Origin of the sequence: Nocardia amamiensis, from assembly GCF_015477605.1 — a bacterium.
Classification (GTDB): Bacteria; Actinomycetota; Actinomycetes; order Mycobacteriales; family Mycobacteriaceae; genus Nocardia; species Nocardia amamiensis_A.
The window spans coordinates 113,226-206,115 of record NZ_JADLQX010000016.1; the positions used below are offsets into that span (position 1 = coordinate 113,226).

At 68.7% G+C, this 92,890-nt stretch carries 86 protein-coding genes, 1 rRNA gene, 1 pseudogene and 1 riboswitch (1 of these 89 running past the window's edge); of the genes and pseudogenes, 52 read left to right on the forward strand and 36 right to left on the reverse strand.

The annotated features are described in order from the left end of the window. Positions 1 to 211, reverse strand: partial view of a methylmalonyl-CoA mutase family protein gene (locus IU459_RS21745; RefSeq protein WP_195131397.1) — the 5' portion only. It extends 1,646 nt beyond the left edge of the window; 211 of the gene's 1,857 nt are visible here — the first part of the coding sequence; its start codon is at positions 209 to 211; the stop codon falls past the left edge of the window. Positions 212 to 391: 180 nt separating this feature from the next. Between IU459_RS21745 and IU459_RS21750 the strand changes: the two genes are divergently transcribed. Beyond that, the gene (locus tag IU459_RS21750) at positions 392 to 1,069 is read left to right on the forward strand and encodes a TVP38/TMEM64 family protein (RefSeq protein WP_195131398.1); all 678 of its coding nucleotides are present in this window, start codon (positions 392 to 394) and stop codon (positions 1,067 to 1,069) included. Positions 1,070 to 1,477: 408 nt separating this feature from the next. On the opposite strand, the gene IU459_RS21755 is transcribed toward IU459_RS21750, so the two are convergent. The 4 genes from IU459_RS21755 to IU459_RS21770 all read right to left on the reverse strand — a co-directional run bounded on the left by IU459_RS21755 (position 1,478) and on the right by IU459_RS21770 (position 7,001). After that, positions 1,478 to 2,380, reverse strand: a complete 903-nt coding sequence (locus IU459_RS21755) for a S1C family serine protease (RefSeq protein WP_195131475.1) — start codon at positions 2,378 to 2,380, stop codon at positions 1,478 to 1,480. A 680-nt stretch (positions 2,381 to 3,060) separates the two neighbouring features. Beyond that, positions 3,061 to 3,429: a nuclear transport factor 2 family protein gene (locus tag IU459_RS21760; protein ID WP_195131399.1), complete on the reverse strand. Its 369-nt coding sequence runs from the start codon at positions 3,427 to 3,429 to the stop codon at positions 3,061 to 3,063. Positions 3,430 to 3,569: 140 nt separating this feature from the next. Next, a complete protein-coding gene (locus IU459_RS21765; protein ID WP_195131400.1) occupies positions 3,570 to 4,478 on the reverse strand; it encodes a CorA family divalent cation transporter in 909 nt (302 codons plus the stop codon). Positions 4,479 to 5,222: 744 nt separating this feature from the next. Beyond that, entirely contained in the window at positions 5,223 to 7,001 is a 1,779-nt protein-coding gene (locus IU459_RS21770; RefSeq protein ID WP_324198972.1) for a TerD family protein, read from the reverse strand. Between the two features lie 267 nt (positions 7,002 to 7,268). Here IU459_RS21770 and IU459_RS21775 point away from each other — a divergent pair, with 267 nt between their 5' ends. The 5 genes from IU459_RS21775 (at position 7,269) to IU459_RS21795 (ending at position 11,206) form a co-directional block, all read left to right on the forward strand. Further along, positions 7,269 to 8,831 carry a bifunctional phosphatase PAP2/diacylglycerol kinase family protein gene (locus IU459_RS21775; RefSeq protein ID WP_324198973.1) on the forward strand — a complete coding sequence of 521 codons (1,563 nt, stop codon included), beginning with the start codon at positions 7,269 to 7,271 and terminating at the stop codon, positions 8,829 to 8,831. Positions 8,832 to 9,025: 194 nt separating this feature from the next. Next, positions 9,026 to 9,172, forward strand: coding sequence for a DUF1059 domain-containing protein (locus tag IU459_RS21780; RefSeq protein WP_195131403.1), 147 nt, complete (start codon positions 9,026 to 9,028; stop codon positions 9,170 to 9,172). Between the two features lie 243 nt (positions 9,173 to 9,415). Further along, the gene (locus IU459_RS21785; protein ID WP_195131404.1) at positions 9,416 to 10,303 is read left to right on the forward strand and encodes a DUF2268 domain-containing protein; all 888 of its coding nucleotides are present in this window, start codon (positions 9,416 to 9,418) and stop codon (positions 10,301 to 10,303) included. A gap of 136 nt (positions 10,304 to 10,439) precedes the next feature. Continuing rightward, the gene (locus IU459_RS21790; protein WP_195131405.1) at positions 10,440 to 10,835 is read left to right on the forward strand and encodes a VOC family protein; all 396 of its coding nucleotides are present in this window, start codon (positions 10,440 to 10,442) and stop codon (positions 10,833 to 10,835) included. Between the two features lie 2 nt (positions 10,836 to 10,837). Beyond that, the gene (locus tag IU459_RS21795; protein ID WP_195131406.1) at positions 10,838 to 11,206 is read left to right on the forward strand and encodes a VOC family protein; all 369 of its coding nucleotides are present in this window, start codon (positions 10,838 to 10,840) and stop codon (positions 11,204 to 11,206) included. Positions 11,207 to 11,304: 98 nt separating this feature from the next. Here the strand turns inward: IU459_RS21795 and IU459_RS21800 are convergent, their stop codons facing one another. After that, positions 11,305 to 11,733 carry a zinc-binding dehydrogenase gene (locus tag IU459_RS21800; RefSeq protein WP_324198974.1) on the reverse strand — a complete coding sequence of 143 codons (429 nt, stop codon included), beginning with the start codon at positions 11,731 to 11,733 and terminating at the stop codon, positions 11,305 to 11,307. On the opposite strand from IU459_RS21800, the gene IU459_RS21805 reads away from it, so the two are divergent. After that, positions 11,641 to 12,351, forward strand: a complete 711-nt coding sequence (locus tag IU459_RS21805; protein WP_324198975.1) for a TetR/AcrR family transcriptional regulator C-terminal domain-containing protein — start codon at positions 11,641 to 11,643, stop codon at positions 12,349 to 12,351. The genes IU459_RS21800 and IU459_RS21805 overlap by 93 nt on opposite strands. Before the next feature lie 63 nt (positions 12,352 to 12,414). Here the strand turns inward: IU459_RS21805 and IU459_RS39750 are convergent, their stop codons facing one another. Continuing rightward, complete coding sequence (locus IU459_RS39750) at positions 12,415 to 12,531, reverse strand: excalibur calcium-binding domain-containing protein (RefSeq protein WP_324198976.1); 117 nt, start codon at positions 12,529 to 12,531, stop codon at positions 12,415 to 12,417. Positions 12,532 to 12,655: 124 nt separating this feature from the next. Between IU459_RS39750 and IU459_RS39755 the strand changes: the two genes are divergently transcribed. Both IU459_RS39755 and IU459_RS21815 read left to right on the forward strand, forming a co-directional pair. Next, complete coding sequence (locus IU459_RS39755) at positions 12,656 to 12,892, forward strand: hypothetical protein (RefSeq protein ID WP_324198977.1); 237 nt, start codon at positions 12,656 to 12,658, stop codon at positions 12,890 to 12,892. 393 nt (positions 12,893 to 13,285) lie between these two features. Then, positions 13,286 to 13,963 carry a 2OG-Fe dioxygenase family protein gene (locus tag IU459_RS21815; RefSeq protein WP_195131409.1) on the forward strand — a complete coding sequence of 226 codons (678 nt, stop codon included), beginning with the start codon at positions 13,286 to 13,288 and terminating at the stop codon, positions 13,961 to 13,963. 83 nt (positions 13,964 to 14,046) lie between these two features. Here the strand turns inward: IU459_RS21815 and IU459_RS21820 are convergent, their stop codons facing one another. The 6 genes from IU459_RS21820 to IU459_RS21845 form a co-directional block, all read right to left on the reverse strand. Then, complete coding sequence (locus IU459_RS21820; protein ID WP_195131410.1) at positions 14,047 to 15,768, reverse strand: urease subunit alpha; 1,722 nt, start codon at positions 15,766 to 15,768, stop codon at positions 14,047 to 14,049. Positions 15,769 to 15,895: 127 nt separating this feature from the next. Beyond that, positions 15,896 to 16,213 (reverse strand): urease subunit beta, encoded by a 318-nt coding sequence (locus tag IU459_RS21825; protein WP_195131411.1) that lies wholly within the window; start codon positions 16,211 to 16,213, stop codon positions 15,896 to 15,898. 37 nt (positions 16,214 to 16,250) lie between these two features. Further along, positions 16,251 to 16,553 (reverse strand): urease subunit gamma, encoded by a 303-nt coding sequence (locus IU459_RS21830; protein WP_040778027.1) that lies wholly within the window; start codon positions 16,551 to 16,553, stop codon positions 16,251 to 16,253. A 78-nt stretch (positions 16,554 to 16,631) separates the two neighbouring features. Further along, positions 16,632 to 17,021: a PaaI family thioesterase gene (locus tag IU459_RS21835; RefSeq protein WP_440446520.1), complete on the reverse strand. Its 390-nt coding sequence runs from the start codon at positions 17,019 to 17,021 to the stop codon at positions 16,632 to 16,634. A 99-nt stretch (positions 17,022 to 17,120) separates the two neighbouring features. Continuing rightward, positions 17,121 to 17,909 (reverse strand): carbonic anhydrase, encoded by a 789-nt coding sequence (locus IU459_RS21840; RefSeq protein ID WP_324198978.1) that lies wholly within the window; start codon positions 17,907 to 17,909, stop codon positions 17,121 to 17,123. Positions 17,910 to 18,324: 415 nt separating this feature from the next. After that, positions 18,325 to 19,032: a hypothetical protein gene (locus IU459_RS21845; protein WP_195131414.1), complete on the reverse strand. Its 708-nt coding sequence runs from the start codon at positions 19,030 to 19,032 to the stop codon at positions 18,325 to 18,327. 124 nt (positions 19,033 to 19,156) lie between these two features. On the opposite strand from IU459_RS21845, the gene IU459_RS21850 reads away from it, so the two are divergent. The 15 genes and pseudogenes from IU459_RS21850 to IU459_RS21920 all read left to right on the forward strand — a co-directional run bounded on the left by IU459_RS21850 (position 19,157) and on the right by IU459_RS21920 (position 35,320). After that, positions 19,157 to 20,203 carry a FecCD family ABC transporter permease gene (locus tag IU459_RS21850; protein WP_195131415.1) on the forward strand — a complete coding sequence of 349 codons (1,047 nt, stop codon included), beginning with the start codon at positions 19,157 to 19,159 and terminating at the stop codon, positions 20,201 to 20,203. A gap of 68 nt (positions 20,204 to 20,271) precedes the next feature. Then, positions 20,272 to 21,342, forward strand: a complete 1,071-nt coding sequence (locus IU459_RS21855; protein WP_195131416.1) for a FecCD family ABC transporter permease — start codon at positions 20,272 to 20,274, stop codon at positions 21,340 to 21,342. Beyond that, positions 21,339 to 22,223, forward strand: a complete 885-nt coding sequence (locus IU459_RS21860) for an ABC transporter ATP-binding protein (protein ID WP_195131417.1) — start codon at positions 21,339 to 21,341, stop codon at positions 22,221 to 22,223. The genes IU459_RS21855 and IU459_RS21860 overlap by 4 nt, the downstream gene beginning before the upstream one ends. Before the next feature lie 78 nt (positions 22,224 to 22,301). Then, positions 22,302 to 22,697: a BlaI/MecI/CopY family transcriptional regulator gene (locus tag IU459_RS21865; RefSeq protein ID WP_067475860.1), complete on the forward strand. Its 396-nt coding sequence runs from the start codon at positions 22,302 to 22,304 to the stop codon at positions 22,695 to 22,697. A gap of 43 nt (positions 22,698 to 22,740) precedes the next feature. Then, positions 22,741 to 23,679: a M56 family metallopeptidase gene (locus tag IU459_RS21870; protein ID WP_195131418.1), complete on the forward strand. Its 939-nt coding sequence runs from the start codon at positions 22,741 to 22,743 to the stop codon at positions 23,677 to 23,679. Between the two features lie 176 nt (positions 23,680 to 23,855). Continuing rightward, positions 23,856 to 25,487: a DEAD/DEAH box helicase gene (locus IU459_RS21875; RefSeq protein ID WP_440446518.1), complete on the forward strand. Its 1,632-nt coding sequence runs from the start codon at positions 23,856 to 23,858 to the stop codon at positions 25,485 to 25,487. A gap of 64 nt (positions 25,488 to 25,551) precedes the next feature. After that, positions 25,552 to 25,771: pseudogene (locus IU459_RS21880) on the forward strand (acetyl-CoA C-acetyltransferase); the annotation flags it as partial. A gap of 209 nt (positions 25,772 to 25,980) precedes the next feature. Beyond that, positions 25,981 to 26,823 (forward strand): DMT family transporter, encoded by an 843-nt coding sequence (locus IU459_RS21885; protein ID WP_195131419.1) that lies wholly within the window; start codon positions 25,981 to 25,983, stop codon positions 26,821 to 26,823. A gap of 199 nt (positions 26,824 to 27,022) precedes the next feature. Next, entirely contained in the window at positions 27,023 to 28,459 is a 1,437-nt protein-coding gene (locus tag IU459_RS21890) for a GuaB1 family IMP dehydrogenase-related protein (protein ID WP_195131420.1), read from the forward strand. A gap of 241 nt (positions 28,460 to 28,700) precedes the next feature. Continuing rightward, on the forward strand, positions 28,701 to 30,083 hold the full coding sequence (locus IU459_RS21895; protein WP_195131421.1) for a hemolysin family protein: 1,383 nt from the start codon (positions 28,701 to 28,703) through the stop codon (positions 30,081 to 30,083). Next, complete coding sequence (locus IU459_RS21900; RefSeq protein WP_195131422.1) at positions 30,076 to 31,140, forward strand: hemolysin family protein; 1,065 nt, start codon at positions 30,076 to 30,078, stop codon at positions 31,138 to 31,140. Before IU459_RS21895 ends, IU459_RS21900 begins: the two co-directional genes overlap by 8 nt. Before the next feature lie 40 nt (positions 31,141 to 31,180). Beyond that, positions 31,181 to 32,110, forward strand: coding sequence for a 3-methyladenine DNA glycosylase (locus tag IU459_RS21905; protein WP_195131423.1), 930 nt, complete (start codon positions 31,181 to 31,183; stop codon positions 32,108 to 32,110). A 166-nt stretch (positions 32,111 to 32,276) separates the two neighbouring features. Further along, complete coding sequence (locus tag IU459_RS21910; RefSeq protein ID WP_195131477.1) at positions 32,277 to 33,851, forward strand: LVIVD repeat-containing protein; 1,575 nt, start codon at positions 32,277 to 32,279, stop codon at positions 33,849 to 33,851. A gap of 2 nt (positions 33,852 to 33,853) precedes the next feature. Continuing rightward, a complete protein-coding gene (locus tag IU459_RS21915) occupies positions 33,854 to 34,495 on the forward strand; it encodes a DUF305 domain-containing protein (protein WP_195131478.1) in 642 nt (213 codons plus the stop codon). A gap of 90 nt (positions 34,496 to 34,585) precedes the next feature. Then, complete coding sequence (locus IU459_RS21920) at positions 34,586 to 35,320, forward strand: PaaI family thioesterase (protein ID WP_195131424.1); 735 nt, start codon at positions 34,586 to 34,588, stop codon at positions 35,318 to 35,320. Between the two features lie 365 nt (positions 35,321 to 35,685). Here the strand turns inward: IU459_RS21920 and IU459_RS21925 are convergent, their stop codons facing one another. Both IU459_RS21925 and IU459_RS21930 read right to left on the reverse strand, forming a co-directional pair. After that, positions 35,686 to 36,255 carry a hypothetical protein gene (locus IU459_RS21925; protein ID WP_195131425.1) on the reverse strand — a complete coding sequence of 190 codons (570 nt, stop codon included), beginning with the start codon at positions 36,253 to 36,255 and terminating at the stop codon, positions 35,686 to 35,688. Between the two features lie 608 nt (positions 36,256 to 36,863). Further along, positions 36,864 to 39,044, reverse strand: coding sequence for a malate synthase G (locus tag IU459_RS21930; RefSeq protein WP_195131426.1), 2,181 nt, complete (start codon positions 39,042 to 39,044; stop codon positions 36,864 to 36,866). Positions 39,045 to 39,282: 238 nt separating this feature from the next. Between IU459_RS21930 and IU459_RS21935 the strand changes: the two genes are divergently transcribed. The 4 genes from IU459_RS21935 to IU459_RS21950 are packed head-to-tail and all read left to right on the forward strand — an operon-like array spanning position 39,283 to position 42,996. Beyond that, complete coding sequence (locus IU459_RS21935; protein WP_195131427.1) at positions 39,283 to 40,023, forward strand: SDR family NAD(P)-dependent oxidoreductase; 741 nt, start codon at positions 39,283 to 39,285, stop codon at positions 40,021 to 40,023. Continuing rightward, positions 40,020 to 41,069, forward strand: a complete 1,050-nt coding sequence (locus IU459_RS21940; RefSeq protein ID WP_195131428.1) for a zinc-binding dehydrogenase — start codon at positions 40,020 to 40,022, stop codon at positions 41,067 to 41,069. The genes IU459_RS21935 and IU459_RS21940 overlap by 4 nt, the downstream gene beginning before the upstream one ends. Then, the gene (locus tag IU459_RS21945) at positions 41,066 to 41,704 is read left to right on the forward strand and encodes a TetR/AcrR family transcriptional regulator (protein WP_195131429.1); all 639 of its coding nucleotides are present in this window, start codon (positions 41,066 to 41,068) and stop codon (positions 41,702 to 41,704) included. The genes IU459_RS21940 and IU459_RS21945 overlap by 4 nt, the downstream gene beginning before the upstream one ends. Positions 41,705 to 41,706: 2 nt before the next feature. Further along, positions 41,707 to 42,996: an acyl-CoA dehydrogenase family protein gene (locus IU459_RS21950; RefSeq protein ID WP_195131430.1), complete on the forward strand. Its 1,290-nt coding sequence runs from the start codon at positions 41,707 to 41,709 to the stop codon at positions 42,994 to 42,996. A gap of 158 nt (positions 42,997 to 43,154) precedes the next feature. Here the strand turns inward: IU459_RS21950 and IU459_RS21955 are convergent, their stop codons facing one another. After that, positions 43,155 to 43,853: a winged helix-turn-helix transcriptional regulator gene (locus tag IU459_RS21955; protein ID WP_195131431.1), complete on the reverse strand. Its 699-nt coding sequence runs from the start codon at positions 43,851 to 43,853 to the stop codon at positions 43,155 to 43,157. 88 nt (positions 43,854 to 43,941) lie between these two features. Here IU459_RS21955 and IU459_RS21960 point away from each other — a divergent pair, with 88 nt between their 5' ends. The 6 genes from IU459_RS21960 (at position 43,942) to IU459_RS21980 (ending at position 48,940) form a co-directional block, all read left to right on the forward strand. Continuing rightward, positions 43,942 to 45,081, forward strand: coding sequence for an acyl-CoA dehydrogenase family protein (locus tag IU459_RS21960; RefSeq protein ID WP_195131432.1), 1,140 nt, complete (start codon positions 43,942 to 43,944; stop codon positions 45,079 to 45,081). A 107-nt stretch (positions 45,082 to 45,188) separates the two neighbouring features. Beyond that, positions 45,189 to 45,725: a DM13 domain-containing protein gene (locus IU459_RS21965; protein WP_195131433.1), complete on the forward strand. Its 537-nt coding sequence runs from the start codon at positions 45,189 to 45,191 to the stop codon at positions 45,723 to 45,725. Between the two features lie 228 nt (positions 45,726 to 45,953). Then, on the forward strand, positions 45,954 to 46,085 hold the full coding sequence (locus IU459_RS39350) for a hypothetical protein (RefSeq protein ID WP_267469856.1): 132 nt from the start codon (positions 45,954 to 45,956) through the stop codon (positions 46,083 to 46,085). A gap of 53 nt (positions 46,086 to 46,138) precedes the next feature. Further along, on the forward strand, positions 46,139 to 46,684 hold the full coding sequence (locus tag IU459_RS21970; protein ID WP_195131434.1) for an HNH endonuclease: 546 nt from the start codon (positions 46,139 to 46,141) through the stop codon (positions 46,682 to 46,684). 29 nt (positions 46,685 to 46,713) lie between these two features. Then, a complete protein-coding gene (locus tag IU459_RS21975; RefSeq protein WP_195131435.1) occupies positions 46,714 to 46,986 on the forward strand; it encodes a WhiB family transcriptional regulator in 273 nt (90 codons plus the stop codon). A 349-nt stretch (positions 46,987 to 47,335) separates the two neighbouring features. Further along, positions 47,336 to 48,940, forward strand: a complete 1,605-nt coding sequence (locus tag IU459_RS21980) for a VWA domain-containing protein (RefSeq protein ID WP_324198979.1) — start codon at positions 47,336 to 47,338, stop codon at positions 48,938 to 48,940. A 40-nt stretch (positions 48,941 to 48,980) separates the two neighbouring features. Here IU459_RS21980 and IU459_RS21985 read toward each other — a convergent pair whose 3' ends face one another. Next, entirely contained in the window at positions 48,981 to 49,160 is a 180-nt protein-coding gene (locus tag IU459_RS21985) for a hypothetical protein (protein ID WP_195131437.1), read from the reverse strand. A 101-nt stretch (positions 49,161 to 49,261) separates the two neighbouring features. Continuing rightward, on the reverse strand, positions 49,262 to 49,900 hold the full coding sequence (locus IU459_RS21990) for a tetratricopeptide repeat protein (RefSeq protein WP_195131438.1): 639 nt from the start codon (positions 49,898 to 49,900) through the stop codon (positions 49,262 to 49,264). A gap of 631 nt (positions 49,901 to 50,531) precedes the next feature. On the opposite strand from IU459_RS21990, the gene IU459_RS21995 reads away from it, so the two are divergent. Beyond that, on the forward strand, positions 50,532 to 51,485 hold the full coding sequence (locus IU459_RS21995) for an NAD(P)-dependent alcohol dehydrogenase (protein ID WP_195131439.1): 954 nt from the start codon (positions 50,532 to 50,534) through the stop codon (positions 51,483 to 51,485). A gap of 687 nt (positions 51,486 to 52,172) precedes the next feature. On the opposite strand, the gene gcvP is transcribed toward IU459_RS21995, so the two are convergent. The 8 genes from gcvP to IU459_RS22035 all read right to left on the reverse strand — a co-directional run bounded on the left by gcvP (position 52,173) and on the right by IU459_RS22035 (position 60,910). Further along, a complete protein-coding gene (gene gcvP / locus IU459_RS22000; protein WP_195131440.1) occupies positions 52,173 to 54,983 on the reverse strand; it encodes an aminomethyl-transferring glycine dehydrogenase in 2,811 nt (936 codons plus the stop codon). 157 nt (positions 54,984 to 55,140) lie between these two features. Continuing rightward, positions 55,141 to 55,241, reverse strand: a riboswitch (glycine riboswitch). A 253-nt stretch (positions 55,242 to 55,494) separates the two neighbouring features. Continuing rightward, positions 55,495 to 56,850: a M14 family zinc carboxypeptidase gene (locus tag IU459_RS22005; protein WP_195131441.1), complete on the reverse strand. Its 1,356-nt coding sequence runs from the start codon at positions 56,848 to 56,850 to the stop codon at positions 55,495 to 55,497. A gap of 43 nt (positions 56,851 to 56,893) precedes the next feature. Beyond that, positions 56,894 to 57,451, reverse strand: coding sequence for a MerR family transcriptional regulator (locus IU459_RS22010; RefSeq protein WP_040777946.1), 558 nt, complete (start codon positions 57,449 to 57,451; stop codon positions 56,894 to 56,896). Positions 57,452 to 57,637: 186 nt separating this feature from the next. Continuing rightward, a complete protein-coding gene (locus IU459_RS22015; RefSeq protein WP_159848783.1) occupies positions 57,638 to 58,111 on the reverse strand; it encodes a bifunctional nuclease family protein in 474 nt (157 codons plus the stop codon). Positions 58,112 to 58,269: 158 nt separating this feature from the next. After that, a complete protein-coding gene (ftsR, locus tag IU459_RS22020) occupies positions 58,270 to 59,073 on the reverse strand; it encodes a transcriptional regulator FtsR (RefSeq protein ID WP_195131442.1) in 804 nt (267 codons plus the stop codon). Between the two features lie 94 nt (positions 59,074 to 59,167). Continuing rightward, positions 59,168 to 59,653 carry an oxoglutarate dehydrogenase inhibitor Odhl gene (gene odhI / locus IU459_RS22025; RefSeq protein ID WP_067479234.1) on the reverse strand — a complete coding sequence of 162 codons (486 nt, stop codon included), beginning with the start codon at positions 59,651 to 59,653 and terminating at the stop codon, positions 59,168 to 59,170. A gap of 168 nt (positions 59,654 to 59,821) precedes the next feature. Then, positions 59,822 to 60,220: a glycine cleavage system protein GcvH gene (gene gcvH / locus IU459_RS22030; protein ID WP_195131443.1), complete on the reverse strand. Its 399-nt coding sequence runs from the start codon at positions 60,218 to 60,220 to the stop codon at positions 59,822 to 59,824. Between the two features lie 42 nt (positions 60,221 to 60,262). Continuing rightward, positions 60,263 to 60,910, reverse strand: a complete 648-nt coding sequence (locus tag IU459_RS22035) for a CDP-alcohol phosphatidyltransferase family protein (RefSeq protein ID WP_324198980.1) — start codon at positions 60,908 to 60,910, stop codon at positions 60,263 to 60,265. 169 nt (positions 60,911 to 61,079) lie between these two features. On the opposite strand from IU459_RS22035, the gene IU459_RS22040 reads away from it, so the two are divergent. The 4 genes from IU459_RS22040 (at position 61,080) to IU459_RS39760 (ending at position 65,999) form a co-directional block, all read left to right on the forward strand. Then, positions 61,080 to 62,774, forward strand: a complete 1,695-nt coding sequence (locus IU459_RS22040) for a GMC oxidoreductase (protein WP_195131444.1) — start codon at positions 61,080 to 61,082, stop codon at positions 62,772 to 62,774. Positions 62,775 to 62,824: 50 nt separating this feature from the next. Continuing rightward, entirely contained in the window at positions 62,825 to 64,222 is a 1,398-nt protein-coding gene (locus IU459_RS22045) for a DUF2252 domain-containing protein (RefSeq protein ID WP_195131445.1), read from the forward strand. 121 nt (positions 64,223 to 64,343) lie between these two features. After that, positions 64,344 to 65,240, forward strand: a complete 897-nt coding sequence (locus IU459_RS22050) for an NERD domain-containing protein (RefSeq protein WP_195131446.1) — start codon at positions 64,344 to 64,346, stop codon at positions 65,238 to 65,240. A 63-nt stretch (positions 65,241 to 65,303) separates the two neighbouring features. Continuing rightward, the gene (locus tag IU459_RS39760; protein ID WP_195131447.1) at positions 65,304 to 65,999 is read left to right on the forward strand and encodes a phosphatase PAP2 family protein; all 696 of its coding nucleotides are present in this window, start codon (positions 65,304 to 65,306) and stop codon (positions 65,997 to 65,999) included. 170 nt (positions 66,000 to 66,169) lie between these two features. Here the strand turns inward: IU459_RS39760 and IU459_RS22060 are convergent, their stop codons facing one another. Beyond that, positions 66,170 to 68,101, reverse strand: coding sequence for an acyl-CoA dehydrogenase family protein (locus tag IU459_RS22060; protein ID WP_195131448.1), 1,932 nt, complete (start codon positions 68,099 to 68,101; stop codon positions 66,170 to 66,172). Positions 68,102 to 68,201: 100 nt separating this feature from the next. Between IU459_RS22060 and IU459_RS22065 the strand changes: the two genes are divergently transcribed. From IU459_RS22065 to IU459_RS22080, 4 genes are all read left to right on the forward strand, one after another. Then, positions 68,202 to 68,855, forward strand: coding sequence for a TetR/AcrR family transcriptional regulator (locus tag IU459_RS22065; protein WP_195131449.1), 654 nt, complete (start codon positions 68,202 to 68,204; stop codon positions 68,853 to 68,855). Continuing rightward, positions 68,855 to 69,787: an ABC transporter ATP-binding protein gene (locus tag IU459_RS22070; protein ID WP_195131450.1), complete on the forward strand. Its 933-nt coding sequence runs from the start codon at positions 68,855 to 68,857 to the stop codon at positions 69,785 to 69,787. Before IU459_RS22065 ends, IU459_RS22070 begins: the two co-directional genes overlap by 1 nt. After that, a complete protein-coding gene (locus IU459_RS22075) occupies positions 69,784 to 71,415 on the forward strand; it encodes an ABC transporter permease (RefSeq protein ID WP_195131451.1) in 1,632 nt (543 codons plus the stop codon). Before IU459_RS22070 ends, IU459_RS22075 begins: the two co-directional genes overlap by 4 nt. A gap of 155 nt (positions 71,416 to 71,570) precedes the next feature. Beyond that, positions 71,571 to 73,466, forward strand: coding sequence for a vWA domain-containing protein (locus IU459_RS22080; RefSeq protein WP_195131452.1), 1,896 nt, complete (start codon positions 71,571 to 71,573; stop codon positions 73,464 to 73,466). Positions 73,467 to 73,689: 223 nt separating this feature from the next. Here the strand turns inward: IU459_RS22080 and IU459_RS22085 are convergent, their stop codons facing one another. Further along, positions 73,690 to 74,544 (reverse strand): TIGR03619 family F420-dependent LLM class oxidoreductase, encoded by an 855-nt coding sequence (locus IU459_RS22085; RefSeq protein WP_195131480.1) that lies wholly within the window; start codon positions 74,542 to 74,544, stop codon positions 73,690 to 73,692. A 139-nt stretch (positions 74,545 to 74,683) separates the two neighbouring features. Between IU459_RS22085 and IU459_RS22090 the strand changes: the two genes are divergently transcribed. The 4 genes from IU459_RS22090 to IU459_RS22105 all read left to right on the forward strand — a co-directional run bounded on the left by IU459_RS22090 (position 74,684) and on the right by IU459_RS22105 (position 81,091). Further along, positions 74,684 to 76,204 carry a threonine/serine ThrE exporter family protein gene (locus IU459_RS22090; protein ID WP_195131453.1) on the forward strand — a complete coding sequence of 507 codons (1,521 nt, stop codon included), beginning with the start codon at positions 74,684 to 74,686 and terminating at the stop codon, positions 76,202 to 76,204. 105 nt (positions 76,205 to 76,309) lie between these two features. Further along, the gene (locus tag IU459_RS22095; RefSeq protein WP_195131454.1) at positions 76,310 to 76,966 is read left to right on the forward strand and encodes a heme oxygenase (biliverdin-producing); all 657 of its coding nucleotides are present in this window, start codon (positions 76,310 to 76,312) and stop codon (positions 76,964 to 76,966) included. Between the two features lie 72 nt (positions 76,967 to 77,038). Next, complete coding sequence (locus tag IU459_RS22100) at positions 77,039 to 78,739, forward strand: bifunctional metallophosphatase/5'-nucleotidase (RefSeq protein WP_195131455.1); 1,701 nt, start codon at positions 77,039 to 77,041, stop codon at positions 78,737 to 78,739. A 318-nt stretch (positions 78,740 to 79,057) separates the two neighbouring features. Further along, positions 79,058 to 81,091 (forward strand): SDR family oxidoreductase, encoded by a 2,034-nt coding sequence (locus IU459_RS22105; protein WP_195131456.1) that lies wholly within the window; start codon positions 79,058 to 79,060, stop codon positions 81,089 to 81,091. A 206-nt stretch (positions 81,092 to 81,297) separates the two neighbouring features. Here IU459_RS22105 and IU459_RS22110 read toward each other — a convergent pair whose 3' ends face one another. Continuing rightward, positions 81,298 to 81,954, reverse strand: coding sequence for a cutinase family protein (locus IU459_RS22110; RefSeq protein WP_195131457.1), 657 nt, complete (start codon positions 81,952 to 81,954; stop codon positions 81,298 to 81,300). Positions 81,955 to 82,111: 157 nt separating this feature from the next. Further along, on the reverse strand, positions 82,112 to 83,116 hold the full coding sequence (locus tag IU459_RS22115) for a zinc-binding alcohol dehydrogenase family protein (RefSeq protein WP_195131481.1): 1,005 nt from the start codon (positions 83,114 to 83,116) through the stop codon (positions 82,112 to 82,114). 345 nt (positions 83,117 to 83,461) lie between these two features. Here IU459_RS22115 and IU459_RS22120 point away from each other — a divergent pair, with 345 nt between their 5' ends. Together IU459_RS22120 and IU459_RS22125 are read left to right on the forward strand one after the other, a co-directional pair. Then, positions 83,462 to 84,100: a TetR/AcrR family transcriptional regulator gene (locus tag IU459_RS22120; protein WP_195131458.1), complete on the forward strand. Its 639-nt coding sequence runs from the start codon at positions 83,462 to 83,464 to the stop codon at positions 84,098 to 84,100. Positions 84,101 to 84,102: 2 nt separating this feature from the next. Continuing rightward, the gene (locus IU459_RS22125; protein WP_440446519.1) at positions 84,103 to 85,788 is read left to right on the forward strand and encodes an FAD-binding dehydrogenase; all 1,686 of its coding nucleotides are present in this window, start codon (positions 84,103 to 84,105) and stop codon (positions 85,786 to 85,788) included. A 7-nt stretch (positions 85,789 to 85,795) separates the two neighbouring features. Here the strand turns inward: IU459_RS22125 and IU459_RS22130 are convergent, their stop codons facing one another. The 3 genes from IU459_RS22130 to IU459_RS22140 all read right to left on the reverse strand — a co-directional run bounded on the left by IU459_RS22130 (position 85,796) and on the right by IU459_RS22140 (position 87,828). Further along, positions 85,796 to 86,302 carry a hypothetical protein gene (locus IU459_RS22130; RefSeq protein WP_195131460.1) on the reverse strand — a complete coding sequence of 169 codons (507 nt, stop codon included), beginning with the start codon at positions 86,300 to 86,302 and terminating at the stop codon, positions 85,796 to 85,798. 294 nt (positions 86,303 to 86,596) lie between these two features. Next, a complete protein-coding gene (locus tag IU459_RS22135) occupies positions 86,597 to 87,436 on the reverse strand; it encodes an IclR family transcriptional regulator (protein WP_195131461.1) in 840 nt (279 codons plus the stop codon). A gap of 131 nt (positions 87,437 to 87,567) precedes the next feature. Continuing rightward, entirely contained in the window at positions 87,568 to 87,828 is a 261-nt protein-coding gene (locus IU459_RS22140; RefSeq protein ID WP_324198982.1) for a three-helix bundle dimerization domain-containing protein, read from the reverse strand. 185 nt (positions 87,829 to 88,013) lie between these two features. Between IU459_RS22140 and IU459_RS22145 the strand changes: the two genes are divergently transcribed. After that, positions 88,014 to 88,490, forward strand: coding sequence for a nuclear transport factor 2 family protein (locus IU459_RS22145; protein ID WP_195131463.1), 477 nt, complete (start codon positions 88,014 to 88,016; stop codon positions 88,488 to 88,490). An 81-nt stretch (positions 88,491 to 88,571) separates the two neighbouring features. Then, the gene (locus tag IU459_RS22150) at positions 88,572 to 89,624 is read left to right on the forward strand and encodes an aminotransferase class V-fold PLP-dependent enzyme (protein ID WP_195131464.1); all 1,053 of its coding nucleotides are present in this window, start codon (positions 88,572 to 88,574) and stop codon (positions 89,622 to 89,624) included. Positions 89,625 to 89,841: 217 nt separating this feature from the next. Here IU459_RS22150 and IU459_RS22155 read toward each other — a convergent pair whose 3' ends face one another. Continuing rightward, positions 89,842 to 90,918, reverse strand: coding sequence for an NAD(P)H-dependent amine dehydrogenase family protein (locus IU459_RS22155; RefSeq protein ID WP_195131465.1), 1,077 nt, complete (start codon positions 90,916 to 90,918; stop codon positions 89,842 to 89,844). A 1-nt stretch (position 90,919) separates the two neighbouring features. After that, positions 90,920 to 91,711: an SDR family oxidoreductase gene (locus IU459_RS22160; RefSeq protein WP_195131466.1), complete on the reverse strand. Its 792-nt coding sequence runs from the start codon at positions 91,709 to 91,711 to the stop codon at positions 90,920 to 90,922. A 91-nt stretch (positions 91,712 to 91,802) separates the two neighbouring features. Here IU459_RS22160 and IU459_RS22165 point away from each other — a divergent pair, with 91 nt between their 5' ends. Continuing rightward, positions 91,803 to 92,681: a helix-turn-helix domain-containing protein gene (locus IU459_RS22165; RefSeq protein ID WP_195131467.1), complete on the forward strand. Its 879-nt coding sequence runs from the start codon at positions 91,803 to 91,805 to the stop codon at positions 92,679 to 92,681. A gap of 94 nt (positions 92,682 to 92,775) precedes the next feature. On the opposite strand, the gene rrf is transcribed toward IU459_RS22165, so the two are convergent. Then, positions 92,776 to 92,890, reverse strand: a 5S ribosomal RNA gene (rrf, locus tag IU459_RS22170); the annotation flags it as partial.

The window sequence follows — 92,890 nt, forward strand, 5'->3', positions numbered from 1 at the left end:
GCAGCGGCTGCTCGGGCAACTCGTCACGACGGGTGTAGAGCGGGGCAACGGTCAGTCCGTCGTAGGTGGTCTCGTCGAGCAGCCGCTCGGGCTCCTCGGGAAGTTCGGTGACATCGACCCGGCGAGCCTTCGCCAGGACTCCGGCGACACCCTTGCGCCATGCGGCGAACTCGGGCACCGGATCCGCCCCAGAATCTGAAGCAATCGGCATAGCTTGCTGTTCCTCTTCCTCGACACGAGCGCACCGGCAGTGTGCACCCGATACCCGTGCATTCGCCCAGCTCAGCGACTACTTCGGTTAACGAGCATTCGTCCGTTTCTCCTGATGCTAGCGGGCCGATTCCGGGCCGGTTGACCCTGCCCGCCACTACCAACCGGTAACCTGTGGCCGGTGAGGAGGCTGATCCGTGACCCGCGTATCGTCGCGCTGATCCTCGGCGCGGCCGCGTTGTTCGGCGCGGCGCTGCTGGTTCCGCTGCCGGGTCCACGCCAGATCCAGGAGTGGGCGGCCTCGGTCGGCCCGGCCTTTCCGCTCCTATTCTTCCTCGTCCATACGCTGGTGACGGTGGCGCCGATCCCCCGCACAGTGTTCACCGTGAGCGCGGGACTGCTGTTCGGTCCGTTGCTAGGCATCACGCTCGCGGTGAGCGCCACGACCGTCAGTGCGGCGCTGGCCATCCTGCTCGTGCGCGCGCTGGACCGCGATCAAGTCACCGCCCGGCTCACCCATCCCGCGGTGCGCGCCATCGACGACCGGCTGGCGCGCCGGGGCTGGCTGGCCGTCGGCTCGCTGCGGCTCATCGCGGCGGTGCCGTTCTCGGTGATCAACTACTGCTGCGGGTTGTCCTCGATCCGCTTCTGGCCGTACCTGACCGCCACGCTGCTGGGCGTGCTGCCCGGCACGATCGGCACGGTCATCCTCGGCGACGCGCTCACCGGGACGACGCATCCGGCGATGCTGGTGCTGTCCGGCGTCTGTCTCGCGATCGGCCTCGCCGGGCTGCTCGTCGACGCACGATGGAAGACCGTGCCGAAGGCGTCCGCCGAGTCCGTGCCGGTCTCGTCCTAGGCGGCTGCCTCGCCTTCGCTCGGCCCGGCGCACAAACGGCCACCTCGAGCCTTCGCTCGGCCCGGCGCATGAACGGCTGCCTCGAGCCTTCGCTCGGCCCGGCGCACAAACGGCCACCTCGAGCCTTCGCTCGACCCGGCGCATAAACGGCTGCCTCGAGCCTCCACTCAGCCCAGCCCACAAACGGCCACCTCGAGCCTCCAGTCAGCCCAGCGCATAAGCGGCTGCCTCGAGCCTCCACTCAGCCCAGCGCATGAGCGGCTGCCTCGAGCCTTCGCACCACCCAGGGCACAAGCGGCCGCCCAGGGCCCCCACTCGGCCCAGCGAATAGGCGGCTGCCTCGAGCCTCCGCTCGGCCTGGCGCGGGCTATGGACGGACTCCGTCCGACGGTGTCTTCTCGGCAGCAGTCAGTCCGCGGCGAGCTCCACCGGAACCGCGATCACGTCCACCATGGCGCCGTTGCGCAGCACCGTCACCGGCAGCTCTGCGCCGATCGCGTCCGTGAACAGCTGCCGCTGGATGCCTTGCGCGTCGCGCACTTCCGAGCGCCCGACGCTGAGCACCAGATCGCCGCGACGCAGTCCGGCCTCGTCGGCAGGGCCGCCGCGGATCACCTCGACGATCCGCACCCCGGCGGCTTGGCCGGTGCGTTCGGCGACCGGCTCGGGTAGCGGCGCGGGCACACCGACGAGCCCGAGGTAGGCGCGCCGGACCCGTCCCTCGCGATGCAGTGCGTCGATGATCCGGCGCGTGGTCGCGTTGATCGGAATGGCAAGACCTAGGCCGATTCCGGCAACCGCGGTATTTATCCCGACCACCCGGGCCGCCGAATCCGACAGCGCGCCACCGGAGTTGCCGGGGTTGAGCGCGGCGTCGGTCTGGATGACGTCCTCGATCACCCGTCCCGCGCGGCGGGAGGCGACCGGAACCGCGCGTCCGAGCGCGCTCACCACCCCGGCGGTGACCGAACCCGCCAGGCCGAGCGGGCTGCCGACCGCCACCACCAGCTGTCCGACCACCAACTGATCGGCATCCCCGAGCGTCACCGCGTCCGGCGCGCCGCCGCGTGCGCGCAGCACGGCCAGATCCGACAGCGGATCGATACCGCTCACCTCGAACCGGGACTCCACCCCGTCGGAGAAGACGACCTCTCCCGAGCGGGCCGAGCCGATGACGTGCGCGTTGGTCAGCAGGAACCCGTCGTCGGTGAACACGACCGCCGATCCATTTCCCCGCCTGGTCCGTACGCTTGCCACGTGCGGCGTCACCGACGCCGCCACCGCGATCACCGTGCGGGAGTAGGCATCCATTGCGGCGTTGTCCACGCCGACCACCACCCTGTTTGCCGGAATTGCACCACTGTGTCCAGAATGCCCCCGGGACAGGCGCGACGCACCGTGTTCGCCACAGGCGCAACCGCACTGTGGTGGACCGGGAGTGTCGCGGGCGTCAGCGGAACTAGGGTCGGCCCGAAATTCGCCTGGACCTTTTCGTCGCCGTCCGCAGGATGCCACCGGCCGTGAGCTGGGACGTGCCCCAATGAGGCGATCGCGTCCGAAGCGGTCATCCGCGACCGCGCGGCGCACTTCTCGATGAGCGGTCCACGACTCGGGGAGCTTGCGCATGTGTCGATTGACTTCCGCAGAATCGTCGCACGGTCGATCCGTTGCAGAGGCAGAGAGGTGCGCAGGAGCGGCGTCCGCCAGGACAGCGGATTGCCCTCATCCCGTGCCGACTACCCCGAACCGGTGGGGCGGGCTCAGCCTCCGGCTGCGCCGGGGCCGAGACCGTGGCCCACTGACCAACGTGCGAGCGCGGCGTCAACCAACCCGCGGTCAGGTGCACTGGTGTAAGCACCACGTGCGGTTGGGAGGTACCAACGCGCAGGGCTCGAGTGGGCTGGTGTAAGCGTTCGCCGGGGGCCGCTGTCGGCGTAGGCGCGGCGGTAGGGGCCGGTGCCACGGACCGGCCCCGCCCATGCCCAGGGACGTTACGCCGACGGCACCCGGTCGAGGAACCCCTGCACGCTCGCGATCCGGTCGTCCGCGGCGAGGGTGATCACGTCCGAACCCGCGACCGGTGCGCTGCCGTCGGCGAGCGAGACCAGTTCCCACGAGAAACGCGCGATGTCGTGGTGGCCGTCGACCGGGCCGAGAAGACGGAACTCGAAGCCGGGGAACTGCGCTTGCACTCCCCCGATGGCCGCCGCCAGCTGGTCGTGACCGGCGACGTCCGCGAGGGGGTCGGTGTACGCGCCGTCCTCGGTCCACGCGGCGGCGACCGCCTTCACCCTGGCTTCCTCATCGGTGGCATTCCAGGCGGCGAAGTACCGATCGACCGCATCCTGGTAGCGCGACATGATGAATCCTCCTGTGCCGTAATGGTTTTCGTCGTCCGAACCGGATCTCTCCGATCGGCTGCCTACTACCATGCCGTGCACCGGTCGCCGCGTCGATTACGCGCGAGGTAATGATTGCCGGACATCGGTGCCGCTACGACTCAGCGCAGCCAACCTTTCTTCTTGATGTAGGCGAGCGGGAGCGCCGCGGCCAGCAAGGTCAGCACGGTGGCGACCAGGAACCCGTACTGCCATTGCACGTCGGGCATCCACGTGTAGAGGGTGGCGATCAGCGTAGGCGGCAGGAAGATCGCGCTGATGGCGGTGAGTACCGTCACGATCCGGTGCTGCCGCAGCGCCGACCACGCCAGCACGGATTGCTGGAGATAGCGGACTTTGTCGTGCTGGATGCCCGCGTGCTGTTTCACACCATCGATGTCCGCGAGGAGGATGCCGATCAGCTCGTCCAGCTCGCGATGTCCGGGCTGCATGTCGGCGGCCAAGTGGCGTGCGGCGCGGGACAGTTGCAGCTGGGTCTCCTGGATACGGGCGACGCTCTGTTCGGCCGCATCCATCCGCGATATCGCGGCGCGCAGGTCGATCGCGCGGCCGCCCGTCGCCGTCTCGATCTCGTCGTGCACCTGCGCCAGGGTCGCGCTCATGGCGCGGATCACCCGTTCCGATGTCTCGTTCAGCGCCCAGAGCAGCGCGTACATCACCCCGTGCGGGGAGCCGGTGAGCTCGGGGTTGCGGCGCATCTTCGCGACCGCCCGGTCGAACGGGAGGAAATGCTCGGACGGCTGCAGCGTCACGAGGAACTCACTGCCGAGCGCGAAAACGATCGTCTCGCGTTCGATGGTCTCGCCGCGCTGATAGGTAGCGGCCACCGGGAAATAGAGAAAGTCGTCGGTCTCCCAGACCCGGTCGCCGGCGGCGGCGAAGTCGACGCCGAGCCGATCCCGGAGCACCGCAGCGGTGTCGGTGTCCGCTCTCGCCAGCGGAATCCAGTGCTGCTGGAGCACTTCGGTATCGAAGTGGTCGGCGGTCACGGCATCGAGGAAGATAGTCATCGGCCGCTACCCCGAGAAGGTCGAGCCCGACGAGAAGCCCGACCGCTCCTGCGGACACGCGCAGCGAATCGCCCGCGGCGCCAGATCCGACGGACGATACGAGGTTTCGGCTTTCTCGAGCAATGTGGCCATAATGAGGGCTCCAATACTTACTATCGTTCGGGGTGAGCGCGCCCCTCCCCCACCAGGGATGGGCGCGCCTGGACCGGCAGCGCCGCACGGATACCAGGGCAGAGCTCGCCGCCCCGCGTCCACTAGGGACGACCATGGAATTCCGTACCGCGCCGGACGATCAGGCCGGAACCGCCCGGCCATCGATCGCACGCACAGATCAACGACGAACCGGCACAACCAGTTCCGCGACGACGGCTCGCCGGTAGACCTCGATACTGTCATCCGGCATCTGCCGCTCACCTCGTTCCGTCGGTCGATCGACGCACGAATTGCGCCATCCATCATTAGAAACCCCCGGCCGGGGAACGTCAATCAGTTGACCAAGTATTCGACAGCGCGCCACCCACCGGAAATCTGCGGGCACCGGACAGGGGAACGACCTGCAGGACAACAGTTTTCAGTGAGACTGATGATGCGTGACACAACTCGGCCCGTCGGCAGCCCTGGTCGCCGAGCGGCTCCTCGCGCGGGTTCGCTCCCGGTTGATCGGCGCCGAAGCCGGATGCGGCTGGTTGTTCCAGATGCTCCCGGGCAGCATGGGCGCCGCACGCAGGTTTCTGCCGACCACTCCTACTCCTCCACATCCACCCCATAGCGACGGGCCAGCACGGCGAGACCGCTCGGATAGCCCTGTCCGACGGCGCGCAAGCGCCAGACATCGCCACGCAGATAGATTTCGGCGAGCAGCAGCGTTCGCTCCTCGGTGGCCGCATCCAGCGTCGCGCGGGCCACGACGCCCGCCTCGACACCGGGCGTCGCCTCGAACTCCAGGGCGCCGACGTCACCGAAGGTGACATCGGCGCCGTCCAAGGCGACGGCCAGCACGATCCGGCGAACGTGGCCGGGCAGATCCTCCAGGCGCAGTGCGAATGACTGCTCGTCGGGACCGTCGGCGCTCAATCGCGCACCGCGGGTCTCGGGCTGGTTGTAGAAGACGAAGTCCTCGTCGCCGGCGACCTGCTCGTCTCCGTCGACCAGGAACGCCACCAGATCCACCGCCCAGCTGCCGTTCTGCGTCCAGGACGTCCGGATCGTCCAGTCCGGACCATACTCGCCCACCGGAAGATCCATCACCTGGCCGCGAGCCAGCGCCACCGGCTCGGACGAGGCACGCGTCGCCGGGGACAACGCTGCGGGCGGGCGCTGCGCCGCCAGCAGGTCTTCGCCGTGCACGGGCAGGCCGAGCTCCACCGCCTTCGTGTAGCGACGGTCGCTGCGCCCGCCCGCCAGCACGAGCACGTCGGTCACCCTCGCGGACATGTTCACCGCCGCCGAGCCACCGAACTCGACGACGCGCGCCCGCGCATCGGCCGCCTGTTCGTGCGTTCCGCCGAGCACCAGCACTCGACGTCCCGCGAGAGGTCCGGAGGGACAGGCGAGCACGCGGCCCGTCAGCGTGCGCGACGAGGCATCCCGCCGCGATCGCTCGTCGGTGCGCCGACCCGGCTCGACGTGCTCCAGCAGCCGCAGGAACCTGCTCTCGCCGACAATCGGCGTGCCGACTTCGGTTGCCTTGCGCGCCTTGCCGGTCGACGAGTCGGGCGCGTTCGTAACCAGCACACTCGTCAGCCGGCTGACCGCGCTCATCACCTCGAGTCCAGCGGCTTCGGCGCGCGAGACCAGAATGTCCCGGTCGGTCGCGGTATCACCAGTGAAGGCCACCTTCATGCCCTGTACCAGTGAGCCGCCGGTATCGAGCCGCCCCGGATAGACATAGGGGCACGGCATTTTCGGGCCCGTACGCTCGGTCGGTAGACCCCACGCGCTCTGATAGTTCTCTTTCGGTGGGCAGCGCAGCAGCGGTGGTGCGATGCCGAGCCGAGCCGCGTCGGCCACCAGCGCGCGCAGCACACCGGCCAGCACGCGAGTGTCGTCCAGCGCGTCATGGGCCTTGGAGCGCGGCACGCCGTAGTAGGTCGCGAGAGTGTCGAGCTTGCAATCGGGTGTGGGCGGCGCGACGCGGCGCGCGAGGGCGAGCGTGCACAGCCGACGGCCCACCGGGATGTCGGCGCCGGACCTGCCGAATTCGCGGGCTAGGAATCCGTAGTCGAACTGTGCGTTGTGGGCAACCATCACGCGTCCGGACAACAGCACCGAAAGCGATTCGCACACCTGCTCGAATCGAGGTGATCCGCGCAGGGTCTCAGCGGTCAGCCCGTGTATGTGCACCGGCCCCGGGTCGCACCCCGGATCGATCAATGTGTGAAACTCCCTGGCGACTCGGCCGTCGGCATCCAACGCCAGCGCCGCCACCGACAACACCCGATGTTCCGCCGCCCGCAGTCCAGAAGTCTCCACATCGACAACGGTGTAGGCCCCGAAGCCCGGCGTGAAAGCCGCTTGGCGCACATTTGAATTCCCCTGCACGGCCAGGTCATCGGCGTGTAAGCGGCAAATGTTGCATCGAGCCCCGAACACAGCCGATTCGGGCCGGCTCGGCCCAGGCTGGGAACTTCGCGGCTTCCATGGCGAGCTATGGACTGTGCGTCGTGCTCATGCCGATCGACGATTTCCACAGTTCGCCGACCAGCGCCATGGAAGAGGGCCGCCAGGTACCCGAGTGCCTGCGCTGCTTGGTTTGCGAAGAGTCGAACGGTGGTCGGTAATCTCGAGCGCGTGAGTAGCTGGGTGCGCCGTAAGTTCCATAGAGTCGGGCGATTCGATCGGGCGGTCGGCGGCGCGGTCGCCGGGTTGCCTGCCTCGCTGGTCGACCACAGTCTGTTGCGGCTGACCAACAGCGCTGATTTCAGTGGGCTGTGGCTGATCTTCGCGGCGGTGCTGGCCACCCGAAAGGGCGCGACGCGGCGGGCGGCGCTGCGCGGCGTGGTTTCCGTCGCGGGCGCGAGTCTCACGGTCAACGCCGGCCTCAAGACACTCATCGCGCGGCGTCGACCGGCCGCCGAGCTGGTGCCCATGCACCGGCGATTGTCCCCTGCCCCGACGTCCTCGTCGTTTCCCTCGGGACACGCCGCCTGCGCAGCGGCGTTCGCCACGGCCGTCGCGCTGGAAAGTCCGCGCACCGCAGTGGTAGTCGCACCGCTGGCCGCCGCTGTCGCCTACTCGCGGGTGCACACCGGCGTGCACTGGAGCTCCGATGTGCTCGTCGGAGCGGCTGTCGGTTCCGGGATCGCCCTGGCCACCCAGCGCTGGTGGCCGGTGCGCGAATCCGACGAGGCGCAGGCCCGCCCGGTTCGCGAGGTACCCACGCTAGTGGAAGGCAAAGGGCTTGTGGTGATGGTGAATCCGGTGTCCGGTGATCCGAACTACGACCCCACTGCCGACATCGTCGCCGCTCTGCCCGCCGCCACGGTGCTGCGCACCGAACGCGATCTCGACTGTGCCGAACAACTCGAGCAGGCCATCGCCGAGCACACCGAGCCGGTGCTCGCGGTCGGCGTCGCCGGTGGCGACGGCACGGTGGCCGCCGTGGCCGCGGTCGCACTGCGCCACCAATTGCCGCTGGTCGTCATCCCCACCGGCACACTCAATCACTTCGCTCGCGACCTCGGCGTCTATGACCTGCGGGAGGTGATCGACTCCACCGGTGTCGGCGAGGCGGTCGCGGTCGACATCGCCAGCGTCGAATACGACGACGAGACTGGTTCGCGCACTCGTTATCTGATCAACACCGCGAGCCTGGGCACCTACCCGGACCTGGTGCAGCTAAGGGAGAAATGGCAGCAGCGCTGGGGCAAATGGCCCGCCTTCGCCGCCGCGCTCGTGGTCACCCTGCGCCGGGCCGAACCGATCGAGATCTACCTCGACGGACGCTGGCAGCGGGTGTGGTTCCTGTTCGTCGGCAACGGCCCCTACCACCCGCACGGTGCCGTACCCGCTTTCCGAGACCGGCTCGACGCCGGACTGCTCGACATACGCTGGCTGCGTGCCGATCTGCGTTGGTCGCGTACGCGGGCCGTCCTGGCGCTTCTCCTGGCCGCGATCGGTCACAGCAAGGTCTACGGCGAGCGTCAACTAACCGAACTGTATGTGCAATTGCCAACCCCGGAGGCGCTGGCCACCGATGGCGAGGTGATCGGCAAAGCCACCCGCCTGCGCTTCGCCATCGCAGGCCAGCTCGCGGCCTACCGCCGCGACGAATCCAATCCCCTCTGGGCCGACCGGACCCGTCCCCACCACCGCCGGTCCCCCTGGCTCCGCGACGCATTTCGCGCCCGCTGAACTGCCGCTTCGCACCGGGACAAACCTGCACCCTTACACGCAACGGCCCTGCCTCGGATGCACTCTCCGACAGGGCATTCAGTACCTCGATCCGATGCCGTGTGCCGGTCTGGTCGGTGGCCGCATTGTCGAGGCTTCAGCACCAGTGGATGATGATGGGCGGCGTTGACGAACCGACGACTCGAAGAGGCGACATGAAGACCAGGCTCAACTGCCCCTGCGGCGAACACATCACCGGCGTGGACGAGGACGATCTCGTCGAGAAGACGCAAGCCCACCTCGCCGCGAACCACCCCGGCCACGACTACTCACGGGACGAAATCCTCTTCATCGCTTACTGAGGGTTGAAGCCCCAGCACCTGAGCACCTCGTTATCAGTTGTCCGGAAGTGAGGTTCGCGACGGTGTGAGCGACGTGCCGGTTCGGCTCGACAACCTCGTGTGCCGAGATGCGGTGGCGCACGAGGTAACGCGTTCCGCCGAAATCGCCACCGGCTGCCACGAGAAGAAGGTATCGGTACCCGACCCGGTAGACCACTAATTCAGTTGACCTCGACCATGCGTCAATGTTTAGTGTCGGCGGTCATGACGATCACCGTTCTCGATACCTACTCGGCTATGCGGCAGATCCTGCGGGCTCCGGCCGCGGATCGCGCCGCCATGCTGCACACCATGCTCGAGCCCGTCAGCGGCATGTACCGCTACTTCCCCGGGGACGTCGACCTCGTCGACATGCACCGGCTAGGGGCCGGATTCCCTCTCGACCGCGACGAGGACCGTTGCCTCGACGCACTCGAGACGCTGGCGGCGGCCGATGCCTGGGAGCGAATGCAGCGCGCTCTGGACGATGCGCTCGCCACGCAGTCGGCGGCGACGCCGGGACTCGAGGTCCCGGACATCACCGTGCTGTTCGTGCTCGGCGACCCCGGCGATGCCCACTTCATGGGTCCCAGCCTCGGCATCACCGGAAACGGCGGGATGTCGGGCTTCATTCTCATCACGCTGTGGCCCTACCCCGAGAATGTGGAGCGGCTGGAGGCCACCGCCGTCCACGAGCTCAACCACAACCTGCGCTACAGCCCGGGCGGGGTGGTGTGGAACCCGACGACCGTCACGGTCGGCGAGCACGTGGTCTCCGAAGGCCTGGCCGATGCGTTCGCCCGCCAGCTCTACGGCGACAACCTCGGCTACACCCGCATCGGCGTCCCACACCTACGCGACGAGGCGGTCTTCGCCAAGGTGGTGTCGGGCCTCGGCGTGACCGGTATGCAGAACTTCACCGCCTGGGTGCACGGCGACGCTATCGCGGAACGCTTCGGCGTTACCCCCGTGGGCTTGCCCACCGGGGCCGGATATGCCGTCGGGAACAGGATTGTCGACGCCTACCTGGCAGCGACAGGGCAGACCGCGGCCCAGGCCCTGCACGCCGACAGCTCGGAGATCATTGCTACCGCGCTCCAGCGCGCGAGCTGATCACCTTCCCGGCTGCCCGCCGCACAGCTGTAGCCATCAGCCACCACGATCGATCTGTCCCATCCAGTCGTACGGACTGCACCTCGGCGCGGTAACGCGCCGATGAGTTCGTCGGTCTCGTGCCGTCTCAACCGGTATGACGACACCCACAATCGGCAGTCTGCTGTTGTCCAGCACCGATCCGACGCGCCTGCGTGACTGGTATGCCACGGCGTTCGCGCTGAAGGTCGATCGCACGCCCGGCGATCCCGGCTACGATGTCCTGGACTTCGGCGGCTTCTACGTACTGATCGACAGTCGCGCCGACGTCGGCGACAAGAACCCCGAGCCGGGCCGGATGATCCTGAACGTCGACGTGGACGACGCCCGCGCGGTAGTCGATCGGATCGATGACCTCGGAGGCCGGTGGCTGGCCGAACTCGAAGACCGCGACGGCAGTCTGTTCGCGGCCGCGATCGACCCCGATGGTAACTACCTTCAACTCATTCAGCTGAGCCCGCAGCATCGGGCCGCGATGACCGAGAGGACATAGTGATGCTTGCCGACAGCGACGCGTTCAGCGGGTTCTCGGTGGACGATATCGAGGCAGCCAAGACGTTCTACGCCGAGACATTAGGCCTGCGGGTCTCCGAAGAGAACGGGATGCTCAACCTGCAGCTGGGCGGCGGGGGCACGGTCCTGGTGTACCCGAAACCAGACCACACCCCAGCGACGTTCACGATATTGAACTTTCCGGTGCCCGACATCGAGGCGGCCGTCGACGAGCTCGTCCGCCGCGATGTGCGTTTCGAACGCTACGACTTCGCCGAGCAGGACGAGAAGGGCATCCACCGGGGCGGCGGTCCGCTGATCGCCTGGTTCACCGATCCCGCGGGCAATGTCTTGTCCGTCTTGCAGCAGTAGCATTTCGCACCGAACGGCATACGCGGCCCGTTCGCATCGAGGTGCGACGGGCCACGTAGCCGCAATGCACGCTCATGCGCACGTTACGTGGGTCGGTCTCAGACCGTGACCACCACCTTGCCGCTGGCGTGGCCGGCTTCTTGGTATTCGATGGCCGCTGAAATTTCGCCGAATGGGTAGCATCGGTCGATCACCGGGGTTACCTTGCCTGCCTCGATCAACTCGGTCAGCGTGACCAGGTCCTGTTGTTTGCCTCGGTGTCCGACCGTGTCCGCCGATACCGCTCGCCGCGCGGTCGACGCAGCCCGAGGCCACCCGGCATCAACCGGGCGATCAACGGCCCACCCCTGAGGTGGTGGGTTGCGCTGCGGCCGGATAGCGGTCAATGGTGCGGCCTTACGTTGTACGATCACGGCGAGGAAGGGAGGACGCCCGTGGCCGCTCGAGCCGAACCGGGACCCGAGCCCCGTGTCCGGCTCAGCCGAGAGCGTGTGCTCCGGGCCGCGATCGGGATCGCCGACGAGCACGGCATCCAGTCGGTGACCATGCGCCGCCTCGGCGAAGAACTCGGCGCCGAGGCGATGTCGCTGTACTACCACGTGGCAAAAAAGGACGACCTCCTCGACGGCATCGTCGATCTCGTCGCCCGAGAGATCAACGACGCCGTCGAAAAGATGGACATCGTGCCGCCGGCAGCCGACTGGAAGACATCGGTCCGGCAGCGCATCCTCACCGCGCGTGAGGTGCTGCTACGCCACCGATGGGCTCCGGGTTTGTTCGAAACACGAACCACCGTCAGCCTCGAGGTGCTGCGCTACTACGACGCGCTGCTCGGCCTCATGCTGGCGGGGGGATTCTCCTACGATCTGGCCCACCACGCGATGCACACGCTGGGCAGCCGGGCATTGGGATTCACCCAGGAACTGTTCGACCCCGGTGACACCGGCGCCGATTCCGAGACCGGCGCCGATCTTGCCGCGATGGCCGAGCAGTTGCCGAATATCGTGGGAATGCTGTCGGAGATCACCCACGACGACCCCGACTCGACATTGGGTTGGTGCGACGATCAAACCGAGTTCGAATTCGGCCTCGACTTGATCCTCGATGGTTTGGACAGAATGCGCGCCGGCCATCAACAGAAGTGAACAGGCAAGCAACCGACGACCGACCCATCAGTCGGCAACAGACGGAATTCGTTCGGATCAAGGTTATTCGCAGGCAATTCCATCATTGTCGCGGTCGAGTTTGGAACTGTAGCCGGGCTCGCCCCGGCGCAGTGGTGCCGCGCCCGCCGCCCGGGCAGCCGCGCAGTTCGGGTAGTACACGTTGGGCGCGGGCGCCGGTGGCGGGGTCGCGGCAGGGGCAGGTGCGGCGGGCGGCGGTGGAGCGACGACAGCAGGCGGAGTTGTCGGGACAACGGCTGCGGGAGGCGGCGCCGGTGCGGTTGTCGTGGAAGTGGTCGTCGGCGCGCTCGGGGACGATGTGGCCGGGGTGGTGGTCGTCGGAGTGGTTGTGGCGGCTGACGCGCTGGTGGCGCGGGTAGAGGTCGTCGATGTGGACGCGGCGTCGGTATTGCAGGCGGCAGCGCCGATCGATGCTGCGGCGATGACGGTGGCGATGATCGCGGTGCGTCGCGCTGATACAGCCATGATTTCCTGTTCTCGGAGTAAACGTGCGACTGAGTGATGGTTGACGGACCTATTCCCCGACCGGCCGTCGCGCTGGAACCATCGTTCTTCCCGAAGCTGCCGTTACCGAGAACGCTTGGGCTACAACCCAGTTGATCTTCACAGCGCGGGGAACTCCGCTACACCGGCGTGCCGGATATGTGCGACGAGGCGGCTTCACGACAGTTACGTCGGGGTGGGGCATGACCGCATACAAACCTCACGACGTCAGGTATGCCGCGATTCAGCCTGTTTGCCGAGCGGCTATGGGGAATTCTCATAGAAAGGCCGAGGAAGGCAGGACCCTTTCGTGCAGAGAAAGTCCTACGATTCACGGAACGTTCCGAGTGTTGCCTCGTCCACCGAAGGTCGGTCGGCGGACGAGTTGGTGGAGGCAGCCCGCAATGCCTTGATGTCCGATGGCGCCCAGCTGATGCCGGCTGCTGTGACGACATCGTGTCTCGGCTTGGAAGAGGGCGCCTGGGACCGGTTTCGTACCCACTGGGAAACGCTGTGCGCGGACAGGTACGCCTCCGAGCAGGGCACGCGCAGGCTACGCCGATATGGATGGTTCTCGTTCACCGCGGCGACGGCGCAGCTCGAGCCCCTGCCGCAGGTCTCCTTCGTACAGCCGGAGAACAGCAACCCGCTCTACGTCGGCGTGGACCGCACCTTCGAGCCATTGACCGAGCCGTTCATGGCCGACCCCGTGTTCCGCGCGGTGCTGCGGTTGCTCGGACGGTTGGCGACGGCGCTGGACGACCCACCGGTGTGGAATGCGAAGGTGCATCCTTTTCGCGTCATCGCATCAGCGGACGCGGAGGGACTGCCCACACCAGAGGGCCTGCACCGCGACGGTGTCACCCTGGTCTCTTCGCTCCTGGTCGGACGGCAGAACGCCGCAGGCGGCGAAAGCTCCGTGCTCGATCAGGACGGAACACCACTATTGACGACCCCCCTCCGCGAGCCAGGCGACCTGCTCATCGGGGATGACCGACGCACCCTGCACAGCGTGTCACCGGTGCGTCCGGTGGACCGAAGCCGCCCCGCCTACCGCGACGTCCTGGTGGTGACGTTCGCACCCGCCTGAAGTGGCTCGATTCGTGCGCGAGTGGCACACCGGTGAGCACCCTTCCCGCGTTTCGCCGCAGCCATGTGCCACTCGTAAGCAGGTCAGAAGAGGAAGTAGCGCTGGGCCATGGGGAGTTCGGTGGCGGGCTGTTCGCGCCAGACCTCGCCGTCGATGCGGACGGTGAAGGTGTCCGGGTCGACTTCGATGCGCGGCATGGCGTCGTTGTGGGGCAGGTCGGTTTTCGTCACGCGGCGGACGTTGCGGACCGGCGCGAGTTTGCGGTGGACGCGCAGGCGGTCGGCGAGTCCGTCCTCGATCGCCTGCTCGGAGACGAAGTGCAGGGAGGTGGCGGCGGCGGGCCCGGGGGCTGCGCCGAACATGGGGCGCGGCAATACGGGCTGCGGTGTGGGAATGGAGGCGTTGGCGTCGCCCATCGCGGCCCAGGCGATCGCGCCGCCCTTGAGCACGGCGTGCGGGCGGACGCCGAAGAACGCGGGCTCCCACAGCACCAGGTCGGCGAGCTTGCCGACCTCGACCGACCCGATCTCGTGATCGAGGCCGTGCGCGACGGCCGGGCAGATGGTGTATTTCGCGACGTAGCGCTGGACGCGGGCGTTGTCGGCCGCACCGTCGCCGGGCAGCGGACCGCGGCGGCGTTTCATCACGTGCGCGGTCTGCCAAGTCCGCAGCACGACCTCGCCGATGCGGCCCATGGCTTGCGAGTCGCTGCCGATCATCGAGATGGCGCCCAAGTCGTGCAGCAGATCCTCCGCCGCGATGGTGGACGGACGGATGCGGCTTTCGGCGAACGCCAGATCCTCCGGGATCGACGGGCTCAGATGATGGCACACCATGAGCATGTCCAGATGCTCGTCGAGGGTGTTGACGGTGTGCGGGCGGGTGGGGTTGGTCGAGCTGGGCAGCACGTTGAGATGCGAAGCGACGGTGATGATGTCGGGCGCGTGCCCGCCGCCCGCTCCCTCGGTGTGGTAGGCGTGGATGCCGCGGCCCGCGATCGCCGCGAGAGTGTCCTCGACGAAACCGGCCTCGTTCAACGTGTCCGAGTGCAACGCCACCTGCACGCCCGCCGCGTCGGCGACGGCGAGGCAGGCGTCGATCGCGGCGGGCGTCGAGCCCCAGTCCTCGTGCAGCTTGAAACCGGAAGCGCCGCCGCGCAATTGCTCCCACATGGCCTCGGCGCTGACGGTATTGCCCTTGCCGAGCAGCACGATGTTCACCGGCCAGCCGTCGGTGGCCTCCAGCATCCGCGCCAGATGCCACGCGCCGGGCGTCACCGTGGTCGCCTTGCTGCCCTCGGCCGGCCCGGTGCCGCCGCCGATCAGCGTGGTGATGCCGCCGCCGAGCGCCTCGTCCATCAGCTGCGGGCAGATGAAGTGCACGTGACAGTCGATGGCGCCCGCGGTGAGAATGCGCCCGTTGCCCGCGATGATCTCGGTGGAGGGACCGACGACCAGATCCGGGTGCACCCCCGTCATCGTGTCGGGATTGCCCGCCTTCCCGATGGCGCTGATCCGTCCGTCGCGAATGCCGACGTCCGCCTTGATGATTCCCCAGTGATCGATGATCACCACGCCGGTGATCACCGTGTCAGGGGCACCCTCGGCGCGGGTCGCGCGGGACTGGCCCATGGATTCGCGCAGCACTTTCCCGCCGCCGAACACGGCCTCGTCACCGGCCCGGCCCGGTCCGCCGCTGCGGTCCTCGGTGATCTCGATCAGCAGATCGGTGTCGGCGAGCCGGATCCGGTCTCCGGTGGTCGGCCCGAACAGTTCCGCGTACCGCGCCCGGCTCAGCTCGCCCATCGCGGCACCATCCCTTCCGTGACCTGGGCTGGAACCGGGCCAGGATCGCCGATGACTACGCCTCGCCGACGCTCGGTTCCGTCATACGCGGTGCGCACTATGTCGATGATTCGCTCGCCGCGCTCACTCATGCCGGTCGGTCCAAGCGCCCGGGCGGGGTCAGGCTGATGCCGTGTACCTCGCGGGTTCCGCCCAGCGGGACCAGCGAAACCCGCTGCGCGAGGCCGGGTTCGAAGCGCACCGCGGTCCCGGCCGGGATGTCGAGCCGTCGGCCGTGCGCGGCGTCGCGGTCGAAATCCAGGGCCGCGTTCGCCTGCGGGAAGTGCACATGGCTGCCGACCTGCACCGGCCGGTCGCCGGTGTTGACCACCTCGAGCTCGGTCCGGTCCGCCCCGGAGTTCAGTTCGATGACGCCATCGGCGCAGAAGTACTCACCGGGGATCATGCCGCGCCTCGGGACCGCTGGTGTCGCATGCGCCCTCCTAGCCGATCGGGTGGTGGACGGTGACGAGCTTGGTGCCGTCCGGGAAGGTCGCCTCGACCTGGACGTCGGGGATCATCTCGGGCACGCCCTCCATCACGTCCGCGCGGGTGAGCACTGTTCGCCCGGAGGACATCAGTTCGGCGACGGTGCGGCCGTCCCGCGCGCCCTCGAGCACGTGGTCGGTGATCAGCGCGACCGCCTCGGGATGGTTCAGCTTCAGCCCGCGTGCCTGCCTGCGCCGGGCCAGCTCGGCGGCGTAGCTGAGCAGCAGGCGCTCCTGCTCATGCGGTGACAGTCGCATCCGGGCTCCTCACCGGGTCGCAGTGGCGGGTGACGGACATTCTGGCACGCCCGTTCCGCCGTCGCCGGACGACCGCGCTCAGGAACGGTGCGGCAGATTCTGCAACCGCACCTGCCCGCGGGCGACGGTGCGGCCCCGCTCGTCGGTGATGACGACCTGCCACAGTTGCTGGAGCCTGCCGCGATGCAGCGGGGTGGCCTCGCCGGTCAGCGTGCCTTCGCGCACCGCGCGCAGGAAGTCGGTGTTGTTGTTGACGCCGACCACCGTGCCCTGGTCGCCGAACCAGATCCCGCCTGCGATGCTGGCGAGCGTTTCGATGACGGTGCAGTACACGCCGCCGTTCTGGATGCCGGCCGGCTGGTAGAGGTGCGGTTCGACGACCCACTCGCCGCGCACGCGGTCGGGGGTCAGCTCGGTGTAACGCAGGCCGATCAGGTCGGCGAAGGTGCCTTCGCTGTATTCGTTCATCTGCTCGGGCGTGACGCCTGCCAGCGAGCCGACCTGGCGAGTTTCCTGCTGTGTCATGCATTCACTGTCGCATAGCCGGTCGCGCCGGTCGCCGCGGCCTCAGCCGCCTGCCACCGTGACCGTCCGTCCGTTCAACGGCTGGGTCGGCCGGTTGCTGTGCGCGAACAGGGTCCGGTATCGATCGGCGTCGGCCGCCGCCACCGGGACCGGATTGCCGAGCACCGTCCAGGACACGCCCTCGCTGCACGGTGGCGTGGTGAGCGAACCCTGATACCGGAACTGGTCGAGGACACCGGGCAGGAGCGCGCGCAGGTCGAGCGGGCCCGTGACGGTGGTCTCGGCGTCCACGACATCCGGCGAGAGCGTGATGATCGGATCGAAGGGCGAAGGGTCCGGCGTGGCTTGCATGAGCACACCGAGTACGGCCAGCTTGCCGGCCGCGCTCCTGTGCACGAAGTGCACTTCCATCGTCGTGCCCGCGCCGTCCAGCGTGTGCTCGCTCGGCAGATGGAAATGGAACTGCGCGAGGTCGAATGGCACGCCGTCGACCACGATGCGATTTCCGTTGTCCGCGGGGAGATTTGCCTGCACGGTGTGCCCGGTGTTCCGCAGGGTCAGCCCGGGCACCGAGTGGTAGTCGATGGTGATGTGCTCGGACGGCTCGAGTCGCGTGTGACTCGGCAGGTCGATCGGTGACTGCTGGTGGCCGCTCTTGCAGGCCAGGTAGTCCCGGTCGAGGTCGGCCCAATGGTCGGGGCCGTCCGCGTCGTAGTCCCAGTGTGATGCGACATGCGCGGGCGCACTGCTCGGGACGGCCGCGCGGCTGTGTTCCGGCTGCTCGCCACGGCCACAGGCGGAGAAAACAAGCACTGCCGCAACGGCCGACACGGCCGCGATCGAACGAAAACGGGATCGTCTGATGCTGGGCAAACCCGCACACCCCTCGAACTGTTCGGTGAGCCACCGCGAATGCCGGTCCGACCACATACCTGGCCTCGTCGACGACTCGGACGCGGTGCGCGGCGTTGCGCATCGATGATCGCGACACGGGCGCGGCGACGGGCCGGCCGGCGTTCGGACGTCGAATACCCTGGTACTCGGCGTATTTCACGTTCGTGTCGGCGTCAGCGTAGACCTGGGAGTGACCGGCACGCCAGAGTGGAGTTCCGCGACATAGTTCACACAGACACAGAGCGACGGGCCCCACCGGTGGGTGGAGCCCGTCGCGGGCAAGGAATCGGGGGTCACCGCAGCCCTCGGGACTCTCACGCGATCCGTACGCCGAGCCTATTGTAGGTCAGGCTTACCTAACTAGGCAAGTCCCCGAGCGACGCACCGGTAGTCCGCGCTCGGCCATGGCCGCCAGCAAGCCTTGCCCGCGGCGCGCGCCGAGGGCGGAATCGGCCCGCGCGAGATCCGGTACGTAAGTCGAAGCGCCCGTGATGGACTCGACGACAAGTGACCAGAACCTGCGGCGGCTCAGGCCGGAGCAGCGCACCAGGTTCTCCTGGACGACCGTCAACGCGGACTCACAGCGGTGCGCGAGCCAGACGTACATCGCCTCCGCGCAGGGCAGGGCGACCACGCCCGGTTCGCCCGCCAGCGGATCGCCGTCCAGCACGCGAATAGTGGTGTCCGACAAACCCGCCCAGTCGATGCCGCCGTCATTGTCGGTGTGGATCCAGAGGTTCTCCAGGCCGGGATCCCACGCCCGCCCCTCCGCCACGAGCAGCGCGACCACTCGCCCCGCGATCGCGTGGATCAGCGCTGTGGCAACCACTTCCGCGGCGATCCCGGCGCTGATCATCTCCGCCGCGTGACGCCGGTACATGAGTTCGACGCGGCCCTCGCGCACGCCGTCCGAGAGTCGCCACCAGCGCCGCTTGCCCTGCTCGGCCATCGCTGCCACGGCGTAGACCCGCGGATGCTCCGGTTGCAGCGCGCGGAGCCGGGCACAGGTGCGCCCGAACGCCACCGTCGGTCGATGGGGCGTGGTGATGAGCTCGGTCATCGAACCTCCTTGGGGGTCGGCTCTGTCGCCACGGACATTCGGCCGTGCGGTGTCGATAGCGAAAGATAGGTTAGGCTTACCAGACTTAGCAACCGTATCGCCGATTCAGGAGCAGTTCGTCGCCGTGACCTCCCTTGCCACCGTGAGGCGGCGTCGTCTTTCCGGGCTCCTGGCCGCCACCGCACTGCTGCTGCTCGCCGTGGTGGCCGGTATCGCGGTCGGCGCACGCTCGCTCGCGCCGGGAACCGTGTACGACGCCGTCCACCATGCACTCAGCTGTCCAGGCGGACCTTTCACCTGCGCGGCCGGTTCGACCGAAGAACAGATCGTGCGCGGCCTGCGTCTTCCGCGCACCGCACTCGCGCTGGTCTGCGGGGCGGCGCTGGGCATCGCGGGCGCGCTCATCCAGGGCTACACCCGCAACCCGCTCGCCGACGCCGGGTTGCTCGGCCTGAACGCGGGCGCGGCCTTCCTCGCGGCACTGAGCGTGTACCTGTTCTCGTTCAGCGCACCGGAGCAGTACATCTGGTTCGCGTTCGCCGGAGCGCTGCTCGCCGGGCTGGTGGTGTTCGGGGCCTCGGCCGTCGGCGGCGGGAAGGCGAGCCCGCTGAGCCTGGTGCTCGCGGGCGCGGCGGTGACCGCGTTCCTGCAGGCCATGACCAACGCCGTCGTGCTGTTCGACGCCACCGCCCTGGACACCTACCGGTTCTGGGTGGTCGGCACGGTCGCGGGCCGCGACGCCGCGGTGTTCTGGCAGGTGCTGCCGTTTCTGGCGGCCGGCATGGTGCTCGCTGTAGTGGCGGCGCCGGGACTGAATCTGATCGGCCTCGGCGACGAGGTCGCGCGCGGGCTCGGGGTGCACGTCGGCCGCAGCCGCGCACTGGGATTGGCGGCCGTGGTGCTGCTGGCGGGCGCGGCGACCGCGGCGGTGGGGCCGATCGCGTTCCTCGGCCTCGCAGTCCCACATCTCGCGCGGATGGTCACCGGGCCGGACTATCGCTGGCTGATTCCATATTCCGGACTCTTCGGCGCGTTGCTGCTGCTGATCGCCGACATCCTCGGCCGTCTGGTGGCCCGGCCCGGCGAGCTGGAGGTCGGTGTGATGCTCGCCGTGCTCGGAGCGCCGTTCTTCCTCGCGTTCGTCCGGCGCCGGAAGCTGACGAGCCTGTGACAATTTCATTGCCCGCAAACGCTGGTACAGCCGAAGATGGTGGTCCTGTGACGCTTTCGCTACGAACCATGACCGCACGTCCGGCCCTGCGCGTCGGCCCGGTGTCGATGGTGTTGCGCCCGACGATGGTTCTGACTGTCGCGGCGCTCGCCGCGATCGCGTTCGGATTGCTGTGCCTCGACATCGCGGTCGGCGAGTCACACCTGCCGCTCGGGCGCGTGCTGGAGGTGCTGGCCGGAGGCGGCACCAAGGCGCAGCGGTTCATCGTGCTGGAGTCCCGGCTGCCGCGCGCGCTCACCGCGCTGGTGGTCGGTCTCGCGCTCGGCCTCGCGGGCGCGATCACGCAGTCCATCCTGCACAACCCGCTGGCCGCGCCGGACATGCTCGGCATCACCTCGGGTGCGAGCCTGGGCGCGGTCGGCGTGCTCGTCGTCGGCGGCGGCGCGAGCACCGGACTGGCCGCCTCGGTGGGCGCGCCCGTGGCCGCGCTGGCGGGCGGCCTGCTCACCGCGGTGGCCGTCTACCTGCTCGCCTGGGGTCGCGACCGCACCGGCGCGCACGGCGCCACCGGATTGCGGCTGGTGCTGATCGGCGTCGGCGTGAACGCACTGCTGCTGGCGGCCATCAGCTCGCTGCTGACCCGAGCCACGCTTGCCGATGCCCAGCGCGCGCAGCTGTGGCTCAACGGATCACTGAACTCGGCCGACGCAGCGAATCTGGCGCCGACGGCCATCGCGGTGGTCGTCGTCGCCGTCCTGGCCCTCGGGTCCGCACGCACGCTCGCCGCCCTGCGCCTCGGTGCGGAGACCACGCGTGGGCTCGGCGTGCGAATCCAGACCCAGCAGGCGGTGCTGATCGGCGCGGCCGTGGTCGCCGCGTCTCTCGCCACGGCCGCCGCCGGGCCGGTCGGCTTCGTCGCCCTCACCGCGCCGCAGATCGCCCGCCGCCTGTTGCGCACCCCCGGTGAACCGCTCGTCGGCGCAGCCTTGATCGGCGCGATCCTGGTGATAGGCGCGGATGTCGCGTCGCGCACCCTGTTCCCGGCCGATCTGCCGGTCGGTGTCGTGACCGCGGCGTTCGGCGGTCCGTTCCTGCTGTATCTGCTCGTGCGTATGAACCGGAAGGCCACGCTGTCATGACGATCGCGGACACCACCCCCGATACCTCGGCGCGGGCCGACGCACCGGAGCACCGGCTCGGCGCGGACGACGTCACCCTCGGCTACGGCGAACGGATGATCGTCGAGGGTCTGAGCCTCGACATCGCACCGGGTGTGATCACCACGGTGATCGGGCCGAACGGCTGTGGAAAGTCCACGCTGCTGCGCTCGCTCGGCCGCCTGCTGCGGCCACGGGAAGGCCGAGTGCTGTTGGACGGCAAGGCCATTTCGACGATGCGGACCAAGGACGTGGCCCGCGTGATCGGCATCCTTCCTCAATCGCCGGTCGCCCCGGAGGGACTCACCGTCGCCGATCTCGTCGCACGCGGACGCCACCCGCACCAGTCCTGGTTCCGGCAGTGGTCGGCCGCGGACGAAACCGAGGTGACGACCGCGCTGGAGCAAACCGGAATCGCCGACCTGGCCGACCGCGCGCTGGACGAACTGTCCGGCGGACAGCGCCAGCGCGCCTGGATCTCCATGGCGCTGGCCCAGGGCACCGACATCCTGCTGCTCGACGAGCCGACCACCTACCTGGATCTGGCGCATTCGATCGAGGTGCTCGACCTGGTCGACCGGCTGCACGCCGACCTGGGACGCACCGTCGTCATGGTGCTGCACGATCTGAACCTCGCGATCCGCTACAGCGATCAGCTGGTGGTCATGCACGGCGGACGCGTCGTCGCCGGCGGCGCCCCGGCCGAGGTGATATCCGTCGAGCTGCTGCGCGAGGTCTTCGAGCTGGACGCCGCCGTGCTCGAGGACCCGGTTTCGGGCCGGCCGATGATCGTGCCGATCGGCGCCAGGCATGTGCGCGGCAAGGCGGGCGGGCCGGAGGCCCCGCCGAACCGGCGGCTATGAGAAATGCCACACCAGCTACTCCATAGTTACGACACCCTGTAGTACGCATCCTCGTCGTTGAGTACCTAAGATTGTGGAATGGCAGGTCTTGGTGAACTCGAGAAAGCGGTCATGGACCAGTTGTGGTCGGCCGACGAACCACAGACGGTGCGGCAGGTGCACGAGGCGCTCGCCGCACGCCGTGAGCTCGCGTACACCACGGTGATGACCGTGCTGCAACGCCTGGCGAAGAAGAACCTGGTGGTACAGCGGCGCGACGACCGCGCGCACCGCTATGCGCCGGTGCATACCCGCGACGAGCTGGTGGCCAGTCTGATGGTCGACGCGCTGCAACAGGCCGACGCGGCGGGCAGTCGCGCCGCCGCGCTGGTGCACTTCGTGGAGCAGGTCGGCAAGGACGAGGCTGCCGCCTTGCGCGAAGCACTCGCTAAGCTCGAAGCAACCGAAGAGGACTCGGCACCGCCGCCGCAGTAGACTCCTCGGGCGCCCTGGCCCCACAACGCAGTGAGCTGAGTCGATGAACGCAACCGCGCCGGTCTTCGCCGGACTCGCATTGCTTCTCGCGGGGCCTGCCCCGGCCTTGCTCAGCCGGGCGACCTGGACCTACCGGACGCCCCGCGCAGCGCTCGTGCTCTGGCAGGCCATCGCGCTCGCCGCCGTGCTCAGCGCGTTCGGCTCCGGATTGGCCATCGCCGCCGAGCTGCTCGTGCCCGGCCCGGACGGTCGCCCCACCACCTCGCCGACGCGCGAGATCGACGCCCTCGGTCTGCCGCTGTGGTCGGCGTACGTGTTCGTGTTCGCGCTCACGCTGTTGATCGGCGCGCGACTGATCTACGCGATCATCCGGGTCGGCGTGCACACCCGCAGGCGGCGGGCACGCCACCGGATGCTCGTCGACCTGCTCGACCAGAGCGGTCCACAGCGGCGAGCGGCCGACATCCGGGTCCTGGCCGCCCCCGAGCCGATCGCCTATTGCCTGCCCGGCCTGCGCCAGCGCGTGGTGCTCAGCGAAGGCACCCTGACCAAGCTCCCCGACGCCGAGATCACCGCCATCGTCAGCCATGAGCGTTCGCACCTGCGCGCCAGGCACGATCTGGTGCTGGAGGCGTTCACCGCCGTGCACGAGGCGTTCCCCCGCGTGGTGCGCAGCAAGGCGGCGCTCGGCTCGGTGAAACTGCTCATCGAACTGCTCGCCGACGATTCCGCCGTCAAGGTCACCGGCCCCAAGCCGCTGGCCCGCGCCCTCGTCGCGTGCGCGAAGTCCACCGCGCCGCAAGGCGCGCTCGCCGCGGGCGGACCCACCACGCTCATCCGCATCCAGCGGCTCAGCGAGCGGATCGGCGACGTGCGCATCGCCACCGCCGCCTATCTCGGCTCCGCCGCCATCCTGGTGGTGCCGACGCTGGCTGTGGCCGTCCCATGGCTCGTGGAGCTGAGTCGGCTGTTCCACGGCTGACACCCGGCCGTATCCTGGACACTCGGCCCGGCTTTCCGGTCGGCCGCACCTCTCTCGGCTTCTGGCGCGTCATCGCCGCGCCGCAGCGCGGTGAACCGCACCGTGCACCGCTCTCGATCCCACCGAACAGCGCGTTCCGCGTGAACGCGCTGTGCGACGAAAGGCACCCCCACCTCGTGACCCCCTCGACCACCGTCGCCGTGGCGCCCACCGTGACCTTCGCGGACCTGGGCCTGCCCGCCGTGCTCGTGCAGGCACTGCGGCGCGACGGCATCGAGACGCCGTTCCCGATCCAGGCCGCCACACTGCCGGACGTCTTGGCCGCCAAGGACGTGCTCGGCCGCGGCCCGACCGGTTCCGGCAAGACCCTGGCCTTCGGCCTCCCGATGCTCACCCGCCTGGCGGGCGCACCGGCCAAGCCGGGCAGGCCGCGCGGACTCGTGCTGGTGCCGACCCGCGAACTGGCCGCGCAGATCGAGCGCGCGCTCGACGAACCGGCGCTCGCGCTCGGCCTGCGCGTGGCCTCGGTGGTCGGCGGCGCACCGATCAAACGCCAGGCCGACCGGCTCGCCCGCGGTGTCGACCTGCTCATCGCCACACCGGGACGGCTCGCCGACCTGATCGCGCAAGGGTCCGCCGACCTGTCCGACGTGGTGATCACCGCGCTGGACGAGGCCGACCACATGGCCGACATGGGCTTTCTGCCGCAGGTGACCAAGCTGCTGGATCGGACGCCACGCGACGGCCAGCGCCTGCTGTTCTCCGCCACACTGGACGGCGAGGTGGACAAGCTGGTCAAGCGCTACCTGCGCGCGCCGGTCACGCACTCCACCGCGCCGCCGTCGGCGTCGGTCGCCACGATGTCGCACCACCTGCTGTACGTGCGCGACAAGGTAGCCAAACGAGCGGTCGCCACCGAGATCGCCGGGCGGGACGGGCTGACCATCATGTTCGTTCGCACCAAACACGGCGCCGACCGGCTCGCCAAACAATTGCGCGGCGCGGGCATCGCCGCGGGCGCGCTGCACGGCGGCAAGGCGCAGAACAACCGGACCCGCACCCTCGCCGCGTTCGCCGACGGCTCGGTGCCCGTGCTGGTCACCACCGACGTCGCCGCGCGCGGCATCCACGTCGATGGAATCTCCCTCGTCGTGCACGTCGATCCGCCCGCCGAGCCGAAGGCCTACCTGCATCGGGCCGGGCGCACCGCCCGCGCGGGCGAGGACGGCGTGGTGGTCACGCTGGTGATGGATGACGAGCGCCGGGAAGTCGAGGCGATGGCCCGCAAGGCCGGGGTCGAGGTCGACGGGGTCGAGGTCCGTCCAGGCGACCGCACCCTGATCACGATCACCGGTGCGCGCCGCCCGTCCGGCGTTCCGGTCGCCGCGCCCACCGCGCCCGCGTCGACGCCGGTCACGGACACGCCGAAACCGGCGCGCAGGAAGCCGGGGCGGCGCGCAGAACCGAGCGCAGCCGGCGGCCACGGCACCGGTGCGGCGGCACAGTCCGGTCGCTCCGGGAAGACGCCCGCAACGGGAACGCCGAAGTCCGCACGACGGCAGCCGGGACGGCGCGGGGAACCGGCCGTAGCGAACGGCCGTGGGACGAGTGCGGCAACACACTCCGGGAGTCGCCGTGGGACGACGCCTGCGCCGGAAACGCAGAAGTCCCCACGGCAACCGGCACGGCGCGGAGAACCGAGCGCAGCCGGCGGCCACGGCACGGGTGCGGCGACATCGTCGGGTCGCTCCGCGAAGACGCCCCGCCGCAACCACAGGAAGGCGCCGAACATCGACCGGCGCCAATAGCGTCGCCCACGCGCGGCGACACCGTCGAGTCACCGCGAAGACCCCCGCGCACACGAATACGGCGGCCGCCGCCTACGACCGCAGTTTCTTCGACTGCCTGATCACGCCGTTCCTGGGCCTGACCCGCGACGACAACCTGCGGCCGAACTCCACGGTCAACAAAGCTGGCCACCCTGAAGCCGGCCTTCGGGGTGAAGGCAGGCGGCGCGACCATGACCGCGGGCAACTCCACTCCGCTGACCGACGGCGCGTCGGCCGTGCTGCTGTCGAGCGAGGAGTGGGCCGCAACCACACGACGGCGCCGAACATCGCTCGGCGCCAATAGCGTCGCCCAGGCGCAGCGACACCGTCGAGCCGCTCTGCGAAGACCCCTTGCCGCAGCCCCTGGACGGCGCCGACGGCCTCCGATGACACGGCAGCGCGAACACGGCGACGCGCCGCGCGATCTCAGCAGCCGACGCCGCGTAGCAATCGCGGAGCACACTGATCGGTCGTGACACATCTAGCCGCGGCCGTCCTCTGCGCCCTGCTCGCCGCGCTGCTGTTCGCGGTCGGCGCGGTCGCGCAGCAGCGGGCGGCGGCCGCCGTGCCGGAGGGGGAATCCCTGGTTCGCTCCCTGCTGCGCAGTCCGCGCTGGTGGGCGGGCGTCGTCGGCGACACGGGGGGATACGCCATGCAGGTCGCGGCGCTCGCGCTGGGCGCCGTGCTGCTGGTGCAGCCGATCCTGGTGAGCGCGCTGGTCTTCGCGCTGCCGCTGTCGGCACGACTCAACAACCGCCGCGTCACACCCGGCACCTGGGCGGCCGCGCTGGCCCTCACCGCGGCGCTGGCCTGCTTTCTGCTCGTCGGTAATCCGGACGCGGGCAACGCGGATGCGCCTCTGCGGGAGTGGCTGCTGCCGCTGGGCGTTCTGCTCGGCCTGATCGCCGCCGCGACCGCGGGCAGCATCGCCGCGACCGCTCCGGGGTGGCGCGCGATGCTCCTCGGCGCGGCGAGCGGCTCGCTGTACGGACTGGCCGCCGCGCTCACCGCCCACGTCACCGACCTGTTCGAGCATGGCCTCGGCCACGTGCTCGGCAGCTGGCAGACTTGGGCGCTGATCGCGGCGGGCGTCACCGGCGTCTACCTCCAGCAGCGCGCCTTCCAGGCCGGCGAGCTGGCCGCGTCGTTGCCCGCGGTGACGATCGCCGAACCCCTGGCCGCCGTCTTCATCGGTATCACCGTGCTGGACGAAAGGCTGCGAACCACCACCGTGGGCCTCGTCATCACCGGAATCGCGGTCATCGTCATGTGCGCCACCACCATCACTCTCTCCCGCTCACAGGCGGCCGCCTGACACGTCGCCGCCAACCGCCACCGGTCGGTGCAAGTGATCCCGGACCGCCACCGTCGACCCGGCACCGTCGGCCTGGCACACACCCTTACCGTGGGATGTCCGCCGTGCGAAGCCGTCGGCCATGCGCACCGAATGTGCCCGCGGCGCCGGGCAGCCGACGACGGCCCGTGCGAGGCGGCTCCCGGTTATCATCGGTCAAGTGCGCTTTCTCCCCGGTCATCAGCCGCCGTACGACCTGACCTACGACGACATCTTCCTGGTCCCGAACCGGACGGACGTCGCGTCGCGCTTCGACGTCGATCTCTCGACGGCCGACGGGTCCGGCACCACCATCCCGATCGTCGTCGCCAACATGACCGCCGTCGCCGGGCGCAGAATGGCCGAGACCGTGGCCCGACGCGGCGGCCTCGTCGTGCTCCCGCAGGACCTGCCGATCACCGCGGCCGCCGACACCATCGCGTTCGTCAAGAGCCGCTCGCTCACCGCCGACACCCCGGTCACGCTCGACCCCGACCGCTCGGTCTCCGAGGCCGTCGCGCTCATGCACAAGCGCGCGCACGGCGCCGTCGTCGTGGTCGACGGCGGGCGTCCCGTCGGCGTGGTCACCGAGGCGGCCTGCGCCGATGTCGACCGTTTCGCCCGGTTGCGCGAGGTCGCGGTCACCGACTTCGTGCAGGCGCCGGCCAGCACCACCCCGCGCGACCTGTTCGACCTGCTGCACGCCGAGCACGCCGACTTCGCCGTGCTCACCGCCGAGGACGGCACCCTGGCCGGGGTGCTGACCCGCACCGGCGCACTGCGCGCCGGCATCTACCAGCCCGCCGTCGACGCCGCGGGCAAGCTGCGCGTCGCGGCCGCGGTCGGCATCAACGGCGACGTGGCCGCCAAGGCCAAGTCCCTGGTCGACTCCGGCGCCGATCTGCTGGTCATCGACACCGCGCACGGCCACCAGGCCAAGATGCTCGAAACCCTCGCCGCGGTCCGCGATCTCGGTCTCGGCGTCCCGCTGGTGGCGGGCAACGTGGTCTCCGCCCAGGGCACCAGGGATCTGGCCGAGGCGGGAGCGGACATCGTCAAGGTCGGTGTCGGCCCCGGCGCCATGTGCACCACGCGCATGATGACCGGCGTCGGCCGTCCGCAGTTCTCCGCGGTGGCCGAATGCTCGGCCGCCGCCGAGGAACTCGGCGTGCACGTCTGGGCCGACGGCGGCGTCCGCCATCCCCGCGACGTCGCGCTCGCCCTGGCCGCGGGCGCGTCCAACGTGATGATCGGCTCCTGGTTCGCCGGCACCTACGAATCCCCGGGCGACCTGCGTGTCGACCGCGACGGCAACGCCTACAAGGAGAGCTTCGGCATGGCGTCCAAGCGGGCCGTCGCCGCGCGCACCGCCTCCGACAGCGAATTCGACCGCGCGCGTAAGGCGTTGTTCGAGGAGGGCATCTCCAGTTCCCGGATGCGGCTGGATCCCGAGCGGCCCGGCGTCGAGGACCTCATCGACCACATCTGCTCCGGCCTCCGCAGCGCCTGCACCTACGCCGGCGCGCGTACCCTCACCGAGTTCCACGACCGGGCCGTGCTCGGCGTGCAGTCGGCCGCCGGGTTCGCCGAAGGGCGCCCGCTGCCGAGCGGTTGGTGAGCATCGACACGCGCACCGGAGCGGCACCGGCCCACGCGACCCGATGCGTGGGCCGGTAGCATAGTGGTTGCCGGATACCGGCACCATGACTTCGCGAAAGGATCCAGTTGTCACCCGCGTCCGAGGGCGCCGCACAGGAGGGCTCCTCTACCGAGCCGGGTGACAAACCCGGCGTCCTCCACCCCGCAGTAGTCCCATTCCGCACAGGCCGCTTCCCGGCACCGATCAGGTGGTGCTGACGATGTCCGTCGCGCTCACCGCGCTCAGCCTGATCGGATTCATCGCTCTCACGGTCGGCACCGCTCTGTTCGTCGCCGCCGAGTTCTCCCTCACCGCGCTGGAACGCAGCACCGTCGAGGCGCACGCCCGCACCGGTGACGTCCGCGCCAGGATGGTCCGCAAGGCGCACCGCACGCTGTCGTTCCAGTTGTCCGGCGCCCAGCTCGGCATCACCATCACCACGCTGGTCACCGGTTACATCGCCGAACCGGTGCTGGCCAAGCTGCTGAAGCCGGTTTTCACCGGCATCGGGCTCAGCGACGCGGCCGGGCACGGCATCGCCCTCACGCTGGCGTTGATCCTGGCCACCTCGCTGTCGATGATCTACGGCGAGCTGGTACCCAAGAACATCGCCATCGCCAAGCCGCTGGCCACCGCCCGCGCCACGGCCGGTCCGATGGTCACGTTCTCGGTGGTGTTCAAGTGGATGATCCATTTCCTCAACGGCACCGCCAACTGGGTGGTCCGCAGGCTGGGCGTGGAACCCGCCGAGGAGTTGCGCTCGGCTCGCTCGCCACAGGAACTGGGCTCCCTGGTCCGCACCTCGGCCCTGCGTGGCGCCCTCGATCAGCGCACCGCCCAGGTGATGGATCGCTCGCTGCAGTTCGGCGAGCGCAGCGCCGAGGAACTGATGACGCCACGGGTGACGATCGAATCGCTGGACAAGGACGACACCATCGCCGATCTCATCGATGCGGCCGGCCGCACCGGCTACTCCCGGTTCCCGGTGATCGACGGCGACCTCGACAACACCCTCGGCTTCGTGCACATCAAGCAGGCGTTCACGCATCCGGCCGCGGTGCGCAGGACCCTCCCCCTGCACATGCTCGCCCGTCCGGTCCCGATCGTGCCCGCCAGCCTGGACGGCGACGAGGTGCTCGAACGCATCCGCTCCCACGGCATGCAGGTCGCCCTCGTCGTCGACGAGTACGGCGGCACCGCGGGCCTGGTCACCATGGAGGACATCATCGAGGAGATCCTCGGCGACGTCCGCGACGAGCACGACGAGGAGGAGCGCGACGTGCGGCGCGTCTCGGACGGCTGGGACTGTTCGGGCCTGCTGCGCATCGACGAGGTCTCCCGGGCCACCGGATACGACGCCCCCGAGGGCGAGTACGAGACCCTGGGCGGCCTGGTCCTGACCAGGCTGGGCCGCATCCCGATGGCGGGCGACGAAGTCGTGCTGCCGAATCCCCGTTCGCAGCAGTGGTCCGCGATCGACGATCCCGACGCGGGCGGCTGGATCGCCCGGGTGGAACGGATGGACGGGCGGCGCATCGACCGCGTGCGCCTGATCCCGGTCGCCGCAGGCACCCTCGCCACGAGGGAGCACAGCCATGGGTGACATCTTGGGCGTGCTGCTCACCGTCGTGCTGCTCGGCGGCAACGCCTTCTTCGTCGCCGCCGAGTTCGCGCTCATCTCCGCCCGGCGCGACCGGCTGGAAGCGCTGGCCGCACAGGGCAAACGCAACGCGAACACGGTGATCCGGGCGGGCGAGAATCTCTCCATGATGCTCGCGGCCGCGCAGCTGGGCATCACCATCTGCTCGATCCTGCTGGGGCGGGTCGGCGAGCCCGCCGTCGCGCATCTGCTGGAGGGCCCGTTCGACTTGGTGGGCCTGCCCGAGCAGGTGCTGCACCCGGTGGCGTTCGCCGTCGCGCTGACCATCGTGGTGATCCTGCACATCCTGTTCGGCGAGATGATCCCGAAGAACATCGCGCTGGCCGGTCCGGAGCGCAGTGCCCTGCTGCTGGTTCCGGCGCACTTGGTGTGGCTGCGGCTGGCCCGGCCGCTCATCGCCCTCTACAACCTGTCCGCCAACCTGTCGCTGCGGCTGTTGCGGATCGAGCCGAAAGACGAGCTCGAGGCGACCGTGTCCATGGTCGAGCTGGCCGAGATGATCGGCGAGTCGCGCTCGGAGGGGCTGCTGGACGAAGAAGAGCACCGGCGGCTCACCCAGGCGCTCGGCACCAGCGAACGCGTGGTCGCCGATGTGATGGTGCCGCTGCAGGCGACGCGGTCGGTTCCGTTACAGGGCAACGGTACGACGCTCGGCGACGTCGAGTCCGCCGTCGCGGAGACCGGGTTCTCCCGCTATCCGGTGCGGGCCAGCGATGGCTCGCTGGTCGGCTACCTGCATGTCAAGGACGTGCTCGACAAGGTCGCCGACGAGAGCGCCGGTCCCGCGACGCCGATCCCGCGCACCGATATCCGCCCGTTGCCGACCGTGGGCATGGGCACGGCGCTCTACGAGGCGCTGGCCCGCCTGCGCCGCACCAACAGCCACCTCGGCCGGGTGGTCGACGAGCGGGGCAACACCACCGGCATCGTCGCGCTGGAGGACCTGGTGGAGGAGTTCGTCGGCACCGTCCGAGACGTCACGCACCGGGTGATCGAATGACGGCCCGGCGTTCAGGCGGCGGACGCTCCGGAGTGCCGGCGTGACCGTACGGGTATTACCCGGTGCGCGGTGGCGGGAGGCCGCCGCGGCGCACCGGGCCCGGCTCGATGGTCTGGTCGGGCCGTATCTCGAACGACGCGCGCAAGGCTCACCGCATCCGGTGATCGACTTCTTGTTCACCTACTACGGTCACAAACCCGCCCAGCTGCGCCGCTGGCACCCGGGGTACGGCATCGCGCTCGCCGACGCGGCCGAGTACGACGGTGCTCGCGGATATCACCGCGTCATGATGGACAGCCAGGCGATCGATTCGGACGATGCGGCGCCCGGCGCAGTCTTCACGGCCGACCCCGAGTATCTGGCCAAGCGCTATGACACTCTCGCGTTCATCGCAAACCTCTTGCGCGCCACCGCGTCCCGGCCCGCGCAGCTGTCCTGTTTCGGCCTGCACGAGTGGGCAATGGTGTACCGCACCGACGACATCCGTCACCAGCAGGTGCCGTTGCGGCTGGGGCGGGCGGGCACCGACGCGGTGGTCGAATCAATGTCCTTGCGCTGCACGCATTTCGATGCCTACCGCTTCTTCACCCCGGAAGCCGTCGGCCGCAACGCCGAGGCGCTCACGCGCGCCGATCAGCCTCACCGGGAACAGCCGGGCTGCCTGCACGCCAACATGGACTTGTACAAGTGGGGCTTCAAGCTGGTACCGCTGATCTCCTCCGAGCTGCTGCTGAACTGCTTCGAGATGGCCTGCGCCGCCCGCGAACTCGACATGCGCGCCAGCCCTTACGACTTGTCCGGGTACGGCTACGAGCCGCTCCGCATCGAGACGCCCGCGGGCCGAGCGGAGTACGTCCGCGCACAGGCTGCGCTGGCCGAGCGCGCCGCCGAGTTGCGCGGGACCTTCCTCGGCGCCTGCGACGAACTGCTGGCCTTGGACGAGCGAATCGGCGCCGGCCACCGGGACTGACACCGTCCCAGACGCCGATTCGGTGAAAATCTTCGCGAATCGTGCGCGGGATTCGCCGAAACCCTCCTCCAAGTTAACGACTATTAATACCATTCAGTCAGTTCGGTGGCTGTCCCAGTCAGCCCGGACAGCCCAGTTCCGAAGACGAAGTTGGGGGGACGCGCCGATGCGCCCGATGGCCAGACTCCGCCGCGCGAAAACGCTGGTTCTGCTCACGATCGGCATGGTCACGGCCATGCTGCTGCCCGCGATGGCCTCGGCTGATCCGCAATCCGACATCCAGAGCGCCATCCAGGAATTCTTCGACGTCGGGCGGACTTCGGTCCCCCGCGCGGACTGCGGACCCGGCTCCGCACCGGAGAATGGCCTCCAGGGCGACGTCACCGCCGCCGACCGGGACAGCGGGCGCAGTACCCAGGGCTACCGGTGCAATATGTCGTTCGTCGGTGGGTACGCGGGCCGCGGCGCCGGCATCACCTCCACCAGTTTCGAGCACTGCGCCTATCTCGGCTCGTTCTTTCCCGGCAACCTGATCAGCGAGGGACGCGGCGTCCAAGTGCTGGACGTGTCCGATCCCGCGAATCCGCGCCCGACGGTCACGCTGACCGAGCCCGCCATGATCGCGGGCACCTGGGAGAGCCTCAAGGTCAACACCGCGCGCAAACTGCTGGTGGGCACCGGCGTCCCAGTCGGTGAAGGTGTGGGCTATCTGTCGGTGTACGACGTGTCCGATTGCGCACACCCGCGGCTGCTCAACCCGGGCCCGGGCACGAATATGCTGATGCCCCTGCCGATCACCACGCACGAGGGCGGCTTTTCCCCGGACGGCAACACCTATTGGGCCTCGGGGGTCGTGCCGGGGTTCGTCAGTGCGATCGACCTCGCCGATCCGGCCCATCCGCGGGTGATCTGGCAGGGATTGACCGGCATCCAGGCGCACGGGTTCGGCATCAGCCCGGACGGCAACCGGATGTACATCTCCGCCCTCGGCGGATTCACCGTCCTGGATATCAGCGCGGTGCAGCGTCGCGACCCGAATCCGCAAGTGCACCATATCGGCCGGGTGTTCTGGACGGACGGCTGGGCGACTCAGCACAGTGTCCCGGTCAGCTACGACGGCAAGCCCTACCTCTACACCGTCGACGAGGGCGGCTCCGGCGGGGTCAAACTCATCGACATCTCCGACGAGACCGCCCCCAAGGTGGCCGGCAAGATCAAGCTGGAGATCAACCTGCCGCAGCATATCGATAGCAATGTCGGCTCATCCATGGGCGGCTCCGCGTTCGCGTACGAATCGCACTACTGCGCCGCCGACCGCCAGGACGATCCGACCGCCCTGGCCTGCGGGTGGATCTCCTCGGGCATCCGGGTCTTCGACATCCGCGATCCGTTCGCCATCCGCGAGATCGCCTACTACAACCCGCCCGCCCGCACCGGACAGAACCTGAGCCTGTGGAACTCGCCGCACGCGCTGGCCTCGATCATCGGCGTGCCCTTGATGAGCACGCCGCCCGCGGTGCGCGCCGTGCTGGAAGGACAGTTCAACCCGCTCGACGCCAGCACGCCACGCACCGGCCGTCTCGCCTTCGGCGACGTGTCCACGGACTGGTGCTTCTCACCGCCGGAATGGCGCGGCTCGCAACTCTACGTCGCCTGCTCGGACAACGGATTCATGGTGCTGCAGCTGGACAACGGCGTGTATTCGCCGCCGCCGGACCAGCAGTCGACCGTGGGGTCGTGACGATGTCACCGTGGACCCGAACCGCGGCCGCGGTTTCCGCGGCCTTCGCGCTCCTGGTGCTCGGCGCCGCGCTGCGACCGCTGGTGTTTCCGGAAACGCCTGCGGCGACCAGCGTTCTCACCGCGGTGGAGATCGGTTTCGCGCAGGACATGACCGCCCACCATCAGCAGGCACTGCTCATGGTGCAGCGGCTCGACCGCGCCGCCGATCCGGCGGTCGCCCGATTGGCCGAGCAGCTCGACCGCACGCAGCGCCTGGAGATCGGCACCATGCTCGGCTGGTTACGCCTGGCCGACGCGACACCGACCTCCTCGCGTCCGATGGCCTGGATGCCCACCGCGCACCGGCATCCGGCCACGGTCCCCGCCGCGTCGGCCGGGAGCCCGGGTGCCATGCCTGGGATGGCGAACACCGCTGAGCTCGACACCTTGGCGGCGGCGCGCGGCCGCGGGGCGGAAGTCCTGTTCCTGCAGTTGATGTTTCGCCACCATCAAGGCGGCATCGCGATGGCCGAGGCCGCCGACAGCCTGCTGCGTTCCGGTCCGGTCAAAGAGCTCGCCCGCGCGATGATCCACGGGCAGAGTCAGGAAGCCGGGGTGATGGGAATGCTGCTGACCCAGCGCGGGGCCGCCCCGCTGCCCTGACACGGGCCTGCTCGAATCGCCGTACCCGGTGCGGCGGTATCGTCTGACGTGACCGGTTCATGATCGCTGCCGGGAGAGGTTGGGCTACTGATGATTCGCACCGATGCGTTCACCGTGCCGGGACATGTACGCGGCTATCCGGGCGTGGCGTTCGGTGGGTACGTGGCGGGACTGCTCGCCTCCGCGAGCAGCGCCGCGGAAGTCCGCGTGGACTTCCGCCGCGCGGTCACCGTGGACACCCCGCTCATGCTCTCCGCCGACCGCTCCGGCGGTGCGACGCTGACCGATCAGGACGGCGCCGTGCTCGCCGAAGCGTCGGCGTCGGTGGTCACAATCAGCCCACCGCCCACGCCCACCTGGGCGGAAGTGCAGGCAGCCACGGCTACCGCGCAGGTCCTGCGCAAGATGAGCCACTGCTACGGGTGCGGCGCCGCCTGCCCGCCCGGCCGCGGTCTGCGGCTGTCGTCCTGGGCCGTTCCCGCGCATGACATGGTCGTCTGCGCCTGGACGCCCGATCCCTCCCTCGGCGGACCCGATGGCCTGCTCACCACCGAAAACGTGTGGGCCGCTTTGGACTGCCCAGGCGGCTGGTCCGCGATAGCGCTGCGCGACATGCGCCCCGGCGCGGTCACCGCGGCACTCACCGCCACCCAGTTCGAGCCCGTCCGTGCCGGTGAACCCTACATCTCCTACGGCTGGCCGATCTCCCGAGACGGCCGGAAATACACGGTCGGCGTGGCCCTGGCCCGCACCGACGGAACCCTCTGCGCCCTCGCCGAAGCCCTCTGGATCGAGCCCCGCCAGCCATTGCCGTTCGAGTGGTGATCCGCGCCGCCGGCACCTGTCGGTGGCTATCGGTACCGTGCGCGCCATGCCCTCGTCGCTACACGAAGTCCTCATCGAATAGGTCCGGCACAGACCAACTTTGGTCGCCGAGCTCCTGACTTCCACGCTCGGACTTACCCTTCCCGAGTTCGATCATGCGCGGGTGGACTCCGGCGACCTACCGGATCTGGTGCCGACCGAGTATCGCGCCGATCTAGTGGTGACGCTCACCGCCGCGACCCTCCTGGTGCTCGGGATCGTTGTTGAGGTGCGGCTCAAACGCGACGCTGGCCGCACTGCCGAAAGCAGCGGCTCGGCACCCGGTCTGCCACGGCGAACACCCTCGACGAGGTCGTCGACCAGGCTCAGTGATCGTCCACGAACCGGTACCACTGCCGGTCGAACGCGGCGTACTCGATGCCGTCGATAGCGGGCGGGCCCAGGTGCGGTGGGGTTGCCGGGTCGCGGAAGTAGGCGAATCCTTCCGAATTCGATTCGCCCGCTTGGGTGTAGAACAGGCAACCGCCGTCGCGGGGCGTGATGAACGTGATCGTGTAGAGGCCGAGGCGGGCGCGTTGACCTGGGTTGACGCAGTCGGCGGCTTGGTCCTCGAGGATGCCGCGGGAAAGTTTCCAGCCGGTGCTCTGTGGGATGCCGTACCACGTCAGCCCGGCCAAGACCGCGATGAGGACCGGTGACGCGAGGCTGTAGAAGTAAGCGCGGTAGCGAAGCATTCCGAGCAATCCGAACAAGGTGGCGATCCCGCCGAGTACGCCGAGCACCACCCACAGCACGACCAGTGTCGGGAACGTTCCCTGGGCGGCCAGCTGCCAGAACAGCGCTGCGCAGCAGACCGCGATACACGCGGTCAGCAGCCCCATCCACAGCACGAACCAACGGGGAGTGCGCCTGCGCACGGGACTCGCGGTCTTCACGTGTTCAAGATACGAGCGGCAGCGGTTTCACGCGTGGGTATCGACATCGAAATCGTCCGGTCCGTCGGTGATCACGACGCCGCGCGGATCGAGAACACCTGGCGACCGGAGTGGCGCAAACCCTGCGGAACTGGTGTACATGCAATTCCAGGACCCGCGATACGCCGCACGATCGTGTTCATGACATCGGAAGGGGCACCGTTCGCCGGACTTTCCTTCCATCGAGCGCTTACGCATGCCAGTCGGGTCTACGCACGATCGGACAGTGTAAACAAACATTCCGGAACGTTCCGGATCCGGCCGAGAAAGGAAAATCCCCCGGCCAGGGCTCCTGACCAGGGGATTCGATGCTCGAGGCCACTCGTGCGTCACACGCTCACAGCGGCGGGAAGCCCGCCGATCCGGTGGCCATCCAATTCCAGAACATCGCCGCGCGGTTGACGACCAATGCCACGATGTCGAGCACAACGCTTCCCATGAATCTTCCTCACAATCGAACGATCTCGTGCGGCACCCAGGGTAACGGACCGATAAACAGGATCGAAACTCGTGAAAAGAAGCGAATCCCCCGGCCGAGACTCGGCCAGGGGATTCGCGACATCCGGAATCTAGACGCAGGCCAGGGCCTTCGCCTCGCGACGACGGCGGTGCAGGATCGGCTCGGTGTATCCGTTGGGCTGCTTGGTGCCCTCCAGGATCAGCTCCTTCGCCGCCTGGAAGGCGATGCTGCCCGCGAAGTCCGGCGCCATGGGCCGGTAGTTCGGGTCACCGGCGTTCTGCCGGTCCACGACCGGGGCCATCCGCTCCAGGCTGGCCACCACCTGGTCGGCGGTGACGACGCCGTGGCGCAGCCAGTTCGCCATCAGCTGGCTGGAAATGCGCAGGGTCGCCCGGTCTTCCATGAGCGCGACGTCCTTGATGTCGGGCACCTTGGAGCAGCCGACGCCCTGGTCGATCCAGCGCACCACGTAGCCGAGGATGGACTGCGAGTTGTTGTCCAGCTCTTGGCGCTTCTCCTCGTCGGTCCAGTTCGGCTCCGCGGCCAGCGGGATCTGCAGGATCTCCTCGACGGTGGCGCGGCGGCCGCCCTTGGCGATCTCCTGCTGCCGCTTGAACACGTCGACCAGGTGGTAGTGGGTCGCGTGCAGGGTGGCGGCGGTGGGCGAGGGCACCCACGCGGTGTTGGCACCCGCGCGCGGGTGACCGATCTTCTGCGTGAGCATGTCGGCCATCAGGTCCGGCATGGCCCACATGCCCTTGCCGATCTGCGCACGCCCCGGCAAACCTGCGCTGAGACCTGTATCGACGTTCCAGTCCTCGTAGGACAGGATCCACTGCTGGGCCTTCATGTCGGCCTTGCGGACCATCGGCCCGGCCTCCATGGAGGTGTGGATCTCGTCGCCGGTGCGGTCGAGGAAGCCGGTGTTGATGAACACGACGCGCTCGGCGGCGGCCTGGATGCACGCCTTCAGGTTCACCGTGGTGCGGCGCTCCTCGTCCATGATGCCGACCTTGAGGGTGTTGCGCTCCAGGCCGATGACGTCCTCGATCCGGCCGAACAGCTCGTTGGTGAACGCGACCTCGTCGGGGCCGTGCATCTTCGGCTTCACGATGTAGACCGAGCCGGTGCGGCTGTTCTTCAGTTGCGCGTCGCCGGCCAGGCTGTGCTTGGCGATCAGCGAGGTGATCAGCCCGTCCATGATGCCCTCGGGCACCTCGTTGCCCTCGGCGTCGAGGATCGCGTCCGAGGTCATCAGGTGACCGACGTTGCGCACGAACAGCAGCGAACGGCCGTGCAGCACCAGCTCACCGCCGTCCAGCGCGGTGTAGACGCGGTCGGGGTTCATGGTGCGGGTGAAGGTCTTGTCACCCTTGGTGACCTTCTCGGCGAGGTCGCCCTTCATCAGGCCGAGCCAGTTGTGGTAGCACACCACCTTGTCCTCGGCGTCCACGGCGGCGACCGAGTCCTCGAAGTCCATGATGGTGGTCACCGCCGACTCCAGCACGACGTCCTTGACGCCCGCGGTGTCGGTGCTGCCGATCGGCGACTGCGGGTCGATCTGGATCTCGATGTGCAGGCCGTTGTGCTTCAGCAGCACCGAACTCGGCGACTCCGGATCGCCCAGGTAGCCGACCAGCTGGGAGGCGTCGGCCAGACCGATGCTGGTGCCGTCCTCCAAGCCGACCTCCAGCTCGCCGTCGACGATCTTGTACGACGTCGAACCGATGTGCGAACCGGTGATCAGGGTGACCGCGTCGTCGAGGAAGTTGCGCGCCCACTCGATGACCTTGTCGCCGCGCACCTTGTTGTAGCCGGTGCCCTTCTCCGCGCCGTTGGCCTCGGAGATGGCGTCGGTGCCGTAGAGCGCGTCGTACAGCGAGCCCCAGCGCGCGTTCGCCGCGTTGATCGCGAAGCGAGCGTTCATCACCGGCACCACCAGCTGCGGGCCCGCGGTCACGGCGATCTCGTCGTCGACGTTCTGGGTGGTGATCTGGAAATCGGCCGGCTCGGGGCGCAGGTAGCCGATCTCGGTCAGGAAGTTCTTGTAGGCGGCCTTGTCGTAGTTCGCTCCGGGGTGCTCGGCGTGCCAGGCGTCGACCTTGCCCTGGATCTCGTCGCGCTCGGCCAGCAGGGCGCGGTTGCGCGGAGCGAGATCGTTGATGACCTGTTCGGCGCCCGCCCAGAACGCGGCGGAATCGACGCCGGTACCGGGAAGCGCCTCGTTCTCGACGAACTCGTGGAGAACGCTGGCCACCTGGAGCCCGCCGACCTGAATCCGCTCTGTCATCTACTGCCTCACTTCCGAGAAAGCCAAGTGGGAAACAGGGCCATGTTACCCGCGGGTAGTGGTGCCACCGCACGTCGGGTCATCCGGCCCTCTGCCTCATCCATTCCGCCACGCCGTGGTGCACAGGTTCGTCACCCGGCGGGTCTTGTGGCCGTCGGCGGTCGGCCGCACAGCCTCTTGATCGTATCGCGCGGCCGATTTAATGTACTGATCGGAACATTTACCGACAGGAGTTCAGGTGCCACTCACCGACAAGGTCGCCCTCGTCACCGGGGGCAGCCGGGGTTTGGGCAAACAGATGGTGCTCGCGTTCGCCGAAGCGGGCGCGGACGTGGTGATCGCCAGCCGCAAGCTGGACGGGTGCACCGCCCTCGCCGACGAGGTGACCGAGCGGTTCGGCCGCCGCGCACTGCCGGTCGCCTGCAACGTCAGCGACTGGTCGCAGTGCGACGCTTTGGTGGAGACGGCCTACGCCGAGTTCGGACGGGTCGACGTACTGGTCAACAATGCCGGGCTCTCGCCGCTGTACCCGAGCCTGGATCAGGTCACCGAGGCATTGTTCGACAAGGTCATCGGCGTGAACCTGAAAGGACCGTTCCGGCTTTCGGCGCTGATCGGCAGCCGGATGGCGGCCGCGGGCGGCGGCTCGATCATCAACATCTCCTCGATCGAGGCGACCAGACCGGAGCCGTTCGCGGTCCCCTATTCGGCGGCCAAGGCCGGGCTCAGCGCCCTGACCGGCGGACTGGCACAGACCTTCGCGCCGTCGGTGCGGGTCAACACCATCCAGTGCGGCCCGTTCGCCACCGACATCTCCGCCGCGTGGCCGGACGAACTGCGGGCGGAACTCACCAAGCACAACGCGCTGCGCCGGGTCGGTGAGCCGGACGAGATCGTCGGCGCGGCATTGTTCTTTGCAACCGATGCGTCGGCGTTCTGCACCGGAGCGACCCTCGCCGTGGACGGAGGCTGGCGATGAAAGCACTGACCTACGAGGGCCCGGAACAGATTTCCTACTCCGATCGTCCCGACCCCGCGCTGCCCGGACGCGACGGCGCGATCGTCCAGGTCACCGCCACCGGGATCTGCGGCAGCGACCTGCACATCTACGGCGGACACGGTTTCGTGTCCACCACCGGTTACTGCGTCGGGCACGAGGCGGTCGGCGAGATCGTCGAAGTCGGGCCGCAGACCCCCGGCTTCGCGGTCGGGGACCGCGTGCTGGTGCCCGCGTCCGTGGGCTGCGACAGCTGCTCGCAGTGCCGCGCCGGGATCGTCGCCGCGTGCGCTCGGCACCCGCTGCCGGTCGACGCCTGCTACGGCCTCGGCGGCTCGCTGCCGGGCTGCCAGGCCCAGCTGCTCGCCGTCCCGCACGCCACGGGAAACCTGGCGAAGCTGCCCGACGAGGTGAGCGACGCGGCCGCTGTCGTGCTCACCGACAACGCGCCCACCGCCTGGTACGGCGCCCGCCGCGCCCGGATCGCCCCGGGCGACACGGTCGTCGTGATCGGGCTCGGCCCGGTCGGGCTCATGGCGGTCCAGTCCGCGTTCGCGATGGGCGCGGCGCGGGTGCTCGGCGTCGACCTGCTCGCCGAACGCCGCAAGCGTGCCGCCGACCTCGGCGCCGAGCCGGTCGAGTCGGACGACCCGAAGCAGGCGATCCGCGAAACGCTGGGCGGCGGCGCGGACGTGGCTATCGAGGCGGTGGGCGCCGACGCCACCATCAAACTCGCGATCAGCGCGGTCGGGCACCGCGGACGGGTCAGCGTGGTCGGCGTGAGCCAGAACCGCGCCTACCCGTTCCACATGATGGCCGCACAGGTGAAGGAGCTCGAGTTCCATATCGGCCTGTGCTCGGTCCAATACGAACTGCCCGCACTGCTGAAACTCACCGCGGGCGGGAGGATCCGGCCCGAAGCCGTGGTCACTCATCAGCTTCCGATGTCCGACGGACCCGCGGCCTACCGCATGTTCGCCGATCGGTCCGATGGAGTGGGCAAGGTCGTGCTGGACCCACGCCGATGACCGCACCGTCGCGCCGCCGCGGCCGCCCGCCCGCCGCCGAATCGACGGCGAGCGACACCAGGGACCGGATCATGCGCGCGGCGATCGACCTGTTCGCCGAGAAAGGATTCCACGGCACCGGCGTGGCCGAAATCGGCGAACGCGCCGACGTGCAGCGCGGCGCGCTGTACTACCACATCGGCTCCAAGGAGGAGCTGCTGTGGCAGATCCTGCGCGACTACATCCAGCTGATGCTGCTGGACGCCGAACAGATCGCCGCCGGCCCGGACGATCCGATCGCCAAGCTGCGCAAGCTGATCCACAGTCACGTCCGGCTGATCATTCGCCATCAGCGTGAGGTGGCCATCCAGTTGCGCGACGTCGGCGCGCTGACCGGCGACCGCGCCGCCGAACTCCAGGATTTGCGCGACCGGGTCCAGCGCTGCTGGCAGCGGGTCATCGACGCGGGCCACGCCGAGGGGCTGCTGCGCACCGACGACCACGTGGTCACCAACAGCGTGCTCGGCATGCTGAACATGGTGACGTTCTGGTACCGCCCACACGGCGACCGCTCCCCCGGCGAGATCGCCGAGATCCTCGCGACCACCCTGCTCGACGGCGCGGTGACCGACGCCGCCCGACATCCGAAAGGCTGACCATGGCTTGGGATTTCGAGACCGATCCGGAATATCAGCGAAAGCTGGACTGGGCCGCGGAGTTCGTCCGCGCCGAGGTGGAACCGCTCGATCTGCTCTACCCGAATCCCTACGACCGCACCAACCGCGAGGCCATGGCATTGATGCGGCCGCTGAAGGAAAGAGTCAAGGAGCAGGGCCTCTGGGCCTGCCATCTGGGCCCGGAACTGGGTGGCCCCGGCTATGGGCAGCTGAAGCTCGCGCTGCTCAACGAGGTGCTGGGCACCTCGGTGTGGGCGCCGTCGGTCTTCGGCTGCCAGGCGCCGGATTCCGGCAACGCGGAGATCCTCGCCCATTACGGCACGCCGGAGCAGCAGGAGACCTACCTCCAGCCGCTGCTGGCCGGGGAGATCGGTTCCTGCTACGTGATGACGGAGCCGACCGGCGGTTCGGATCCCACCCTGTTCCGGACCCGCGCGGTGCGCGACGGCGACCACTGGGTGATCAACGGCGAGAAGTGGTTCAACTCGAACGCGCAGTTCGCCGCCTTTCACATCGTCATGGTGGTGACCGACCCGGAGGTCAGCCCGTACCAAGGCATGTCGATGTTCATCGTGCCCGCCGACGCTCCCGGCCTGGAGATCGTGAAGAACTTCCACGTCGCCGGATTCAGCGAGCACGAGGGACACCTGCGATTCACCGACGTGCGCGTTCCGGCCGATCACCTGCTCGGCGAAGAAGGGCAGGGGTTCGTCGTCGCGCAGACGCGATTGGGCGGCGGCCGGGTGCATCATGCGATGCGCACGGTCGCCTTGGTGCGCAAGGCATTCGACATGATGGCCGAGCGGGCGGTGTCGCGGCCGATGCGCGGCGGCCCGCTGGCCGGGTTGCAGATGACCCAGGAACGCATCGCCGACAGCTGGATCGAGATGGAGCAGTTCCGGCTGCTGGTGCTGCGCACCGCCTGGCGCATCGACAAGGAGCAGGACTATCGGAAGGTCCGCAAGGACATCGCCGCCATCAAGGTCGCGATGCCCAAGGTGATGCACGACATCGCCCAGCGCGCGCTGCACCTGCACGGCGCGATCGGCGTCAGCCAGGACCTGCCGTTCGTGGACATGCTCAGCTACGCCGAGGTGATGGCCATCGCCGACGGCCCCACCGAGGTGCACAAGATCACGCTGGCGAAGGAGGTCCTGAAGGACTACACGCCCGGGGACCCGGTGTACCCCAGCGGATACCGGCCCGCGTTGCGTGAGAAGGCCCGTGAACTAGTGGCCCAGCGGCTCGAACACATCGTCGGGAATCTCTGACCTACCGCGACGCCGCGCGAGTCGGCACCGAAACCGCCGGGAGTGGCGCAGCGACGGCTACGTGCGCCGCGGGGACCGGCGTGGACCGGACTCCACACGGACCGACGACGAGATGTGCGGCGCACGAGGTGGGCCGGGCGGTCGATGTGGAAACAGATTCAGGACGCACGCCTGGCCATGGCTTCGCTACCCGTCACATCCACGTAGGGCGCCGCCGGACTCAGCCGCAGAACCGCGGGCATGCGGCGGGTCAACGCGGGCGGGCCGTGGAATTCCAGACGGCCCGTGCGAACGGCGTGCGGCACCGGAATGCGACCGAGCCATACCTGATACAGCGAGTCGACGTCGGAGCTCATCACCACGTCGACCGGATACCCGGGATCGGACTCGCATACCGACGGCACGCCGGCTTCGATCACGATCCAGAAGCGGCGTGGCTCGTCGGTGAAGCGGACCAAAAGCACCTGACGCCTGCCCGGGAACGACGAGGTGTCCAGGCGCCGGTGCATCCACCACACCAGCAGCGCGGCGTCGCGTTCGTCATCGCGTGGGGGGCCGAAGGTCCACCGTGCGCCCCATTCCCCTAGTCCGAACAAGACCGGCTCCAGCGCCCGTCCAGCGTGGGTGAGCAGGTACTCGCCGCCTATCTTGTCCACCAGCCCAGCCCGTTCGAACTGTCGCAGGCGTTTGGCGAGCAGGGTGCGCGACAGGCCGGGCAGGCCGCGGGCGATGTCGTTGAACCGGGTGGTGCCCAGCAGCAGGTCGCGCAGGATCAGCAGCGACCAGCGCTCGCCCACCAGGTCGAGCGCCCGCGAGATCGGACAGTATTGGCCGTAGCTCGGCGTCGGTGTCGTCATGTGGCCTCGCGAATGGGTCTCGTTTGTGGACCGGGGCGGTCCACTTTCTGCACTATCTCGTTATCGCGACGGTTCCTAACTTCGAAACATGACCACTTTCGCTTCTGACATCACCGACACCACGACCGACTGGCTTGCGCTCGCCCGCCAAGTAGGCGAGACCCTCCGCCCCGAGGTAGCCGCCCGCGACCGATCCGGCGAGTTCTCGACGACCGCCTTCGGCCTCCTGCGCGACAGCGGACTCTCCGCGGCCCTCGTCCCCCGCCAGTTCGGAGGCGGCGGGATCACGCACCGAGAAATGGGTGCGCTACTGCGTGAGCTGGGGCGCCACGATCCGTCCACCGCCGTAGCCTTCGCGATGCACACCCACCTGGTAGCAGCCCAGGTGTGGCGGCACAACCATGGCATCGACGTCGCCCCACTGTTCCGGAAGGTCGTCGCGGGCGCGATTCTGGTGAGCACCGGCGCCTCCGACTGGGTCGGCTCCAACGGCCACGCCGAGCGAGTCGACGGCGGTTACCGTGTGCACGCACGCAAAGCACCGGCCAGCGGATGTGAGGCCGGCACCGTACTGGTGACCAGCGTGCGTTGGGACGACGCACCGCACGGCCCGCAGGTGCTGCACTGCGCCATCCCGTTCGACGCCGATGGTGTACGGCTCGAAAAGACCTGGGACACTCTCGGTTTGCGCGCCACCGGTTCGCACACCGTCGTGCTCGAGCAAGTGTTCGTGCCCGATGCCGCGGTATCGCTGGCTCGACCCGCGGACGCGTGGCCGCCGCTGCTGAACATCGTGATCGGAGCGGCGATGCCGCTCGTCATGGCGGCCTACCTCGGCATCGCCGACAGCGCGGTCGAACTCACCACGGCACTCGCGGCGGGCCGGACCGACGCGCCGACCATCCAGCTGGCCGGCGAGATGGTCACCGCGTACACAACAGCCGCCGATCTCGTCGACGCCATGTTCGCCGGATCGGACGACCTGCGCTTCGACAACACCGATCAGCACGCGAGCCGGACGCTCGCCCGCAAGACCGCCGCGGCCGATGCGCTCGTGCACACCGTACGTCTTGCCATGGAAACCATTGGCGGCCTCGGCTATTCCCGCACCTGCGAGCTGGAGATGCGCTACCGCGACGTGCACGGCTGCCTGTTCCATCCGCTTCCGCGCGCCAAGCAGACCCGGTTATCCGGTCGCGTTCTGCTCGGGCACTCGCCGATCGGCTGACCCTCGTCCGATCCGTCAGCGCCGCTGCGCGCGTCAATCATCGGTGCGGGCGCCGCCCTCCAGGCACAATGAACCCGAGGCCACGCGACGACGTCCGAGGAGATGCCATGGTGTCCGTACGCAGGATCACCCGTTCGCCGATCACCTGGATCGTCACCGTGCTGGCGGTGGCCGGGCTCGGCGTCGGCCTGGCCCTGTTCCAGCCGTGGCGGCTGTTCACCGACACCACCGTCCAGGAGGCGGCGCCCTCGGTCTCCGCCGTTCCGGCACCCGGCGCCGAGGTACCGCAGCCCCGCGCCATTGCCAACGGCACGTTCGTCTCGCATGAGCACGCGACGGCGGGCACGGTCGTGGTCCTGCGACTGCCCGACGGCAGCAGGGTGCTGCGGTTGGAGAACCTCGACACCTCCGACGGGCCTGACCTGCACGTCTGGCTCACCGACGCCCCGGTACGCGAGGGTCGTGACGGGTGGTTCGTCTTCGATGACGGCGTGCACACCGACCTGGGCAAGCTCAAGGGCAACCAGGGCAACCAGAACTACGCCATCCCCGCCGAGGCGGACCTCACCCAGCTGACCAGCGTCGCCATCTGGTGCGACCGGTTCAACGTCTCCTTCGGCGCGGCCGAGCTGCGTACGGCCTGATCGGCACCACCCTCGGCAGGGCGCGCTCGCAATCATCGGCGAACGGCCCTCGGCCTCATCATCAGCATCCGGCACTGCCGATCGCGCCGCACTTCGAGCACCAGTGATCGGCGGTGCTGCCGCGCCGGAAAAATGACCCGACAACGGCGGGTGCGCTGTGCCACCATGTGTTTCGACGACGACCACCGGATCGAGGGTGGTCGCTGAGCAGTGAGAGGAGGGGCGGCAGTGATTCCGGAGACGACCAAGCGAGTAGATGTCGAGATGATGCGGTTGTCGATCGCGGGCGACGCGTTCGGCGAACCCACCGGTGCGCGGCACGGCGGACCGGACGACAGCCGCCTCCAGGCCATCGGCTGACCGCCGCATTCCTCTCCTCTTTCGCTCGATTCCCACGAAACATGGTGATTCCCATGACGTTCCGCCGTGCCGCCGATCCGGTGGCCGTGACCGCCGACAACTGGATACACACCGGAGTCCTCGTCCTGAATGCCTCCTACGAGGCGCTCGACGAGATCAAGGCCGACCGGGCCGTGGTGCTGCTCGTCGCGGGTGCCGCGGAGTCGGTCGCCGACCGCGAGCCGCACTTCCCGATCCGGTCGCGGCATGTGGAACTCGCTCTGCCGCAGACGATTCGGCTGCTGCGCTACGTCTACCTGACGCACACCACGCTGGTCGGCGACGAGAGCAAGGCCACCTTGGCGGGCGTGCTGCGCCGGGACAACCACCGGTGCGGCTACTGCGCGGGCTGGGCCCGCACCGTCGACCACATCCGGCCGCGGTCCCGGGGCGGCCCGAACACCTGGAGCAACCTGGTGGCCTGCTGCGCTCCGTGCAATACCGCCAAGGCCGACCGCACCCTGGAGGAGGCAGGCATGCGCCTGCTCTGGGAACCGAAGGCGCCGACCCACCGGGTCAGGCAGCAGCGGCGGATCTGGAAGCAGCTCGCCGCCACCTGACCACGACCCGAGAAAGGAGAAAGATCGCGATGACGCACACCGCGACCACCGCCGTCACGGAACTGACCCTGGCCGACCTGCTCCCGCTCTCGGACTCCCGAGGGTGGCACCGGGCGGCCTGCCGTGGCGACCCCAACCACGAGGCCTGGTTCCCGTACCCGTCGCAGGACTTCGACTACGCGCGCGAAGTCTGCGGGGGCTGCCCGATCCGGGACGCGTGCGGCGAGTTCGCGGCCCGAACCGGACAATCCGGGGTCTGGGGCGGGCACGAGTTCGACCGCGGACGAGTGATCCGCCGATGAGGTTCCGCCGTCGTGCCCGTCGGGCGCGGCGGCGCGCCTCCCGGGGGATCTCGGGCAGGTTCGCCGCCACGTTCGTCGGAGTCGCCACCCCCAGCGCGCGAATCTCGGCATCGCCCCCGAGTGCGGAAGTGGCCGCCGACGGACTGAGGCCATGTTGACCGAGCCCGCCGGCGGGCAGCGACCTGGACCGGAGGCGACGATCGAGGACCCACAACGCCTGCCGCACCACATGCGGTGCGGAACGAACCTCGCCGAGCCCGCTCGTCGCGGGTGACCATACACTGACCGCGTGGGCTCTCATCGCAGCGGAACCAGATCCCGAGGCGTCAGCAAAGGTCCGGTTATCGCAGTGGTTGCCGTTGCGTTGCTGGCCGCGATCATCGTCGGCTGGTTCCAGCTGCGCGATCGCGCGGCTGATCAGGACAGTGCGGCGGCGGCCGAGTGCGTGGAGGGTGCGGCGACCTTGCACGTGACCGCCGATCCGAGCATCGCGGCGCAGGTGCGGGCCGTCGCGGACAGCTACAACGCGACCCGGCCGAACGTGCGTGACCACTGCGCGCAGGTTGCGGTGACGGCGCAGCCGTCCTCGGCCGTCGTCGCCGCGTTCACCAGCGGCAAACCGTGGAATCAGGCGCTCGGTCCGCAGCCCGCGCTGTGGATCGCCGATTCGACCCGCTCGATCGAGTCCATGCGGGTGCCCGGATTGATCGAGGGCAACCCCGTGCCGGTGACCGCCAGCCCGATCGTCCTCGCGGTGCCGGAGGAATTGCGCGGCGCGCTCGAACAGGCCGAGATCTCCTGGGCCGATCTGCCACGCCTGCAACAGGGGTCGCTGGACGAGCTCGATCTGTCCGGCTGGGGCGGCCTGCGCATGGCGGTGCCGTCCGGCGACGCCACTCTCGCCGCGGCTATTGCGGTCGGCTCCGCGGTGTCGGGCGCCGAACCGCTCAGCGAGGATGCCGCTCGATCCGGTCAAGTGGTCGCCGCGATCTCCGGGCTCGCCGTCGACGCCCCGCAAGCCGCCGACACTGCAGCCGCACTGGCCGCGGTCGCCGCGCGGAACGCGCCGGTGCACGCGGTAGTGACCACCGAGCAGCAACTGAAAGCGCACCCCGGGCTCGCCGCCTTCCGGCCCGCCGGGGCGGCGCCGACGGCCGACTACCCGGCCGCGCTGATGTCCGGGCCCTGGGTGGACAAGACGCAGAATCTCATCGCCGGACGGTTCACCGACTACCTGCGCCAGCCGGAGCAGGCACAGATCTTCGTCGCGGCCGGTTTCGCCGGCACGCCGCAGATGCCGAATGCCGCACCGTCGCGCGCCGCGCTCGACAGAGTGCGCGCCACACTCGCGAACCCGGTTCTGGGCGTGCGGGCCACGGTCCTGGTCGACGTGTCGGCGTCGATGGGCACCACCGAGGGGGCCAAGACGCGACTGGCGAACGTCGTCGCCGCCCTCAACTCCACGATGACGGTCATGCCGCCCGACTTCGGTCTCGGTGTCTGGGCATTCGGCAAGAACCTCGACGGCACCGACCCGTACGAGGTGGCCGCGGCCACCGCCGCACTCACCGACGACCAGCGCACGAAGATCACTACCGCGCTGAGCACGCTGCGTCCCGGCGAAACCCGCGCCGACGAGGCCTATCCGTCCCTGATCGCCGCGTACAAGAGCGCCGTCTCCGGTTACGTGCCGGGCCGCACCAATTCGGTGCTGCTGATCACCGACGGGCCCGACGACGACTCCACGGTCACCGGCCCCCAGTTGGCCTCCAGCATCACCGCCGCCATCGACCCGGCCCACCCGGTCCGCATCGACGTGATCGTGCTCGGGGGCAACGGCACCCAGACCCTCCAGGCGCTCGCGCAGCAGACCGGCGGCAGCTACACCCGGCTGGCCACCTCCAACGACCTCGGCTTCGGCTCTGCCGTCGTCAAGTCGCTCACCACGCCGTAGGAACCACGCACACGACGGCACCACGCCACCGATCGGCTGGCTACACGCTCTCAACCGCCTCAGCACATTGACGAAGCACCGTCTCACGCTGCCACTTCCGGTACTCGCGTTCGTCGGCTGCGGCTATCGCAGCCTTGTTGGTGCGGTTGTTGATACGGATTCCGAATAGCGTCACCGAGGCGATGACAAGCGAGCTGATCAGCGGAAGCCACGAAGTCACAGGCAGAGCATCGCTACCGGCGACCGACATGGATCGCCGTCAGAAGCCCTCCAGAAAAGTCGACCCCTTTCCGTCCGTGCGATCGAGTAGTTGTTGTGTCATCACTGCGAGTTCGTCGGCGCCATCTTGCTGGCGGCTTGCATCCTTTCGGTAAGTACCTCACGTGCGTGGTCGGGCTGGTCGAAGGCCAGGAGTAGTTCGCCGAGGACTTTGCCGACGACGGCGACGCCATCGGCTCGCTGGAGGTCTCGGAATATCCGAAACGCCTCGCTGAGGTTCGCTAGAGCGGAGTCGTGGTCCGGTCTTGCCAGGTCGATCTGGGCAAGTCCCCATCGGGTCGCGGCTATGCCATCGGTTTCGCCCAGCCTCGTGTGCTGGTCGAGCCGCTTGTTCTGGATCCTCTCCGCTTCCTCGTACTCACCGCGCCCTTCGGCCAGATCCGCCAACCTTCCCCATGTGATCGCGGCCTCCCGCACGTCGCCGAGACGCTCGTAGACCGGCAGGGTGACCTCGCGGCGAATCCGTTCGGCCTCCTCGTACTCACCGCGTCGCTCGGCGATATCGGCGAGTACCCCGGTGACTGCTGTCGCTTCTCCTTCTGCTCCGGCGGTGATGAACAACTGCTGTGCTTGCCCGAGAAGTAGCTCGGCCGGGTCGAGGCCACCGGTGAGGAGATGACGTTCCGCGCGAACAGCCATGACCCGTGCTGGGTCGAGGACGTCGCCGCCCCCAGGGGCCACGGAATCAGGGTCGAGGAGCGGGCCCGCCCAATCCGGGCCTGCTTCGCTGGACATGAGGGCGGCGGCCCGATTCAATCGCGCCGCCGCCCAGCCTCTCGCCCAGTGCCGGGCGAGAGGCGATATCCAAGCCAGGGCGCCGAGATTCCGAGAACCGTGGCACCGACTCCGCCCTCTGTTGGGTAGACCCGAAAGTGGGTCGGCTGACCGTTACGCTCACCCGTGGTCGGGCAGCCATTCGGCCCATCTCGTCGGCGCATCCCTGTGCAGGGATGTGATACCGATACCCACATTAGTGTGCTGACTGTCTGTGGGGATGGGACCGAACGCCACAGGGTTTCATGCTGACGACGCCCGGCTGACGCGTACTTCGGACTCACCACGGTCACGCTCACCGGCATTTCAGTGCGTTGGTGAATGTCGAGATAGTCTCGGCCCGTTAATCTTTGGGGTTGTTTCGCGTAACCTGTCGGACCCGCGCGTCACGCGGTAATACAGGACGTTGCTGGTTTACGGGAGAGGGTTCGGCGAGTCGCGCCGAATGCCGACGCACAGTTCACCGGTCGCGGGGCGGCCCGCCGACTAGAGTTTGTCGTGTGTCAGGCTGTCGCTCGATCCTCGGTGCTGGAATCGCATGAGGGCCGTCGTGTACGACCGCTACGGCGGCCCCGAGGTGCTGTCGATCGCGGAGGTCCCAGCGCCTTCCCCAGGGCCGAAACAGGTGCTCGTCCAGGTGCACGCGACGTCGATCAACCTCTCCGACTGGGAGACACTGCGGGGGACGCCGCTGTATTCACGCATCGGCGGGCTCCGGGCACCCAGACGCCCGGTTCTCGGATCCGATATCGCCGGACGGGTCGAAGTCGTCGGCTCCGAGGTCACACTGTTCGCACCGGGTGACGAGGTCTACGGCGACAATCTCATGCTCAAGGGTGGGTTCGCGGAATATGCCGTGGTTCCTGAATCGGCGCTGGCTCACAAACCGGCGTCGCTGAGCTTCGCCGAGGCGTCGACGCTGCCACAGGCGGGGGCAATAGCACTGCAGGGCACGGCCGGCATCGCAGCCGGTATGTCGGTGTTGATCAACGGAGCGGGCGGCGGGTCCGGAGCGTTTGCGATCCAGTTGGCCAAGAGTGCCGGGGCGCATGTGACCGGGGTGGACAACGCCGCCAAACTGGCGTTCATGCGCACGCTCGGCGCCGACGAGGTCATCGACTATCGCGCTGAGGACTTCACCCGAACCGGACCGTACGACCGGGTACTCGACCTCGTCGCCCACCGGTCGGTCTTCGCCTATCGCAGGTCGGTCGCGCGTGGCGGCCGGTACCGCTGCGTCGGCGGCACCACACGCGCGTTGCTGCGGTTGACGACAGTCGGAGTGGTCGCCGGAATGGTGACCGGCCGCGGGCTCGGGGTCCTCGCGGTGAAGGAAGGGCCCGCGCACTTCACACCCCTCGCGGAGTCGTGTGTCGCGGGACGGATCGGTATCCACATCGACCGCAGTTTCCCCCTCGACGAGACCGCGCACGCGCTGGCCCACGTCGGTGCGGGACACGCCCTGGGCAAAGTGGTGGTCGAGATCCGCTGATCGGCACCACCGGATGTTCTGAGCCGCAACCGGTCTGGCCCGCCGGCTACAACGACGTGGCCGCTTCGCTCAGCGCTGTAGGCGGCATTTCCGGACGTTCAGTTTGCCGTCGCCATGATCGGTCGGCGTAACGAATCTGGAACATGTTCTCCCAGTGGATCACCTGGTGTCGGTGGTCCCACGACTGGCAACATGGTGGTCCCAGAACGGGGGTGGCAAACGACAGCGGCCGGTCGTCGGTGAGGTGTGCAGGGTTCCATTCGTCGGTGGACACGGTTGAGGGGGTGGCACCGCTTGGAGGTGCCCCCTCAATTCCGTTCGATACGCGATCTAGCCGGAGCGGCGGCGTGCGGCCTCGTCTGGGAATCCACCCCCATGCAAGTCACCTACGACCGCCCCGCCCGACACCGATCCATGTACATACACCCGACACCGACGAGCCCTTCTCACTCAGCCTCGAGATCAGCGAATACCCCGACTGCCCCGACATCCTCGTCGCCTACAACCTCTACGGCACACCCGCCATCGACTGCTGAGAACACCGCCGGGAACACGACCAAACCCGGGCAGTCGCGGTGAGACCTGCAGGTTACGTATCCGAAGAGTCTCACCGCCAGTACGGCCCGCAGCGGGCGGGCAGCCTTATGTACTCCCGAGATCAGCTGTCGGGTGCCGAGCCTGCCGGACTCAGTCCGCGTACGCCTCCAGGGGCGGGCATGAGCACACCAAGTTCCGGTCGCCATACGCACCGTCGATCCGGCGCACCGGAGGCCACACCTTCGCCCTGGCATGTCCGAGGCCGCGCGGATACACCGCGACCTCCCGGCTGTAGGGGTGCTCCCACTCCCCTACCAGCGACGCCGCGGTGTGCGGCGCGCCGCGCAGCGGGTTGTCGGTCACCGGCCAAACACCTGCGGCGACCTGGTCGATCTCGCCGCGAATGGCGATCATCGCCTCGATGAAGTCGTCCAGCTCGGCGAGGTTTTCGCTCTCGGTGGGCTCCACCATCAGCGTGCCCGCCACCGGGAAGCTCATGGTCGGCGCGTGGAATCCGTAATCCGCGAGACGCTTGGCCACATCGTCGACGGTGACGCCGGTCTGCTTGGTGATCTCGCGCAGGTCCAGGATGCACTCGTGCGCCACCATGCCGTGCTCGCCGGTGTACAGCACCGGGAAGTACTCGTCGAGTCGCCGGGCGATGTAGTTCGCCGACGCGATCGCCGACAGCGTGGCCCTGCGCAGCCCATCGGCGCCCATCATGCGGATGTAGGCCCAGGTGATCGGCAGGATCGACGCCGAGCCGTACTTCGCCGCTGACACGGCGTGCGACCCCGCTTCCAGCGGATCGCCGGGCAAGTAGCGCGCCAAGTGCGCACGGACCGCGACCGGGCCGACACCGGGACCGCCGCCGCCGTGCGGGATGCAGAACGTCTTGTGCAGGTTCAGGTGACTCACATCGCCGCCGAACCGGCCGGGCCTGGCCAGACCCACCAGAGCATTGAGGTTGGCGCCGTCGACGTACACCTGGCCGCCCGCGTCGTGCACCAGCGCGCACAATTCGGCGACCTCGTGCTCGTACACGCCGTGCGTGGACGGGTAGGTGATCATGATGCACGCCAGCCGGTCGGCGTGGTCGGCGATCTTGGCGCGCAGGTCGTCCAGGTCGACGTCCCCGTTGTCGCGGCACTTCACCACTTCCACGCGCAGCCCGGCCATGGCCGCCGACGCCGCGTTGGTGCCGTGCGCGCTGGACGGGATGAGACAGGTGTCGCGATGGGTGTCGCCGCGGTCGAGATGGTAGCGGCGAATGGCCAGCAGCCCGGCGTACTCGCCTTGGCTGCCCGCGTTGGGCTGCAGGCTCACCGAGTCGTAGCCGGTGATGTCCGAGAGCCAGCGTTCCAGGTCCGCGATCACCCGCAGCAGACCGGGTGCGTCCTCCACCGGGGCGTATGGGTGCACGCGGGCGAAGCCCGGCCAGGTGATGGCTTCCATCTCCGCGGTGGCGTTGAGCTTCATGGTGCAGGAGCCGAGCGGAATCATGCTGCGGTCCAGCGCGATGTCCTTGTCGGCCAGCGAGCGCAGATAGCGCAGCATGGCCGTCTCGGTGTGGTATTTCGTGAACGCGGGATGGGTCAGGTACTCCGAGGTGCGGTTCTCGATCGCGGCGACCGGCGCGGGCGCTCCCGGCTCGGAAGACATCGCGGTGCCGAAGGATTCCAGCACAGCCGCGACATGCGCGCCGGTCGTCGCCTCGTCGCACGCGATGCCGACGTGGTCGGCGTCGACCAGGCGCAAGTTGATCCCGCGCGACTTCGCTTTCGCCACAACGGCTTCCGCACCGCCGGGCACGTACGCGAGCACCGTGTCGAAGAAGCTGTCGTGCACGACCGCTCCGTCCAGCCCGCGCGCGATCGCAGCGGCGTGCCCGTGCACCCGGCGCGCGATGGCGCGCAGGCCGTCGGCGCCGTGGTACGCGGCGTACATCGCGGCGACGATGGCCAGCAGCACCTGCGCGGTACAGATGTTGGAGGTCGCCTTCTCCCGGCGAATGTGCTGCTCACGCGTCTGCAGCGCGAGCCGGTAGGCGATGTCGCCGTCGGCGTCCACCGAGACGCCGACCAGGCGGCCGGGCAGCTGGCGGGCCTGCGCCTGGCGCACGGCGAGGTATCCGGCGTGCGGGCCGCCGAAACCGAGCGGGACACCGAAGCGCTGGGTGGTGCCGAAGCACACGTCGGCGCCCTGCTCACCCGGTGGCGTGATGAGCGCCATCGCCAGCAGGTCGGCGCCGATCGCGACGAGCGCGCCACGCTCGTGGGCCGCGCTGACGACGCCCGTCCAGTCCACGATGCGACCGGAGGCCCCTGGCGTCTGCGCCAGCACGCCGAAGAACTCGCCGTCGGGCAGCACGCCGGTGGACAGGTCGGCTTCGACGATCTCCAAGCCGAGCGGCTCGGCCCTGGTGTAAAGCACTGTCCTGGTCTGCGGGAAGAGATCGGTGTCGATGAGCAGCCGCGCGGACTTCGCTTTGCTCGCGCGACGCAGCAGCGTCATCGCCTCGGCGGCGGCGGTCGCCTCGTCCAGCATGGAGGCGTTGGCGACGTCCATGCCGGTCAGCTCCGACACCATGGTCTGGAAATTGAGCAGCGCCTCGAGTCTGCCCTGGCTGATCTCGGGCTGGTAGGGGGTGTAAGCGGTGTACCAGGCCGGATTCTCCAGCAGATTGCGCACCAGCACCGGCGGGGTGAGCGTGTCGTAGTACCCGAGGCCGATCATCGAGGTGGCCACGGTGTTGCTCGTCGCGAGTTCCGCGAGTTCGGCGAGCACTTCGTGCTCCGTGGCCGCCGAGGGCAGTCCGGTCAGTCCGGCACCGTCCAGGATGCTGGCGGGCAGTGCCCTCGCCGCCAACTCGTCGAGCGACGGCACGCCGACGACATCCAGGATCCGGGCCAGTTCCTCCCGGTCGGGTCCGATATGGCGGTCGGCGAATGAGCGAGTCACAACAGCTCCCAAGGTCGGGTCGGGTCGACCGCGCGGTCGACGGGTACCGGCCCTCCCCCTCTGTCGTGGCGCCTGAGAGATTCGGGTGGCGCGACCGATGGCCGACACCCTTTCCCCATGGGCGGGCGGCTCGAAGCCACCGCTTTCCAGAGGCGCCGAAGCCCGTACGGTCCCTGTTGCCTGAGAGATTGACGGGGAGGTGCTGCTCCTTCGGCGCCCGGACTCGTTTCGAGACCGGGACTCTCCCGCACGGCGGCGACGCACCGTCAGTCTATGCCGACGCCGCGCCGGATCGCGCCGGCGCACCCACACGGGCCATGTCGTTCTCGTCACTCGGGAGCCGGCGCACATCTGCTGCCACCGTTGCCGTCCAGGCGCCCACTGGGCTCAAACTCCCGCTTTCGAGCGCAGCGAGATCGAGCATCCCTGTTCGCGGCCCGGCTCGCGCCTGAGTGGCCGACGCGTCCGCGGCGAAGTCGCAAGCGGCGGTCGCTCAGGCGATTGAACACCGTCAGATCGCCAGGCCGTCTCGCAACCTCGTCGCCGCGAGCAGGATCGACTCCGCCTGGATCCGCACCAGGCGCTCCAGCGGCACCGCGACGCCCGGCGCGTTCTGCTCGACGTCGATGCACCACTGGTCGAACACCGCGGCGAACCGGTCGCGTTCGACGGCCAGCGCGGGCGCGGCGCTGCGGCGGTGTTCGTCGTCGAGCAGCCGCAGCAGCATGCCGCCCAACCGCAGGCGCAGCATCGCGGTCCAGTCGTACTGCTCGACGAAGATCTCGCCCCTGGTCGCGATCCGATCCCGTTCCAGCACAGCCTGTTTGCTCACCGCCAAGCTGGGCAGTCCGGCGACCAACGCGCGCACCGACCGCTCGAACGGGCTGCGGCCGCTCAATTGGCCGTCCACTCGCGCGAGCGCTTCGGCGGCGACCCGGGCCATGGCCCGGTAGTCCGCCGCGGTGGCGTCGAGCAGGTCACCGAGCACACGGTCGCCCGCCGATCCGTCGCCGATTCGCTCGTCGACCCAGAGCGGCAGCTCGCAGACCAGAATCGCCGTGCCGTAGCGCGCCGTGTAGTCCCGGCAGCCGCCCCCGCCCAGCGCCGCGACCGCGTCGAGGCCCTTCGCCGCGAGCAGGTCGGCCATCGCGCCGAACAACGGCAGCTCGAAGACGCCCGGCGCCAGCGTCCGTGCGCCCGGCGCATCCGGTTCGCCGCGGTAGATCGGGACATCCGCCGCCGAGAGCCGATCGGTGAGCGCCGACCAGTACTCGGCATCGCCGCCGCAGGTGTAGAAGAACCCGCCCCCGAACTCTGCGTTGTGCAGCGACGCGATCAACGCGGGCCGGGTGCGGTCGATCAACGCCATCATGGCCTTCGTCTCCGGCAGCGGCACGCCGACGGAGCGGCCGCGCCACACGGTCGGAAAGCACCATTCCGGCTGTTCGGCCGCGGGCGGGCGGTAGAAGCCGCGCGCAACGCCGGTCCTGGTGTGCGGCCCGGCGAACCACCCTTCGTTCAGCCGGGTTCCGTCCGGGTCGACACAGAGCACGAAATGCCAGGTGGCGCCCACGGTCGCGGTGTCGTCGGCGGCCATCCTGCCGAGCAGATGGCGGATCGTGGCCATGCCGATGGGCTCGTTCGGGTGCGGATTGCCCAGCACGAGGATGTGCCGAGCCCCTGACCCGACCTGTACCTCGCGAATCGGGTCACCGCCGCGTGACCGCCCGAGTTCGGTGATCGACACCCGCTGCGGATGATCGGCGGCGAGCAGGTCGGCGAATCCGTTCAGCTCATCGACGGTCGGGAACGCCGCGAGGTGCCCGATCGGCCCGACGATCCCGGTGATGTCATCGGCTCCCTGCACGGCGCCCCCCTCCTCGCTGCCGCCGCGGCCTTGGGCGCGGGGTCTAACCCGTCTTGCGGTTCATCCGCGCCTTGCGGCGGAAGGACAACTCGTCTTCGGGTCGTTCGGTGACCGTCGACGCGCGTTCCGCGGGGAAATTCGCGATGGCGCCGGTCAGTTCACGCATCGCGCCGCTGACGGCGATGCCGAAGACGCCCTGCCCACCCTGCAGTAAATCGACGACTTCCTCGGCCGAGGTGCACTCGTAGACCGACGTGCCGTCGGAGAAGAGGGTGATCCCCGCCAGGTCCTGCACACCGCGGCTGCGCAGATGATCGACCGCGATGCGGATGTTCTGCAACGAGATGCCCGCGTCGAGCAGCCGCTTGACGATCTTGAGGACCAGGATGTCCTTGAACGAGTACAGCCGCTGGCTCCCCGAACCCGCCGCGCCTCGGATGGAGGGCACCACCAGACCGGTGCGCGCCCAGTAGTCGAGCTGCCGGTAGGTGATCCCGGCCACCTGGCACGCGCTGGGGACGCGATAGCCGACCAGGTCGTCAGGTACCGAGTCGTCCGGGAACAGGCCTGGCTGTACCACATCCTGCGATTGCTCTGCCACTGACCACTCCCTTGCTTCGCCGACGCATTCCCAGCCTCATCGATGACCCGGCTCCGTAGCCGACCGAACCGGTGCGGATTCGGCCGAAACGGACGTGGCCCAACTGTCGAGATTACTCCCCTGATTGTCCAGGGAGCGGCGTCGTCGAACCAAACGCGACGCGCGGTAAAACTCTCGACCTCTACTTCAGCTGTCGGTGGCCTTGAAGTCGTCCGGAGACACCGATTCGAGGAACTCCTTGAACTTCTCGACCTCGTCCTCGCGCTCGTCCGGCATAACCAGTCCGGCTTCCTCGAGGACGGACTCTTCAGCGTGGATCGGGCAACCCACCCGCAAGGCGATCGCAACCGAGTCCGACGGCCGCGCCGAGATCCGCAGATCGTTCTCGAAGACCAAGTCCGCGTAGAAGGTGCCCTCCTGCAGATCCACGATCCTGACCTCCTTGAGGGTGTGCCCCAGCTCGGTGATCAGGACCTTGATCAGATCGTGGGTCAGCGGGCGGATCGGGGTCACCCCCTCCTGCTCGAGCACGATCGCGGTCGCTTCCGCCTGTCCGATCCAGATCGGCAGGTATCGGTCGCCCGCCACCTCACGGAGCAACAGCACGGGCTGGTTCTGTGGCTGCTCGACACGGATGCCGATCACGCGCATTTCGCTCATCGCACTGCCTCCCATACTCGCCGCCGGCCCGGCATGACCGCTGCAGAGCTCGCCGTACCACGAGTCTAGGCGAACCGGCACCGGTCCAGCGATCCGTCTACACAGCCGAAATCAGCGTGTTGGGTCGGCGAAACCCCGAGACCTGAGCCACCGAGGGGTCAACCACCCAGCGAACTCCGGACCGAGGACTTGACCAGACAAGTGTGCAATGTGAGCGACAGCGCGGCGAGTTCGCGCACCGTCTCCTCCGCGCGAGCGCGCGCGTCCGCGTCGCGGCTCTTCGCGATCGGGGCGGCGATCTGCGCCACGAGCGCGGCCTCCCGGTCGGCCGCGAGCTTGAACGCCCGCAAATGGCGCGCCTCCAAACCGAATTCGGCCATCGCGCGGGCCGTCTTGGCCAGCGTCACCGCGTCGGCGTCGAAGTACCCCGCCGGGCCGGGCGTGATCAGGTTGGCCCGGATCAGGTCGCCGAGGAAATTGTCATCGATCCCGGCCTGGTCGAGCAGATCAGCCCGGGTGACCCGGATTTCGTGGTCGAAACGCAGATCGTCCGGCGAGATCCCGTTCGGCACCACGCCCAGCCGCCGGGGCGCCGGGGCCGGGCGCGCTCCGCGGTCGGAATCCCGCGACGGCTGCTCGCCGTCCGGCGAGACGTGCCCGGACTCCGCCTCCCCGGTCCGCACGGAGTGCGCTCGGGCGCGGGCTTCCCGCACACCGAGCGTCGCCGCACCGCTGTCGATTGCCTCGAGCTGTTCCTTGATCACCTTCAACGGCAGATACTGGTCGCGTTGCGCGGTCAGCACGAACCGGAGCCGTTCGACATCCGCGACGGAGAATCTGCGGTAGCCCGAAGGCGTCCGCTCCGGCCGGATCAGCCCCTCCGCTTCCAGGAAGCGGATCTTGGAGATGGTGACGTCGGGAAAGTCGGGGCGCAGCAGGTCGAGCACGGAGCCGATCGACATCCCTCCGCGTGCCCACTGCGCCGCACCGGTCACCGCGCCAGGTCTTTCATGACCCCGAGCCCTTCCTGAGGTGTGAGACCCAGCGTCGGCGCTGTCATAGACTCCCCGCACCCGCCGACGAGTCGGTCACCTGGGCGCGCGGTCCGGTGAGGAATACCAGCCGGAACTTGCCGATCTGCACCTCGTCGCCGTTCTGCAGCTCGGAGGAGTCCACCGGCTCCCGGTTCACATATGTCCCGTTCAGGCTGCCCACATCGACGACCTGGAACGACTCGTCGTCCTGACGGAACTCGGCGTGCCGACGGCTGACGGTGACGTCATCGAGAAAGATGTCACTGTCGGGGTGACGACCCGCCGACGTGGTCGGCTGATCCAACAAGAACCGCGAGCCCGCGTTCGGACCCCGTTTGACGACCAGGAGGGCAGCACCGACCGGCAGACCCTCGACCCCTTGGACCGGCTGCTCGCCGGTCACCTCTCCGGCGCGCGACGCGTCGACCTCGTTCAGGAAATCCGCGCGGAAGACCGACGTCGTCTCGGCCGCGGTCTCCCCGTAACCCGGGTCTTTGTTCTCGCTCACCGTTTCTCTCCTCCTCGAACCTGATTATCCATGCAAGCAGGTGATACCACTGGCACCACGACCTGCCGTCGAGTCCCTAGATCCCCGGCACAGCCGCCGGGTGCATCTGTTGGCATTGACCGTACCCTGCCGGGCCGCACCCGTGCAGGTAGAACTGGGAAGGCTGCTTCAGCCCCCGATAACTCCTTGATAACCTGCGGCATCCAGCAGTTCACCGAGCGTCACGTCGAGGCCGGCGGCATCGCTCACCTCCAGCTCGAACAGCCATCCCTCACCGTAGGGATCGGTGTTCAATGTCTCCGGCGCCGAGTTCAGCTTGTCGTTCACCGCAACGACTTTCGCGCTCAACGGCGCGTAGATGTCGGACACGCTCTTGGTCGACTCCACCTCCGCGATGCTTTCCGCGGCGGACACGTCCGCGTCCGCTTCGGGCAGCTGCACGAACACAACGTCACCGAGTTGAGACTGGGCGTAGTCGGTGATGCCCACCCGGACCCGGGTCGGGGCGATCCGGCGTACCCACTCGTGCTCCTCGGTGTAGCGCAGATCCTCGGGGGTCTGGGTCACAGGCCGTCCTTTCGTTCGAACGTTGCACGCAAACTCTATCGGCTAGGCCGCCCGATGCCCTACAGCCGGTATCGCTCTTGCGACGGCGATCGCTTTGCCGGTATAGAGCACGCCGGTCCATAGGTAGACCGCTGTGCCCCAGATCAGCAAGGCCCCGCCGAAGGCCCGCCCGAAACCGGCGGCCGCCCAGTCCATCTGCCCGGCCAGCAGCCAGGGCAGCGCGGACATCAGCGCGAAGGTGGCCGCCTTGCCCAGATAGATCACCTCGGGCGGGGGCAGATCGCGGCGCTTGTACACCGACAGCGTCGCGGTGAGCACGAGGTCGCGCCCGACCAGCAGCGCCGCCACCCACCACGGGATCAGGCCGCGGATCACGAAGGCCGCCAGGGTGGTCACCAGATACAGCCGGTCGACGAACGGATCCAGCAGCGCGCCCAGCCGGGAGGACTGCTCCAGCAGCCGCGCGAGCTTGCCGTCCAGGAAGTCGGTGACGCCGCTGGCGACCAGGAGGGCGAACGCCCAGCCATCGGCCCGCTCGATCAGCAGCAACCACAGGAACAGCGGAACGCCGAGCAGGCGCAGCACGCTGAGCACGTTCGGCACGGTCAGGATGCGGTCGGCGAACACGCCTCGACCTGCCCGGTCGGCGGCACGTTCCTCCGGTTCCGCGGTGCCCGAGTCGGTTGTCACGCCCCCGTGCATACCCCACCGACCCCCACTCTCGCCATCTCCACGCGCCGATTTCTCGGATATCCGCGCAGCCGGCCGCGTGCGACGATGGTTTCCGCCACAAACGCGGTCATGACAGAATGAGTAGAAAAGTTTCTCATCGTATGGTCCGGTGAGCGAGAGGAAGCAAATGTCCGCATTCGACTACGACGTGGTGGTGATCGGTTCCGGCTTCGGCGGCAGCGTGAGCGCCCTGCGGCTCACCGAGAAGGGCTACCGGGTCGGCGTTCTCGAAGCAGGTCGCCGGTGGCACCCGGAGGACATCCCGCGCACGAATTGGAATGTGCGCGAATCGATCTGGGCGCCACGCCTGGGGCTCACCGGCCCGCAGCGGATCAGCGTGCTCGGCAAGTGCGCCGTATTCTCCGGCGCGGGTGTCGGCGGCGGTTCGCTGATCTACGGCAACACGCTCTACGAACCGCTGCCGAACTTCTACACCGACCGGCAGTGGGCCCACATCACCGATTGGCGCGCGGAGCTGGCGCCGTACTACGACCAGGCCAAGCGCATGCTCGGCGTCGCGCCCAATCCCCGGACCACCCCGGCCGACGAGGTGATCAAGGAGATCGCCGAGGATCTCGGCGTCGCCGACACCTTCCATCCGACCGATGTCGGCGTGTTCTTCAACGAGAGCGATCCGGGCACGGAGGTCGACGATCCCTACTTCGGTGGCGCCGGGCCGCGCCGCACCGGTTGCGTGCACTGCGCGCGCTGCTTCACCGGCTGCCCGCACAACGCCAAGAACACGACCACCACCAACTACCTCTACCTGGCCGAACAGGCGGGCGCGCAGGTGCATCCGCTGACCACCGCCACCGCCGTCCGCCCGCTGCCCGGCGGCGGCTATGCGGTCGGCACCGAGCGGTCCGGCCGCTGGATCCGCAAGCAGCCCACGACCTTCACCGCCGAGCAGGTGGTGTTCGCCGGCGCCGCCCTCGGCACCCAGAAGCTACTGCACAAGATGCGCGACGACGGGATACTGCCGCACCTGTCGCCCCGGCTCGGCGAGCTGACCCGCAGCAACTCCGAGGCGATCCTCAACGTGGTCAGCCGCACCCGCCGCGATTTCGCCGAGGGCATCGCGATCACCTCCTCGATCCACCCGGAGGCCGCCACCCATGTCGAGGTGTGCCACTACGGCAAAGGGCAGAACGCGCTGTTCCCGATGTCGGTGCCGATCGTGGACGGCGGCGCCTTCCGCTTCCTGCGCTTCCTGCTGGCCATCCTGCTGCACCCGCTGGTCTTCCTGCGCAGCCTCAACGCACGGCACGCGTCGGAGAAGTCGGTGATCCTGCTGGTCATGCAGTCGTTGGACAACTCGCTGACCTCGTTCCGCCGCCGCGGGCTGCTGCGCACGAAGCAGGGCACCGGTGAGCCGAATCCGACCTGGATCCCGCTGGCGCACGAGATCGGCCGCCGGTTCGGCGCGAAGGTCGACGGGGATATCCACGGCCTGGTCATGGACGTGTTCAACATTCCGGCCACCGCCCACTACATCGGCGGATGCGTCATCGGCGACGATCCGGGAAGCGGCGTGGTGGACCCCTACCAGCGGGTCTACGGGCATCCCGGCCTGCACGTGGCGGACGGTTCCGCGGTCACCGCCAACCTCGGCGTGAACCCGTCGCTGACCATCACCGCGCAGGCGGAGCGGGCGATGGCGTTCTGGCCCAACCGCGGCGAACCCGACACCCGGCCGGAACTGGGCGCGGCCTACCGGCGCATCGCGGCGGTGCCGCCCGCGCGTCCCGCGGTGCCCGCGGCGGCTCCCGGCGCGCTGCGGCTGCCGATCGAGCCGGTAGCACCGCCGGTCACGGCGACCTGAGGCCGACACCACACCGGCGCACGGCCCGCAACCGGCTAGCGTGATCCGTTGTGTCAGACAGTGGTATCGACCTGCGCTCCTTTGTGCCGGCGGAGGAGGTCCGCGCCAAGGGGCGCGCGCTGCGTCAGCGGGTTCCGGTCACCGCACGGGATCGGGAGGCGACCGGCGCGCGTCGTCCGGACGTGCTCGCCTTCCTCGAGGCGAGCAACGCGGGGCGGCTGCCGCACCTGATACCGCTGCGCATCGGGCGGATGGCGGCCTCACCGTTCACCTTCTACCGTGGCGCGGCCGGTTTGATGGCAGCTGATCTGGCCGGCGGCCCGGACAGTGGCCTGCGCGCGCAGTTGTGCGGCGACGCGCATGCGGCCAACTTCGGCCTGTACGGCACGGCGCGAGGCGAAATCATCATGGACATCAACGATTTCGACGAAACCGTGGTTGGTCCGTGGGAATGGGATCTGGAGCGCCTCGCGGCCAGCCTGGTGCTGGCGGGACGCGAGTCCGGCGCCGATACCGACGACTGCCGCACCGCGGCGCGTGACGCCGCCCGTTCCTACCGCCTCGCCGTCGACGCGCTCGCCGCGATGCCGTTCATGGAGTCCTGGAGCGCGCTTCCGGACGAATCGGTGATCACCAGGGCCAAGGCCGACGACCTGCTCGACGACTTCAAGAAAGCGGCGAAGAAGGCGCGCAAGAACACCAGCGCCAAGGTGGTGGCCAAGTGGACCGAGCACCTCGATGACCACCAGACCGGTATCCGCAAGCACCGATTCGTCAGCGACCCGCCGATTCTCACCGAGGTGGACGCGCACGTCGCCGAGGCGGTGACCGGCGGACTGGAGCGCTACGCGGGAAGCCTGCACGAATCCCGGCGCAATCTGCTGGCCAGATTCGCGGTGTCCGACGTCGCGTTCCGGATCGTCGGCACCGGCAGCGTCGGCTTGCACACCTATCTCGCGCTGCTGCACGGCAACGACGGCGAGGCGTTGGTGCTACAGGTGAAGCAGGCCAATCCCTCGGCGCTGGCCCCGTTCCTGCCCACCCGCCCGGTGCCGCACGAGGGTGAGCGAATCGTGCAGGGCGCCAGGCTGGTTCAGTCCGAATCGGACATCCTGCTGGGGTGGACCGCATTCGACCCGACCGGCGACGGCGTCGAATTGCCTTTCATAGTGCGGCAATTCCGCAATTTGAAGGGCAGCATCGATCCTGCCGAACTGCCCGCGAGCGACCTCGACGACTACGGAAGGCTCGCGGGCGCGCTGCTGGCGAGGGCTCATTCGCGCTCGCTGGATCCACGCCTGCTGTCGGGATATCTGGACGGCGACGAGCGTTTCGACGACGCGGTGGCCGCGTTCGCGGTGCGGTACGCCGATCGGACCGAGGCGGATCACGCCACCCTGGTCGACGCCGTCCGAGCGGGTCGCATCACGGCCGAAGAGCCGGAGTAACGGCAAGCGCCGCGGCCGCGGAATCCGGCTCAACACGCCGAGTGTTGGCCTGGGCGCGGCGAACTCGGTGCGGCACCTCGTATTCTTTCCCCTGTCGGGTCGACGTGAAGGGCGGTCGCCAATGCTCGTGCGAGTGCAGAACGCCGCAGGCACCAATGCCGAGCGAGCGCTGATCGATTGGCTGCGCACCTGGAAGGACCCGGATAGTCCGCACGGTGTCGCGACGATCACCTGCAGCCTGTTCCACAAGGACCGGCTGCATCCTTTCGATGCCGTGATCTGGACGCCGACCAGCTGCGTGGTCATCGAGGCCGACGCGCTCGTGGCCAGGCAGGACGGCGTGCTCGAGGTCCCGCTGAACGGGCCGTGGACGATCAACGGCGAGCCGGCGGCGATGGAGAGCCGCGACCGCCGCACACCGCTGGAGAAGTCGCGGGAGCACACCTTCGCATTGCAGGAATGGCTGGCCGCCCGCGGTCTCGGGCAGCGTGTCGTGCACGGCGTCGCGCTGGTGGTCCCGCTGCCCGGCGCTCAGCTGCGGCTGGAGCAGGCCTGGGCCGACCCGAGTTTCGACGTGATCATCGGCGACGACCCGTCCCGGCTGCGGCACTATTTCGACGCGCTCGCCGCGGAGGAGAAATTCCTCTGGACCGCCAATGACGTCGCCATCGCGTTCCGCGGGCTGGGCATCCTGCCCTTTCTGCCCGCCCCGCAGGACCTGCTCGCCGAGGGCTTCCTCGGTCCGATCGACATCAAGCTCTGGCACGGCGGCCCCAACCAGGCGCAGGCGGAGGCGTACGCCGAGGAGCTCGCGCAGTTGGAACGGGACGCGCAGGCATCCGCCTTCGTCGTCCGGGCGCCCTGGTACAGCCCGTGGAAGCTGTATCCGCGGGAGCCGGGGGATCTCGATTTCGGCCGCGCGGTGATGCGCACCGTTCTCGCGATCGGGATGGTCATCGTTTTCGTCTGGGTCCTGTGGTTCGTCGTCACCGCGATCACGACCTACGGACCCGGCTGAGCGGTCGGAGAGGGGCACCGGTTCGGTAGCCGGCGCGGGCCGTTGGCTCGCTATCGTCGACCGGTGCTCGCAGTCAGGCAGACCGGTCGGGGAAACAACGCGGCAACCGTCCATGCCGGTGTCGCTGCCACAGGCGTTGCCGCCACCGCAGCGATTCCTGCGACACTTCCTGCCGACGGAGGACCCTCGGCGCTCGATCGCGCCATCGCCGATCCTGTCCACGCGGCACTCGACGCGCGACCAGGTGTCTACGAAGCGCTCGTCGTCCCGAGCAATGGGTACGTCCTGCTGCCGCTGCTGATCCTGGCCTGCGTTTGGTTCGCTCGCCGTGGCGATCTACGACGCGCCGCGACGATGCTGGTCGTGCCGGAACTGGCGGTTGCGATCAATACCTGGCTACTGAAACCACTATGGGGGCGACAGTGGCATGACTATCTCGCCTACCCGAGTGGGCACACCGTCCATTTGGTCGCGATCGGGGCCACCTTCGTACTGCTGACGGAGCCGACGCACGCGCGGCGCGTGGTCGCCGCGGTGGCGACCGTCGCGATGCCGGCGGCGGCTGTCGGCATGATCGGCCTCGGCTATCACCATGCGACGGACATTCTCGGCGGCATCGCGGCGGCGATCACGATGGCGATATCGCTGTGCTGGGCCGCCGGACTCCTGGACCGCGGTAAAGCCCGAGGCACCGCGACCCAGACATATGCGGCCGCCGAGCGCGCCCCGCGGCGGGGCGCCTCCGATCCCGTCGGCTAGGCGGCTGCCTCGGCTCCGCGGCCCGCCGCGGGCCTGCCGGACGGCTGCGCCCCCCTACACGCTGGCCTGTGCCTGCCCAGCGGCGGACAGGGACTCCTCCCGCGCGCCCGTTATCCAGCCGCCTCTGCCCTACTGCCACAGGGTCGGAAACAGCCTTCGTCTGGATGCCCTCAGGTCCGGTCGTACACGCTGGCGTCGTCGAGCATGGCCGCGCGCAGCATCGACTCGGGGACGCCCATGGCCTCGACCAGGGTCAGCGCATGCGGGCGCAGCCGGTCGACCAGTTCGTTCACACCGCGGCGCACCGCCTTGGCCCGCTCCACCGACATGAACCGGTGCATGATGAACCAGGCCTGGCTCTCCTCGATGATCGAGTAGACGTACAGGTCGCACATCGATCCGGCGAGTTCGCGCGCGTCCGGATCGTCGATGCCCGCGATGCCCTCGATGAAGGCCTCCAGCACCAAGCGGTCGATGTGCGCCGCGCCCGCGGCCAGGATGTGGTCCTGGGCGTTGTTGAACGCTTCGAACGGGCGGGTGTCCTGGGCTCGCGCGCGCAGCCGGTGTGCCGCGGTCCGGACCAGATAGTCCTCGCGGTCGGCCAACAGCTGCAGTTGCACGGCCCGGCGCGACAGGTCACCGTCGTCGACGGACTCGCCACTGCGGTCTCGGAGGGTCTGGATCAGCTGGCGCACGCCCGATCGTTTGCGCACCACGTCACCGGCCATGGTGGCGGCGAAACGCACCCAGCCCAAGGCGTCCAGGTCGCGGATCTCGTCGGCGTAGGCGGTGAGCAGTTCCTTGGCCACCAGTTGGGTGAGCACGACGTTGTCACCTTCGAAGGTGGTGAACACATCGGTGTCGGCTTTCAGCGTGACCAGCCGGTTCTCCGTGAGATAGCCCGCGCCGCCGCATGCTTCGCGGCATTCCTGGATGGCGCGGGTGGCGTGCCTGGTCTGCGCGACCTTCAGGCCCGCGGCGCGCTTCTCCAGCGCACGCTGCGCGCCCGGCTCCAGATCCTGGCCGGTCTGCACCAGATGCATCCGGCGCACCAGGTCGTTCTGCGCGAACGCGAGCGCGTACGACTTCGCGAGCAGCGGCAGCAGGCGGCGCTGATGGCTGCGGTAGTCCAGCAGAACGGTTTCCACGCCGGTGTCGGGGTCGGCGAACTGGCGGCGCTTCAGCGCGTAGCGCACCGCGATGCTCAGCGCGACGCGCGCACCGGCCGCCGCGGCGCCGCCGACGCTGACCCGGCCGCGCACCAGCGTGCCGAGCGTGGTGAAGAACCTGCGGCTGGGGTTATCGATCTCGGAGCTGTAGGTGCCGTCCGGCGCGACGTCGGCGTAGCGGTTGAGCAGGTTCTCCCGCGGGACCCGCACGTGATCGAACGCGATGCGCCCGTTGTCCACGCCTGGCAGGCCGCCCTTGAGTCCGTCATCGATGGTGGTCACGCCGGGCAGGTCGGCGCCGTTCTCGTCCCGGATCGGCACCAGCAGGCAGTGCACGCCCTGGTTCTCGCCATTGGTGATCAGCTGCGCGAAAACCGCTGCCATCCTGGCGTGTTCGGCCGCGCCGCCGATGTAGTCCTTGCGCGCCGACGGCGTCGGCGAGTGCACCACGAACTCCTCGGTCCGCGGATCGTAGGTCGCGGTGGTCTCCAGGTTCGCGACGTCGCTGCCGTGTCCGGATTCGGTCATGGCGAAGCACCCGAGCAGATCCAGCGAGATCAACTGTTCGATGTACTCCCGGTGCCGTTCGGTGCCGAGGTTCTCCACCGCGCCGCCGAACAGTCCCCATTGCACACCTGATTTCACCCATAGCGACAGATCCGCGTAGGCCAGCATCTCCAGGCCGACCACCGCCGCCCCGGGTTCGCCGGTGCCGCCGTGCTCCCGGCGGAATCCGCGCTCGGCGAATCCCATCGTCGCGATGACCCGCATCTGGTCGAGCACCCGCGCCCGCGCCGCCTTGTAATCCAAGGACGGGTCCGCGGTGAACTCCTCGCCCGCCAGCAGGATTCGAGCTTCTTCCCGGACCGCCGCCCAGGGTCCGTCCAGTGCCGCGCGTAGGTGTTCCGCCGTCGTCGTCGTGCTGGTCGTCATGACTCGACGATAGCCCGGTACACGGACCCGAAACGGTTGACGTGACAAGTCCTCGTATGCTCTTGCAAGGAATTGAACGAGTGTTTAATATACTGAACATGTGTTTGATCGACAGCCCGTTCCGCAAGGATCCGCCGCGGATCTGACCACCGCGGCCCGCATTCGCGATTCCGCGATCGAGGTATTCGGCGAATACGGATTCCAGGTCGGAGTCCGCAAAATCGCCGCCGCCGCCGGGGTCTCCCCCGGGTTGGTCAACCATCACTTCGGCTCCAAGGACGGACTGCGCGCCGCCTGCGACGACCGGGTGCTGCAGCTGATCCGGGACGAGAAGATCAAGGCGATCACCGCGTCATCGGTCGCGTCGGGCATGCTCAACGCCCTCGCCGAGATCGAGTCGTACGCGCCGCTGGTGGCCTACATGGTGCGCAGCCTCCAAGCCGGTGGGCCGATGGCGGAATCGCTGTTCGACCACATGGCCGCCGATGCCGAGGTCTATCTCGAGAAGGGCGTCGAGGCGGGCAGGGTCAAACCCAGCCGTGACCCCGCGGCGCGCGCCAGATACCTCATGATGCTGAACGTCGGCGCGACCCTGCTGTTCATGCAGCTGCGCCAGCACCGTGGCGAACCGATCGACTATCGCAAGGCGATTCGCGAACTCACCGAAGAACTCACTCCACCGGCTCTGGAGTTCTACACCCAGGGCCTGCTCACCGATCCCACGATCTTGGACACGTTCACCAAGGAGAAGTGATGTCCGACATCATCGAGGTCAGCGACCTCCGCAAGACCTTCGGCCATGTCACCGCGCTGGACCGGCTGAACCTCACGGTCACCGAGGGCGAAATCCACGGCTTCCTCGGCCCCAACGGCGCGGGCAAGTCCACCACCATCCGGGTGTTGCTGGGCATCCTACGGGCGACGGGCGGGCGCGCTCGGCTCTTCGGCCGTGACCCATGGGCCGACGCCGTCGCCCTGCATCACGAATTGGCTTATGTCCCAGGCGATGTCACGCTGTGGCCGTCGTTGTCCGGCGGGGAGACCATCGACCTGCTGGCCAGGATGCGCGGCGACATCAACCAGAAACGACGCGCCGAGCTCATCGAGCGTTTCGACTTGGACCCACGCAAGAAGGCACGCACCTACTCCAAGGGCAACCGCCAGAAGGTCGCCTTGATCTCCGCGCTGGCCTCCGATGTCCGGCTGCTGCTGCTCGACGAGCCGACCTCGGGTCTCGACCCCTTGATGGAGCAGGTCTTCCGGGAGTGCGTGCACGAGGCGCAGGAGCGCGGCACGACCGTTCTGCTGTCCAGTCACATCCTGTCCGAGGTGGAGGTGCTGTGCGACCGGGTGACCATCATCCGGGCCGGGCGCACGGTGGAGAGCGGCTCACTGTCGGAGCTCCGTCATCTCTCGCGCACCTCGATCACCGCCGAATTGCTCGGCGACCCAGGCGATCTGAGCCGCATCCCGGGTGTGGAGGACATCGAACTCGACGGCGCCATGCTGCGCTGCCAGGTCGAGGGCGAGCACCTCGGGGAGCTGATCCGGGTGCTGGGCGACACCGGCGTGCGCAGTCTCATCAGCGCGCCACCGACGCTGGAAGAGCTGTTCCTGCGGCACTACCACGTCGACGGTGACAGCGCCGAGTCCGCCACGACCACCGGGGAGAAGGTGCGAGCATGACCACCGCCATCGCCGACCGCGCCGCCGCGGCACCGGCATTCGGCGGCGGAGACTTCACCGGGACCGGCAGGCTGCTGCGACTGTACCTGCGCCGGGACCGGATAGTGCTGCCCCTGTGGACGCTGCTGATCGGTCTGATGCCCGCGTTCCAGGTGGTCAGCGTGAAGGATCTGTACAGCAACCCAGCCGATCTGGACAGCTTCGCGAAGACCACGGCCGACAGCCCGGCGCTGATCGCCATGTACGGCCCGGTGTTCAGCTCCGAACTCGGCTCGATCGGCACCTGGAAAGCGGGCGCCATGTACAGCATGATCGCCATCGCCACGGTGCTCACGGTCATCCGGCACACCAGGGTCGAGGAGGAGACCGGACGGGCGGAACTGGTGGGCGCCACCAGCATCGGCCGCTACGCCGGCCTCACCGCCACCCTCATCATGACCTACGCAGGCGCGCTGATCGCCGGAATCGCCTGTGCCTTGTCGTTGTACGCCGCCGACCTGCCCGGTGCGGGAGCGCTGGCCTTCGGGGCCGCGCTGGCGGCGTCGGGCATCCTGTGGGGATCCGTCGCCGCGGTGGCAGCTCAGGTGAGCGCCGGGGCACGGGTCGCCCGCGGCGTCGCGTTCGGCGCGCTGGGCGCCGCGTTCGCCCTGCGGGCGGTCGGCGACGCCGGAAACGGTGTGCTGTCCTGGTTCTCGCCGATCGGGTGGTGCCTGCAGATCCGCCCGTACGCCGAGGAACGCTGGTGGGTGCTGATCCCTCTCGGCGCCGTCGCGGCGCTCGCCACCGCAGCCGCGTACATGTTGCTCGGCAACCGCGACACCGGCTCGGGACTGATCGCGGAACGTCCGGGACCGTCGACGGCGAGCACGCGCCTCTCCGGTCCCCTCGGGCTGGCCTGGCGGCTGCAACGCGGCACCCTCGTGGCGTGGACGGTCGGCTTCGCCCTGTACGGCCTGCTGATCGGCGGCGCGGTGCACAGCGTCGGCGACATGCTCGGCGGAAGCGAGGCGGTCCGCGACATGGTCACCCGGATGGGCGGCTCGCAGGGGTTGCAAGAGTCGTTCATCACCTACGCGATCACGATGCTGGCCGCCGCGGCGTCGGCCTACTCGATCTCGGCGGCGCTGCGGCTGCACGACGAGGAGTCCAGCACGCGGGTCGAGTCCACGCTGTCCGGTGCGGTCGGCCGCGGCCGCTACGCGCTGAGCCACATCGGTTTCGCGCTGCTGGGTCCCGCGGCGGCCCTGCTGGTCTCCGGGGCGGCGATCGGCGTCGTCTACGGCGCCTCGGACGGCGACCTCGGCGCGAAGCTGCCGCAGTCGATCGGCGCCGCCGCCGTACAGCTGCCCGCGGTCTGGGTGGTCACCGGCATCGCGGTGGCCCTGTACGGTGTCGTGCCGCGATTCGCGCCGGTCGCCTGGGCGGTGCTCAGCGCCATGGTGGTGATCTTCTTCGTCGGTTCGCTGGACGGACTGCCGCAGTGGACGGTCGATCTGGTGCCGTTCGTTCATCCGCCGAAGTTGCCCGGCGCGGAGTTCCAGGCGAAACCCGTGTTGTGGCTGCTCGGGATCGCCGCTGCTCTTCTCGCCGTCGGCGTCGCCGCGTTCCGCAGGCGCGACCTGCACTGATTCGCACCACCCGTGGCCCGCGCGAACTTCCTCGCGCGGGCCACTTCCCGTGACCGGGGAGTTCATTGGGGCGTCGCGGAATGTTTGCCCAATACGGTGTCCTGGACATGATGTACCGCGCGCCATGCGACATGGCGGACACATTGACAAGGAAAATGCCGAGATTCACCAAGTTCACCGCCGTGCTCGCCACTCTTCTCATCGGTGCGGCACTGGCTGCTCCCGGAGTGTGGGCACAACCGGGCCGCGCTGAACAGCCGCCGCAGTATGCACCGACCATGCTGATCCTCGATGCCTCCGGGTCCATGCAGCGACCGGATCCGGCGGGCACCATGATGGACGCCGCCAAGACCGCGGTCCGCACGTTCGTCGATGCCGCGCCCGCCGAGTCGAAGGTCGGCCTGATGACCTACGGCACCAGCACCGGGAACACCGAGGCGGAGAAGTCCGCCGGATGCCGGGACGTGCGGCTGCTCCGGCCCGCCGACGCACTCGACAAGGCCGCGCTGACCACCGCCGTCGACGGAATCCAGGCCCGCGGCTGGACGCCGATGGGTACCGCCCTGCGGCAGGCTGCCGACGCGCTGCCCGGCTCCGGCCCACGCTCGGTCGTGCTGGTCTCCGACGGCGACGACACCTGCTCCCCGCCCGACCCCTGCGAGGTCGCGCGTGAGGTGAAGCAGCGCGGCATCGACCTGGTGATGCACGCGATCGGCTTCGCGGTGGACGCGAAGGCCCGCGCCCAGCTGACCTGCATGGCGCAGGCCACCGGCGGCACCTACACCGATGCGGCCGACGGTCGCGCGCTGGAGCGTGTCCTACCGCGAGTGAGTGCCGCGGCCCTGCGCAACTACCGCGCCGCGGGAACGCCCATCACCGGCACCAGCAGCCCTACGACCGCGCCGGTCGCCTCCCCCGGCCAGTACCTCGACACCATCGGTCAAAAGGAGACGCGGTATTGGGCTGCGGACGTGCCCGCGGGCGCCACCGCCTATTTCAGCGGCACCGTGTCGTTTCCGCGCGTCCCGGACGTCTCGGTTACCGATGACCTCAACACCCTCCAATTGCGCGTGTACGGCGCGGACGGGCAGGACTGCCACGTCTTCGAATCCGAGCTGACCACCAAATCCAGTGACGGCGAGGCGCTCACCGTCGCCAAGACCTTCGACGGCGCGACCAAGGAGCGCACCGGTAGCGCCAGCGGCGACAAGTGCCGTGGCGGTGGTCGCTACTCCTTCGCCCTCACCTGGGACAAGGTCTCCACCGGCGTCCCGGAGCGACTGCCGATCGAACTGCTGATCGGCATCGAGCCAGCGGCCTCCGATCCGGGCAGAGGCTCCACGACGACCCCCACGGCTTTCTCCGAGCCGACCGGTTCCGGCACCCCCGTCACCGGTGGCGGATCGTTCAACGTGGCCGCTCCGCTCCCCGCTAGCGGCCGCTACACCGACACCCTGCGGCAAGGCGAGTTCGTGTTCTACCGGGTCCGGTTGGACTGGGGCCAGGGTCTGGCCTACCGCGTACATTTCGGCGGCAACGGTGGACGCGGCCTGGACAACGTCTCCAATATCCGCACCAGGCTCTACACCCCGATCCGCCAGGAGATCGGCTCCGACTTCGGCGCCTACACCGGCACCGACACGGTGCTGCCGAGCAAGGACGCGCTGGCGACGCTTCCGATCCGCTACGCCAACCGGACCGCCGACGACATCAAGGCCCGCAGGCAGTCGGTGCCGGGCTGGTACTACATCGCGGTGAAGGTCGGCTCGACCTTCGAGGACGGCGACGCGGCTCCGGTGCCGATCCAGCTGGACCTGACCGTCACCGGCGCCCAGGAACCGGGGCCGACGTACTCCTCCGGCGTCTCCGACGGCGTCTTCGGGGAGAAGGCGTCCGCACAGCGCGTCGCGCACCACACCGACGCGGCAGCCGCCGCCGAGGCGGAAACCGAGTCACGGAACCAGTGGCTGCTGCTCGCGGGTATCGGCGCGGCCGCCGCGGTTGTGGTCGGCATCATCGCGGGCGTCCTGTTGCTGCGCAGACGCGGGTAGGCGCATCCGGCCACCAGGAGAACCTCCGGGTGGGTGTGGCTGCGAAGGTCGCATCCGCCCGGAGCTTCTCGCGTCCCACGGTGATGCCCGCACCACGGTCCACGGCAGAAGGCTGACTATGCAGCGGTCCGGACAGCCCGACTATTCAGCTATGCGGCAGCTCTGCCTTCTCCGCCCGGCGCAAGGCTGTGGTCGCTGCGTAGCCGGTGACGCGGCCCCGGCATCACCGCGTGTGTTCGATCCCCAATTTCCCGGCCAGCCGGGTGAGGTAGGCCCGCACGTCGTCCACCGGACGGTCGGGCAACCCGAAAACAGCTTCGGTGACTCCGGATTCGGCCCATCGCGCCAGCTGCTCCGGATCATGGCGCCCGGCGAGCGCCACGATCTCGGGCAGGTCCGCGCGGTCGTGCTCGCGCCAGATGCGTTGCAGCAAAGCGACTTTCTCGTCCAAGCCGTCTTCGGTCGGAGTGGTGATCCACCCGTCGGCGTGCTTCGCCAGCCAGGTGAAGTTCCGCTCGGTGCCCGCCGCGCCGAGCAGCACCGGAATCCGCTTCCGCACCGGCTTCGGCCACGACCAGCTGGCGCCGAAGGTCACGAACTCGCCGGCGAATTCGGCCTCCTCCTCGGTCCAGAGGGCACGCATGGCGTCCAGATGCTCGCGCAGCACGGACCTGCGCTTGCCCGCGGGCACGCCGTGATGGGCCAATTCGTCGGTGTTCCAGCCGAATCCGACGCCCAGGCGCACCCGGCCGCCGGACAGATGGTCCAGCGAGGCAATGGTCTTGGCCAGCGTGATCGGATGGTGTTCGGCGGGCAGCGCCACGGCGGTGGACAGACCGATGCGCTCGGTCACCGCCGCCGCCGTGCCGAGTGCGACCCACGGGTCGAGGGTGCGCAGATACCGGTCGTCGGGCAGGCTCGCGTCGCCGGTGCGCGGGTGCGCCGCCGCCCGGACGACCGGGATGTGGGTGTGCTCGGGCACATAGAACGTGTCGAAACCGGCACGTTCCGCGGCCGCGGCCGCATCCGCGGGGGTGATGCCCCGATCGCTGGTGAACAACACGATTCCGTACCGCACCGTACCCGCTCCCATCGCCGAAATTAGAACAAGTTCTACCATGGGCTCGCCGGTCCGGCCAAGCGTCCGGCCAGGACCGACACGCCCGCCCCGAACCGCGCGGATGCCAACGACACGCCGGGTGACTAGGTTCGCGTCCATGGCTACTGACGCACCTACCGGAGGCGATGTCACCACCGAACGGGTGGATCATCTCGGCTGGCGTCGCGGGTTGCGCCTGCGACGCGCCCGCCCGATTCCCGTGGTCAGCCAAGCCGTCGGCCTGCTGGTCGCGGACCGTCAGGCGACCGTGGACAGCATCGTCACGGCACCGGCTCCGTTGCAGCCGATCGACCTCACCGACGACGCCCGGGTCGCGGAGGTCCTCGATCTCGCGGTCCGGGTCGGCGAGGTGGTGCTCGCCTCGGGCACCGGCGTGGTGGACACCACCACAACGGTCCGCTTCATCGCCGCCACCTACGGCCTGTCCCGCTGCAGCATCGACGTCACCTACGACGCTATCCGGATCTGGGCCGACCGCGGGCCCCAGCTGCCACCGGCCAGCACCATGCGGATCGTGCACTACCGCGCCCTGGATTTCACCCGGCTCGCCGCCGTGGACCGGCTCACCCGCCGCATCCGCAACGAGGTGGTCCCGCCGGAACAGGCGCGCGCCGCGCTCGACGCGATCACCTCGGCTCCGCACCCCTACCACCGGTGGAGCGCCACCGCCGCGTGGTCGCTCATGGCGGCGGCGATCGCCGCGCTGCTCGGCGGCGGCGCGCTCGTGGCCGCGGTCAGCTTCGCCACCACCGCGGCGATCGACCGCGCCAACCGCGTGCTCAATCGCTATGGACTGCCGTTCTTCTTCCAGCACATGGTGGGCGGCGCGATCGCGGCGATTCCGGCGATCGTGCTGGCCGGTCTGGCCGCGCGGCTGCGCATCGACGTCGACCCCACGCTGATCATCGCGGCGGGAATCACCGTGCTGCTCAGTGGATTACAACTGGTCGGCGCGGTACAGGACGCGATCACCGGCGCTCCCATCACCGCGACGGCCCGCATGCTCGAGGTGATGATGATGACCGGCGGCATCATCGCGGGCATCGCGCTGACGCTGAGCATCGCCGATCTCCTCGATGCCACCGTGCCACCGGTCTACCTCACCTCCGGACGCGACATCACCGACCTGCCGGTGAAGATCGTGGCGGGCGCCCTGGCGGCGCTGGCGTTCGCGCTGGCCTGCTACGCCGAACGCCGTGCGCTCGCCGCCGCCGCGGGCAGCGGCGCTGCGGGCACCATCTGCTTCCTGCTCGCGCAGAACGCCGGGTTCGGCCCGGTGCTCGCCACCGGCGTCGCCGCGACGCTGGTCGGCCTGGCCGGTGGCCTGATGGCCCGCCGGGCGCTGACTCCCCCGCTGGTCGTCGCGGTCGCGGGCATCACACCGCTGCTGCCGGGCCTCAAGGTCTACCGCGGTCTGTACGCACTGCTCAACGACGAGCTGCTGATCGGAGCCAATCAGTTGCTCTCGGCATTCGGCATCGGCTGCGCACTGGCGGCGGGCGTCACCCTCGGCGAGTGGTTCGACCGCACCGTCCGCAGACCGCGGATAGTGCGCCGGTTCGGCTCGCTGCGGCGCCCGGTCGTCCGGCGTCGCCGCCGTCCGGCGCCCACGCCGTGAGCCGCGAGGTGACTGCGCGGCCGGCACACGGCCGGTACCCTCTGAACGAGTTGGTCAGGGTAGCCGAATTCGACAGCGGCCCCGTCTGAGGTGAGGTGGTTCGGAATGTCGGAAGCAGTACCGTTCTCGACGCAGATCCGCACCGCCACCGCCGATCAGCATGCGGAAGCGGAGAACTCGCGGTTCATGAGCGACATGCTCGGCGGAGCGCTCGGCGTCGACTCGTATCACCGCTACACCGGTCAACTCTGGTTCGTCTACCGCGCGCTGGAGCGGCGCTGGGACACCCTGGCCGGCGACCCGACCGCAGGACCGTTCATCCGGCCCGAACTCGCCCGCACCGCCGAACTCGAGCGCGACCTCGCCCATCTCATCGGCCCCGACTGGCGCACCGGCCTGGAGCCGCTGCCCGCGACCGCCGCCTACGCCGAGCGCATCGACGAGTGCGCCCGCGACTGGCCCGCGGGCTACATCGCCCACCACTACACCCGCTACCTCGGCGATCTATCCGGCGGACAGGTCATCCGCGGCACCGCGGAGAAGCTGTGGAACCTGCCGCACCGCGGCGACGGCGTCCGCTTCTACGTCTTCGACGGCGTCGCCAACCCCGCGGCGTTCAAGCGGGAGTACCGCGGACTGCTCGACCGCCTCTCGCTCGACGATCTGGAGCGCCGCCGCGTACTCGACGAGGGCAAGCGCGCCTTCGCGATGAACACCGCGATGTTCCAGGAGCTGGCCGAGGAGTTCCCCGCTGCCCAATAGCCCGCATCACGGTGCGGCGCTGGTATTTCCGGCTGTCGTGCGCGGACCCGCGAGACATGGGACAGTCGTGGCATGAGAGCGCGCCGTCGCATCGCGGTGATTCTTGCCGGTCTTGTCGGAGTCGGTGTGATCGGGGGCTGTGGCGCAGCGTCCGATCCGAGCCCGGGTCTCGCCTCGTCGGCCCCGCCGATCGTGCCGCTGATCTCGACGAACGACCTGCGTCCCGCGCAACCGGACGAGGTGCACCTGTTCGGCTTCAACGACCTGCACGGACACTTGCAGCCGCCGAGCGGGTCCACGGGCAAGATCGCGGGATACGACGCGGGCGGCGCCGCCTATCTCGCCACTCATCTGGCGCGACTGAAGGCTGCCTATCCGGCGAGCGTCGTGCTGGCGGCCGGAGACAACATCGGAGCGAGTCCCTTGGTCTCCGGGTTGTTCCACGACGAGCCCACGATCGCCTTCCTGAACAACGCCGGAGTGGCCGCATCCGCGGTCGGCAATCACGAATTTGACGAGGGTGTCCTGGAGTTGGCGCGGCTGCAGCAGGGCGGATGTGCGGTGGACGGATGTTCGCCCGGCGCGCCCTTCACCGGCGCGAGATTCCCGTACCTGGCCGCGAACGTCGCCGACGCCCAGGGCGAACTGCCGCCCGCGCTGCGCCCGTGGACATTGCTAGAGGTGGGCGGGCACAAGATCGGCGTGATCGGTACGGTCACGCCGGAAACCGCGAATATCGTGCTGCCCGAAGGCATTCGAGGGTATCTCTTCGGCGATCAGGCCGCCGCCGTCAATCGCTATGTGCCGGAGATGAAGGCCGCGGGCGCCGAGGCGATCGTGGCGCTGGTGCACGACGGCGGCTCCCAGCGGCCGGAGCGGGACGCGCCGCTGGACTACAACGGATGCGCGAACATCACGCCGAACGTCACCGGGCTGGCCGAGCGGGTCGACCCGGCGGTGCGCGCGGTGATCACCGGCCACAGTCATCAGCCCTACGTGTGCGTCGTCGGCGGCAAGGTGGTCACCCAGGCGGCCTCGTACGGGCGCCTGATCAGCGACATCACGCTGCGATTCGGCGCCGACGGCGTCCAGGCCTCCGCGGTCAACCGGGTGGTGTCCCGCGAGGTGACGCCGGACGATCGGACGAACGCGCTGATCGACTTCTACGCCGAGCAGGCGCGGCCGCGCGCAGGACGAGTCGTCGGCGCGACCGCCGACGCTCTCCCGCACAGCCCGCGGCCCGCGGGCGCGTCGCCGCTGGGCGACGTGATCGCCGACTCCATGCTGTCGGTGACCGCGGGTCCGGCCGCGGCCGTCGCCGCGTTCATGAACCCCGGCGGTGTGCGCGCCGATCTGAAGCAGGGACCGATCACCTACGGCGACATCTTCACCGTTCAACCATTCGGCAACCAGGTCGTCACGCTCACGCTGACCGGCAGCCAGATCCTGCGACTGCTGGAACAGCAATGGAGCAACCCTGGTAAGCCGACGGTCCTGTCCACTGCTGGTCTCACCTATGCCTACTCCGACAGCGCCGCGGCAGGCGCGAAAGTGATCGCGGACAGCGTCCGCGTCGCGGGCCGGCCGCTGAACCCCGTCGCCACCTATCGCGTCACGGCCAACAGCTTCCTCGCCTCCGGCGGCGACGGGTTCACCGTCTTCACCGAGGGCACCGACACCGCGGCGGGCCCGACCGACCTGGACGCCTTCGAAACCTTCCTGCGCGACAAGCCGCCGCTGCAGGCGCCGCCCGCTCGCGTCGAGAAGAAATAGCCGAGCGGAAGTAGCCACACCGGACGCTGCCGAGTTGCTGGACACTCGACCAGAATCGCGGTAACTGGAAATCTTTGTAACACATACCGTTTGACCTGCGCAGACGGGTGACCAGTCCCACAGGCCGAACGCGTCATGATCGCTTGCCGGTGGCGCGCACGGTCGATTACTGTTCAGTAATAAGTCAGGACGAAGGTGTTCCTACTTTCGGCCCGACGGATTGTCACTGGGGGCCGAATCACAGCTCTCCGCATTCACTGCCGCATGCCGGATGACTTGTGCGACAACATGGTTCGAGTGAACGGCAGGAGAAGTGCGATGGCGACCTACATCGTGACGGGCGGAACGGGATTCCTGGGGAGGCGGGTCGTTCAAGATCTCCTGGATCACGATTCGGAATCGATCGTCCATGTGCTGGTGCGCGAGACGTCGCTGGCGAAGTTCACCGAGCTCGCATCCGACTGGCGCGGCGCGGAACGGGTCTACGCCCTGATCGGCGATCTCACCGCCGACGGCCTCGGACTGGCCTGCGAAGCACCCCGCGCCGATCACGTCATCCACCTGGGCGCCGTCTACGACATGACCGCCGACGAGGACACCGCCCACGCCGCCAACGTCACCGGCACCCGCTCGGTGCTGGCGCTGGCCCGCGAGCTGGGCGCGGTGCTGCACCACGTCTCGTCCGTCGCCGTCGCGGGCGACCACAAAGGCAAGTTCTTCGAAGAGGACTTCGACCTCGGACAGCGACTGACCTCGCCGTATCACCGCACCAAGTTCGCCGCCGAGAAGCTCGTGCGCGAGGCGCGCGGCGTGCGGTGGCGGGTGTACCGGCCCGCCATCATCGTGGGCGATTCCCGTACCGGCGAGATGGACAAGATCGACGGCCCGTACTACTTCTTCAGCGCCATCGCGAAGCTCGGCGCGCTGCCGTCCGATCTGCCGATGCCGCTGCCCGATCTCGGCGCGACCAATATCGTTCCGGTCGACTATGTTTCGGCCGCCATGGTCGAACTGATCCGCCGTCCCGGCCTGGACGGGCGCACCTTCCATCTGGTCAACCCGGAGCCGCAGCCGTTCGGCGAGATCTACGGCGCGCTCGCCGCGGCGGCAGGCGCGCCGACCGGCGTCGGCACGGTGCCGGGCAGCGGGCTGGCCCTCAGCGGGCTCGCGCAGATCCCCGGGGTGCCCACCGTGCGCGATTTCCTCCTGGAACAGCTGGGCATTCCGCCCGAGGTCGCTCCGCACACCTCGTTCTCCGCGGAGTTCATCAGCGACTCCACCCGCGCCCAGCTGCGCGCCGCCGGCCTGACCGTGCCGTCGTTCGACAGCTACGCCGAGCGCCTGTGGCAGTACTGGCGCGAGCACCTCGACCCGCAGCGCGGTCGCGTGTCGGTCAAGGGTGATCCGCTGGCCGGCCGCGTCGTGCTGATCACCGGCGCGTCCTCCGGGATCGGGCTGGCCACCGCGCACGCGGTCGCCCGGCGCGGCGCCACCGTGCTCATGGTCGCCCGCGGTCACGACGACTTGGCCGCCGCTGCCGAGGCCGTGCGCGCGGAAGGCGGTGTGGCGCACACCTATCCGTGCGACATCACCGACTCCGAAGCGGTCGAGAAGCTCGTGCAGTGCGTGCTCGACGACCACGGTCACGTCGACTACCTGGTGAACAACGCCGGCCGCTCGATCCGCCGCTCGGTGCTGAACTCCACCGACCGAATGCACGATTTCGAGCGGACCATGGCGGTGAACTACTTCGGCGCCGTGCGGCTCATCCTCGGCCTGCTGCCGTCGATGCGGGCGCGCCGGTTCGGGCACGTGGTCAACATCTCCTCGATCGCGGTGCAGACCAAGGTGCCCCGGTTCGCCGCATACGTGGCGAGCAAGTCGGCGCTGGACAACTTCAGCGAGATCGCCGCGGTCGAGAACCGGGATGCCGGAATCACGTTCACCTCGGTGCGGATGCCGCTGGTGCGCACGCCGATGATCGCCCCCACCGACCTGTACCGCTCACTTCCGGTGCCCGACCCGGAGCAGGCCGCCGAGATCGTGATCCGCGCGCTGGAGGATCGCCCGCACCGCATCGACACGCCGGTCGGCACCTTCGCCCAAGCGGTCGAGCTGCTCATGCCGTCGGTCAAGCGGCAGATCATGCACCAAGGCTTCCGCATGTTCGGGGAATCGCGTGCCGCGCAAGGCGACAGCAAGCTCGAGTCGGCGGGCGAAGCGCCCGTTGCTGCGGACGCCGCACCGGACCGCAGCCCGTTGTCCGTCCTGGCCCCGGTCTTCATGCCGCTGATGGCCCTGCCCGGCCCCGCGGCGCGCGTCGCCCGCGTCGTCCCGGGGTTGCAGTGGTAGGCACGCCATGATCGGTCGATGACCGAAGGCATCGGCGAGTTCTTCCGCGCCGAAAGGGTCGGGGCGCGATCGCACGCCCAACAGGCCGGCTTCCGATACCGGGCCACCCGGTTGCGGAAGACGTAAGCGGGCCGGGTGAGTTGGCTATGCCATGGTTGGCGGCCGCCCGAAGGCGGCCGCCAACCGCGGATCCCCGGTCCGGGGATTCACACCCGGGATGCGGCGAACTGCACGGCAGGCCACATGGCCCATCCGTAGTTCGTGTGCGCGGCCGGATGGATACCGCCCTCGCAGACCGGATCACCACTGGTGCAGTAGTTTCCGGTCCGCCAAGCGTAGAGCTCGGGAACGCTCCAGCCGAGCAGGTGGACCGGATCGCCGAACAGCAGCACCGCGGCTACCCGGGATTCCAGCTCCCAGGGAAGCGAGTGGATGCCGCCGAGCGCGGTCACGACGCCGGTGCCGAGCACCCCGTGCGTCACGACCGCCCCTTGCGAGAAGCCGACCAGGACGAACCGCTGGTCCGGACACATCGCGGCCTGCCACAGTAGGTGGGCGGTCATGTCCTGGGTGCCTCGGCTGATCGAGGACGGATCGAGCAGATCCGCGGGATAGTTCACCCGGTAGGACTGCGAACTGACCGGAAGTTCTTGTTGCAGTGCGGCATAGAGCGGGTCGCCCACCACCGAACCCAAGTACCCGGGTTCATGGGTTCCTCTGGCGACGACGACATCGACCGCCGCACATGGCATCGCCCATGCGTGCAACCCGGTCGCCGCTCCGAACCCCGCGACGAGCAGCAGCACAGCGAATGCCCTTACCACACGCCACTTTTCGAAATGAATTACCTTCCGGTTGGCCATCGTACTCACCTACACTCACGCCGTTGTGAGACAGCCGAGTGACTGTTGTCAGTGACAATTGCTCGGCTATATCCGCGAAGGTAAGTATGTCTGCGAAACCCGTCAAGGAATGCGACCCGACCGATACGGACTCAGCGCCGAATCGTTTTCGGCCCACCTAAGGAACGAGAACCGCTGCGCCCGTGAATCGTCCGTGCGCGAGATCGCTCAGCGCCCGATCGGCCATGTCCAAGGAGTACCCATGCGTGGTCAGATGTATCCGGTGTTCGCCGGCGAAAGCCAGGAATTCGCGGGCGTCGGCGCGAGTGTTGGCGGTCACCGAGCGAATCTCCCGCTCCTGGAACAGATGGCGCTGGTAGTTCAGCGGAGGGATGTCGCTGAGATGGATCCCCGCGATGGCGAGAACCCCGCCGCGATCGAGCGCCGCCAGCGCAGGCGGCACCAGCTCCCCGACCGGCGCGAACAGGATCGCCGAATCCAGCTGCACCGGAGGCGGATCGGCCGCGCCTTGGACCGACGCCGCGCCGAGTGCGGTCGCGAGTTCGCGCGCGGCGGCATCGCGCGTCATCACGTGCACCTCGGCGCCACGCGCGACCGCGACCTGCGCGGCGATGTGAGCGCTGCCGCCGAAGCCGTAGATTCCCAGCCGCCCGCCCGGCGGCACGGATGCCCGTAACAGGGCGCGATACCCGATGATGCCCGCACACAACAGCGGCGCGGTGTCGGCATCGGTATAACCGGCGGGCAGACGCAGCGCGTACGCCGCGGGCACACAGGCGAACTCGGCGTAGCCGCCGTCGGCGTCCCAGCCGGTGTAGGCCGAGCGCGGACAAAGGTTTTCGGCCCCGCGCAGGCAGAACTTGCATTCGCCGCAGGTATGCCGAAGCCAAGCGATGCCTACCCGATCTCCGACGGCGAACCCGTCCCCTTCGGTCGCGGCTCCTAACGCGACGACTTCGGCGACGACCTCGTGCCCCGGCACCACTGCCGCACGGCGCACCGGCAGATCACCCTCGGCCACGTGCAGGTCGGTTCGGCACACTCCGCAGGCGAGCACACGGACCAGCAACTCGCCGGGCGCCGGTTCCGGGATCGGTGCCCGCTCGGCGTCCAACGGGCCGGCGGCGATCGGGCCCGGCCTGCGCACCCGCCAGCAGCGCATCTCGACGGCACCGCCCTCGCTCATGCTCGCCCCTCGCTGACGCTCGGCTCCGGCGCGACGGAGTACTCGGCTGTGTCCACGGTTGACTCGCTCATGACCGCGCCTCACCGGCGCTCGACTCCGCCGCGAGCGAGTTCTCGGCTGTGCTGCTCGTTCGTTCGCTCATCGTCGGATCACCTCCCACGATCGGCTCCAGCCGGACCGTGCATCCGACCAGGCCGGATGCATCGGACTCACCCTACTCGGCGATTTCGGTCCCACCCGGTAAGCCAGCCTGATACATTTCCGTATCGAATACATTTGTGTATCTAGTAGCCGGTTTCCGGCGACCCGAGGAGGTGCCCGATGACGTCCGATGCCGTGCGGGCCGTGCCCGCCCGGGTCACCCGCCGGCGCGCCGAAACCAGGAGCCGGCTGCTCACCGCCGCCTACGAGGCCTTCGCCGAAGAGGGGTTCGGCCGCGCCACCGTGGAGCGGGTATGCGAGCGCGCCGGTTTCACCCGTGGCGCGTTCTACTCCAACTTCAGCTCGCTGGACGAGCTGTTCCTGGCCATGTGGGAGCAGCGCTCCACGGCGATGCTCGCGCAAGCAGGCGCCATCCTCGACGAGATCGCGGTGGACGGCACCGACGACGTCCGCACCGCCGTGGAAAGGCTGGAACGGGCGGTCCCGATCGACGACGGCTGGTACCGGATCACCGCCGAGTTCACCGCGCACGCCCTGCGCACTCCGGCGCTGCGCCGGGTCATGGCCGCGCGCGAGGAGGCGATCGTCGCGGCCCTCATGCCGACGATCGTCGCGGCGCTCGCGCGCGGCGGCCGCACCGTGCCGGACCCGGACGCGTTCGGCCAGGCGCTCATCGCCGTCCACGACGGCACCAGCGTGCAGGTGCTGCTGGAGCCGGACAGCCATGTCGTGCGCGAGCGGCGCACCGAACTCTTCCACCACGTCGTGCTGGCCTACAGCACCGCAACCGAAGGATGAACATGTCCCACAGCAGTCCTGATCTGGCGCCGGAAGCCGATGTCCTCGTCGTCGGCGCCGGGCTGGCCGGCCTGGTCGCCACGCATGAACTGGTCAAGGCGGGCCGCACCGTGCACGTGCTCGACCAGGAGAATCGCAACAATCTCGGTGGTCAGGCGTTCTGGTCGCTGGGCGGGCTGTTCTTCGTCGACAGTCCCGAGCAGCGCCGCCTCGGCATCAAGGATTCCTACGATCTCGCCCTGCAGGACTGGCTCGGCTCGGCCGGGTTCGACCGCGACGACGAGGACCACTGGGCCAGGCAGTGGGCGCAGGCGTACGTGCGGTTCGCGGCCACCGAGAAGCGGGACTACCTGCGTGACTTGGGCCTGCGCGTGACACCGCTGGTCGGCTGGGCCGAACGCGGCGGCGGCTTCGCCCACGGGCACGGCAACTCGGTACCGCGCTTCCACCTGACCTGGGGTACCGGCCCCGAAGTGGTCCGGGTCTTCGCGGAGCCGGTGCTCGCGGCCGAGCACCGCGGGCTGGTCCGGTTCAGCTTCCGCCATCAGGTCGACGAACTGATCGTGGCCGACGACGCGGTGGTCGGCGTCCGCGGCACCGTGCTGGCGGACACCGATCTGGAGCGGGGCCGTGCCTCGTCACGGAACAAGGTGGGCGAGTTCGAGTTCCGCGCGAAGGCCGTGATCGTGGCCTCCGGCGGGATCGGTCACAACCATGAGCTGATCCGGCGCAACTGGCCCACCGAGCGGCTCGGCCCATGCCCCGAGACGCTGATCTCCGGAGTGCCCGCGCACGTCGACGGGCGGATGCTGGGCATCACCGAGGCGGCGGGCGGCGCCATCGTCAACCGGGACCGGATGTGGCACTACACCGAGGGCATCGTCAACTGGGACCCGATCTGGCCCGACCACGCCATCCGGATCATCCCCGGCCCGTCATCGATGTGGTTCGACGCGACCGGAAAACGCCTGCCCGCACCGTGTTTTCCCGGATTCGACACCACCACCACGATGAAGGAGATCCTGAAGTCCGGCTACGACTACTCCTGGTTCGTGCTCACCCAGTCGATCATCGAGAAGGAGTTCGCGCTCTCGGGCTCCGAGCAGAACCCGGACATCACCGGCAAGGACCTCAAGCTCACGCTGAAGAGCCGAGTCGCCAAAGGCGCACCGGGCCCGGTGGAGGCGTTCAAACAGCACGGTGTGGACTTCGTCGTCGCCGACACGCTGCGCGAGCTGGTCGACGGCATGAACAAGATCGCACGGGGACCGCAGCTGGACTACGACGACCTGGAAAGCCAGATCGTCGCCCGCGACCGGGAGCTGACCAACAAGTACACCAAGGACAGCCAGCTGATGGCGATCGCCAACGCGCGCCGGTACATCGGGGACAAGGCAGGCCGGGTGGCCAAACCACACCGGATCCTCGATCCGGCCGCCGGGCCGCTGATCGCGGTGCGGCTGAACATCCTCACCCGGAAAACCCTCGGCGGCTTGCAGACCAATTTGGATTCGCAGGTGATCAAGCCCGACGGCACCGCGTTCCCCGGCCTGTACGCCGCGGGTGAGGTCGCCGGATTCGGCGGCGGCGGTGTGCACGGTTACAACGCGCTGGAGGGCACATTCCTCGGCGGGTGCATCTTCTCCGGCCGTGCCGCCGGGCGTGCGCTGGCCGCGAAACTCGCCTGAGGCAGAATCATCTCGCACCGTTTTCCGCGTCGCCGAACAGAACTGCGAACCAGGAGGCGGACGAGTCCGGCGCCACCTCGTAGGTCAGGTCCGGCGCCGGTTGGGAGCCGCGCACCAAGCGATACCGGACTCGGACCACACCGTCGGAGGAACCGGCAACCGGCACGAAGGTTGCCGCATTCGGATCCTGTTGCTCGCCGGTGCATTCCGAGCAGCTGCCGAGTACGAGCGCAGGCGCATGCCCAGCTTCGAGATCGAGATACGCGGCACACTGGTCGGCACGGCCGTCATCCGCGGTGGACACCCCGGCATGGGCACCGTCCGCCGGGAAGTCCCGGAGCGAACACGACACCGGCCAGCCCAACTCGTAGCGCCGCGCCTCGCCGGAAACCACCGGCGCAAAAGTAACGGCTACTACCGGCAATCGCGACGTCGACGCCGCCTCGTGGCTGGCACCGCAGGCGGGCGCCGACGGCCGCGCCAGCCAGACGACGGCGGCGACCGTGCCCAGCACGCCTGCCGCGAACCATAGCCATTCGGATCGGAATGGTCGCTGTTGGATCGGTACCCGGTGCATCGCTCCCCGACTCCGGCTCACCTACTCGCGGACTGTCCATCCTGACTTCTCCAGGAAAGCAGTCCGTCCGCTCGCACACACCGCGAACGAAAATTCTTCACAGTGAAAGACACACCGTTCAGCAAGCGACAGGCAAATTTCGAGCATTTCACCCCGTGGCATCGCCGCCGATCGGAAATGATTCGGCGGCAGAGTCTCTGGCCGCCGCTCAGCCCGCCCGGCCCGGGAACGCTAACGCCAGCGCACGTGCCGGGGAAACAGCGAGCGGCCCGCTTCTTGGGCTACCTCGACCAGCAGCCGTGCCAGCCGCGCGGTGTCCAATGCCGCTCGATCACCACCGATCTGTCCCGACAACGACACCGCCGCCACCGCAGCACCGCGCCCCCGGATCGGCACGGCCACGCACGCGATACCCGGAACCGACTCCTCATTGTCTACCGCGACGCCCTGCCGGTTGCGGATGCGGCCGAGTTCGCGGTGCAGTTCGGCACGGTCGGCGAGGGTGCGCGCGGTCAACTGCGGGAGGCGATCACGGAAGGACGCCTCCACGATGCTCGGTTCCAGTGTGGCCAGCAGCGCTTTGCCGAGTGCCGTACTGTGCGCCGGCATCCGGCCGCCGAGCCGGGTGGGCACGGTCGCGGCGTACCGGCCGACCTTGTCCAGGTACAGCACCTCCGGTCCGTCCAGGACGCCGAGATGACCGACCATGCCGGTCTGCTGACTCAGATCGTGCAGCAGCGGACTCACCACATCGCGAATCTCGTTGTGATCGGCGGCAAGTCCGCCCAATTCGAGCGTGCGCACGCCGAGCCGATAACCGCCGGGTGCGTGCGCCAGCCAGCGCAACCTGATCAGCTGGTCCAGGATGCGATGCACGGTGGACCGCGGCAGCCCGGTCCGCTCGGCGAGTCCCACGAGGGTGAGCGTCGGCGTCGCGCCGTCGAAAGCGTCCAGTAACAGCGTCATCCGCTCGATCATCGAGACCGGAGGCTGGCCGGCCCTGGCCGGGACCTGTCCTGATCCGGTCGACAATTCCCCGGACTCGGGATCGGTCGTCATCTCGACCGCCATAACCAACCTCCACACGTGCTCGCGTAGAGCTTAGAAGTAATCTCCTCGCGCAGGGGCGATTCACGGATCATTTCGACGAGCCACCAGCGATCGGGCGGCTTCGTCGGGCGGTCGGTTCGGATGGCCCGGGGCTAGTCGGATCCGCGCGAGGATTCCGTAACATTGAACAGCCACTCGCGGGTGTAACGCTCGGCGAGCAGCGGCAAGTAGTTCCGGATCGTGGCGTGATCGGCGAAATGGTCGTACGACGAGTGGAGATGATCCTCGATCGCCGCTTCGCTGACCACGCCGTCGAATTCGTCCTCCAGGCGGTCGGCGGCCGCCTTCAGGGCGAGCTCCTGATCAATGGCGGTTTGCTCGTGGGTGTCATGGGTGCTGGGACGGTCGGTCATCACGATTCCCCTGTTGTGACAAGGTCGGCTCCACAGACGCCTTCGTGGCCGCACGACGGCGCCATGATCCGGGTACCCGATCGCGCCGGTTCGAACCGGCAGAATCTCCTCTGCGACACTCCGGCCGACGGCGAAGAATAGAACATGTTCTTGTCTCACGGTATCGCGCGTGCCAGGCTCGACGGATGGATCTCGACGTCATCGAAGCCGTCCGCCAGCTGAAGTACCGCTACTTCCGCACCCTCGATCTCAAGAAGTGGGACGAGTTCGCCGACACCCTCGCCGCGGACGCGACCGGTCGTTACGGCACCCACGCCATGGGAAAGCCGTTGCACTTGGACGGCCGCGACGCCATCACCGCGTTCATGCGGGAGAATCTCGGGCCCTCGGTCGTCACGGTGCACGTCGCCAACCATCCGGAGATCCGTGTCGACGGCGAAACTGCCACGGGCTCATGGGCTTTCGAGGACACCGTGATCGCCACCGAGTACGGCGTGCTGATCCGGGGAGCCGGGTACTACATCGACACCTACCGCAGGGACACCGATGGCCGGTGGCGTATCACCTCCACCGGGTACGAGCGCATCTACGAATCCATGCAGGCACTGTCGGACATACCGAGCTTCCAGTTGCTGTCCAACATGTGGGCGTCCGAGAAATAGCGGGCGCCGGGCGGGAAAATCGGTCCAGTATCCCGGCGGTGGCGCTGGACGGCACCGGCGCGCCGGGCGGATGCTGCGGACATGTCCTCCCTAGCGCCTGACGACTACACGCTCGAAACCACCTACCTCAACACCGCCTCGTACGGTCTGCCGTCGGCCCGAGCGCTGACTGCCGTGCGCGACGCCGGCGCGGGATGGGCCACCGGCCGCGGCGGACCGGCCTCATCGCTGGATCTCCTGGTGCCCGACCTGCGGGCCGGGTTCGCCCGCCTGCTCGACGGCGCGACCCCCGACGACATCGCGCTGGGCAGCGGTGTCGCGGGCCTGATCGCGCCGGTGGCCGCTGCACTGCCGCCGGGGGCGGAGGTGCTGTTGCCGGAGGGCGAATTCTCTTCGGTCTCCATGCCGTTCGTGTATCGCGGCGATCTCGTCGTGCGCTTCGTTCCGTTGCCGGAGTTGGCCGCGCAGGTGCGACCGGAGACCGCGCTGGTCGCGGTCAGCGTGGTCCAGTCGGCGGACGGCCGCGTCACCGACCTCGCGGAGCTGCGCGCGGCCACCCGGGCGGCCGGCGCGCGGCTGCTGGTGGACGCCACTCAGGCTGCGGGCTGGCTGCCGCTGCGATTCGCCGACGCGGATTATTGGGTCTGCGCCGGCTTCAAGTGGTTGATCGGTGCACGCAGTGTCGCGTTCTTCGCCACGGCGCCGGAGCTCGTCACCGAACTGCGGCCGGTCGGGTCCAGCTGGTACGCCGCCCAGGACCGCTGGGCCGAGCTCTACCGTCCGGTGGCGTTGCCGCCGACAGCACGACGCTTCGACGCGACCCCGGACTGGCTCGGCGTCATCGCCGCGCTGGCTGGCCTGTCCCTGATCGAGGAACTCACCGTCGACAAGATCGGCGCACACAACTTGGAGCTGGCCGACCGATTCCGCGAAGGGCTGCGTGAACTCGGGTTCCAGCCCGTCGAGGCGCGCTCCCCCATCGTCTCCGTGCCCGGCGCGGCAGAATTGGCGGCGCGGCTGGAGGAGGCGAATGTGATCGCCTCGGCGCGGGGAGGCGGGCTTCGGTTCGCCTTTCACCTCTACAACAGCACCGACGATGTCGAACGGGCACTGTCGGCATTACGCGCCGCGTAGGGTACCTCCGCCTTCGCTCCGGCCGTGCGCGTCATGCGCACCTCCGTGCCTACGCTCCGGCACAACGCAGAACAATCCGGCACCATCCTCGCCGCAGCCAGGTGAGACCATCCGGTGCCGTCCGCACTGCGCAGGTAGCCGACGGGTGGCGTCCGCGCTGCACGCAGGCAGGCGGACGTGGTACCGGCGTGCCGAACTCGGTGCGGCCCTATGCGGTTCAGCCGGTCGGGCGGTCCGCCGGTGCGGTGATCAATGGGAGGTCTAGGGCGGTCAGGATCCCGGGCGGCGCCGCGATTACGGCGGGCACGGCGTTGACGATGCGCATGCCGGTGGCCACCAGTGTCGCGTAGTTGTGGTCGCCGTTGCGGCTCGAGGCCACCAAGTCCATCACGTAGCTGGGCTCGCCGGTGATCTCGACCCGGTAGGAGCCCTCGGTATGGGCCGGCTGCGGCCAGTCCGGGCACAGGTCGGGCCGCAGGCGGGTCACGTGCTCCAGCACCGTGACCGGCACGTCGCCGACCATGCCCCGGACTTCGAAACGCAAAGCGGCAGCCGTTCCTTCGGCGACATGCCCGGTCGCGATGTCGAACGACGCCGGAGCGGGGACTCGTTCATACGTCTCGGTGACGGCATCGAGGGTGACGCCGATTCCCGCGGCCAGCTGGCGGACCACGCCGCCCCAGGCCAGTGAGAGCACGCCGGGCTGCAACAGCATCGGGATGTCGTCGACGGGCTTGCCGAAGCCCATGATGTCGAACATGACCTCGCGATTGCCGTAGCTGGCGTAGTCGACGATCTCCAGGCAACGCACCTGGTCGATGCGCAGACACGTCCCGGCGAGCGCGAGCGGGAGCAGGTCGTTGGCGAACCCCGGGTCGATGCCGTTGACCCACAGCGACGAATTCCCTCGAGCCGCGGCTTCCTGCACTGGTTTCAGCAGTTCGTCCGGAAGCACGCCATAGGGGTACTGGAAGAACACCGGCGCACAGGCGACGACGTTGACTCCCGCGGCGAGGATGCGCTGCAGATCCTGCACGGCCTCGAACAGCCGGTTGTCGGTCATCGAGCAGTAGACGACGCAGTCCGGGCGCGACGCGAGCAAGGTCTCGGCATCGTTGGTCGCGGTGACGCCGACCGAACGGTCCAGTCCCGCGAGCCTTCCCGCGTCCATTCCCTCTTTGGCAGGGCCGGAGACCCATACGCCGGTCAGTTCCAGGTCGGGGTGGGCGATGACGCCGGCCAGGGCATGCCTGCCGACATTGCCGGTGCCCCATTGCACTACGCGATACGTCATGTCACAGATCCGGGATGGGGAGGTCGAGGTTCGGGATGATCAAGCCGCCGTCGGGTTCGAGAATCTTGCCCGTGAGGTATTTCCCCGCTGGAGAAACCAGGTAGAGCGCGGCGGCGGCGATGTCTTCGGGTTCGCCGATGCGATGCAGCGGCGTCTTGGATTCCAGTTCGGTCCGCATCGCGTCGTTGCCTGCGACGATCTCCAGCGCCGAGGTCAGGATCGCGCCGGGCGCTATCGCGTTCACCCGGATACGCGGGTTCAGGTCGAGCGCGGCGAGCTTGGTGTAGTGGGCAAGGGCCGCCTTGGCGGTGCCGTAAGCGGCGAAGGCTCGCCCGGGCAGGCGCCCCATGGTGGAGGTGATGTTCAGAATCGAGCCACCCCCGGCGGTTTCGAGCATATGCGGCACCGCGGCACGAACCAGAGCATGCGCATTGGTGACGTTGAATTCGAACGCGTCGGTCAGCGCCTCAGGCGTCGTGTCCAGCAGCGGGCACGGCAGTGCGCCGCCAACGTTGTTGACCACGATGTCCAGGCGTCCGAAGCGCTCGACCGCCGTCGCGGCGAGGGCCGCCGTGGCGTCGATGTCGCTCAGGTCCGCGGGCACCACGTGGGCCCGCCGTCCGGCGGCGGCAACGCGCTCGGCGACCTCGTCGAGCTGGCTCTTGGTCCGCGCGGCGATGACGACGTCCGCGCCCGCCTCCGCGAACGCGATGGCGATCGCCGCGCCGAGGCCTCGGCCCGCGCCGGTGACTATGGCGACCTGGCCGTCGATCCGGAACCGATCCAGAATCATCCGGGCTCCCTACCTGTCGAATATTCGACAGCTTGTGATCTAATATTTGTCATCGTAAGCCGCTCGTCAGAGCCGGGACAAGAGGTTGGCTATGCCTGATCGCGCCGCGTCGCCGCCGACACGGCGAGTCATCGACATCGTGTCGCTGCTGGCGACCTCCGGTGAGCCGATCAGCGTCGCGGGCATCGCCGAGCGGCTCGGCATCGCCAGGGCAACCGCGACCGCGATACTGGCCGAGTTGGACGCGGCCGGCTGGGTCGTACGCGATCCCGCTCGTGGCTACCGCACCGGACCCGCGTTGGCGGGATTGCACGGTGCGGCGCTTCCCCACGGCGTCGGCGACATCCTCGGCGCTCTGGCGGCCCGCACCGGGTATGGCGCGACGTTCAGCCGCATCGAACCCGATCGGCTCACCGTGCTCGATGTACGGCACGGCGCCGATCGGGTGGTTCCCGGAATTCCGGTGGGACATCGCATTCCGTTGCAGTTCCCGGCGGGTGCGAGTGTGATGCCGTGGCGTTCGGCGAGCGAGCAGAACACCTGGCTGGGCACCGCGACAAACGCGGATCGGCGCATCGCCGGTGCTCTGTCGGCACTGGTGCGTGATCGCGGCGTCGCCGTGTTCCGGCCCCGCGCCGACGACGCGGGCCTGGTCGACTTGCTCGCCGATCTGCTGGGTGCGGTGGGATCCGAACTGTTGCAACCGCATCTGCGTACGCGCGCTCTCCGTCAGCTCGCGGCACTCACGTCACGGCCGTTCAGCCGGGCTGAGCTGGATTCGGAGGACGTGCTGCCGCTGAGTTATCTCGCGGCGCCGGTGTTCGATGCGAACGGCAATGCGGCGTACGAGGTTCAGCTCGGACCATTGCGTACGGCGACGACTCGACACGAACGGGATGATTTCATCGAGGCGACTCGTGCGGCGGCACGCGATTTGACGGCCGCGCTCACTGCCGGCCGACACGGGTAAATGCGGTTCAGTGGACGCGACTGCATCGAAGCCATTGTTTTCCCATATACGACGAAAGGCCCTCGACCATGTCGAGGGCCTTTCGTGAAGGATGTTCCGGCGGTGTCCTACTCTCCCACACCCTGTCGAGTGCAGTACCATCGGCGCTGGCAGGCTTAGCTTCCGGGTTCGGAATGGGACCGGGCGTTTCCCTGCCGCTATGGCCGCCG

What these genes read in the sequence shown, in the direction of transcription:
- IU459_RS21855 (WP_195131416.1), top strand. Translation starts at nt 20,272, where the DNA reads ATGACCGCACGTCCGGCCCTGCGCGTCGGCCCGGTGTCGATGGTGTTG.
- IU459_RS22120 (WP_195131458.1), top strand. Translation starts at nt 83,462, where the DNA reads ATGACGTCCGATGCCGTGCGGGCCGTGCCCGCCCGGGTCACCCGCCGG.
- IU459_RS21860 (WP_195131417.1), top strand. Translation starts at nt 21,339, where the DNA reads ATGACGATCGCGGACACCACCCCCGATACCTCGGCGCGGGCCGACGCA.
- ftsR (WP_195131442.1), bottom strand. Translation starts at nt 59,073, where the DNA reads ATGTCGATCGGCTCCGTGCTCGACCTGCTGCGCCCCGACTTTCCCGAC.
- IU459_RS21915 (WP_195131478.1), top strand. Translation starts at nt 33,854, where the DNA reads ATGTCACCGTGGACCCGAACCGCGGCCGCGGTTTCCGCGGCCTTCGCG.
- IU459_RS21865 (WP_067475860.1), top strand. Translation starts at nt 22,302, where the DNA reads ATGGCAGGTCTTGGTGAACTCGAGAAAGCGGTCATGGACCAGTTGTGG.
- IU459_RS21790 (WP_195131405.1), top strand. Translation starts at nt 10,440, where the DNA reads ATGACGACACCCACAATCGGCAGTCTGCTGTTGTCCAGCACCGATCCG.
- IU459_RS21795 (WP_195131406.1), top strand. Translation starts at nt 10,838, where the DNA reads ATGCTTGCCGACAGCGACGCGTTCAGCGGGTTCTCGGTGGACGATATC.
- IU459_RS21830 (WP_040778027.1), bottom strand. Translation starts at nt 16,553, where the DNA reads ATGCGACTGTCACCGCATGAGCAGGAGCGCCTGCTGCTCAGCTACGCC.
- IU459_RS22165 (WP_195131467.1), top strand. Translation starts at nt 91,803, where the DNA reads ATGCCTGATCGCGCCGCGTCGCCGCCGACACGGCGAGTCATCGACATC.
- IU459_RS22080 (WP_195131452.1), top strand. Translation starts at nt 71,571, where the DNA reads ATGCCGAGATTCACCAAGTTCACCGCCGTGCTCGCCACTCTTCTCATC.
- IU459_RS21820 (WP_195131410.1), bottom strand. Translation starts at nt 15,768, where the DNA reads ATGGGCGAGCTGAGCCGGGCGCGGTACGCGGAACTGTTCGGGCCGACC.
- IU459_RS21785 (WP_195131404.1), top strand. Translation starts at nt 9,416, where the DNA reads ATGACGATCACCGTTCTCGATACCTACTCGGCTATGCGGCAGATCCTG.
- IU459_RS22115 (WP_195131481.1), bottom strand. Translation starts at nt 83,116, where the DNA reads ATGCGCTGCTGGCGGGTGCGCAGGCCGGGCCCGATCGCCGCCGGCCCG.
- IU459_RS22105 (WP_195131456.1), top strand. Translation starts at nt 79,058, where the DNA reads ATGGCGACCTACATCGTGACGGGCGGAACGGGATTCCTGGGGAGGCGG.
- IU459_RS21955 (WP_195131431.1), bottom strand. Translation starts at nt 43,853, where the DNA reads ATGACGACACCGACGCCGAGCTACGGCCAATACTGTCCGATCTCGCGG.
- IU459_RS22160 (WP_195131466.1), bottom strand. Translation starts at nt 91,711, where the DNA reads ATGATTCTGGATCGGTTCCGGATCGACGGCCAGGTCGCCATAGTCACC.
- IU459_RS21760 (WP_195131399.1), bottom strand. Translation starts at nt 3,429, where the DNA reads ATGTCGCGCTACCAGGATGCGGTCGATCGGTACTTCGCCGCCTGGAAT.
- IU459_RS21755 (WP_195131475.1), bottom strand. Translation starts at nt 2,380, where the DNA reads ATGGATGCCTACTCCCGCACGGTGATCGCGGTGGCGGCGTCGGTGACG.
- IU459_RS21765 (WP_195131400.1), bottom strand. Translation starts at nt 4,478, where the DNA reads ATGACTATCTTCCTCGATGCCGTGACCGCCGACCACTTCGATACCGAA.
- IU459_RS21780 (WP_195131403.1), top strand. Translation starts at nt 9,026, where the DNA reads ATGAAGACCAGGCTCAACTGCCCCTGCGGCGAACACATCACCGGCGTG.
- IU459_RS22015 (WP_159848783.1), bottom strand. Translation starts at nt 58,111, where the DNA reads ATGAGCGAAATGCGCGTGATCGGCATCCGTGTCGAGCAGCCACAGAAC.
- IU459_RS22090 (WP_195131453.1), top strand. Translation starts at nt 74,684, where the DNA reads ATGGCTACTGACGCACCTACCGGAGGCGATGTCACCACCGAACGGGTG.
- IU459_RS21815 (WP_195131409.1), top strand. Translation starts at nt 13,286, where the DNA reads ATGTCCGATGGCGCCCAGCTGATGCCGGCTGCTGTGACGACATCGTGT.
- IU459_RS22125 (WP_440446519.1), top strand. Translation starts at nt 84,103, where the DNA reads ATGTCCCACAGCAGTCCTGATCTGGCGCCGGAAGCCGATGTCCTCGTC.
- IU459_RS22135 (WP_195131461.1), bottom strand. Translation starts at nt 87,436, where the DNA reads ATGGCGGTCGAGATGACGACCGATCCCGAGTCCGGGGAATTGTCGACC.
- IU459_RS21970 (WP_195131434.1), top strand. Translation starts at nt 46,139, where the DNA reads ATGACGTTCCGCCGTGCCGCCGATCCGGTGGCCGTGACCGCCGACAAC.
- IU459_RS22150 (WP_195131464.1), top strand. Translation starts at nt 88,572, where the DNA reads ATGTCCTCCCTAGCGCCTGACGACTACACGCTCGAAACCACCTACCTC.
- IU459_RS21975 (WP_195131435.1), top strand. Translation starts at nt 46,714, where the DNA reads ATGACGCACACCGCGACCACCGCCGTCACGGAACTGACCCTGGCCGAC.
- IU459_RS22040 (WP_195131444.1), top strand. Translation starts at nt 61,080, where the DNA reads ATGTCCGCATTCGACTACGACGTGGTGGTGATCGGTTCCGGCTTCGGC.
- IU459_RS21870 (WP_195131418.1), top strand. Translation starts at nt 22,741, where the DNA reads ATGAACGCAACCGCGCCGGTCTTCGCCGGACTCGCATTGCTTCTCGCG.
- IU459_RS22100 (WP_195131455.1), top strand. Translation starts at nt 77,039, where the DNA reads ATGAGAGCGCGCCGTCGCATCGCGGTGATTCTTGCCGGTCTTGTCGGA.
- IU459_RS22070 (WP_195131450.1), top strand. Translation starts at nt 68,855, where the DNA reads ATGTCCGACATCATCGAGGTCAGCGACCTCCGCAAGACCTTCGGCCAT.
- IU459_RS22140 (WP_324198982.1), bottom strand. Translation starts at nt 87,828, where the DNA reads ATGACCGACCGTCCCAGCACCCATGACACCCACGAGCAAACCGCCATT.
- IU459_RS22075 (WP_195131451.1), top strand. Translation starts at nt 69,784, where the DNA reads ATGACCACCGCCATCGCCGACCGCGCCGCCGCGGCACCGGCATTCGGC.
- IU459_RS21950 (WP_195131430.1), top strand. Translation starts at nt 41,707, where the DNA reads ATGGCTTGGGATTTCGAGACCGATCCGGAATATCAGCGAAAGCTGGAC.
- IU459_RS21930 (WP_195131426.1), bottom strand. Translation starts at nt 39,044, where the DNA reads ATGACAGAGCGGATTCAGGTCGGCGGGCTCCAGGTGGCCAGCGTTCTC.
- IU459_RS22110 (WP_195131457.1), bottom strand. Translation starts at nt 81,954, where the DNA reads ATGGCCAACCGGAAGGTAATTCATTTCGAAAAGTGGCGTGTGGTAAGG.
- IU459_RS22050 (WP_195131446.1), top strand. Translation starts at nt 64,344, where the DNA reads ATGCTCGTGCGAGTGCAGAACGCCGCAGGCACCAATGCCGAGCGAGCG.
- IU459_RS21945 (WP_195131429.1), top strand. Translation starts at nt 41,066, where the DNA reads ATGACCGCACCGTCGCGCCGCCGCGGCCGCCCGCCCGCCGCCGAATCG.
- IU459_RS21995 (WP_195131439.1), top strand. Translation starts at nt 50,532, where the DNA reads ATGAGGGCCGTCGTGTACGACCGCTACGGCGGCCCCGAGGTGCTGTCG.
- IU459_RS21920 (WP_195131424.1), top strand. Translation starts at nt 34,586, where the DNA reads ATGATTCGCACCGATGCGTTCACCGTGCCGGGACATGTACGCGGCTAT.
- IU459_RS22060 (WP_195131448.1), bottom strand. Translation starts at nt 68,101, where the DNA reads ATGACGACCAGCACGACGACGACGGCGGAACACCTACGCGCGGCACTG.
- IU459_RS21965 (WP_195131433.1), top strand. Translation starts at nt 45,189, where the DNA reads ATGGTGTCCGTACGCAGGATCACCCGTTCGCCGATCACCTGGATCGTC.
- IU459_RS22155 (WP_195131465.1), bottom strand. Translation starts at nt 90,918, where the DNA reads ATGACGTATCGCGTAGTGCAATGGGGCACCGGCAATGTCGGCAGGCAT.
- IU459_RS22145 (WP_195131463.1), top strand. Translation starts at nt 88,014, where the DNA reads ATGGATCTCGACGTCATCGAAGCCGTCCGCCAGCTGAAGTACCGCTAC.
- IU459_RS21900 (WP_195131422.1), top strand. Translation starts at nt 30,076, where the DNA reads ATGGGTGACATCTTGGGCGTGCTGCTCACCGTCGTGCTGCTCGGCGGC.
- IU459_RS21960 (WP_195131432.1), top strand. Translation starts at nt 43,942, where the DNA reads ATGACCACTTTCGCTTCTGACATCACCGACACCACGACCGACTGGCTT.
- IU459_RS21895 (WP_195131421.1), top strand. Translation starts at nt 28,701, where the DNA reads ATGTCCGTCGCGCTCACCGCGCTCAGCCTGATCGGATTCATCGCTCTC.
- IU459_RS21910 (WP_195131477.1), top strand. Translation starts at nt 32,277, where the DNA reads ATGCGCCCGATGGCCAGACTCCGCCGCGCGAAAACGCTGGTTCTGCTC.
- IU459_RS22095 (WP_195131454.1), top strand. Translation starts at nt 76,310, where the DNA reads ATGTCGGAAGCAGTACCGTTCTCGACGCAGATCCGCACCGCCACCGCC.
- IU459_RS21845 (WP_195131414.1), bottom strand. Translation starts at nt 19,032, where the DNA reads ATGACCGAGCTCATCACCACGCCCCATCGACCGACGGTGGCGTTCGGG.
- IU459_RS21835 (WP_440446520.1), bottom strand. Translation starts at nt 17,021, where the DNA reads ATGAACGAATACAGCGAAGGCACCTTCGCCGACCTGATCGGCCTGCGT.
- IU459_RS21825 (WP_195131411.1), bottom strand. Translation starts at nt 16,213, where the DNA reads ATGATCCCCGGTGAGTACTTCTGCGCCGATGGCGTCATCGAACTGAAC.
- IU459_RS21940 (WP_195131428.1), top strand. Translation starts at nt 40,020, where the DNA reads ATGAAAGCACTGACCTACGAGGGCCCGGAACAGATTTCCTACTCCGAT.